The organism is Pseudomonas sp. PDM18 (assembly GCF_014852585.1).
Taxonomy (GTDB): domain Bacteria; phylum Pseudomonadota; class Gammaproteobacteria; order Pseudomonadales; family Pseudomonadaceae; genus Pseudomonas.
The window spans coordinates 667,778-780,484 of sequence record NZ_JACVBX010000001.1; the positions used below are offsets into that span (position 1 = coordinate 667,778).

General features: G+C 65.2%; 109 protein-coding genes, 1 pseudogene and 1 riboswitch (2 of these 111 only partly in view). Of the genes and pseudogenes, 48 read left to right on the forward strand and 62 right to left on the reverse strand.

The genetic code is table 11. From position 1 onward, the window contains the following. From IB274_RS30055 to IB274_RS03300, 3 genes and pseudogenes are all read right to left on the reverse strand, one after another. A pseudogene (locus tag IB274_RS30055) lies at positions 1–267 on the reverse strand (cache domain-containing protein) (its annotated part extends 606 nt beyond the left edge of the window); the annotation flags it as partial. Positions 268–306: 39 nt separating this feature from the next. Continuing rightward, a complete protein-coding gene (gene fadD1 / locus IB274_RS03295) occupies positions 307–1,992 on the reverse strand; it encodes a long-chain-fatty-acid--CoA ligase FadD1 (protein ID WP_081515857.1) in 1,686 nt (561 codons plus the stop codon). Further along, complete coding sequence (locus IB274_RS03300) at positions 1,989–2,438, reverse strand: hypothetical protein (RefSeq protein ID WP_192430643.1); 450 nt, start codon at positions 2,436–2,438, stop codon at positions 1,989–1,991. The genes fadD1 and IB274_RS03300 overlap by 4 nt, the downstream gene beginning before the upstream one ends. On the opposite strand from IB274_RS03300, the gene IB274_RS03305 reads away from it, so the two are divergent. From IB274_RS03305 to IB274_RS03315, 3 genes are all read left to right on the forward strand, one after another. After that, the gene (locus IB274_RS03305) at positions 2,437–2,673 is read left to right on the forward strand and encodes a YdcH family protein (RefSeq protein ID WP_192224029.1); all 237 of its coding nucleotides are present in this window, start codon (positions 2,437–2,439) and stop codon (positions 2,671–2,673) included. The genes IB274_RS03300 and IB274_RS03305 overlap by 2 nt on opposite strands. Positions 2,674–3,030: 357 nt before the next feature. Next, complete coding sequence (locus IB274_RS03310) at positions 3,031–5,100, forward strand: lipase family protein (protein ID WP_192430644.1); 2,070 nt, start codon at positions 3,031–3,033, stop codon at positions 5,098–5,100. Next, a complete protein-coding gene (locus tag IB274_RS03315) occupies positions 5,093–5,896 on the forward strand; it encodes a hypothetical protein (protein ID WP_225614627.1) in 804 nt (267 codons plus the stop codon). Before IB274_RS03310 ends, IB274_RS03315 begins: the two co-directional genes overlap by 8 nt. A gap of 49 nt (positions 5,897–5,945) precedes the next feature. Here the strand turns inward: IB274_RS03315 and fadD2 are convergent, their stop codons facing one another. Next, a complete protein-coding gene (gene fadD2, locus IB274_RS03320) occupies positions 5,946–7,634 on the reverse strand; it encodes a long-chain-fatty-acid--CoA ligase FadD2 (protein WP_192430645.1) in 1,689 nt (562 codons plus the stop codon). Between the two features lie 306 nt (positions 7,635–7,940). Between fadD2 and IB274_RS03325 the strand changes: the two genes are divergently transcribed. The 3 genes from IB274_RS03325 to IB274_RS03335 all read left to right on the forward strand — a co-directional run bounded on the left by IB274_RS03325 (position 7,941) and on the right by IB274_RS03335 (position 10,678). Further along, positions 7,941–8,894 (forward strand): alpha/beta hydrolase, encoded by a 954-nt coding sequence (locus IB274_RS03325; RefSeq protein ID WP_192430646.1) that lies wholly within the window; start codon positions 7,941–7,943, stop codon positions 8,892–8,894. Further along, on the forward strand, positions 8,891–9,361 hold the full coding sequence (locus IB274_RS03330; protein ID WP_138215376.1) for a MaoC family dehydratase: 471 nt from the start codon (positions 8,891–8,893) through the stop codon (positions 9,359–9,361). Before IB274_RS03325 ends, IB274_RS03330 begins: the two co-directional genes overlap by 4 nt. Before the next feature lie 141 nt (positions 9,362–9,502). Next, entirely contained in the window at positions 9,503–10,678 is a 1,176-nt protein-coding gene (locus tag IB274_RS03335; protein WP_192430647.1) for an MFS transporter, read from the forward strand. Here the strand turns inward: IB274_RS03335 and IB274_RS03340 are convergent. The 7 genes from IB274_RS03340 to IB274_RS03365 form a co-directional block, all read right to left on the reverse strand. After that, a complete protein-coding gene (locus tag IB274_RS03340; RefSeq protein ID WP_192430648.1) occupies positions 10,662–11,516 on the reverse strand; it encodes an HlyD family secretion protein in 855 nt (284 codons plus the stop codon). The genes IB274_RS03335 and IB274_RS03340 overlap by 17 nt on opposite strands. Before the next feature lie 13 nt (positions 11,517–11,529). Beyond that, positions 11,530–11,739 carry a DUF1656 domain-containing protein gene (locus IB274_RS03345; RefSeq protein WP_037010214.1) on the reverse strand — a complete coding sequence of 70 codons (210 nt, stop codon included), beginning with the start codon at positions 11,737–11,739 and terminating at the stop codon, positions 11,530–11,532. Beyond that, positions 11,726–13,714: an FUSC family protein gene (locus tag IB274_RS03350; protein ID WP_192430649.1), complete on the reverse strand. Its 1,989-nt coding sequence runs from the start codon at positions 13,712–13,714 to the stop codon at positions 11,726–11,728. The genes IB274_RS03345 and IB274_RS03350 overlap by 14 nt, the downstream gene beginning before the upstream one ends. 182 nt (positions 13,715–13,896) lie before the next feature. Continuing rightward, complete coding sequence (gene ccoM, locus IB274_RS29915) at positions 13,897–14,007, reverse strand: cytochrome c oxidase subunit CcoM (RefSeq protein ID WP_277873429.1); 111 nt, start codon at positions 14,005–14,007, stop codon at positions 13,897–13,899. Positions 14,008–14,210: 203 nt separating this feature from the next. Then, a complete protein-coding gene (locus IB274_RS03355; protein WP_192430650.1) occupies positions 14,211–14,372 on the reverse strand; it encodes a hypothetical protein in 162 nt (53 codons plus the stop codon). Continuing rightward, positions 14,369–14,968, reverse strand: a complete 600-nt coding sequence (locus IB274_RS03360) for an alpha-ketoglutarate-dependent dioxygenase AlkB family protein (RefSeq protein ID WP_192430651.1) — start codon at positions 14,966–14,968, stop codon at positions 14,369–14,371. Before IB274_RS03360 ends, IB274_RS03355 begins: the two co-directional genes overlap by 4 nt. Before the next feature lie 48 nt (positions 14,969–15,016). After that, on the reverse strand, positions 15,017–15,322 hold the full coding sequence (locus tag IB274_RS03365) for an aspartate-semialdehyde dehydrogenase (RefSeq protein ID WP_081515872.1): 306 nt from the start codon (positions 15,320–15,322) through the stop codon (positions 15,017–15,019). A 227-nt stretch (positions 15,323–15,549) separates the two neighbouring features. Here IB274_RS03365 and rapA point away from each other — a divergent pair, with 227 nt between their 5' ends. After that, positions 15,550–18,402 (forward strand): RNA polymerase-associated protein RapA, encoded by a 2,853-nt coding sequence (rapA, locus tag IB274_RS03370; RefSeq protein WP_192430652.1) that lies wholly within the window; start codon positions 15,550–15,552, stop codon positions 18,400–18,402. Between the two features lie 216 nt (positions 18,403–18,618). Continuing rightward, positions 18,619–19,071: a universal stress protein gene (locus IB274_RS03375; RefSeq protein WP_192430653.1), complete on the forward strand. Its 453-nt coding sequence runs from the start codon at positions 18,619–18,621 to the stop codon at positions 19,069–19,071. A 77-nt stretch (positions 19,072–19,148) separates the two neighbouring features. Here the strand turns inward: IB274_RS03375 and IB274_RS03380 are convergent, their stop codons facing one another. Further along, a complete protein-coding gene (locus IB274_RS03380) occupies positions 19,149–20,807 on the reverse strand; it encodes a phosphoethanolamine transferase (RefSeq protein ID WP_192430654.1) in 1,659 nt (552 codons plus the stop codon). Between the two features lie 290 nt (positions 20,808–21,097). On the opposite strand from IB274_RS03380, the gene IB274_RS03385 reads away from it, so the two are divergent. After that, a complete protein-coding gene (locus IB274_RS03385; RefSeq protein ID WP_192430655.1) occupies positions 21,098–23,260 on the forward strand; it encodes a putative bifunctional diguanylate cyclase/phosphodiesterase in 2,163 nt (720 codons plus the stop codon). A 16-nt stretch (positions 23,261–23,276) separates the two neighbouring features. Here IB274_RS03385 and IB274_RS03390 read toward each other — a convergent pair whose 3' ends face one another. Beyond that, positions 23,277–24,068 (reverse strand): hydroxypyruvate isomerase family protein, encoded by a 792-nt coding sequence (locus IB274_RS03390; protein ID WP_192430656.1) that lies wholly within the window; start codon positions 24,066–24,068, stop codon positions 23,277–23,279. Further along, positions 24,065–24,964 carry an NAD(P)-dependent oxidoreductase gene (locus IB274_RS03395; protein WP_192430657.1) on the reverse strand — a complete coding sequence of 300 codons (900 nt, stop codon included), beginning with the start codon at positions 24,962–24,964 and terminating at the stop codon, positions 24,065–24,067. The genes IB274_RS03390 and IB274_RS03395 overlap by 4 nt, the downstream gene beginning before the upstream one ends. Positions 24,965–25,132: 168 nt before the next feature. On the opposite strand from IB274_RS03395, the gene IB274_RS03400 reads away from it, so the two are divergent. The 4 genes from IB274_RS03400 to phnE are packed head-to-tail and all read left to right on the forward strand — an operon-like array spanning position 25,133 to position 28,396. Next, on the forward strand, positions 25,133–25,990 hold the full coding sequence (locus IB274_RS03400) for a putative selenate ABC transporter substrate-binding protein (protein WP_192209803.1): 858 nt from the start codon (positions 25,133–25,135) through the stop codon (positions 25,988–25,990). Then, a complete protein-coding gene (locus IB274_RS03405; RefSeq protein ID WP_192430658.1) occupies positions 25,987–26,793 on the forward strand; it encodes a phosphonate ABC transporter ATP-binding protein in 807 nt (268 codons plus the stop codon). The genes IB274_RS03400 and IB274_RS03405 overlap by 4 nt, the downstream gene beginning before the upstream one ends. Beyond that, complete coding sequence (locus tag IB274_RS03410) at positions 26,787–27,629, forward strand: PhnE/PtxC family ABC transporter permease (RefSeq protein ID WP_192430659.1); 843 nt, start codon at positions 26,787–26,789, stop codon at positions 27,627–27,629. Before IB274_RS03405 ends, IB274_RS03410 begins: the two co-directional genes overlap by 7 nt. Then, positions 27,626–28,396, forward strand: coding sequence for a phosphonate ABC transporter, permease protein PhnE (gene phnE, locus IB274_RS03415; protein ID WP_192430660.1), 771 nt, complete (start codon positions 27,626–27,628; stop codon positions 28,394–28,396). The genes IB274_RS03410 and phnE overlap by 4 nt, the downstream gene beginning before the upstream one ends. A gap of 67 nt (positions 28,397–28,463) precedes the next feature. Here phnE and IB274_RS03420 read toward each other — a convergent pair whose 3' ends face one another. Together IB274_RS03420 and IB274_RS03425 are read right to left on the reverse strand one after the other, a co-directional pair. Continuing rightward, positions 28,464–28,829, reverse strand: a complete 366-nt coding sequence (locus IB274_RS03420) for a DUF5064 family protein (RefSeq protein ID WP_192430661.1) — start codon at positions 28,827–28,829, stop codon at positions 28,464–28,466. A gap of 66 nt (positions 28,830–28,895) precedes the next feature. Continuing rightward, on the reverse strand, positions 28,896–29,213 hold the full coding sequence (locus IB274_RS03425) for a DUF2288 domain-containing protein (protein ID WP_192430662.1): 318 nt from the start codon (positions 29,211–29,213) through the stop codon (positions 28,896–28,898). 307 nt (positions 29,214–29,520) lie between these two features. Here IB274_RS03425 and IB274_RS03430 point away from each other — a divergent pair, with 307 nt between their 5' ends. The 5 genes from IB274_RS03430 (at position 29,521) to IB274_RS03450 (ending at position 34,405) form a co-directional block, all read left to right on the forward strand. Next, positions 29,521–30,642: a branched-chain amino acid ABC transporter substrate-binding protein gene (locus tag IB274_RS03430; protein ID WP_192430663.1), complete on the forward strand. Its 1,122-nt coding sequence runs from the start codon at positions 29,521–29,523 to the stop codon at positions 30,640–30,642. A gap of 117 nt (positions 30,643–30,759) precedes the next feature. Further along, positions 30,760–31,683 carry a high-affinity branched-chain amino acid ABC transporter permease LivH gene (gene livH / locus IB274_RS03435; protein WP_192430664.1) on the forward strand — a complete coding sequence of 308 codons (924 nt, stop codon included), beginning with the start codon at positions 30,760–30,762 and terminating at the stop codon, positions 31,681–31,683. Then, entirely contained in the window at positions 31,680–32,936 is a 1,257-nt protein-coding gene (locus IB274_RS03440) for a high-affinity branched-chain amino acid ABC transporter permease LivM (protein ID WP_192430665.1), read from the forward strand. The genes livH and IB274_RS03440 overlap by 4 nt, the downstream gene beginning before the upstream one ends. Then, on the forward strand, positions 32,933–33,700 hold the full coding sequence (gene livG / locus IB274_RS03445) for a high-affinity branched-chain amino acid ABC transporter ATP-binding protein LivG (protein WP_045210453.1): 768 nt from the start codon (positions 32,933–32,935) through the stop codon (positions 33,698–33,700). Before IB274_RS03440 ends, livG begins: the two co-directional genes overlap by 4 nt. 3 nt (positions 33,701–33,703) lie before the next feature. Next, positions 33,704–34,405 carry an ABC transporter ATP-binding protein gene (locus IB274_RS03450; RefSeq protein WP_045210454.1) on the forward strand — a complete coding sequence of 234 codons (702 nt, stop codon included), beginning with the start codon at positions 33,704–33,706 and terminating at the stop codon, positions 34,403–34,405. 411 nt (positions 34,406–34,816) lie between these two features. Here IB274_RS03450 and IB274_RS03455 read toward each other — a convergent pair whose 3' ends face one another. The 5 genes from IB274_RS03455 to xerD all read right to left on the reverse strand — a co-directional run bounded on the left by IB274_RS03455 (position 34,817) and on the right by xerD (position 40,071). Further along, on the reverse strand, positions 34,817–35,098 hold the full coding sequence (locus tag IB274_RS03455; protein ID WP_192430666.1) for a DUF3509 domain-containing protein: 282 nt from the start codon (positions 35,096–35,098) through the stop codon (positions 34,817–34,819). Between the two features lie 170 nt (positions 35,099–35,268). Beyond that, positions 35,269–36,678 (reverse strand): threonine synthase, encoded by a 1,410-nt coding sequence (gene thrC / locus IB274_RS03460; RefSeq protein ID WP_192430667.1) that lies wholly within the window; start codon positions 36,676–36,678, stop codon positions 35,269–35,271. Positions 36,679–36,729: 51 nt separating this feature from the next. Continuing rightward, positions 36,730–38,034, reverse strand: a complete 1,305-nt coding sequence (locus IB274_RS03465) for a homoserine dehydrogenase (RefSeq protein ID WP_184598526.1) — start codon at positions 38,032–38,034, stop codon at positions 36,730–36,732. 174 nt (positions 38,035–38,208) lie between these two features. After that, on the reverse strand, positions 38,209–38,937 hold the full coding sequence (locus tag IB274_RS03470) for a thioredoxin fold domain-containing protein (RefSeq protein WP_192430668.1): 729 nt from the start codon (positions 38,935–38,937) through the stop codon (positions 38,209–38,211). Positions 38,938–39,174: 237 nt separating this feature from the next. Further along, positions 39,175–40,071, reverse strand: a complete 897-nt coding sequence (xerD, locus tag IB274_RS03475; RefSeq protein WP_192430669.1) for a site-specific tyrosine recombinase XerD — start codon at positions 40,069–40,071, stop codon at positions 39,175–39,177. Between the two features lie 89 nt (positions 40,072–40,160). Between xerD and IB274_RS03480 the strand changes: the two genes are divergently transcribed. Continuing rightward, positions 40,161–42,005 (forward strand): cation:proton antiporter, encoded by a 1,845-nt coding sequence (locus tag IB274_RS03480; RefSeq protein WP_192430670.1) that lies wholly within the window; start codon positions 40,161–40,163, stop codon positions 42,003–42,005. Positions 42,006–42,102: 97 nt separating this feature from the next. Continuing rightward, positions 42,103–42,780, forward strand: a complete 678-nt coding sequence (locus tag IB274_RS03485) for a hypothetical protein (RefSeq protein ID WP_192430671.1) — start codon at positions 42,103–42,105, stop codon at positions 42,778–42,780. Between the two features lie 136 nt (positions 42,781–42,916). On the opposite strand, the gene IB274_RS03490 is transcribed toward IB274_RS03485, so the two are convergent. From IB274_RS03490 to ffh, 6 genes are all read right to left on the reverse strand, one after another. Continuing rightward, a complete protein-coding gene (locus tag IB274_RS03490) occupies positions 42,917–43,330 on the reverse strand; it encodes an acyl-CoA thioesterase (RefSeq protein ID WP_192430672.1) in 414 nt (137 codons plus the stop codon). A gap of 142 nt (positions 43,331–43,472) precedes the next feature. Next, on the reverse strand, positions 43,473–43,823 hold the full coding sequence (rplS, locus tag IB274_RS03495; RefSeq protein ID WP_017522234.1) for a 50S ribosomal protein L19: 351 nt from the start codon (positions 43,821–43,823) through the stop codon (positions 43,473–43,475). 43 nt (positions 43,824–43,866) lie between these two features. Next, entirely contained in the window at positions 43,867–44,610 is a 744-nt protein-coding gene (gene trmD, locus IB274_RS03500; protein WP_024766884.1) for a tRNA (guanosine(37)-N1)-methyltransferase TrmD, read from the reverse strand. 26 nt (positions 44,611–44,636) lie between these two features. Further along, the gene (gene rimM / locus IB274_RS03505; RefSeq protein WP_081515912.1) at positions 44,637–45,173 is read right to left on the reverse strand and encodes a ribosome maturation factor RimM; all 537 of its coding nucleotides are present in this window, start codon (positions 45,171–45,173) and stop codon (positions 44,637–44,639) included. Positions 45,174–45,178: 5 nt separating this feature from the next. Beyond that, positions 45,179–45,427: a 30S ribosomal protein S16 gene (gene rpsP, locus IB274_RS03510; RefSeq protein WP_017522237.1), complete on the reverse strand. Its 249-nt coding sequence runs from the start codon at positions 45,425–45,427 to the stop codon at positions 45,179–45,181. 144 nt (positions 45,428–45,571) lie between these two features. Next, the gene (ffh, locus tag IB274_RS03515) at positions 45,572–46,945 is read right to left on the reverse strand and encodes a signal recognition particle protein (protein ID WP_192430673.1); all 1,374 of its coding nucleotides are present in this window, start codon (positions 46,943–46,945) and stop codon (positions 45,572–45,574) included. 221 nt (positions 46,946–47,166) lie between these two features. Between ffh and IB274_RS03520 the strand changes: the two genes are divergently transcribed. The 3 genes from IB274_RS03520 (at position 47,167) to IB274_RS03530 (ending at position 50,903) form a co-directional block, all read left to right on the forward strand. After that, positions 47,167–47,967, forward strand: coding sequence for an inner membrane protein YpjD (locus IB274_RS03520; protein ID WP_192430674.1), 801 nt, complete (start codon positions 47,167–47,169; stop codon positions 47,965–47,967). A gap of 42 nt (positions 47,968–48,009) precedes the next feature. After that, complete coding sequence (locus IB274_RS03525; RefSeq protein WP_192430675.1) at positions 48,010–49,302, forward strand: HlyC/CorC family transporter; 1,293 nt, start codon at positions 48,010–48,012, stop codon at positions 49,300–49,302. A 287-nt stretch (positions 49,303–49,589) separates the two neighbouring features. Beyond that, the gene (locus IB274_RS03530; RefSeq protein WP_192430676.1) at positions 49,590–50,903 is read left to right on the forward strand and encodes an MFS transporter; all 1,314 of its coding nucleotides are present in this window, start codon (positions 49,590–49,592) and stop codon (positions 50,901–50,903) included. Positions 50,904–50,960: 57 nt separating this feature from the next. Here IB274_RS03530 and IB274_RS03535 read toward each other — a convergent pair whose 3' ends face one another. Further along, positions 50,961–51,971: an alpha/beta fold hydrolase gene (locus tag IB274_RS03535; protein WP_192430677.1), complete on the reverse strand. Its 1,011-nt coding sequence runs from the start codon at positions 51,969–51,971 to the stop codon at positions 50,961–50,963. Here IB274_RS03535 and IB274_RS03540 point away from each other — a divergent pair. The 3 genes from IB274_RS03540 to metR all read left to right on the forward strand — a co-directional run bounded on the left by IB274_RS03540 (position 51,970) and on the right by metR (position 53,657). Then, entirely contained in the window at positions 51,970–52,125 is a 156-nt protein-coding gene (locus IB274_RS03540) for a hypothetical protein (RefSeq protein ID WP_192430678.1), read from the forward strand. The genes IB274_RS03535 and IB274_RS03540 overlap by 2 nt on opposite strands. A 40-nt stretch (positions 52,126–52,165) precedes the next feature. Continuing rightward, positions 52,166–52,609, forward strand: a complete 444-nt coding sequence (locus IB274_RS03545; protein WP_192430679.1) for a CopD family copper resistance protein — start codon at positions 52,166–52,168, stop codon at positions 52,607–52,609. 127 nt (positions 52,610–52,736) lie between these two features. Continuing rightward, positions 52,737–53,657: a transcriptional regulator MetR gene (gene metR / locus IB274_RS03550; protein WP_024765378.1), complete on the forward strand. Its 921-nt coding sequence runs from the start codon at positions 52,737–52,739 to the stop codon at positions 53,655–53,657. A 352-nt stretch (positions 53,658–54,009) separates the two neighbouring features. Here metR and IB274_RS03555 read toward each other — a convergent pair whose 3' ends face one another. The 3 genes from IB274_RS03555 to IB274_RS03565 all read right to left on the reverse strand — a co-directional run bounded on the left by IB274_RS03555 (position 54,010) and on the right by IB274_RS03565 (position 57,019). Then, the gene (locus tag IB274_RS03555) at positions 54,010–54,654 is read right to left on the reverse strand and encodes a glutathione S-transferase family protein (RefSeq protein WP_192430680.1); all 645 of its coding nucleotides are present in this window, start codon (positions 54,652–54,654) and stop codon (positions 54,010–54,012) included. A 56-nt stretch (positions 54,655–54,710) separates the two neighbouring features. Beyond that, positions 54,711–56,033: an APC family permease gene (locus IB274_RS03560; protein ID WP_192430681.1), complete on the reverse strand. Its 1,323-nt coding sequence runs from the start codon at positions 56,031–56,033 to the stop codon at positions 54,711–54,713. Between the two features lie 164 nt (positions 56,034–56,197). Then, entirely contained in the window at positions 56,198–57,019 is an 822-nt protein-coding gene (locus IB274_RS03565) for a carbon-nitrogen hydrolase family protein (protein ID WP_192430682.1), read from the reverse strand. A 150-nt stretch (positions 57,020–57,169) separates the two neighbouring features. On the opposite strand from IB274_RS03565, the gene IB274_RS03570 reads away from it, so the two are divergent. The 6 genes from IB274_RS03570 to IB274_RS03595 all read left to right on the forward strand — a co-directional run bounded on the left by IB274_RS03570 (position 57,170) and on the right by IB274_RS03595 (position 64,898). Then, entirely contained in the window at positions 57,170–57,949 is a 780-nt protein-coding gene (locus IB274_RS03570) for a helix-turn-helix transcriptional regulator (protein ID WP_192430683.1), read from the forward strand. A gap of 111 nt (positions 57,950–58,060) precedes the next feature. Next, positions 58,061–59,440, forward strand: a complete 1,380-nt coding sequence (locus IB274_RS03575) for an L-serine ammonia-lyase (protein WP_192430684.1) — start codon at positions 58,061–58,063, stop codon at positions 59,438–59,440. A 626-nt stretch (positions 59,441–60,066) separates the two neighbouring features. Then, complete coding sequence (locus IB274_RS03580) at positions 60,067–61,677, forward strand: FMN-binding glutamate synthase family protein (protein WP_192430685.1); 1,611 nt, start codon at positions 60,067–60,069, stop codon at positions 61,675–61,677. Positions 61,678–61,786: 109 nt separating this feature from the next. Then, positions 61,787–62,623, forward strand: coding sequence for an AraC family transcriptional regulator (locus tag IB274_RS03585; RefSeq protein WP_151186162.1), 837 nt, complete (start codon positions 61,787–61,789; stop codon positions 62,621–62,623). A gap of 52 nt (positions 62,624–62,675) precedes the next feature. Next, complete coding sequence (locus IB274_RS03590) at positions 62,676–63,284, forward strand: LysE family translocator (protein WP_192430686.1); 609 nt, start codon at positions 62,676–62,678, stop codon at positions 63,282–63,284. A gap of 66 nt (positions 63,285–63,350) precedes the next feature. Further along, on the forward strand, positions 63,351–64,898 hold the full coding sequence (locus IB274_RS03595; protein WP_192430687.1) for a GGDEF domain-containing protein: 1,548 nt from the start codon (positions 63,351–63,353) through the stop codon (positions 64,896–64,898). A 17-nt stretch (positions 64,899–64,915) separates the two neighbouring features. Here IB274_RS03595 and IB274_RS03600 read toward each other — a convergent pair whose 3' ends face one another. Then, positions 64,916–65,824: a LysR family transcriptional regulator gene (locus IB274_RS03600; protein WP_192430919.1), complete on the reverse strand. Its 909-nt coding sequence runs from the start codon at positions 65,822–65,824 to the stop codon at positions 64,916–64,918. 118 nt (positions 65,825–65,942) lie between these two features. Between IB274_RS03600 and IB274_RS03605 the strand changes: the two genes are divergently transcribed. Together IB274_RS03605 and IB274_RS03610 are read left to right on the forward strand one after the other, a co-directional pair. Continuing rightward, positions 65,943–67,700, forward strand: coding sequence for an amidohydrolase (locus IB274_RS03605; RefSeq protein ID WP_192430688.1), 1,758 nt, complete (start codon positions 65,943–65,945; stop codon positions 67,698–67,700). A gap of 148 nt (positions 67,701–67,848) precedes the next feature. Further along, positions 67,849–68,592 (forward strand): TorF family putative porin, encoded by a 744-nt coding sequence (locus IB274_RS03610; RefSeq protein ID WP_192430689.1) that lies wholly within the window; start codon positions 67,849–67,851, stop codon positions 68,590–68,592. Here IB274_RS03610 and IB274_RS03615 read toward each other — a convergent pair. The 11 genes from IB274_RS03615 to IB274_RS03665 form a co-directional block, all read right to left on the reverse strand. Next, complete coding sequence (locus IB274_RS03615; protein WP_192430690.1) at positions 68,589–68,981, reverse strand: DoxX-like family protein; 393 nt, start codon at positions 68,979–68,981, stop codon at positions 68,589–68,591. The genes IB274_RS03610 and IB274_RS03615 overlap by 4 nt on opposite strands. Further along, positions 68,974–69,402, reverse strand: coding sequence for a thiol-disulfide oxidoreductase DCC family protein (locus IB274_RS03620; protein WP_192430691.1), 429 nt, complete (start codon positions 69,400–69,402; stop codon positions 68,974–68,976). The genes IB274_RS03615 and IB274_RS03620 overlap by 8 nt, the downstream gene beginning before the upstream one ends. A 61-nt stretch (positions 69,403–69,463) precedes the next feature. Further along, positions 69,464–69,919 carry a DUF3237 domain-containing protein gene (locus tag IB274_RS03625; protein ID WP_151186157.1) on the reverse strand — a complete coding sequence of 152 codons (456 nt, stop codon included), beginning with the start codon at positions 69,917–69,919 and terminating at the stop codon, positions 69,464–69,466. Between the two features lie 69 nt (positions 69,920–69,988). Further along, the gene (locus tag IB274_RS03630; protein ID WP_192430692.1) at positions 69,989–70,810 is read right to left on the reverse strand and encodes a class I SAM-dependent methyltransferase; all 822 of its coding nucleotides are present in this window, start codon (positions 70,808–70,810) and stop codon (positions 69,989–69,991) included. Position 70,811: 1 nt separating this feature from the next. Then, on the reverse strand, positions 70,812–71,183 hold the full coding sequence (locus IB274_RS03635; RefSeq protein WP_192430693.1) for a nuclear transport factor 2 family protein: 372 nt from the start codon (positions 71,181–71,183) through the stop codon (positions 70,812–70,814). A 90-nt stretch (positions 71,184–71,273) separates the two neighbouring features. Further along, positions 71,274–72,098: an aldo/keto reductase gene (locus IB274_RS03640; protein WP_192430694.1), complete on the reverse strand. Its 825-nt coding sequence runs from the start codon at positions 72,096–72,098 to the stop codon at positions 71,274–71,276. 102 nt (positions 72,099–72,200) lie between these two features. Then, positions 72,201–73,295, reverse strand: a complete 1,095-nt coding sequence (gene ddlA, locus IB274_RS03645; RefSeq protein WP_192430695.1) for a D-alanine--D-alanine ligase — start codon at positions 73,293–73,295, stop codon at positions 72,201–72,203. Between the two features lie 92 nt (positions 73,296–73,387). After that, the gene (locus tag IB274_RS03650; RefSeq protein ID WP_192430696.1) at positions 73,388–74,266 is read right to left on the reverse strand and encodes an ABC transporter substrate-binding protein; all 879 of its coding nucleotides are present in this window, start codon (positions 74,264–74,266) and stop codon (positions 73,388–73,390) included. A 136-nt stretch (positions 74,267–74,402) separates the two neighbouring features. Continuing rightward, positions 74,403–75,107, reverse strand: coding sequence for a (2Fe-2S) ferredoxin domain-containing protein (locus tag IB274_RS03655; RefSeq protein WP_192430697.1), 705 nt, complete (start codon positions 75,105–75,107; stop codon positions 74,403–74,405). Then, complete coding sequence (locus tag IB274_RS03660; protein ID WP_225614675.1) at positions 75,107–76,963, reverse strand: TonB-dependent receptor plug domain-containing protein; 1,857 nt, start codon at positions 76,961–76,963, stop codon at positions 75,107–75,109. The genes IB274_RS03655 and IB274_RS03660 overlap by 1 nt, the downstream gene beginning before the upstream one ends. 192 nt (positions 76,964–77,155) lie before the next feature. Then, positions 77,156–77,363: riboswitch (cobalamin riboswitch) on the reverse strand. Between the two features lie 73 nt (positions 77,364–77,436). Further along, entirely contained in the window at positions 77,437–77,865 is a 429-nt protein-coding gene (locus tag IB274_RS03665) for a VOC family protein (protein WP_192430699.1), read from the reverse strand. A 177-nt stretch (positions 77,866–78,042) separates the two neighbouring features. Between IB274_RS03665 and IB274_RS03670 the strand changes: the two genes are divergently transcribed. Next, positions 78,043–78,411 carry a cupin domain-containing protein gene (locus IB274_RS03670; protein WP_192430700.1) on the forward strand — a complete coding sequence of 123 codons (369 nt, stop codon included), beginning with the start codon at positions 78,043–78,045 and terminating at the stop codon, positions 78,409–78,411. Between the two features lie 193 nt (positions 78,412–78,604). Then, a complete protein-coding gene (locus tag IB274_RS03675) occupies positions 78,605–78,904 on the forward strand; it encodes a DUF3303 domain-containing protein (protein WP_192430701.1) in 300 nt (99 codons plus the stop codon). On the opposite strand, the gene IB274_RS03680 is transcribed toward IB274_RS03675, so the two are convergent. Then, positions 78,894–79,892, reverse strand: a complete 999-nt coding sequence (locus IB274_RS03680; protein ID WP_192430702.1) for a GlxA family transcriptional regulator — start codon at positions 79,890–79,892, stop codon at positions 78,894–78,896. The two genes, IB274_RS03675 and IB274_RS03680, sit on opposite strands and share 11 nt — an antisense overlap. 102 nt (positions 79,893–79,994) lie before the next feature. Between IB274_RS03680 and IB274_RS03685 the strand changes: the two genes are divergently transcribed. The 4 genes from IB274_RS03685 (at position 79,995) to IB274_RS03700 (ending at position 84,176) form a co-directional block, all read left to right on the forward strand. Beyond that, on the forward strand, positions 79,995–80,543 hold the full coding sequence (locus tag IB274_RS03685) for a cysteine hydrolase family protein (protein WP_192430703.1): 549 nt from the start codon (positions 79,995–79,997) through the stop codon (positions 80,541–80,543). A 164-nt stretch (positions 80,544–80,707) separates the two neighbouring features. Further along, a complete protein-coding gene (locus IB274_RS03690) occupies positions 80,708–81,304 on the forward strand; it encodes a LemA family protein (protein ID WP_192430704.1) in 597 nt (198 codons plus the stop codon). Positions 81,305–81,325: 21 nt separating this feature from the next. Next, entirely contained in the window at positions 81,326–83,236 is a 1,911-nt protein-coding gene (locus IB274_RS03695; RefSeq protein ID WP_192430705.1) for a M48 family metallopeptidase, read from the forward strand. Between the two features lie 565 nt (positions 83,237–83,801). Then, on the forward strand, positions 83,802–84,176 hold the full coding sequence (locus IB274_RS03700) for a 5-carboxymethyl-2-hydroxymuconate Delta-isomerase (RefSeq protein ID WP_192430706.1): 375 nt from the start codon (positions 83,802–83,804) through the stop codon (positions 84,174–84,176). Positions 84,177–84,234: 58 nt separating this feature from the next. On the opposite strand, the gene IB274_RS03705 is transcribed toward IB274_RS03700, so the two are convergent. The 3 genes from IB274_RS03705 to IB274_RS03715 form a co-directional block, all read right to left on the reverse strand. Next, on the reverse strand, positions 84,235–85,629 hold the full coding sequence (locus IB274_RS03705; RefSeq protein ID WP_139791530.1) for an amino acid permease: 1,395 nt from the start codon (positions 85,627–85,629) through the stop codon (positions 84,235–84,237). 325 nt (positions 85,630–85,954) lie between these two features. Then, a complete protein-coding gene (locus IB274_RS03710) occupies positions 85,955–86,632 on the reverse strand; it encodes a class I SAM-dependent methyltransferase (RefSeq protein WP_192430707.1) in 678 nt (225 codons plus the stop codon). Between the two features lie 44 nt (positions 86,633–86,676). Continuing rightward, positions 86,677–86,946 (reverse strand): hypothetical protein, encoded by a 270-nt coding sequence (locus IB274_RS03715; RefSeq protein WP_151186144.1) that lies wholly within the window; start codon positions 86,944–86,946, stop codon positions 86,677–86,679. 230 nt (positions 86,947–87,176) lie between these two features. Here IB274_RS03715 and IB274_RS03720 point away from each other — a divergent pair, with 230 nt between their 5' ends. After that, complete coding sequence (locus tag IB274_RS03720) at positions 87,177–90,293, forward strand: transglycosylase domain-containing protein (RefSeq protein ID WP_192430708.1); 3,117 nt, start codon at positions 87,177–87,179, stop codon at positions 90,291–90,293. A 90-nt stretch (positions 90,294–90,383) separates the two neighbouring features. On the opposite strand, the gene IB274_RS03725 is transcribed toward IB274_RS03720, so the two are convergent. From IB274_RS03725 to IB274_RS03735, 3 genes are read right to left on the reverse strand one after another with little or no spacing between them, the layout of a single operon-like run. Continuing rightward, positions 90,384–90,605, reverse strand: a complete 222-nt coding sequence (locus IB274_RS03725; protein WP_192381716.1) for a VF530 family DNA-binding protein — start codon at positions 90,603–90,605, stop codon at positions 90,384–90,386. Positions 90,606–90,664: 59 nt separating this feature from the next. After that, entirely contained in the window at positions 90,665–90,973 is a 309-nt protein-coding gene (locus tag IB274_RS03730) for a DMT family transporter (protein ID WP_192430709.1), read from the reverse strand. Next, complete coding sequence (locus IB274_RS03735; protein ID WP_151186142.1) at positions 90,973–91,611, reverse strand: FMN-dependent NADH-azoreductase; 639 nt, start codon at positions 91,609–91,611, stop codon at positions 90,973–90,975. The genes IB274_RS03730 and IB274_RS03735 overlap by 1 nt, the downstream gene beginning before the upstream one ends. Positions 91,612–91,750: 139 nt before the next feature. Here IB274_RS03735 and IB274_RS03740 point away from each other — a divergent pair, with 139 nt between their 5' ends. Both IB274_RS03740 and IB274_RS03745 read left to right on the forward strand, forming a co-directional pair. After that, entirely contained in the window at positions 91,751–92,665 is a 915-nt protein-coding gene (locus IB274_RS03740) for a LysR substrate-binding domain-containing protein (protein ID WP_192430710.1), read from the forward strand. A gap of 159 nt (positions 92,666–92,824) precedes the next feature. After that, on the forward strand, positions 92,825–94,021 hold the full coding sequence (locus tag IB274_RS03745; protein WP_192430711.1) for a sugar transporter: 1,197 nt from the start codon (positions 92,825–92,827) through the stop codon (positions 94,019–94,021). A 149-nt stretch (positions 94,022–94,170) separates the two neighbouring features. Here IB274_RS03745 and putP read toward each other — a convergent pair whose 3' ends face one another. Further along, positions 94,171–95,688: a sodium/proline symporter PutP gene (gene putP / locus IB274_RS03750; RefSeq protein ID WP_192430712.1), complete on the reverse strand. Its 1,518-nt coding sequence runs from the start codon at positions 95,686–95,688 to the stop codon at positions 94,171–94,173. A 791-nt stretch (positions 95,689–96,479) separates the two neighbouring features. Continuing rightward, positions 96,480–97,229, reverse strand: coding sequence for an AraC family transcriptional regulator (locus IB274_RS03755; RefSeq protein WP_192430713.1), 750 nt, complete (start codon positions 97,227–97,229; stop codon positions 96,480–96,482). Between the two features lie 251 nt (positions 97,230–97,480). Here IB274_RS03755 and IB274_RS03760 point away from each other — a divergent pair, with 251 nt between their 5' ends. Continuing rightward, positions 97,481–99,529: a TonB-dependent receptor gene (locus IB274_RS03760; protein ID WP_192430714.1), complete on the forward strand. Its 2,049-nt coding sequence runs from the start codon at positions 97,481–97,483 to the stop codon at positions 99,527–99,529. A 4-nt stretch (positions 99,530–99,533) separates the two neighbouring features. On the opposite strand, the gene IB274_RS03765 is transcribed toward IB274_RS03760, so the two are convergent. Further along, on the reverse strand, positions 99,534–100,397 hold the full coding sequence (locus IB274_RS03765) for an ATP-binding protein (RefSeq protein WP_192430715.1): 864 nt from the start codon (positions 100,395–100,397) through the stop codon (positions 99,534–99,536). An 84-nt stretch (positions 100,398–100,481) separates the two neighbouring features. Here IB274_RS03765 and IB274_RS03770 point away from each other — a divergent pair, with 84 nt between their 5' ends. The 3 genes from IB274_RS03770 to IB274_RS03780 all read left to right on the forward strand — a co-directional run bounded on the left by IB274_RS03770 (position 100,482) and on the right by IB274_RS03780 (position 104,605). Beyond that, a complete protein-coding gene (locus tag IB274_RS03770) occupies positions 100,482–101,288 on the forward strand; it encodes an AraC family transcriptional regulator (protein WP_192430716.1) in 807 nt (268 codons plus the stop codon). A 118-nt stretch (positions 101,289–101,406) separates the two neighbouring features. Next, positions 101,407–103,806 carry an endopeptidase La gene (lon, locus tag IB274_RS03775; RefSeq protein WP_192430717.1) on the forward strand — a complete coding sequence of 800 codons (2,400 nt, stop codon included), beginning with the start codon at positions 101,407–101,409 and terminating at the stop codon, positions 103,804–103,806. A gap of 430 nt (positions 103,807–104,236) precedes the next feature. Continuing rightward, positions 104,237–104,605, forward strand: coding sequence for a putative zinc-binding protein (locus IB274_RS03780; protein WP_192430718.1), 369 nt, complete (start codon positions 104,237–104,239; stop codon positions 104,603–104,605). Between the two features lie 112 nt (positions 104,606–104,717). Here IB274_RS03780 and ubiT read toward each other — a convergent pair whose 3' ends face one another. From ubiT to IB274_RS03825, 9 genes are all read right to left on the reverse strand, one after another. Then, a complete protein-coding gene (ubiT, locus tag IB274_RS03785; RefSeq protein ID WP_192430719.1) occupies positions 104,718–105,191 on the reverse strand; it encodes a ubiquinone anaerobic biosynthesis accessory factor UbiT in 474 nt (157 codons plus the stop codon). After that, positions 105,185–106,075, reverse strand: coding sequence for a U32 family peptidase (locus tag IB274_RS03790; RefSeq protein WP_192430720.1), 891 nt, complete (start codon positions 106,073–106,075; stop codon positions 105,185–105,187). The genes ubiT and IB274_RS03790 overlap by 7 nt, the downstream gene beginning before the upstream one ends. Before the next feature lie 10 nt (positions 106,076–106,085). Next, the gene (gene ubiU / locus IB274_RS03795) at positions 106,086–107,081 is read right to left on the reverse strand and encodes a ubiquinone anaerobic biosynthesis protein UbiU (protein WP_192430721.1); all 996 of its coding nucleotides are present in this window, start codon (positions 107,079–107,081) and stop codon (positions 106,086–106,088) included. 55 nt (positions 107,082–107,136) lie between these two features. Then, positions 107,137–108,372, reverse strand: coding sequence for a gephyrin-like molybdotransferase Glp (gene glp, locus IB274_RS03800; RefSeq protein ID WP_192430722.1), 1,236 nt, complete (start codon positions 108,370–108,372; stop codon positions 107,137–107,139). Then, complete coding sequence (gene moaB / locus IB274_RS03805) at positions 108,369–108,923, reverse strand: molybdenum cofactor biosynthesis protein B (protein ID WP_192430723.1); 555 nt, start codon at positions 108,921–108,923, stop codon at positions 108,369–108,371. The genes glp and moaB overlap by 4 nt, the downstream gene beginning before the upstream one ends. Positions 108,924–109,111: 188 nt before the next feature. Continuing rightward, on the reverse strand, positions 109,112–109,564 hold the full coding sequence (moaE, locus tag IB274_RS03810) for a molybdopterin synthase catalytic subunit MoaE (RefSeq protein WP_192430724.1): 453 nt from the start codon (positions 109,562–109,564) through the stop codon (positions 109,112–109,114). Positions 109,565–109,568: 4 nt separating this feature from the next. Beyond that, positions 109,569–109,817, reverse strand: coding sequence for a MoaD/ThiS family protein (locus IB274_RS03815; RefSeq protein ID WP_138216131.1), 249 nt, complete (start codon positions 109,815–109,817; stop codon positions 109,569–109,571). After that, the gene (moaC, locus tag IB274_RS03820) at positions 109,814–110,305 is read right to left on the reverse strand and encodes a cyclic pyranopterin monophosphate synthase MoaC (RefSeq protein ID WP_081516160.1); all 492 of its coding nucleotides are present in this window, start codon (positions 110,303–110,305) and stop codon (positions 109,814–109,816) included. The genes IB274_RS03815 and moaC overlap by 4 nt, the downstream gene beginning before the upstream one ends. A 154-nt stretch (positions 110,306–110,459) precedes the next feature. After that, on the reverse strand, positions 110,460–111,851 hold the full coding sequence (locus tag IB274_RS03825) for a PhoH family protein (protein ID WP_017519020.1): 1,392 nt from the start codon (positions 111,849–111,851) through the stop codon (positions 110,460–110,462). A gap of 506 nt (positions 111,852–112,357) precedes the next feature. On the opposite strand from IB274_RS03825, the gene yaaA reads away from it, so the two are divergent. Continuing rightward, positions 112,358–112,707 carry the beginning of a peroxide stress protein YaaA gene (yaaA, locus tag IB274_RS03830; RefSeq protein WP_192430725.1) on the forward strand. Its footprint extends 430 nt past the window's final position, so 350 of the gene's 780 nt are visible here — the first part of the coding sequence; the start codon lies at positions 112,358–112,360; the stop codon falls past the right edge of the window.

Here is a 112,707-nt window from a genome sequence, read left to right on the forward strand (position 1 = left end):
AGCCTGGTAGACCGGGCCGACGGCGGCCAGCGCCACGTCGACGAAGTTCTTCAACTGGGCTTCGCGGTCCTGGGTGAGGTTCTCGCGGATCTGCGCTTCCTGCTGGGCCGCCAGCTGCTTCAGGGCAACGGTGGAAATGGCACATAACAGCAGGGTCAGGAGGAGGATTGGCACGATGGCCAGGAGCAGGACCTTGGCGCGCAAACGGAGGGCAGTGTTCAAGGCGTTCACCTCAGGCAGATAAGGGACATGGCTTCCTTGCCCCATCAAAAAACCCGCCTTGCGGCGGGTTTCTTGTATATCGGCTTAAGCCCTGATCTTCTTGAGCTCTTCGTCGCGCAATTCGCGGCGAAGGATCTTGCCGACGTTGGTGGTCGGCAGGCTGTCGCGGAACTCCACGGACTTGGGACGCTTGTAGCCGGTGAGGTTGTCGTGCATGTGCTGCATGACTTGCTCCTTGGTCAGGGTGACGCCCGGCTTGGACACCACGAAGACCTTGATCGCCTCGCCGGACTTCTCGTCCGGGATGCCGATGGCGGCGCACTGCAGCACGCCCGGCAGGGTGGCGAGCACGTCTTCCAGCTCGTTGGGGTACACGTTGAAGCCCGACACCAGGATCATGTCCTTCTTGCGGTCGACGATACGCATGTAGCCGTCTTCCTGGATGATCGCGATATCGCCGGTACGCAGCCAGCCGTCCTTGTCGAGGATCTCGTCGGTGGCTTCCTGGCGCTGCCAGTAGCCCTTCATCACCTGCGGGCCCTTGACGCACAGCTCGCCGCGCTCGCCCAGCGGCAGGTCCTGGCCGTCATCGCTGATGACCTTGCACTGGGTCGACGGAACCGGGATGCCGATGGTGCCGATCTGGATGTTCTGGAACGGGTTCACCGAGACCACCGGGCTGGTTTCGGTCATGCCGTAACCTTCGCAGATGGCGCAGCCGGTGACGTCCTTCCAGCGCTCGGCAGCGGCCTGTTGCAGGGCCATGCCGCCGGAGAGGGTCAGCTTCAGTGCGGAGAAGTCCAGCTTGCGGAAGCCTTCGTTGTTGCACAGGCCGACGAACAGGGTGTTCAGGCCGACGAAGCCGGTGAACTTCCACTGCGAGAGTTCCTTGACCATGCTGGCCAGGTCGCGCGGGTTGGTCACCAGGATGTTGTGGTTGCCGGTGAGCATCATCGCCATGCAATGGAAGGTGAAGGCGTAGATGTGGTACAGCGGCAGCGGGGTGATGAGGATCTCGCAACCTTCGTTGAGGTTGGCGCCCATCAGTGCCTTGCACTGCAGCATGTTGGCGACCAGGTTGCGGTGGGTCAGCATCGCGCCCTTGGCCACGCCGGTGGTGCCACCGGTGTACTGCAGCACGGCGACGTCGTCGTTGTGCGGCGAGACTTCCTTCACCGCCTTGCCACGGCCCTTGGCCAGGACATCGGTGAGTTTCTGCGCATTGGGGATGTTGTAGGCCGGAACCATCTTCTTGATGTTCCTGACCACGAAATTGACGATGAAGCGCTTGAGCGGCGGCAGCATGTCACCCACTTCGGTGACGATGACGTTGCGGATGCCGGTCTTGGGCAGCACTTCCTCGGCCAGGTGCGCCATGTTCGCCAGGCACACCAGCGCCTTGGCGCCGGAGTCGTTGAACTGGTGTTCCATTTCCCGCGCGGTGTACAGTGGGTTGGTGTTGACCACGACCAGGCCGGCGCGCATGGCGCCGAAGACCACGACCGGGTACTGGAGCACGTTGGGCAGCTGCACGGCGATACGGTCGCCGGGCTTGAGATCGGTGTTCTGTTGCAGGTAGGCGGCGAAGTCCCCGGAGAGCTTGTACATCTCACCGTAGGTCAGGGTCTTGCCCAGGTTGCTGAAGGCAGGCTTGTCTGCAAAACGTTGGCAGGATTCTTTGAGTACCGCGAGGATGTTCGGGTACTGGTCAGCGTTGATCTCGGCAGCGATCCCCACTGGGTATTTGTCCTTCCAGAAATTGTCGGTCATGGAAGCCCACTCCTAAGCAACAGCTCATCTTTACCGCGTTCGCGGTTCTTTGTTGTGTTTATGTCGCTTTCCCCTGCTCGGGGAGCGAAAAGCGGGCCGAGATTATCAGCTTTGAGAAACAGCGACCAGCACCAAACACAGGCTTGTCCGTAAGAAAAATGACCAGAGACAGGCTTTCCGGTCACCAACACTCCACTCGTCGGAAAAGCCCGTGCCAGAAGGCTCGCAGCCTTGTTGGATTGTCCGACAAGGTGGATTTCAGGGAAATGAAATCGGAAAAAAGAACGGGAAATGCTCGTCAGGCCGGTCGCCACGACAGGGTATATCGACAGAGTTCGATCCGGCGATTTCGTCCCGTTCCACGCGACGCCTTCAATGATCTGCCTCAACACTTTCAGGATCGGGATCTCGCAAAGTGATTCTGCACTCTCCAGGAGAACCCTCATGTTTCCCGAATACCGCGAAAAGATTACCCGGCTGAAAGCCGAAGACCCGCATTTCGCCAAGCTCTTCCATAGCCACAACGATCTCGACCAGGAGATCAAGAACATGGAAGCCGGCATCACCCCGGCCTCCCATGACACCATCGAGGCGCTGAAGAAGCAGAAGCTGCAGCTCAAGGACGATCTCTACGAAATCCTCCGCAAGAAGAACAGCTGCTGCGGCGGCTGTGGTGGTTGACCTGTACTGGCCAACATCCAGCAATAAAAAAGGGGGCTGATCCTGGATCAGCCCCCCTTTTTCGTTCACGCTCGCCTCACGCGGTTTCGCGCAGCTCCCGGCGCAGGATCTTGCCCACCGGGGTCATCGGCAGGGCTGCGCCACGGTGAATTTGGCAATCATCCCTAAGCATGTGCGTTGCACCTAACGGCAAAGCAGCAATACGGCACATTCCAAGTTAGCTCTGACGCTAAATCAGGCCATATTTCCCGACAAGTCTTACAGACACTCCATGCGCAAGCTGCTCCCATCACCGCTTCCATTGGCGCGCTCAACGCCGCCGCCTTCGCTGTATATCCATGGAATAAGGAAGTGATGATGGACAACAACGACCGACCGCATCGTACGGGCACCTTGAACCCCGGCATGCACCTGCAAGGCAGCGCACAAATTCAGCACTGGGCCGAATTCCAACTGGTCGATGAGCAGGGCAAAGCACTCCCCTTTCTTCCGTACCGCGCACAAAATGACGCCACTCGGGCAGGAGTGGTACCGGAGTATCGAGGGCAGGCTGACGCCGAGGGAGTGATCCGCATCGAAGGGTTGAACCCGATCCCCCTCACGCTGCTGATCGACGCGGACCCACTGGCTGAAGTGCTGCAAACCCGCCACCTTCGCGCCAACCGCGCCGAGCCCAAGCGTCCCACTATCGGCGACCACACTCCGCTGCATAGTCCGCAGCGTCCAGGACACTCGCCAATCGAAGAGCAGGCTCTCGCGGCTGGGCATGACTATCACTATCTGCGTATCGGCCAACTCTGCGACAAGCTTCCCCGACTCGACCCACCACTAGCAGAAGATGAGCCACTACCGCCTTACCACTTCCCCGACAAAGCGTTCACTGGATACACCCTCGGCAGTGAGGTGGCCTATCGTCAGCCCTACAAGCGGTTGGACCGCCGCCATGTGCTGGAAGTCTGCCCCTTGCGCGCCTGGTCGCTGGTGCTCAATCACCAGCCAAAGTATTGCCTGGTCACCGCCTACAACCTTGGGTTGATGAGCGTGCTGGCCTACAGCACCGACAAGCCCAAAGAGTATGGCTCGGTCGATGAGTTCTTTTTCCAGCAGTGCCTGGACCTGTCGCGTACACCCAAGGTGCGAGACGGCGCGACCAACCCGCCCTGCGTGGTGACGGACGTGCCGTTCAATGAGCGCTATACCCAGGCCGAAATGCTGGACACAACGCAAGCCACACCACCCGAAGGCAATACGCAGTTGTTCTATGCCATCAATAAAACGCAGGTTATGGTGGGTTGGCGCGGCACGGAAATGCAGTTTCCTTTCCCTGACCTGGCTACAGACGTCACCTTCCGCCCCGTCAAACCAGAGGTCCAGGCCAACTGCGAGCCCAAAATACCCTGCGCTGATCTAACGCCCAAGGGAAGTGTGCATTTAGGGTTTCGTAGCGCATATGAGTTGGCTAGAAGAAAGTTTGTTGCCGAGCTAGGCGATACAGTTGGTAGCGCTGCTAGCAACAAAGACCTGTTCATATGCGGCCATAGTCTCGGCGGCGCATTAGGACTCATCCATGCAGCCTCCCTGAAAGACTCGAAGCCTCTACTGTATACGTACGGGATGCCACGCACTTTCACCTTGCAAGCAGTCTCATGCCTCGACGGCGTCCGGCACTTCCGCCATGTCAACGATACCGATCTGATTCCTGAGGTCCCGCCGGAAGCCGATCTGGAAAACTCGCTGTACAAGCTTTACGGCCCCCTGGGGACGACTCTGGGCACCGTCTGGTCGGTAGGCCAATTAATGGCCGATATGGTTATCAAAGGCCAGGACCCGTTCTACCACCATGGCGATATTGCGGCCTTCTATGGCACCAGCCAGCACATGCGCGTACGTGGCTCGGACAACCCTTTCCACAAGATGCGCGAGGGATTGGGCGCGCCCTATCACACCACACTCAGCCGGCCACTTCCCGCCAAGGTCAAGCTGTTCCTGGTTCCGAGCCTGAGTGAAACGGATGATGAAAAGGCCCGTACCGCACAGGAGCGCTACAACGCGTCCCTGACACCCGACAGCCGGGATCGCTACTTTCCCAAAGGTCGCAATGCCAAACGCGGCAACCTTTGGGGCCTGCGAAACCATTTCATGGGCGAATACCAGCCTTACCTCTACGGTCAGCTGCTCGAGTCGATCAACTCAACCCGCATGCAGGAGCGTCAGGAGAACCGTCGCAAGCTTGAAGCTCAAATGGTCAAGTACGGCGAACTGATGCCGGAAGACGAACTGGTACGCGACCGCACCTTCTTGAACTTACAGCGTCTGGTCGGCACTACCCTGGAAACCACCAGAGAGGTTGAAGGTGGCAAAGAGGCTTTGGAACGCTTTGAAGCAGTGGCGGAAGACAACCTTTATGTGGAAAAGACGTATGGCTAAGAAAAAGCAGTTCCGCATGCCGCAGCGTTTATCCATCAGTCTGCTCGCCATGCTCACCAGCTTGAGCGGCTGCGCTAAGGACCAAAGCCTGGCGCCACCACCAGACAGTGAGCAGGTCACCGTTCGAATCAAGGTGCCAGCGGAATTGAAAGCGGAAACCATGGAAGTTATGTACCGCTCAACGCTCTGCACTTTCACCGACCACAGCGCCTATGGTGAGCCTTACCAGCGTGACGGCTATCAGCAAATGGATATTCAACCGTCACGCCAAGGTCAGAGCGATATTTATGAAGCCAAGTTACCTAAAGATGGTGGCAGCGAATGCCAATGGCGATTGAGCAATGTGACTTTTGGGGTCTCTTATCTAACCCCTGAGCATTTCGGACAAGGGCTTACTTCAGGGAGTGGGGGGGGGGTTGTTGTGATATTCGACGATAACGCGTCCCCTCGAGGAGGAGCTAGAATAGAAGTTGATGGCAACCTAAAAATCAAAAAACCCTATTACCCGTGGATTGATGAAGCCTTCCTAGGCGGGCATAAAAAAAAGCTCCACCTATCTAATGAAGGGCTCAGTTATTTAAAATATAACGCACCTAACGCACAGGAAATTTATTTTGAGCCAATCCTATACTCAAGTTTCGTAGTTTACTCTGAAGGCCCTAAAATCAAGGAAAAAGGAAGCTACACAAAATTCACTTACCCGGATGGGAGCATACTGGAGAACGGGGACTTCGAACCCAGGCTTCAAAAATTAGAGGCCATCCGCTTAGCGGCTGAAAAATCGAAACAGCCATAAATAAGAAGGGCTGATCCAGGATCAGCCCCCTTTTTCGTTTACGCCCGGCTTACGCGGTTTCGCGCAGCTCTCGACGCAGGATCTTGCCCACCGGCGTCATCGGCAGGGCGTCCTTGAGCACGATGTGCTTGGGCACCTTGTAGCCGGTGAAGTTTTCCTTGCAGTAGGCCTTGAGCTCCTCGACGGTCACGCCGCCTTCGCGGGGCACCACGAACAGCTTCACCGCCTCGCCGGACTTCTCGTCCGGTACGCCGACGGCCGCGCAGTTGGCGACTTTCGGGTGGGCCATGACCACGTCCTCGATCTCGTTGGGGTAGACGTTGAAGCCGGAAACGATGATCAGGTCCTTCTTGCGGTCGACGATACGCACGAAGCCATCCGGATCGATCACTGCGACATCGCCGGTGCGCAACCAACCTTCAGCGTCGAGCACCTCGGCGGTGGCTTCCGGACGCTGCCAGTAGCCTTTCATGACCTGCGGACCTTTCACGCACAGCTCGCCGCGCTCGCCGATGCCAAGGTCTTTGCCGTCGTCATCGATCACTTTCAACGCGGTGCCTGACACCGGAATACCGACCGTGCCCAGGCGTGCCTTGTCGCCATAGGGGTTGGTACTGACCACCGGCGAAGTCTCGGTGAGGCCGTAGCCTTCGACCACGGTGCAGCCGGTCATGGCCTTCCAACGCTCAGCAGTGGCGGTGACCAGCGCGGTGCCGCCAGAGTTGGTAACCTTCAGGTGGGAGAAATCGATTTCCTTGAATTCCGGACGATCCATCAGGGCGACGAACAGGGTGTTAAGGCCCAGCAGCGCGGAGAAGCGCCACTTTTTCAGTTCTTTGATAAAGCCGGGAATATCGCGCGGGTTGGTGATCAGCACATTGTGGTTGCCGTTGACCATCATGCACATGCAGTTCGCGGTAAAGGCATAGATGTGGTACAGCGGCAGCGGCGCGATCATCACCTCGTTGCCGACCTGCATCAACGGCTTGCCGTCTGGCCCATGCTGCTGCAAGCAGGCGTGCACCTGCTGCATGTTCGCTACCAGATTGCCGTGGGTGAGCATGGCACCCTTGGCTACGCCGGTGGTGCCGCCGGTGTACTGCAGCACCGCGATATCTTCCAGGCCGACCTTGACCGGCTGCAGACCGTGGCCGCGGCCCTGGCGCAAGGCTGACTTGAAGGAGACGGCCTGGGGCAGGTTGTACTCCGGCACCATCTTCTTCACGTGCTTGACCACGGTGTTGACCAGCAGGCCCTTGAGCGCGGGCTGCAGGTCGCCCATCTGCGCCTCGATCAGGTATTCGATGCCGGTATCGGGCAGCACTTCCTGCACCAGCTTGCCAAACAGGTTCACGTAGACCAGCGCGCGGGCGCCGGAATCCTTGAACTGATGGCGCATTTCGCGGGCGGTGTAGAGCGGGTTGGTGTTGACCACGATGAGGCCGGCGCGCAGGGCGCCGAACACGGCGATGGGGTATTGCAGGACGTTCGGCATCTGCACGGCGATGCGGTCGCCGGGCTTCAAGTCAGTGTGCTTCTGCAGGTAGGCGCCGAAGGCGGCGGACAGGCGGTCCAGCTCGGCGTAGGTCAAGGTCACGCCCATGTTGCTGAAGGCCGGACGGTCGGCGAATTTCTTGCAGGAGCGCTCGAAGACTTCCACCACCGATTTGTAGGCGGTCAGGTCAATGTCGCTGGGCACGCCGGCCGGGCGTTTGTCGTTCCAGAAATCAGGTTGCATTTATTCTTGTCCTCATACCTGAGCGAAACCGAACCGTCATTGCGGTCATTCGACGGAAGCTAGCAGTTCCTTTGGTCATCGCAAAGACTCCAGGCGGCGTCATAGACTGCGTGAATCTTGCGCCACCATCCCGGCATGGCGCGGGATAGAGCCGACGGCCGCCTAGGACGGGACTTACACGCCAATGGCCGGGTGCTGTCGGCAATCCATACAGAAAATGTCCCGGCGTGGCAGAATCGCCCCGTCTGGCCCGCTCCATGGCCCCATTCCAATAAGAATCGACGAACAAGAAGCAGGATGGACCCCATGCCCTACGCCGCCTACTGGCTTGCCGCCAGCGACGAGACACCGCTCTACACCCGCCACTGGGCGCCGGAAGGCCCGTCCCGCGGCGCCCTGATGCTGTCCCACGGCATGGCTGAGCACGCCGGCCGCTACGAACGCCTGGGGCTTGCGCTGAGCGCTGCCGGCTACCACCTCTACGCCATCGACCAGCGCGGCCACGGCCGCACCGCCGAGAACGGCGAACCGGGCCACTACGCCGACCGCGGCGGCTGGGGCAAGGTGATCGGCGACCTGCATACGCTGAACCAGCATGTGCGCGAGGAACACCCGGACCTGCCGATCATCCTGCTCGGCCACAGCATGGGCAGCTACATCGGCAGCGCCTACCTGATGCAACACAGCGCCAGCGTGACGGCGGCAGTGCTGTCCGGCTCCAACTACCAGCCGGTGGCGCTGTACAACAGCGCCCGCGTCATCGCCCGCTTCGAGCGCTGGCGCCAGGGCCCGCTGGGGCGCAGCGCGCTGATCGACTTCCTGTCCTTCGGCTCGTTCAACAAGGCCTTCAAACCCAACCGCACGGCCTTTGACTGGCTCAGCCGCGACCCCGTTGAAGTCGACAAATACGTCGCCGATCCGCTCTGCGGCTTCCGCTGCAGCAACCAGCTATGGGTGGACCTGCTCGGCGGTCTGGCGGATATAACGCCCGTCGAGCACCTGTCGCGCATCCGCAGCGACCTGCCGGTGATGGTGATCGGCGGCGAGTGCGACCCCGTGAGCCAGGGCAAGCGCCTGAACGATCTCGCCCAGGCGATGACCCGGGCCGGGGTTCGTGACGTCCAACTGAAGATTTATCCCGACGCTCGCCACGAGTTGTTCAACGAGAGCAACCGCGACGAGGTCACCCGCAACCTGATCGACTGGCTGGCGGCGCACTGCCCCGTCCCGCAGGTCGAGAGAACCGAGGAGCCCCTATGACTTCCGTACAGAACGTCCCTTACGAAGAACTCGAAGTCGGCCAGAAGGCCAACTTCCAGCGCAGCGTCACCGAGCGTGACATCCAGCTGTTCGCCGAGGTCTCCGGCGACCGCAACCCGGTACACCTGGACGCCGAGTACGCCGCCACCACCCAGTTCAAGGAGCGCATCGCCCACGGCATGCTCACCGGGGCACTGATCAGCGCGGCGATCGCCACCACCCTGCCCGGCCCGGGCACCATCTACCTCGGCCAGAACCTGAGCTTCACCCGCCCGGTAAAGCTCGGCGACGAACTGACAGTAGAACTGGAAGTGCTGGAAAAGCTGCCGAAGAACCGCGTGCGCATCAGCACTACCGTGCTCAACCAGGACGGCAAGGCGGTGGTCAAAGGCGAGGCCGAAGTCATGGCGCCGACCGAGAAGCTCAACATCGAACTGCCCGCCCTGCCGCCGATCACCATCGGCTGAGGCGCGTTCCGGGGCCGGCCATCCGGCCCCGGAAACTTGTATACAGTTTCCTGCTCGACTACCCTGCCCCGTCACACCACATCCACTTGGGATAACCGAAGGCTTCGTGCCCGAAACCCCTCACCGGGAATCGGAGCCGCCATGGACCTTCGACTGCTGTTGCTGTCCCTCTGCACCTTCGCCGCGGGCCTCGCCGAGGCCATCCTCACCGGCATCCTGCCCTCGCTCGCCGCCGACCTGCACGTCTCCCTCAGCCTCGCCGGGCAGCTCACCAGCCTGTTCTCCCTGAGCTTCGCCATCGCCGCGCCGTTGCTCGGCTGGCTCACCCGTGGCGCCGACTGCCGCCGGCTGCTGGTCATCACCCTGCTGGTATTCGCCGCGTTCAACGCGGGCGCTGCGCTGAGTCCCGGCTATGTTTCGCTGCTGCTGATGCGCATCGGTATGGCCGCCTGCTGCGGGCTGCTGATTATGCAGGCCAGCCTGCTGGCGGTGGAGCTGGCGCCGCCGGCCCAGCGCGGGCGCGCCATCGGCCTGATCTTCATGGGCATCAGCGGTTCCCTGGTGTTCGGCGTGCCGGCCGGCGTGCTGGTCAATGACTGGTTCGGCTGGCGCTGGATCTTCGCCGCCATCGCCTTCTATTCGCTGCCACTGGCCGCGCTGCTGCGGATCGCCCTGCCCCGCCGCACACTGGATAGCCCGGCCAATGGCGCGGCCTACCGGCGCCAGTTGCGCAATCCGGCGCTGAACCTCGCACAACTGGTATCGATCCTGCTGCTGGGCGGGCACTTCACCCTGTTCGCCTACATCACCCCGTGGTTCCAGCAGGTTGCCGGGATCACCGACAGCCAGAGCATCGCGCTCACCCTGCTGCTGATCGGACTGGCGGCCATCGGTGGCGGCTATCTGGGCGGTTGGCTGAGCGATCGCCTCGGCCATCGCCGCGCGCTGCTGCTGGTACCGGTGCTGTTCGGCCTGGCGATGCTGGCGATCCCGCTGAGCCTCGGCCGCCCGTGGCTGCTGCTTAGCGCACTGATGGTCTGGAGCACCATCAGCTGGATGATCTCGCCGGCGGTGCAGAGCTACCTGCTGGCCAGCGATCCGGCCAGCGGCAGCGCCGGGGTGGCGCTGAACACTTCGGCGATGCACCTGGGCGTGGCCCTCGGCGCGGCGCTGGGCGGTGCGGTGATCAGCCTGGCCGGCATCGCCTGGACGCCCTGGGTGGGCGTCTCGCTGGTCACCGCGTCGATCTTCTGCGCGGCCTTGTCCTGCTGGCTTCAGCGCGAGCGGGCAGACGCCCCGTTCACGGTTTTACGGTGACACTGGCGGTCATCCCGGCGCTCAGGTGTACGCCCTCGGGCACCTTGTCGAGGTGGATGCGCACCGGAATGCGCTGGGCCAGGCGTACCCAGTTGAAGGTCGGTTCGACGTTGGCCAGCAACTGGCTGTCGGGAATCGCGTTACGGTCGGTGATGCCGCTGCTGATGCTTTCCACCGTGCCGTCGATGGCGATGTCGCCGCTCATCAGCACCACCCGCGCCGGCTGGCCGATGCGAATGCCGGGCAGCTTGGTTTCCTCGAAGTAGGCGGTGACATAGAAGGACTTCTGGTCCACCAGCGCCATCATCGCCTGGCCGGCCTGCACATAGTTGCCCTGGGCCAGCCGCAGGTTGGTGATCTGCCCGTCGCGCGGGGCGCGCATCTCGCTGCGGGTCAGGTTCAGTTGCGCCAGGCGCACCTGGGCCTGCGCCTCGTCGTACTCGCTCTTGGCGATGGAAGCATTGATCTGCGCGGTTTCCTTGTCCTCCGCGCTGATCGCCGCGATGCCCAGTTTGCTGCGCCGCGAAGCCTCGCTCACGCGCAGCAGGTACTGTTGGTGTCGGGTCTCGGCCAGGGCCTTGGCCTGCTCCAGGTTCGCCGCGTAGCGCTCGTGGTCGATGCGCATGATCAAGTCACCGGCCTTGACCTGCTGGTTGTCCTGCACGGCGAGGTCGGTGACCCAGCCGGAGACATCCGGTGCAATCACCACGACGTCGGCACGCACCCGCGCATCGCGGGTCCACGGCGACAGCATGTAGTAACGCCACAGCCAGGTGCCGGCCAGGACGGCGACAATGACCAGGACAATGGTGACGGTTACGCGAAGGTATCCGCGCATACAGCTTCTCCTCTCAAGGCGCTGCGCTGAGCGCCCAGGTGATGGCGCAGAGAATCAGCACGAACAACGCGCAGTCGAACAGCGCCTCGTGCCAGATCCAGCGCCCGAAGGGGGTGGCCTGCAGCAGCAGGCGCAATACGACCGTCAGGCCCAGAGCAAGCACCGCATAGATGAACAGCGGGCTCAGGAACACTCCACCCCAGCCGAACTCATGCAGTCCCATTGGCGTCCTCCAGACGGCACCACTGGCGCCAGGTGCGGCGCAATTGCGCCAGCGCGGCACGGGCCAAGCGGTTGGGTTCGTTGTCGCCCTGCAGATCGTGCGCGAGGGCCTCTTCCAAAGGCGAGCAGAGGCTTTCCAGGCGCTGCTCGCGCCCGCCTCCGGGCCCTTTTTCCAGCACGCTGCCCAGCGCGCCGAGGAACTGGTCGCGGCGTTTGCGCAACTGTCCCTGGGCGCCGCTGAGGCAGGAGCGCAGGTGGATCAGCTCGTTGCCCAGGTCCAGCGCCAGCAGACCGTCCTGCCAGCGCCGCTGCTCCTCCTTCGGCAACAGGGTGTAGTGCCGCGCCAGGCGGATCAGGCGGTCGGCCATGCGCCCGCCGAACCAGCTCTCGGCTTCGGCCAGCGGCCGCCGGGTCAGCCGCCCGAGGTCTTCGCAGGTGGCCTGGATCAACCGCCGGTTGAGCCAGTCCGCCGGCAGGGTGAGCAGGCGGAACACCAGCACCGCAAAACCCACGCCGATGACGATGCCCTGCGCCGAATTGAGCAGATTGGCGAGGTCGTACCTCATCACGTTGCTCGGCGCCACCAGGGTGATGAAATGGATCGAGAAGGATGTCGCCGTACCCGCCAGCGCCGGCGTCGCCATGCCCAGCAGCGCAAAGAACAGCGGCACGCCCAGGGCCAGGCAAAGCAGCGGGAAGCCGTTCCACTGCGGCAGCAGCCACTGGGTCACCACCGCAGCGGCGGGCACGGCGAGGAGAATGCCGCGCAGGAAGCCCAGACCGATGGCGACTGCGTTGTCACGGTTGGCGAACAGGCTGCAGATCACCGCGGCCAGCAACATGCCACCCGTAGCCGCCGGCCAGGCCGTGGCCATCCAGAAGGCCGACATGCCTAGCAGCGCCAGCGCACTGCGCAGTCCATAGAACAACGCCATCAACCAGTCGCGGTGCCAGGACAGGGTGCCGGTGGCGACATCGTCCACCCGCCCGTCCGCCACCGCTCGCATGGTCTTCTCCGAGTTCAGCGCCTTGAGCAGCAGCAGGGCGCAGCGGGTCAGGCAATAACGCAGGTCGTTGGAGTAGCCCTCTTCCAGACCAGCCTCCTGCAAGCGCTGCTGCAATGAACGTATGGCATCGACCTGCGGATCGTCCAGTACAGCGCGCAGTTCGTCGAACCAGGGTTGCAGACGCGCGCGGTCCTCGGCATCCAGCACGCTGCGCTGGCGGGCCACGCCGCGCGCGGTGCGCAGCAGGCTGAGCAGGTCGCGGGAAAGAATCCGCAGCGCACGCGAACGCATCCGCCCGCGGTAGCCCTCGAACCAGGCGTGGTCACGCTGCACATCGACTTCGACGATCTTGCCCAGCGCCTGCAGCAGGCCCTTTATCTGCCGCGCGTCGGCGTCGATCTCGCTGCGCGCGGCCTGCATGCCGGTGAGCCAGGTGGCGTGGGCCTGCTTGTCCAGGTTGGCCTCGACGCGGCGCGGCCAGAGGATGGCGCTGACCGCCGAGGCGCAGATAATCCCCAGGCAGATTTCCGTACTGCGCGCCACAGCCTGATCGAAGACGTCCAGCGGATGGCTGATCGCCGGCAGGCCGATGATCGCCACGGTGTAGCCCGACAGCACGAACGCGTAAGAGACGTGGTTGCGCAGGGAAGTGGAAGCGGCGGTACAGAGCCCTAGCCAGAGCGAGATGGCCAGCAGGAATAGCCAGGGCGTCTGGGCGAACAGCGCGAGCATCACCACCGACATGACCGTGCCGATCAGGGTCCCGATCAGGCGGAAGATGCCCTTGGCGACCACCATGCCCGACAGCGGCTGGGAGACGATGAACACCGTCATCAGCGCCCACTGCGGCTGTTCGAGGTCGAAACGGAAGGCACACCAGAGCGCCAGGCCGCCTGCCAGGAGGGTCTTGATCGCGAATTTCAGCGCCAGCGTATCCGGCGCGAGGAATGCCTGTAGCGTAGGTCGCACGCGGTCTCTCGAAAGGGTCCGGATCTATCGCATAAAGATAGTCGGCAACGGGGATGACGGAATCGTTGTCGATAATATTATTAGCAGGCTAACAATATGTCATCCCGACTTTCGTCGAGGCAAAAAAAACGGGCGACCTAAGTCGCCCGAAGTGCCTTGCGTGCTCTGTGTATCCGTAAGGATCAGCCCTTCTTGTGGCTGTCCTTCCAGATGAAAATTCCGACCCCACCGAAGAACAGAACCATGAGGCCAACGGTGAGGACGCCTGCTAGAACCACTTCGTCGATGAACATGATGCTGGCCTCCTGTTGCCTACATCGTCTGGGGATGTGTGCAGATTACCGGCGGCCGGGTGGGACCAATTGACCTGGATCAATGGTCGACAAGGCGCTTTCCGGGGAGGGCCGGAGCACTGACGCAGATCAAGTTCCGGAGGGTATCGGGTGCGGCGGGAAGCCGCGCAGAGCGGGGCCTTGCGGTCCCGGGAGGGGGTAAATCAGCGCTTCTTCGGCTTGTTCTTGCCCTTCTTGCGTGGCTTGCCCAGTGGCAGCGCCTGCTCGAAGGCCTTGCGCACGTCCTGCAGACGCTTTTCGTGCACGTCGTGGATGCGCTTGTCGCGCTCGGCGGTGAAGTCGATCAGCTTGTCGTCGTTGCTCATGGCAGGGCGTGCACCAGGCGGAAAGTCAGATTCAGGCGCGGAGCAACCGGACGGCGCGTCTTGGCAACCTGATGTTGCCAATAATGCTGTGTCGCGCCAGACATGACCAGCAGCGATCCGCCGGCCAGCTCGATGGAGTGTTCGATTGTATTTCGTCCCTTGCGCCGCAGATCGAAGCGCCGCGTGCCGCCAAGGTTCAGCGAGGCCACCACCGGGTTGCGTCCGAGCTCCGGCTCGTCGTCGCTGTGCCAGCCCATCGAGTCCTGGCCGTCGCGGTAATAGTTGAGCAGCACGCCGTTGAAGCGCTGGCCGGCGGTCTGCTCCACCGCCGAGCGGATTTCCGCCAGCAGCGGCGTCCAGGGCAGCGGCGCGTGGGTCTGGCCGGAGTAGGTATAGAAAGCCTCGGGATCGCCGTACCAGTTGACCAGGCGCGGCACCGGGTAATCGCGCCCGTGCAGGTGCACGACGGTCTGCTCCCAGGGCGTCTGTTCGAGCAATTGCTCAAACCACTGGGCCGCGCGTACCTGCGTGCACCAGTCGGGAATCAGGCGCAGCTCGGCATCGGATAGAAGGATCGGGGCGTCGTCGAACAGCATGGAAAGCTCGGTTACTCAGCGATGGGGCCAGTCTACTCCCCCGCCTGGTCAGACCTCGACATCGATCCACAGCCCCTTGCGCTGGGCGGCCTGTACGTCTTCGCCCAGTTCCTCGACTTCCTCCAGTTCTTCCAGCGCCTCGCCCTCGGGGGTGCCGTCGGCGAGCTGGCGACGTTTGCGCCGGCGCTGGTATTCCTCGCGCAGCGCCTGTTCGTCAGGGCGACGCTCCAGCTCCACGCCGGCATTGCCCGCGCTGGGCGCAGGCGGAGTCACCGGGGCGACATCCGGTCGCGGCTTGGGCACGTCCTGCTGGGCAGTGACGGGTGCCAGACTATGGGGAATGGGCGGCAGCATCGAGTGTTCCTGGGGGCGAGCCCCTGTGGGGAAGTGCGCTGACAAGTCCTCTGGTCAGGCTATCGGCCAGAGTGCTACAGACTTGAGTGTGCCTCGCTACACTTTCCACGATTCGCGATGAGTGCGCGCCTCCAACTGGCCCTGCCAATGATTCGGACGACCGGAGGCGCCGACGGCCATCGCTGAACGCTGCGCGTTCCGGTACCATAGCCGGCTTTTTTTGGGAGGTGTCCATGGCGCAGTATCAACCCGGTCAACGCTGGATCAGCGACAGTGAAGCGGAACTCGGCCTGGGGACCATCCTGGCACTGGACGGCCGCATGCTCACGGTGCTCTATCCCGCCACCGGTGATACCCGCCAGTACGCCGAGCGCAATGCACCGCTGACCCGTGTGCGCTTCGCCCCAGGCGATCAAATCACCCATTTCGAAGGCTGGAAGATGACCGTCCGCGAAGTGGACGAGATCGACGGCCTGCTGATCTACCACGGCCTCACCGCGCAGAACGAGCAGCACACCGTCCCGGAAACCCAGCTGTCGAACTTCATCCAGTTCCGCCTGGCCAGCGACCGCCTGTTCGCCGGGCAGATCGACCCGATGTCCTGGTTCGGCCTGCGCTACCACACCCTGGAACACCGCACCCGCCTGCTGCAGTCCTCGCTCTGGGGCCTGGGCGGCGCCCGCGCGCAACCCATCGCGCACCAGTTGCACATCGCCCGCGAAGTCGCCGACCGCATGGCGCCGCGCGTCCTGCTGGCCGACGAAGTGGGCCTGGGCAAGACCATCGAAGCCGGCCTGGTGATCCACCGCCAGCTGCTCTCCGGCCGCGCCAGCCGCGTGCTGATCCTGGTGCCGGAGAACCTGCAGCACCAGTGGCTGGTGGAAATGCGCCGGCGCTTCAACCTGGAAGTCGCCCTGTTCGACCGCGAGCGTTTCGTCGAGAGCGATGCCAGCAACCCCTTCGAAGACACCCAGTTGGCCCTGGTGGCGCTGGAGTGGCTGCGCGAGGACGAGAAGGCCCAGGACGCGCTGTTCGCCGCCGAGTGGGACATGCTGGTGGTCGACGAAGCCCACCACCTCGTATGGCATCCGGAACAGGCCAGCCCCGAATACCAGCTGGTCGAGCAACTCGCCCAGGTCATCCCCGGCGTGCTGCTGCTCACCGCGACCCCGGAACAGCTCGGCCTGGACAGCCACTTCGCCCGCCTGCGCCTGCTCGACCCGGACCGCTTCCACGACCTGGAAGCCTTCCGCACCGAAAGCACCCAGTACCGCCCGGTAGCCGAAGCGGTGCAAGAGCTGGTGGACCAGGGCAGCCTCTCCCCCGCCGCCCGCCAGGCTATCCACGGCTTCCTCGGCAGCGAGGGCGACGACCTGCTGGCCAGCGTCGAGGCCGGCAATGAAGACGCCCGCGCCCGCCTGATACGCGAGCTGCTCGACCGCCATGGCACCGGCCGTGTGCTGTTCCGTAACACCCGTGCCGCCGTGCAGGGCTTCCCGGAGCGCCAGCTGCATCCCTATGTGCTGGCCAACCCGATCGAGTACATGGAGCTGCCGCTGGGCGAGCACCCGGACCTCTACCCGGAGGTCAGCTTCCAGGCGCAGTCCGACGATAGCGACGAGAACAACCGTTGGTGGCGCTTCGACCCGCGCGTCGAGTGGCTGATCGACACCCTGAAGATGCTCAAGCAGTACAAGGTGCTGGTGATCTGCGCCCACGCCGAGACCGCCATGGACCTGGGCGACGCCCTGCGCCTGAAGTCCGGCGTCCCGGCCACCGTGTTCCACGAGGGCATGAGCATCCTTGAGCGCGACCGCGCCGCCGCCTACTTCGCCGATGAAGAATTCGGCGCCCAGGTGCTGATCTGCTCGGAAATCGGCAGCGAAGGCCGCAACTTCCAGTTCGCCCACCACCTGGTGCTGTTCGACCTGCCGGCCCACCCGGACCAGTTGGAACAGCGCATCGGCCGTCTCGACCGGATCGGCCAGAAGCACACCATCCAGATCCACGTGCCGCACCTGGAAAACAGCCCGCAGGAACGCCTGTTCCAGTGGTACCACCAGGCGCTGAACGCCTTCCTCAACACCTGCCCCACCGGCAACGCCCTGCAGCACCGCTTCGGCCCGCGCCTGGTGGAGCTGCTCGATGGCGGTGACGACGACGCCTTCGAGGCCCTGCTGGCCGAAGGTACCGCTGCCCGCGAAGCGCTGGAAGCGGAGATGCACAACGGCCGCGACCGCCTGCTGGAGCTGAACTCCGGCGGTGCCGGTGAAGGCGAGGCGCTGGTGGAAGAGATCGAGGAACAGGACGACCAGTTCGCTCTGCCGATCTACATGGAGCGTCTGTTCGACACCTACGGTATCGACAGCGAGGACCATTCCGAGAACGCGCTGATCCTGCGCCCGAGCGAGAAGATGCTCGACGCCAGCTTCCCGCTGGGCGACGACGAAGGCGTGACCGTCACTTACGACCGCGCCCAGGCCCTGGCCCGTGAAGACATGCAGTTCCTCACCTGGGAGCACCCCATGGTGCAGGGCGGCATGGACCTGGTGCTGTCCGGCTCTCTGGGCAACACCTCGGTGGCGCTGATCAAGAACAAGGCGCTCAAGCCCGGCACCGTGCTGCTGGAGCTGCTGTTCGTCAGCGAAGCCGTCGCGCCGCGCAAGCTGCAGCTGGGCCGCTTCCTGCCGCCGGTGGCGCTGCGCTGCCTGATGGACGCCAACGGCAACGACCTGTCCTCGCGTGTGTCCTTCGAGACCCTGAACGACCAGCTGGAAAGCGTACCGCGCGCCAGCGCCAACAAGTTCGTGCAGGCGCAGCGTGATGTACTGGCCAAGCAGTTCGCCCAGGCCGAGATCAAGATCACCCCGCGTCATGCCGAGCGCGTCGAAGCCGCCCGCCAGCAGCTGACCGCGACCCTGGACGAGGAACTGGCGCGCCTGACCGCGCTCAAGGCCGTCAACCCCAGCGTGCGCGACAGCGAGCTGGACGCCCTGCGCAAGCAGCGCGACGACAGCCTGGCGCTGCTGGACAAGGCCTCCCTGCGCCTGGAAGCGATCCGCGTACTGGTCGCTGGCTGATCCCCGCCGTCGCGTCATGAAGAAGCCGCCACCGGGCAACCGGTGGCGGCTTTTTTCATGCCTGGCCGGCGCGCCGGCCGACTTCGAAACACCCCGTTACGCCGCTCTATTCCCGGCACGATCGGACACACCGACTACCATTGACGCTGCGCAAGGGAATCTCCGCCCTGGAGGGATAGAGTTTTCCTACCAAGCCACTCATTGAGGGAACACATCATGTACGAGCGCATTCTGGTAGCGGTGGACGGCAGCCCGGTTTCCGACCGAGCCCTGGTTGAAGCGGCCAAGCTGGCCCAGCTGAGCGGCGGCGAGCTGCGGGTCATCACCATCATCGACAGCCCGCTGCGCCATCTGCCCGACTACGCCGTGTACTACAACCCGGAGCCGCTGCGCGAAGCAGCGCTGAAGGCCGCCGACGACATCCTCGCCAAGGCGAAGGACAAGATCGCCGAATTCCCGGTGAAAACCAGTTTCGAGCGGGTCTGCCAGGAACGCGCCAGCGAAGAGATCGCCGAGCGCATCGAGATCGAGGCCGAAGGCTCCAAGGCCGACATCATCGTCATGGGCACCCACGGCCGCCGCGGTGTGCGCCGCCTGATGCTGGGCAGCGTGGCCGAAGGCCTGCTGCGCGTCAGCAACCGCCCGGTGCTGCTGGTTCGCGAGAAGTAACAGCCCCCGGAAAGACAAAAGGCCCTGCGGCTTTCGTCGCAGGGCCTTTTTCATGGCCGTCGTTCAGGCAGGCTCAGTCATTGCGCGGCGGTCATATCGCGTTTGCAGGAGTGGAAGATGTCCAGGTCCGGCTGGTACAGGCTGGTGTGCACACCGTAAAGACCAAGCACCGAGTGGAACAGGTTGTCGTGGCTCAGCTCGGCGCCGTCGGCCTTCTTCTCCAGGCAACCGCGATCCACACCCATGCCGCCCAGCGCGCCGCTGCCGAACCACATCACCATGGGCACATGGGTCTGCGCTTTCGGGGCGATGGCATAGGGCGCAGCGTGCAGGTAGACGCCATTCTCGCCCAGAGATTCGCCGTGGTCGGAGACATAGACCATCGAGGTGTCGAAGCGCTCCTGGTTCTGCTTGAGCAGCTCGACCACCTTGGACAGGAAGAAGTCGGTGTAGAGGATGGTGTTGTCGTAGACGTTCACCAGCTCCTCGCTGCTGCAACTGCCCAGCTGGTTGGTGCGGCACACCGGGGTGAAGCGCTCCAGCGACTTGGGATAGCGGTCGTAGTATTCCGGGCCGTGGCTGCCGTCGGCGTGCAGGACGATGATGGCGTTGTCCTTCAGTCCGTCGATGTACGCCTGCAGATTCTGCAGCAGAGCTTCGTCCAGGCAGTTCTTGCCGTCGCAGAACGGGCCGGGCTGATCCTTGGGAATATCGCGATTGGGCACGCGCAGGCAGGTGCCCTTGCAGTCGCTGTTGTTATCCAGCCACAGCACCGACACACCGACGCGCTGGAGGATGTCCAGCAGGCCCTGGTTGGTCTTGCCCTTCTTGTCGCTGTAGTCCTCGCGGGGGAACTTGGAGAACATGCAGGGCACCGACACCGCGGTGGAAGTGCCGCAGGAGCTGACGTTGGTGAAGTTGAGGATGTCGAGCTTCTTCAATTCCGGGTTGGTGTCGCGGGCGTAACCATTGAGGGAGAAGTGGTCCGCGCGAGCGGTTTCACCGACCACGAAGATCATCAGCGACTTGCGGCCATCGGCGCTCACCTTGCGCGGCATCACCGCGTCCTCGCCGATGGGCTGCACCACCAGGTGTTCCTTGATGCCCAGGCGCTGCTTGGTGAACTTGCTCACCGCGTAGATGTAGTTGGTCGGGTTGATGAAGTGGGTCAGTTTCTCCTCCTGGCGGAACACCGGGGCGTAGGTGGAATAGAACGCCCCCACGCAGACGGCGACCACCACCAGGCAGCCGAAGATCACCAGCACCTTGTTCAGCAGGCCGCGGAAGAACGAGCTGTAGCGCACCGGCGTCAGCCAGATGATCGTCACCGGCAGCACGCCGAGCACCAGCAGGTAGCCGACCATGCGCGCGCTGAACAGCGCGGTGGCCTCGCCAGGATTGGTCTCGATGACGTTCTGCACCATCACGGTATCGATCACGACACCGTAGGAGTTCATGAAGTACGCCGCGGACGCGGACACCAGCGCCACCAGGCTCAACGCGGGCTTGAGCAGCGGACGGAACGACACCAGGGTCAGCAGCAGGGTAAAGGCCGCCCACAGGAAGAGGCCGAAGGAGGCGAAGAACGCGACGCCCCAGAGGCCTTCCATGGGCACCAGGCTGTTCAGCGCCCGCCAGGTAGCGAAGTTGTAGAACAGCACCAGTGCCAGCGAGAACAGCAGGACCAGCCGCGCAGAGCTGACCTGGGGGAAGAGGCGGCGCTTGCCCTCGGACATCGAGCGCACTCCTTACATCGATAGTCGGATAGGAAATGGATGGCCGACCCTGCCGGCCGGCGGCGCAACTCTAGCGGGCAGTTAGTCAAAAAAGTGTCAAGTTGGCTACAAGCTTTCGTCCGGTGGTCGGATCTGTGATCGGCTGGAACCTGGTACTACCGTACGTCGCGCGCATTCCGGCATTACGCCGAAAACTCAACGAGTTCCTTGCAGCGTCATCCTGACTTCCTAGACTTGACGCAAAGTGATATCAATCTGCCTCCTCCCCCGACATCCGGAGCATCCCGCCCATGGACTGGCACCAGGACGCCGTACCCGATGCTGTGCTGCTGGAGTGTTCTCACAACCCCGGACTGGTCCTCCTGGCCATCCTCATCGGCTGCGTCGCCAGCTTCGTCGCGCTGAACATCGCCGCGCGCATGGTCCGCGCGCCGCAACACGCACACCGCTGGCAATGGGTCGGTGGCATCTGCCTGGGAAGCGGCATCTGGTCGATGCACTTCGTTTCCATGCTGGCCTTCCACGCCTCGGTGCCGCTGCACTTCGCCGGAGGGCTGACGCTGCTTTCGCTGCTCATCGCCATCGCCATCTGCGTGATCGCCATGCGCCTGCTCGCCCACGCCGGGTTGAGCCCGTTGCAGTACCTGCTGGCCGCCTGTTGCATCGGCGCCAGCATCGCCGGCATGCACTACACCGGCATGGCCGCCATCGAGTCACCGCCGATGCAGCACTACGACCCGCTGCTGGTCACGCTCTCGGTACTGATGGCCGTCCTGGTGGCTTTCGTCGCGCTGGTACTGGCGCCGGTACTCAACCGCCAGCCGGCGGGCCGCCAGTGGATCTACCAGATTCTCGCCAGCCTGCTGCTGGGCGGCGCCATTTCCAGCATGCACTTCACCGGCATGGCCGCGCTGACCCTGACCCTGCCCAGCTGGGTAGCTCCAGTGGCGGACATGGGGCGCAACAATGCCATCCAACTCGGCCTGATGGTCGGCCTGCTGGCGCTGGCCGTGGTGATGGCCGGGCTCTGGGCGGCCTGGATCGAGGACAGCCTGGAAAGCAAGGTGAGCGAGCTGAGCCGGGTCAACGCCCTGCTCAACCAGTTGGACAGCGCCAACGCCTCGCTGCAGAAACTGGCGCGCTTCGACGGCCTCACCGGCTTGCATAACCGTAACGCGCTGAACGACGAGTTCGAGGCTCGCTTGCAACGCAACCGGCAGAAGGCCCAGGGGATGGCGGTCATCCTACTGGACCTGGACCACTTCAAGCGGGTCAACGACTCCCTCGGCCACGCCGCTGGCGACGAACTGCTGTGCATCGTCTCCGAGCGCATCCGCAGCGCACTGCGCAGCACCGACCTGCTGGCGCGCTTTGGCGGCGACGAGTTCTGCATCCTCGCCGACCTGGGCGAGGACCACGAGGCGCGCATCCTCGCCCAGCGCCTGATGCAACGCATGAAGGAGCCGATCAGCATCGCCGGGCGCAGCTTGGTGATGACCATGAGCGTCGGCATCAGCCTGTTCCCCAACGACAGCGAACAGCCCGAGGAATTGCTCAAGCATGCGGACCTCGCGCTCTACCAGTCCAAGGGCAACGGTCGCAACGCCACGCACTTCTTCAGCCCGCACCTGAAGACCAAGGCGACCCAGGAACTGCAATTGGAAGAGGAACTGCGCAAGGCGCTGTGGGACGACGAACTGGTGCTCTACTACCAACCCATCCTGCGCATTGAGCACGGCGAGGTGGAGCAACTCGAAGCCCTGGTGCGCTGGAAACACCCGACCCACGGGCTGCTGGCGCCGGACCGATTCATCGGCCTGGCGACCGCCAACGGCCTGATCGGCGCGCTGGATGCCTGGGTAATGCGCCGCGCCTGCGAAGACCTGCGCCGCCTGCACGACTTGGGCTACAAGGACCTGCGGGTGGCGGTGAACTGCTGCGCCAGCAACCTGGGCCGCGAGGGGCTGGTCGATGAAGTCCAGCAGACTCTCGCCGACACCGGCCTCGCCGCACGCTACCTGGAGATGGAAGTCACCGAGAACGCCGTGATGGCCAACATCAACCAGGCCATCCCGCTGCTCAATCGCCTGCGCGACCTGGGCGTGAGCCTGTCCATCGACGACTTCGGCACCGGCTATTCGTCGCTCTCCTACCTGCGCCAGCTGCCGCTGGATGCGCTGAAGGTGGACCGTTCCTTCATCCGCGACGTGCCGCAATCAAGGCGTGACAGCGAGATCGCCCAGGCCATCATCGCCATGGCGCAGAAGCTGCACCTCAAGGTGATCGCCGAAGGCGTGGAGCACGCGCAGCAACTGGCGTTCCTGCGCGACAACCATTGCGAGCTGGCCCAGGGTTACCTGTTCAGCCGGCCGCTGCCCCTCTCCGCGCTGGTGGAGTTCCTCGAGGCCTACCGCGAGGACAGCGACTCGGCGCTGCTGCGCAGCCAGGCCTGAGGCCCGTGATCCAGGCTCAGAAATCAAACTTGCCGGCACGCCAGCGCGGCAGCCAGCGCAGGGAGTCGGCCGTGGTGCCGGTGGGGCGGTACTCGGCGCCCAGCCAACCGTCGTAGCCGACGTCGTCGAGCACCTGCAGCGGCACTTCGAACTCCATCTCGCCCGAGCCCGGTTCGCCGCGCTCAGGATAGTCGGCGAACTGCACGTGGCCGATCTGGCCCATCAGCGCGTAGATGCAATCCACCAGCTCCAGGCCCATGCGCGCCATATGGTAGAGGTCCAGCTGCGCGCGCAGGTTCTTCCGCGCCACGCGCTCGAGCATGTCCTGCAAGTGCTCGGGGGTGTTGAGCAGGAAGTCCTTCATGTCGTGGCAGTTGATGGCTTCCATCAGCACGTCGGTGCCGCTGCCGGCGAACGCATCGCAGGTGGCGCGCAGGCGCTCGGCCAGGGTCTGCAGCGCGACTTCGCGCTCCTGCCCCTCGACCAGCCGGCCAGCCAGCACGTTGATGTGCTGCGGCTGCACGATGCGCGCATAGTCCAGCGCCTTGGCCAGCGCCGCTTCGAACTCCGCCGCACGTTCCGGCACGGCGGCGATGCCGGGACCGCCCTGCATCAAGTCACCAGCCGGCAGGTTGATCAACACCAGCGGCAGGCCGGCTTCGTCCAGTGCGGCTTTCAGGTCCTGTGCGGGGACGTCGTAGGGAAACTGGATCTCCACGCCCTCGAAACCGGCCTTGGCGGCGGCGTCGATGCGCTGCAGCAGCGGGACCTCGGTGAACAGCAGGGACAGGTTGGCGCAGAGTTTCATGCGGGGAATTCCTTCGACTGACGGTATTGCTCGACCAGGGTAGCCGGGTCGCGTTCGAGATTGCCCGGGCTGCCATGCAGGCGCATCAGCTGCGCGGCGAGGCCGCTCATGGGCGTGGCCGAGCCTTCCTCGCGGGAAAGCTTGACGGCGGTGTCCAGGTCCTTGAGCAGCGTGCGCACATGCCATTTCACCGGTTCGAAACGGCTCTCGGCCATCTGCGGGGCAAGGATCTGCAGGGGTTTCGAATCGGCGAAACCGCCCGCCAGCGCCGGGGCGATCAGACTGGCATCGACGCCTGATTTTTCCGCCAGCGCCACCACCTCGGCGATCACCAGGGCATTGCAGGCGACGATCATCTGATTGCACACCTTGGTCACCTGCCCTGCGCCCACATCCCCCATGCGCGTCAGGCGCTGACCGAGATGGGCGAGGATCGGCCGCACCCGCTCGATATCCTCGACACGGCCGCCGGCCATGATCGCCAGGGTGCCGGCTTCGGCGCCCGGCGTGCCACCGGAAACCGGCGCATCGACCCAGCGCATGCCGGTGCGCGCTTCCAGCTCGGCGGCCATCTCGCGGGTGGCGGCCGGCTCAAGGCTGGAGAAGTCCACCAGCACCTGACCGGCGCGGGCGCTCTCGACGATACCGCCAGCGCCGAACACCACTTCGCGCACGGCGTCGGTATCGGCCAGGCAGAGCATCACCACCTCGGCGTCGGCACAGAGCTGCGCGGGCGTTTCCACGGCCCGGGCGCCTTCGGCGGCCAGCAGCTCACGCTTGCCAGCGGAGCGGTTCCACACGGCCAGCGGGTAACCGGCGGCGAGCAGGCGGCGCGTCATGGGTACCCCCATCAGGCCGAGACCGGCAAAAGCGAGGGATGGCAAAGGGGACGACATGGGGTGATCTCCAGTTCGACAGCAGGACGGGCACGGGGAGGCGGCATTCTAGCAGGCGCGAAGGTGCCCCGGCCGGCAACGCTTTAGATAGCGGGACGGCTGCCAAACAGGCGCGCCGCCACTATACTCCCGGAGTTTTTTCCGCCATTGAACCGGAGAACTCTCCCCATGCTGAAACGCTCCCTGGCGCTCGCCGCCGGTTTTGCCCTGTCCCTGTCCGCCGTTTTCGCCCACGCCGACACCCCGAAAGAACTGAAAGTCTCGGCCATTCCCGATGAAGCCCCCACCGAACTGCTGCGCAAGTTCAAGCCGCTGGGTGCCTATCTGGAAGAGCAACTGGGCATGCCGGTGAAGTTCATCCCGGTGTCCGACTATGCCGGCGTGGTCGAAGCCCTGGCTTCGGATCGCCTCGACATGGCCTGGCTGGGCGGCTTCACCTTCGTCCAGGCGCGCCTGAAGACCGGCAACGCTATCCCGCTGGTACAGCGCGAGCAGGACCAGCAGTTCACCAGCAAATTCATCACTGCCGACCCGAACGTGAAATCGATCCAGGACCTCAAGGGCAAGACCTTCGCCTTCGGTTCCGTGTCGTCCACCTCCGGCAGCCTGATGCCGCGCTACTTCATGCAGAAGGACGGCGTGGTGCCTGAGCAGTTCTTCTCCCGCGTCGCCTACTCCGGCGCTCACGACGCCACCGTGGCCTGGGTCCAGGCCGGCAAGGTCGACGCCGGCGTGCTCAACGCCTCGGTCTGGCAGAAGCTGGTGGACAGCGGCAAGGTCGACACCAGCAAGGTGAAGGTCTTCGCCACTACCCCGACCTACTACGACTACAACTGGACCGTGCGCGGCAACCTCGACCCCGCGCTGGCGGAGAAGATCAAGAAGGCTTTCCTCGCCCTCGACCCGAGCAAACCGCGCGACAAGGAAATCCTCGACCTGCAGGCGGCCAGCCGTTTCATCGACACCAAGCCGGAAAACTACAAGGGCATCGAGGAATCGGCGCGCGCCGCCGGCCTGCTGAAGTGACCCTGAAACTGACCGGCGTGGAGCACATCCACGCCAACGGCCAGCGCTCGCTCGCCGGTATCGACCTCAGCGTCGCTGCCGGTGAACGGGTGGCGATCATCGGCCCGTCGGGTGCCGGCAAGACCACCCTGCTGCGCATCCTCGCCACCGCACTGAAACCCGCTTCCGGCAGTTTCGACCTGCTCGGCACTCAGCCGTGGGCGCTGAGCGGCTCGGCACGTCAGCGCCTGCGCTCGCGCATTGCCCTGGTACACCAGGCGCCCCCGCTGCCACCGCGCCAGCGGGTGGTCACCGCCGTGCTCGCCGGCCGCCTCGGCCAGTGGCCGCTGTGGAAAAGCCTGGCCAGCCTGTTCTACCCCGTCGACAGCGCCGGCGCCCGCAGCGAACTGCAGCGCCTGGACCTGGGCGACAAACTCTTCGAACGCTGCGACCAGCTCTCGGGCGGACAGTTGCAACGGGTCGGCATCGCCCGTGCGCTGTACCAGCAGGCCGAAGTGCTGCTGGCCGATGAACCCGTCTCGGCCATGGACCCGGTGCTCGCCGGCCATACCCTCGGCGTACTCACCCGTGAAGCGCAGAACCGTGGCGTGACGCTGCTGGCCAGCCTGCATGCGGTGGACCTGGCGCTGGAGCACTTCCCGCGTATCGTCGGCGTACGCGACGGACGCATCGCCTTCGACAAGGCGGCGGAGAACGTCACTCCCGAGGACCTGCGCGCCCTCTACGCCAACGAGCAACTCGGCCAGCAGGAAACTTCCTCGCCGGTGGGCAAACCGCTGGTGGTGCAGATTCCGCGATGCTGAACCCCGCGCTTTCCAAGAGCCCTCCGCGCGACCCGGCGGCGCTGCCGCGCCTGCTACTCACCCTGCTCGCCCTGGCTTTACTTTGGCCGGGCCTGCGTCTGTCCGAGCTGGATATCGCCGGCCTGTTCAGCGGCGACAACGCGCGGACCATGGCCAACTTCCTCGGCGGTTTCTGGCCGCCGGCCCATGACGAAGAATTCCTCGCCCTGCTTGGACGCGCCACCCTGGAAACCCTCGCGATTGCCACCGCCGGCATGGCACTGGCATGGCTGATCGCCTTCCCCGCCGCCCTGCTGGCAACCCGCGCGCTGTCGATCTCCGCCCTGCCCCGCGGCGGCCTGCCGGCCTGGTGGGCGCGTGCGCTGCGCTGGCCGGTGCGCGGGCTGCTGATCGTGCTGCGCAGCGTGCCGGAAATCGTCTGGGCGCTGCTTTTCGTCCGCGCCGTGGGCCTGGGCCCCACCGCTGGCGTGCTGGCCATCGCCATCACCTACGGCGGCATGCTCGGCAAGGTCTACGCGGAAATCTTCGAATCGGTGGACCCGCGCCCGACCCGCGCCCTGCTGCTGGGCGGTGGTTCGCGGCTGCAGGCCTTCGCCTACGGCGTACTGCCCTCGGCCGCGCCGGAACTGATCTCCTACACCGTCTACCGCTGGGAATGTGCGATCCGCGCCTCGGTAGTGATGGGCTTCGTCGGCGCCGGTGGCCTCGGCCAGCAGATCGACCTGTCGCTGCGCATGTTCGCCGGGGGCGAGGTGGCGAGCATCCTGCTGACCTTCCTGGTACTGGTGCTGGGCGCCGACCTGCTCAGCCGCTTCCTGCGCGGGAGGCTCGAATGACCGGCCTGCTGCGCAGCCTGGGCTGGCTGCTGCTGATCCTGCTCGCCATCGGTGCGTCCTTCGCCTACCTGGAGATGGACACCGGCGGGCTGTTCGACGCGCGCGGCCTCGGCCAGATGCTCGACTACGGTCGCGATTTTCTCTCGCCGGACCTGGGCGCCACACACCTCACGGCAGTCGGTCGCGGTGCCCTGGAAACCCTGGCGATGTCAGCCATCGGCACCCTGCTCGCGGCGCTGCTGGGGATGCTGCTCGCGCTGCCGGCGGCCGGGCGTTTCGGACGGATCGCACAAAGCCTGTCGCGCTTGTTGCTCAACGCTCTGCGCGCGGTGCCGGAACTGGTCTGGGGTGCACTGATGGTGCTGGCCGCCGGGCTCGGCCCGAACGCAGGCACGCTCGCGCTGGCGCTACACACGGGTGGCGTGCTCGGACGACTGTTCGCCGAGGCGCTGGAGAATACCCCGACCGCGCCGGCAGAGGCCGTACGCCTGGCAGGCGGCGGTCGCGTCGCCGCCTTCGCCTACGGCACCCTTCCCGCTGTATGGCCGCAGTTGGTGGCCTACATGCTTTATCGCTGGGAAAACAACATCCGCATGGCCAGCGTGCTCGGCTTCGTCGGCGCAGGCGGCCTGGGGCAGATGCTGTATTTCAGCCTCAGCCTGTTCCAGCAGGCCCAGGCGGCCACGGTGATAATCGCCATGCTGCTACTGGTGCTGTGCGTCGACAGCCTGAGTGCCTGGGCGCGGCAGCGCTGGGTCAGCCACTAAGTTCCGCGGCAGACAACGCACAATAAAAAGCCCGGCACTTGGCCGGGCTTTTTATTGAATGCGTAGCTTACGAGTCGCCGTGGATCACCTTGTCCAGGTCGATCGGATCGCCAGGATGGGTGCCGAGTTTCTGGCGGATGTCCTCGAACATCGCGTCGTACTCCTTGTGGTTGCGCACCATCGAGCCAAACCGCGGGTGGAGGCCGTGCTTCTGCGCAATGCGGGTAGCATCGCTGGCAAAGTTGAAGGCCTGCTCCTTGGGCATGTCCCACTCTTCGGTAAAGGCATTACCGTCGATCTCGCCCTTCATGGTGAAGTGGACAATGGTGCCTTTTTCCACATCCTTGCGGACTTCATAGTTGATGTGAGCGTCAATCTCCTGCTGCCCCAGCCCCGGCAGGGACTGAAGATGCAGATGGCCCGGTTCGAACATGGCGAATCTCCTTCTATGGAATCCCGACAGTCTAGCCGGCCTTTTCGAATTGGAAATCGCCCCGCATCAGTGCACGGACTCTTTTCGAACTCTTTCTTGAACCAGCACCCAGGGCGCAATCACCACGGCCCAGAGTTCCGGGTCACGGTCGTGGAAATCCTGCGCCAGCTTTTCGTCCACCTTGCCCAGGTCACCACTGGCCAACCAGGCGGCGACCTTCGCTCGATCATCCTCGGCCACGCCCATCGCGACCTCTACCAGATCGGCGCAAGCCCCGACCTTGAGCAGGTTGCCGCGGGCGAAGAAGGGCGCGAGCTCCTGCCAGGAAATCTTCGCGGTTTCGCCAAGCAACTTGGCATAGAGGGTGCTAGCTTGTTCAGTCATGAATCTCACCTGGTAAACGAACGGCGCCATGATAGCGCCGGGACCGCGCCAGGCAAGGTTCGGACGGCGTTTTCGCTGGTGACGGAACCCACAGGGAAAAGTCATACAGCGCCGTTTTTCTGTACGTTTGTTTCAATCTTGCGACATGCCCACAATCGGCTGCCCGCCACCCGCTTTTCAAGCGGTCCGGCGGCGCTCTACACTGTACCGGTACAGTTGCCGGTGGGTCTGTCCGGGGCAATCCCGGTCCGGTGAGCCGCTGGCAACCAGGACTACAAAAACGAAAACACAAGAAGAGTGGAGCATTATGAAAAAGGGTACTCAGCGTCTTTCCCAGCTGTTCACCGCCATGGCCCTGGCCGGCGTTGCCAGCTTCTCCATGGCCGCCGACACCATCAAGATTGCTCTGGCCGGCCCGGTGACCGGCGCAGTCGCCCAGTACGGGGAGATGCAGTTCATTGGCGCGAAAATGGCCATTGAGCAGATCAACAAGGCCGGCGGCGTCGACGGCAAGCAACTCGAAGGCGTGGTCTACGACGACGCTTGCGATCCGAAACAAGCCGTGGCCGTTGCCAACAAGATCGTCAACGATGGCGTCAAGTTCGTCGTTGGCCACCTGTGCTCCAGCTCCACTCAACCGGCTTCGGATATCTACGAAGACGAAGGCGTGCTGATGATCACCGCCGCCTCCACCAGCCCGGACATCACCTCCCGCGGCTACAAGCTGATCTTCCGCACCATCGGCCTGGACAGCCTGCAGGGCCCGACCGCCGGCAAGTTCATCGCCGAGCACATCAAGCCCAAGACCGTGGCCGTGATCCACGACAAGCAGCAGTACGGCGAAGGCATCGCCACTGCGGTGAAGAAGACCCTCGAAGGCGCCGGTATCAAGGTTGCCCTGTTCGAAGGCATCAACGCCGGCGACAAGGACTTCTCCGCGATGATCGCCAAGCTCAAGCAGGCCAAGGTCGACTTCGTCTACTACGGTGGCTACCACCCGGAGCTGGGCCTGATCCTGCGCCAGGCTTCCGAGAAAGGCCTGAAAGTCGGCTTCATGGGCCCGGAAGGCGTGGGTAACAAAGAGATCTCCGCCATCGCCGGCCCGGCTTCCGAAGGCCTTTACGTGACCCTGCCGAAGTCCTTCGACCAGGATCCGAAGAACCAGGCTCTGGTTGACGCCTTCAAGGCCAAGAACGAAGACCCGAGCGGTCCGTTCGTGTTCCCGGCCTACGCCGCCGTCCAGGTCATCGCCGAAGGCATCAAGAAAGCCGGTAGCGAAGAGACCGACAAGGTAGCCGCCGCCCTGCGCTCCAACACCTTCGCTACTCCGACCGGTGACCTGGCCTTCGACGAGAAGGGCGACCTGAAGAACTTCAACTTCGTGGTCTACCAGTGGCACAAGGACGGCACCAAGACCGAAGCCAAGTAAGCCACCCGCCGCCACACAAAGCCCACTGCCCACGGCAGTGGGCTTTGTTTATCCGAGTATTCCGGGGGTCCGTCGCGCCACAAGCGCCGCTTCACGCGACGCCCGAGGAGTTAGGTAATGCCTGAGCTCTATCACTACCTGCAACAGCTGATCAACGGCCTCACCGTCGGCAGCACCTATGCCCTGATCGCCATCGGCTACACCATGGTCTACGGCATCATCGGCATGATCAACTTCGCCCATGGCGAGGTGTACATGATTGGCTCGTACGTAGCCTTCATCGTGATCACGGGGCTGGCTATGATGGGGATCGTTAGTCTCCCTGTCGTTATCATCTGCACCTTCGCCGCGGCGATCATCGTCACCAGCGCCTACGGCTACAGCATCGAACGCATCGCCTACCGGCCCCTGCGTGGAAGCAACCGGCTGATTCCGCTGATCTCCGCGATCGGCATGTCGATCTTCCTGCAGAACGAGGTCCTGCTCGCCCAGGACTCCAAGGACAAGGCCATCCCAAACCTGCTGCCGGGCAACTTCATCATCGGCGCTGACGAGATGACCGGCGTAACCATCTCGTACATGCAGGTGCTGATCTTCATCGTCACCTTGCTGACCATGTACGGCCTGTCCATGTTCATCTCCCGTTCCCGCCTGGGCCGCGCCTGCCGCGCCTGCGCCGAGGACCTGAAGATGGCCAACCTGCTGGGCATCAACACCAACAACATCATCGCCCTGACCTTCGTCATCGGCGCCACCCTGGCCGCCGTGGCCGCGGTGCTGCTGGGCCTGCAGTATGGCGTGATCAACCCGCACATCGGCTTCCTCGCCGGCATCAAGGCGTTCACCGCCGCGGTGCTGGGCGGCATCGGCAGCATTCCGGGCGCCATGCTCGGCGGCCTGGTGCTGGGCGTTGCCGAAGCCTTCGGCGCCGACGTGTTCGGTGACCAGTACAAGGACGTGGTGGCCTTCACCCTGCTGGTGCTCGTCCTGCTCTTCCGCCCCACTGGCCTGCTCGGTCGCCCGGAGGTGGAAAAGGTATGAGCCAGAAAATCAAGACCGCCTTCTTCAGCGCCCTGCTGGTGATGGCCGTCGCCTATCCGGTGCTGGGCATCAAGCTCAGTGTGATCGGCATCGGCCTGCAACTGGAGAACGTCAGCCCCACTCGCCTGTGGACCATCGCCGCCTGCGCCGTGCTGATGTTCGTCTGGCAACTGGTGCGTGATCGCTTCGCCTTCGGCGGCAGCGTGAAACAGGCGCTGTCGCACCCGCATACCAAGCTGGCCGAACGCCTGACCCACGCTTCCGTGCAACGCAAGATCATCATGGTGCTGATCCTCATCGCCCTCGCCTGGCCGTTCTTCGGCTCGCGCGGCGCGGTGGACATCGCCACCCTGATCCTGATCTACGTGCTGCTGGGCCTGGGCCTGAACATCGTGGTGGGCCTGGCCGGCCTGCTCGACCTCGGCTACGTCGGCTTCTACGCCGTGGGCGCCTACAGCTACGCGCTGCTGTCGCACTACTACGGCCTGGGCTTCTGGGTGTGCCTGCCGATCGCCGGCCTGATGGCCGCGTTCTTCGGCTTCATCCTCGGCTTCCCGGTGTTGAGATTACGCGGTGACTACCTCGCGATCGTGACCCTGGGCTTCGGCGAGATCATCCGCATCCTGCTGCGCAACATGACCTGGCTCACCGGCGGCCCCAACGGCATCAGCAACATCGAGAAGCCGACCCTGTTCGGCCTCACCTTCGAGCGCCGCGCCCCAGAGGGCATGCAGACCTTCCACGAGTTCTTCGGCATCGCCTACAACTCGAACTACAAGGTCGTGTTCCTCTATCTGGTCGCGCTGCTGCTGGTGCTGCTGGTGCTGTTCGTGATCAACCGTCTGCTGCGCATGCCCCTGGGCCGTGCCTGGGAAGCCCTGCGCGAAGACGAGATCGCCTGCCGCGCGCTCGGTCTGAACCCGACGCTGATCAAGCTCTCCGCCTTCACCCTCGGCGCCTGCTTCGCCGGTTTCGCCGGCAGCTTCTTCGCCGCGCGCCAGGGCCTGGTCACCCCGGAGTCGTTCACCTTCATCGAATCGGCCATCATCCTCGCCATCGTGGTGCTGGGTGGCATGGGTTCCCAGCTCGGCGTCATCCTGGCCGCCGTGGTGATGATCCTGCTGCCCGAACTGATGCGTGAGTTCAGCGAGTACCGCATGCTGATGTTCGGCGCCCTCATGGTGCTGATGATGATCTGGCGTCCGCAGGGGCTTCTGCCCATGCAGCGCCCGCACCTGGAGTTGCGAAAATGAGCCGACCGATTCTTGAAGTAGCCGGCCTCACCATGCGATTCGGCGGGCTGCTGGCCGTCAACAACGTGGCCCTGAAGGTCCAGGAAAAACAGGTGATCTCGATGATCGGCCCCAACGGCGCCGGCAAGACCACTGTGTTCAACTGCCTGACCGGCTTCTATGCGCCTACCGGTGGCGAGATCCTGCTGCGCGGCGAGCCCATCCAGGGCCTGCCGGGCCACAAGATCGCTCACAAGGGCGTAGTGCGGACCTTCCAGAACGTGCGTCTGTTCAAGGAGATGACCGCGGTGGAGAACCTGCTGGTGGCGCAACACCGGCACATCAACACCAACTTCCTCGCCGGCCTGCTCAAGACCCCGTCCTTCCGCCGCGCGGAAGCCGAGGCCCTGGACTACGCCTCGCACTGGCTGGAAATCGTCAACCTCAAGGACATCGCCAACCGCCCGGCGGGCACCCTCGCCTACGGCCAGCAGCGCCGCCTGGAGATCGCCCGCTGCATGATGACCCGTCCGCAGTTGCTGATGCTGGACGAACCAGCGGCCGGCCTGAACCCGCGGGAAACCGAGGACCTCAAGGCGCTCATTGCCATGTTGCGCTCCGAGCACGGCGTCACCGTCCTGCTCATCGAGCACGACATGAAGCTGGTGATGAGCATTTCCGACCATATCTACGTGATCAACCAGGGCACCCCCCTTGCGGACGGCACCCCGGAGGAAATCCGCGGCAACCCGGATGTGATCAAAGCCTATCTGGGGGAGTCCTGAGTCATGCTGAAGTTCGACAAGGTTTCCACCTTCTACGGCAAGATCCAGGCGCTGCACGACGTCAGCATGGAAGTCCAGCAGGGCGAGATCGTCACCCTGATCGGCGCCAACGGCGCCGGCAAGTCGACCCTGCTGATGACCCTGTGCGGATCGCCACGCGCCTCCTCCGGCAGCATTACCTACATGGGCGAAGAGCTGGTCGGCAAGGAATCCTCCGTGATCATGCGCAAGAGCATCGCCGTCGTGCCCGAAGGCCGTCGCGTGTTCGCCCGCCTGACCGTGGAGGAGAACCTCGCCATGGGCGGCTTCTTCACCAGCAAGGGTGATTACCAGGAACAGATGGACAAGGTCCTGGGGCTCTTCCCGCGCCTGAAGGAACGCTTCAACCAGCGCGGCGGCACCATGTCCGGCGGCGAACAGCAGATGCTCGCCATCGGCCGTGCGCTGATGAGCAAGCCCAAGCTGCTGCTGCTCGACGAGCCGTCGCTGGGCCTGGCGCCGATTATCATCCAGCAGATCTTCGACATCGTCGAACAGCTGCGCCAGGAAGGCGTGACCGTCTTCCTCGTCGAGCAGAACGCCAACCAGGCGCTCAAGCTCGCCGACCGCGGCTATGTGCTGGAGAACGGTCGCATCGTCATGCAGGACACCGGCGCCAACCTGCTGGTGAACCCCAAGGTGCGCGACGCGTACCTGGGCGGCTGATCCTCCCGCCGCGATCAGAAACGGCCCTTCGGGGCCGTTTTTTTTGCTTTGCGAAGCCTTGCTTTTCGTAGGAGCGAGCTTGCTCGCGAACCGTCCCAACGATGGTGCTGCAGGGAAATCCGTTCGCGAGCAAGTTCTCCCCGCTGTATCCCACCAACAGCGACCCGAGCCCTCTTCCATGCCATTCCTGCGCTGGCAGCTCCCAGGCCGCCAGCGGGCCGGCGAACCCTGGCGAGGGAGACGGATTACTTCGACGGGTCGAGGCCGGCGAAAGGGTGACTTGCCATCACTGCGAATACGACCGCACCGCGGTCGACATCCGCTCGCGTCTGAAGTACCTGGGCAAACTCTAGACAGTGCCGCGGAAACGAAAACGCCGCCCCAGGGGCGGCGTTTTCGTTGCCAGGCGGATCAGGTCCCGTAACTCAGCACCTGCGCACGCTGGCGCAACTGGGACACCACATCGTCCTCCATGCGGCCCTCGGAGATCAGCAGGTCGCGGCGGATAGTCTGCACCGCCTCCTCGCTCTGCTCATGGTCGGCCAGGTGCTGGCCTTCGATGACACGCCGCAGAACCACGTCTCCATCATCGTTGGTGAGGGTCAGGATACGGCCGCCGTCGGGGCGTGCCGGGCCCAGCGAGGAAACGTAGGGAGCGAAGGTCTCGGTCAGCAGGGCGCTCAGCCGGTCCATGTCGTATCTCCTTGTTGCGAAATGAAAAACACGCAGCAAAAGACCGCACGTTCGGCGATAAAGTTCGCCGGTTTCAGTACCGTTGGTCATGACGGCATGTGTCACGGCATCACGCACAGGCATGAAAAAGCCCGCCAGGTGGCGGGCTTTTCCGAACGGCGATCCGCGGTTTAGAGCGGCTTGCCGCGGTTGCCGTGGGCGCTGACGAAGGCCTGGACCTTGGCCAGATCGTTCGCCAGCACGGTGCAACGCTCGTCACGCTCGAACAGGTCGGCCAGGTGCGCCGGCAGTGCCGGAACCGCCTCGATGCCGGCCTTCTCCACCGCTTCCGGGAACTTCACCGGGTGCGCGGTACCCAGGGTCACCATGGGCACAGACAGGCTGCGACGGCACTCGCGAGCGGCGCGGACGCCGATAGCGGTGTGCGGGTCCAGCAGCTCGCCGGACTCGGCGAACACCTGGGAGATGGTCTCGCAGGTTTCCTCGTCACTCACCGCCAGGGAATCGAACAGGCGGCGGGCTTCGGTCCAGCGGTCATCCTCGACGGCCAGCTTGCCGGTTGCCTTGAAGTTGTCCATCAGCTCGGCGACGGCCTTGCCGTTGCGGCCATGCAGGTCGAACAGCAGGCGCTCGAAGTTGGACGAGACCATGATGTCCATGGACGGCGACAGCGACGCGTGCAGGGTGTCCTTGTCGTAGCGGTTGCCGGACATGAAGCGGTGCAGGATGTCGTTACGGTTGGTCGCGACGATCAGTTGGCTGATCGGCAGACCCATGTTGCGCGCCAGGTAGCCGGCGAAGATGTCGCCGAAGTTGCCGGTGGGCACCGAGAAGGCCACGGAACGGGCCGGTGCACCGAGCTGCAGGGCGGCGTGGAAGTAGTAGACGATCTGGGCCATGATCCGCGCCCAGTTGATCGAGTTCACCGCCACCAGACGGGTGCCTTTCAGGAAGCCCTGGTCGGCGAAGCTGGCCTTGACCATCTCCTGGCAGTCGTCGAAGTTGCCTTCGATGGCAATGTTGTGAATGTTTTCGCCGAGGATGGTAGTCATCTGACGGCGCTGCACCTCGGACACACGGTTGTGCGGGTGCATGATGAAGATGTCGACATTCTCGCAGGCCTTGCAGCCTTCGATAGCGGCCGAGCCGGTGTCGCCGGAGGTGGCGCCCATGATTACCACGCGCTCGCCACGCTTGGTCAGCACGTGGTCGAGCAGGCGGCCGAGCAGTTGCAGGGCGAAGTCCTTGAAGGCCAGGGTCGGGCCGTGGAACAGCTCCAGCACCCACTCATTGCCATTGAGTTGGCGCAACGGCGCCACGGCGTTGTGGGCGAAGACGCCGTAGGTTTCTTCGAGAATCTTCTTGAAATCGGCGTCGGCGATGCTGCCGGCAACGAACGGGCGCATCACGCGGAAGGCCAGCTCGTGGTATGGCAGGCCGGCCCAGGAGGCGATTTCTTCGACGGTGAAGCGCGGCAGGTTTTCCGGCACGTAGAGACCGCCGTCGCTGGCAAGACCTGCCAGCAGCACGTCTTCGAAGTTCAGCGCGGGCGCCTGGCCGCGGGTACTGATGTAACGCATGGTGTGAAACCTTCGGGTTGGCAGCGGCGCGCAGGCGCCGCCGCGGTCGATTCAGTTCAGTTGTTCGACGCGGATGCGTACGACATTGCCGACGACGTCATCCAGCGCTTCCAGCGCGGCGATGGCTTCGATGATGCGGGACTCGAGCACGCGGTGGGTAACCAGGATCATCGGCACCAGACCGTCATGCTCTTCGACTTCCATCTGCATGATCGATTCGATGTTGATGCCGCGCTCGGAGAGGATGGTCGCCACCTGGGCCAGTACGCCCGGATGGTCCTTGGCCTGGATGCGCAGGTAGTAGGCGCTTTCGCAGGCGTCGATCGGCAGGATCGGGTGGTCGGAGAGCGAGTCCGGCTGGAAGGCCAGATGCGGTACGCGGTTCTCCGGGTCGGAGGTCGTGGCGCGAACCACGTCCACCAGGTCGGCGACCACCGAGGAAGCGGTGGGCTCCATGCCGGCGCCAGCGCCATAGAACAGCGTAGAGCCAGCGGCATCGCCGTTGACCATGACAGCGTTCATCACGCCATTCACGTTGGCGATCAGGCGGTCGGCCGGGATCAGGGTCGGGTGTACGCGCAGCTCGATACCTTTATCGGTACGGCGGGCCACGCCCAGATGCTTGATGCGGTAGCCCAGCGCCTCGGCGTAGTTCACATCGGCGGTGGTCAGCTGGGTGATGCCTTCGGTATAGGCCTTGTCGAATTGCAGCGGGATACCGAAGGCGATGGATGCGAGGATGGTCAGCTTGTGCGCGGCGTCGATGCCCTCGACGTCGAAGGTCGGATCGGCTTCGGCGTAGCCCAGCGCCTGGGCTTCCTTGAGCACGTCGGCGAAGGCGCGGCCCTTCTCACGCATCTCGGTGAGGATGAAGTTGCCGGTGCCGTTGATGATGCCGGCCAGCCAGTTGATACGGTTGGCGGCCAGGCCCTCGCGGATCGCCTTGATCACCGGGATGCCACCGGCCACGGCGGCTTCGAAGGCGACGATGACGCCCTTCTCGCGGGCCTTGGCGAAGATCTCGTTGCCGTGCACGGCGATCAGTGCCTTGTTGGCGGTGACCACGTGCTTGCCGTTCTCGATGGCCTTGAGCACCAGCTCATGGGCCAGGGTGTAGCCGCCGATCAGCTCGATGACCACGTCGATTTCCGGGTTGTTCGCCACGTCGAAGATGTCGGCAGTAATGGGGGTACTGCCGGTTTCACACTTCGGATTGGGGCGACGGGCGGCAATCTGCGCAACCTCGATACCACGCCCGGCACGGCGGGCAATCTCCTCGGCGTTGCGTTTGAGTACATTGAAGGTACCGCCACCGACGGTCCCCAACCCACAGATTCCCACTTTCACCGGTTTCACGCTGAAACTCCCCATGATTACAGCATCGGGGCACCTGAGACGCCGATGCCCGCAACGAGGCGGGCATGGAAGCAGGCACCATGTCAGAACAGGCGGACTGCCTGTTCCCTAGTCAAAAGGAACCGAACATTACGAAGCGGTTCCGCATTAGTCAATCAGTGCGCAAGCCGCGGCTTACTTGGCTTCCAGAGCCAGCTTGGCGATCTGGCCGGCCGGCTGGTAGCCCGGCAGCATGGTGCCGTCGGCGAGAATGATCGCCGGGGTGCCCTGCACGCCGACCATCTGACCCAGGGCAAACTGCGCGTCCACCGGGTTTTCGCACTTGGCGGCCTTCACTTCCTTCTCGTGGAACATATCGCTCATGGCCGTCTGGCGGTCCTTGGAGCACCACACGGCCTGCAGCTGCGCATCACCCGGCGAGTTCGGGCCCTGGCGCGGGAAGGCCAGGTAGCGCACTTCGATGCCGCGCTTCTGCAGTTCCGGCACTTCGGCGTGCAGCTTCTGGCAGTACGGGCAGGTGGTGTCGGTGAAGACGGTGATGTGCGCCTTGGTCTCGCCCTTGGCCGGGAACACGACCATGTCCTTCGCCGCGATGGCGTTGATGGTCTTGGCCACGCCGGCGCTCTCGGCCTTCTCGGTCAGGTTGGTCGGCTTGCCGTCCTTCACCTGATAGATGTTGCCCTGCACGACGAACTGGCCGTCGGCGCTGGCGTAGAGGATACGACCGCCCTTGAGCTGCACCTGATAGATGCCTTCCAGGGGACCCTTGGAGATGTTCTCGATGGGCAGGTCAGGCTGCAGGGACTGCAGGGTGGTGCGGATCGCCTGATCCGGTTCGGCGGCCAGTGCGAGGGTGCTGACGAGGCCAAGGGCCGCGGCAGTCAGAAGTCGGGACAAACGCATGGAAAGCTCCTGATGTCAGTCGGCGAAGACTACCACACCGGACCGGCAAGACCGAGCCAAAGGCTGTAGCCGGAAGCTTCGGCGGGAGTAGTGGTTAAAGCTCTCGGCGCAAAGATCGAACAAGGTGTAGACATCCCTGTCGAGACAACCTGCTCAAGTTCAACCCTGGCCCGGCCATCCATGGCCGGGCGTTCGCGGGGCAACGCATGCGTTGCTAGAGCCCCCGCTCACCCCCACTCACCCCCGGGGGTGGTGCTGAGCATGCAGGTCCTGCAGGCGTGCACGGGCGATGTGCGTGTAGATCTGAGTGGTGGAGAGGTCGCTGTGGCCCAGCAGCATCTGCACCACGCGCAGGTCGGCGCCGTGGTTGAGCAGATGGGTGGCGAAGGCGTGGCGCACGGTGTGCGGCGACAGGCTCTTGCCGATGCCGGCGACCTTCGCGTGGAGCTTGATGCGGTGCCAGAAAGTCTGGCGGGTCATCTGCTCACCACGCAAGCTGGGGAACAGCACATCGCTCGGCCGGCCGGCAAGCAGGTCGCCACGGGCCTCGCGCACGTAGCGCTCGATCCAGCGGATCGCCTCCTCGCCCAGCGGCACCAGGCGTTCTTTGCTGCCCTTGCCGAGCACCCGCACCACGCCCTGACGCAGATTCACCTGCTCCAGGGTCAGGCCGACCAGCTCGCTCACGCGTAGGCCGCAGGCGTAAAGCACCTCAAGCATGGTGCGGTCGCGCAGGCCGAGCGGGTCATCGGTCTCCGGCGCCGCCAGCAGGGCTTCGACATCCGACTCTGACAGCGACTTGGGCAGCGGCTTGCCCAGTTGCGGCAACTCCACCAGCAGGGTCGGGTCCTCGGTGATCAGGTTCTCGCGCAGGCAGTAACGGTAGAAGCCACGCAGACCGGACAGGAAACGGGCCGTGGAACGGGCCTTGTAGCCCTCGCCCAGGCGCCAGGCCAAGTGATCGAGGATCACATCGCGACCGGCCGACTCCAGCGCAACGCTGCGCTCGTCGAGCCAGCCATTGAACAGCGCAAGGTCACTGCCATAGGCACTGCGGGTGTTGTCGGACAGGCCCTTTTCCAGCCAGAGGGCATCGAGGAAGCGGTCGATCAGAATATGGGGAACCGGGGTCATTTCAGGCCAGAGCTAAGGAAATTACGGCGCGAGTAGTCTTTCATAGACTCCATCACCCTCACCACTCTTGCGCAGGATGTCGCCGCTCCATGGATGAACACAGCACCTACTACGCTCTCGCCGGTATTGGCGCCGCCTCCCTTGTCAGCCAATGGCTGGCGTGGCGCCTGCGCTTGCCGGCGATCCTGTTCCTGCTGCTGAGCGGCATCCTCGTCGGCCCGGTGCTGCACCTGCTGACGCCGGAAGCGCTGTTCGGCCCACTGCTGTTCCCGCTGGTGTCGCTGGCGGTCGCCCTCGTGCTGTTCGAGGGCAGCCTGACCCTGCGCTTGGATGAGTGGAAGGAAATCGGTACGGTGGTGCGGCGCATGGTCACCGTCGGTGCCCTGCTCACCTGGGGCGTGATCGCCCTGGCGACCCACTATCTGCTGGACTTCACCTGGGAGATGGCGCTGCTGTTCGGCACCCTCACCCTGGTCACCGGTCCGACGGTGATCGTGCCCATGCTGCGCGTGGTGCGCCCCAACGCCACCATCGCCAATATCCTGCGCTGGGAAGGCATCGTCATCGACCCCATCGGCGCGCTGCTCGCAGTGGTGGTCTACACCTTCATCGCCGCCAGTGACAGCGGCTCGGGCTGGACCGACAGCCTGCTGACCTTCTTCAGCGTAATCGGCACCGGCATCATCGCTGGCCTGCTGGGTGGCCAGGCACTGGGTGTAGCGCTGCGCCGCCACTGGCTGCCGGATTACCTACACAACCTGGCGTCGCTGTCGGTGGTACTGGGCCTGTTCGTGCTCTCCAACTCGCTGATGTCCGAATCGGGATTGCTGGCGGTGACTGTAATGGGCCTGCGCCTGGCCAATATGAAAGGCGTCGACGTCCGGCAGATCCTGCACTTCAAGGAGAACCTCAGCGTTCTGCTGATTTCCGGCCTCTTCGTGCTGCTCGCCGCGCGGCTGGACCTCTCGGCGCTGTTGGGCCTCGGCCCGATTGCTCTGCTGGTGCTGGCGCTGATCCAGTTCGTCGCCCGGCCGCTGAACGTACTGGTGTCCACTGCCGGCTCCTCGCTCAATTGGCGCGAGCGCGCGCTGCTGAGCTGGATAGCCCCTCGCGGCATCGTCGCGGCGGCCGTCTCGGCGATCTTCGCGATTCGCCTGCAGGAGGCCGGCCACGCCCAGGCCGGCGTTCTGGTACCGCTGACCTTCCTGGTGATCATCGGCACGGTGATCCTGCAAAGCGCCACCGCCCGCCCTCTGGCGCGCCTATTGAAGGTGGCCGAGCCAGTGCCCACCGGCTTCCTCATCATCGGCGCCAACCCGGTGGCGCGCGCCGTCGGCACCGGTCTGCAGAATGCCGGAGTAAAGGTGCTGCTCACCGACTCCAGCTGGGAGAACACCCGCGCGGCACGCATGGAGCACCTGCCGACCTACTTCGGCAACCCCGCCTCGCAGCACGCGGAAGCCCATCTCGACCTGATCGGTCTGGGCCATTTGTTGGCTCTATCGCCCAACGCCGAACTGAACGCCCTGATGTGCATGAGCTTCCGCCACGAGTTCAGTCCACGCCACCGCTTCATCCTGCCCTCCAGCCAGGACAGTCGTCGCAGCGAGAAGCACCGGGTCAGCGACCGCCACCGCGGTCATCCGCTGGGGCAGAGTCTCGTCACCTACCCGCAGATGGCCGGACTGATCGCTCGCGGCGCGGAAGTCCGCTCGACGCTGCTCAGCGACAGCTTCGGCTGGGACGAATACCAGGCGCAGCATGGACAGCGCGCCCTCCTGCTATTCGCCCGCGACCCGAGCGGCCGGCTGCACATTGCCTGCCCTGAGCAGCCGCTCTCCCCTGCCAGCGGCTGGACGGTGATTGCATTGATCGAGGAAGAGGCAGAAACCGTCGTGAGTAAGAACGACACCGTGCAGGCCCTGACAACCTGACGGCCGGCCATGTCAGCCTATCTTTAGGCTGGTGACAGAATGTGGCCAAAAGACAATGATTGCACCACGCCATCATAGCGCCCACGAAGCCCAAGCCATGCCTAGTCAACAGAACTCCCGCCTCGGCCAAATCCTTGTCACCAAGGGTCTGATCACCACCCATCAGTTGGATAAGGCCATCCAGCTCCAGCTCACCAACGGCCTGCGCCTGGGCGAAACCCTGATCCAGCAGGGCTGGATCAGCGAGCGCCAGCTCAGCCGCGCGCTGAAGAAGCAGAATAACCTGCGCCTGGCGGCGACGCTGGTCGCGGCCCTGCTCAGCCCGTTCCAACTGGCCAGCGCCGATGTGCAACGCCAGGCACCAACGAGCATCACCCGCCACGAAGCGCCCAAGGGCCTCAAGCCCCTGAGCGACCGCGAGATGAGCGACGTCAGCGCCCAGGGTTTTGACGACACCCTGCAGAGCCTGCTGGTCAGCGCGGAGAGCGGTGACGGCGTAGGTGCTATCAAGCAGCTGTCACGCCTGGTGATGCCGGTGGTCGACAGTCTCGACGCCGAGACCTCGCTGCACGACGTGCAGTACGACACCGCGCACGCCTCCTCGTCCCTGAACCCGGACGGCTCGATCAACGTGCGCCTGCCCAGCTCTATCGGCGAGGTACGCTTCGACAACATTCGCGTCGCCGGCGCGCCCAAGACCCAAAGCATGGGCAGCCTGAGCCTGCAGAACATCGACCTGTCCCAGGCTTCGCTGAAGATCAGTCTGCGTCACTGAAACGGTTGGCGGACTTTCAGTAGGAGCGAGCTTGCTCGCGAACCCAGTTTGCCGGCCACATCAATACCAGGCGGTTCGCGAGCAAGCTCCTACAAGTACGGATCCGCGAAGGCGCCCTCGGGCGCCTTCTTTCGTTTCAGACCTCGAAGCCGGGCAGGACCGGCACCGGGCGCTTCTCGTCGTCGATGGCGACGAAGCTGAACAGCCCGTGGATGGCTTTCTCGCGGCCATCGGCGGACATGCTCTCGACGAACACCTCCACCTCGACCTTGAGGCTGGTGTTGCCGACCTTCACTACCCGGCCGATCAGCTCGACGATGGAGCCGGCGGGGATCGGGTGCTTGAAGTCGATACGGTCGGTGGAAACGGTCACTAGCGGCAATCGGCAGAAACGCGTCGCGGCGATGAACGAGACTTCGTCCATCCAGGCCAGCGCGGTGCCGCCGAACAAGGTGTTGTGGTGGTTGGTGGTGGGCGGGAAGATCGCCTTGGTCACGCGGGTTTCGGAAAGCTCCGTACGACGGAGGATTTCCTGTTCTCTGGGGCTCATGCCACTGCTACCTGATGCAATGAGGGTGGCTGCCGGTGCTGCGGATGTTGTGCTTCTAATGCGCTGCCGGGGGGCAAATGAAAAAATCTCAGGCAAGAAAAAAGCAGCCCGTGGGCTGCTTTCTTCGGGAACAACCGGCGACTTAGGCCAGTTTTTCCTTGATACGAGCTGCCTTGCCGGACAGTTCGCGGAGGTAGTACAGCTTGGCCTTGCGCACGTCGCCGCGACGCTTGACGGAGATGCTGTCTACCAGCGGGCTGTAGGTCTGGAAGGTACGCTCAACGCCTACGCCGTTGGAGATCTTGCGAACGGTGAAAGCACTGTTCAGGCCGCGGTTACGCTTGCCGATGACAACGCCTTCGAAGGCCTGCAGACGCTGACGGTCGCCTTCCTTCACTTTAACCTGGACGATTACGGTGTCGCCGGGGGCGAACGCCGGAATCTCTTTGCTCATCTGTTCAGCTTCGATCTGCTGAATGATCTTGTTGGTCATTTCGTGCTCCTAAGACCTGCGCTCGGCGCGGGCCATCGATACGTTAACTATCGTTCCGCTGGCGGATGTATTCCTCCAGCAGCTTTTTCTCTTCTCCAGAAAGCGAGCGGCAATCCAGAAGATCGGCACGTCGTTCCCAGGTCCTGCCTAAGGACTGCTGCAAACGCCAGCGCCGGATGTGTTCGTGGTTGCCGCTGAGCAGCACCTCAGGAACACGTTTGTCTGCGTACACCTCAGGTCGGGTGTAGTGCGGACAGTCGAGCAGGCCATCCGTGAAGGAGTCCTCCTCGGCGGAGTCCACGTGGCCCAATGCACCGGGCAACAACCGCGTGACCGCGTCAATCAACACCATGGCCGGAAGCTCACCCCCGGACAGGACATAATCGCCAACTGACCATTCCTCATCGACATGCTCTTCAATGAAGCGCTCGTCGATGCCTTCGTAACGCCCGGCGATCAGGATCAATCGTTCCTCGTTCGCCAGTTCCTTCACGGCCGCTTGCGTCAGCTTGCGACCCTGCGGCGAGAGGTAGATCACCTTCACCGGTCCGCCTGCGGCTTGCCGGGCATCGCCCAGTGCGCCTTCGAGCGGCTTGATTTTCATCACCATGCCGGGACCACCGCCGAAAGGCCTGTCGTCCACCGTCTGGTGACGGTCCTCGGTGTTGCTTCGCGGATTGAAGCACTGAAGCTGAATCAGCTCCTGCTTGACCGCGCGACTCGTGATGCCATAGTCGCTGATGGCGCGAAACATCTCCGGAAAGATGCTGATCACTCCTATCCACATCGGCTGAGGGCTCTCATCCACATGGGTTAGAAGTCCGCGTCCCAGTCCACCCGCATCTCGCCGGCTTCCAGGTCCACCGATTGCACGCACTGATCCGTATACGGGAGCAGGCGTTCACGGTCGTCCAGGCTGCCTGCGCAGGGCTTGACTACCATCACATCGTTGGCGCCGGTCTCCAGCATGTGGTCGAGAATCCCGAACAGTTGCCCGTTCTGGTCGATCACCTTGAGACCTTCCAACTGGCTCCAGTAGAACTCGCCATCGTCCAGCACCGGCAGCTCGCTGCGCGGAACCAGGATTTCGAATTCAGCGAAGGTGCGGGCGATCTCGCGATCATCCAGTCCCTTCAGCTTCGCGACCAGGACATTGCCCTGCACGCGACCTTGAACCAGCTCAGCCTGTCGAACCTCGTTGCCACGCTTGAGCGTCCAGCGGCGATAGTCCAGCAGGTTGTCCAACGGATCGGTAAAGGAATACACCTTCACCTCGCCACGAATACCGTGCACCGATACGATCTTGCCGAGAACAACCATCTCCTCGGCGGGAGCAGTATTCGTGTTCATCGATCTCAGGCAGCCTTGGCGGCGTCCTTGATCAGCTGAGCAACACGCTCAGACGGTTGAGCGCCTTGGCTCAGCCAGTAGTTCAGACGCTCCTGGTTGACCGAGAACTTGACTTCGGCGCCAGTGGCGACAGGGTTGAAGAAGCCGACGCGCTCGACGAAACGGCCGTCACGAGCGTTGCGGCTGTTGGTCACGGTCAGGTGATAGAACGGGCGCTTCTTGGAGCCGCCACGAGCCAGACGAATGGTTACCATGCGTACGTTGTTCCTATGGTTTGCTTGCAAAAAAGAAATGCAGCCCTCGGGCACATAGCCCGAAAGGCCGCATATTCTATGAGCTAAAGCCCCGCGCCGCAAGCCGCAGCGCGCTCGGCCCGCCGGGCGGCGAGCCGTCTGGCCTCACATCTTGGGCATGCCGCCGGGGAACATGCTCCCCATGCCGCGCATCATCTTGGCCATGCCGCCCTTGGCGGTGACCTTCTTCATCATCTTCTGCATCTGCTTGTGCTGCTTGATGAGGCGACCAACGTCCTGCACCTGAGTACCCGAACCCATGGCGATGCGGCGCTTGCGCGAGCCGCTGATCACTTCCGGATCACGGCGCTCGGCGGGGGTCATGGAGTTGATGATCGCCTCCATCTGCTTGAACTGCTTCTCCGCCGCGTTCTGCGCGTTGCCCATCTGCGACAGGTTGACGCCGCCGAGCATCGGCAGCTTGTCCATGAGGCTGCCCAGGCCGCCCATGTTCTTCATCTGTTGCAGCTGATCGCGGAAGTCTTCCAGGTCGAAGCCCTTGCCCTTCTTGATCTTCTTCGCGAGCTTCTCGGCCTTCTCGCGATCCATGCTCTGCTCGGCCTGCTCGATCAGGCTGAGCACGTCACCCATGCCGAGGATGCGCGAGGCCACGCGATCGGGGTGGAACGGATCGAGCGCTTCGCTCTTCTCGCCCATGCCGAGGAACTTGATCGGCTTGCCGGTGATGGCGCGCACGGACAGCGCGGCACCGCCACGGGCGTCGCCGTCGACCTTGGTCAGCACGACGCCGGTCAGCGGCAGCGCGTCATTGAAGGCCTTGGCGGTGTTGGCGGCGTCCTGGCCGGTCATGGCGTCGACCACGAACAGGGTCTCCACCGGCTTGATCGCCGCATGGACCTGCTTGATCTCATCCATCATGTCGGCGTCGATGTGCAGACGGCCGGCGGTGTCGACGATCACCACATCGATGAACTTCAGCTTGGCTTCGCGGATCGCGGCTTCGGCGATGGCCACCGGCTTCTGACTGGTGTCGGACGGGAAGAAGGTCACGCTGATATCGCTGGCCAGGGTTTCCAGCTGCTTGATCGCCGCCGGGCGGTAGACGTCGGCGGACACCACCAGCACGGACTTCTTCTTGCGCTCCTTAAGGAAGCGCGCCAGCTTGCCGGCGGTGGTGGTCTTGCCCGCGCCCTGCAGGCCGGCCATCAGGATGACCGCCGGCGGAGCGGCGTTGAGGTCCAGGTCCTCGTTGGCCGCGCCCATCAGCTCGACCAGTTCGGCCTGGACGATCTTCACGAAGGCCTGACCCGGGGTCAGGCTCTTGGATACCTCGGTGCCGACCGCGCGATCCTTGATCTTGGCGACGAAGTCCTTGACCACCGGCAGGGCCACGTCGGCCTCCAGCAGGGCCATCCGCACTTCGCGGAGCGTGTCCTTGATGTTGTCCTCGGTCAGCTTGGCCTTGCCGGTGACGTGGCGCAGCGTTTGCGAGAGGCGATCTGTAAGGTTTTCGAACATGCGCGATCCTAATCGGGCCCGGTCGGGCCAAGGTTTGGCTTGTCAGCAAGCCGGCGATTATAGCGAAGTGCGGCCAACGCCAACACCGCCGATGATCCCGATGTGACAGACCGCTTCGCAGGCCAGAAGCGAACTGTTCTCAGGCGCTTTCTAGGCGCGGGCGATCTGTGCCACACTCACGTCCTTTCGGGTCCCCTGTCGAAGGACTGTTCCAAGGACTTATGCAACCTCTGCTGCCCAGCCTGATCGCCGCCGTCCTTTATATCGGCACCACCGTCTACCAGGGCGCAAGCCTGGCCCGCCGCACCCCGCCGCAGAAACCGCTGCTCCTCCTGCTGGGCCTGCTCGCCCTGCTCTGCCAGGCCTATGCCCTGAGCCAGGAGCTGCTGACGCCGGCGGGCCTGGCGCTGGACTTCTTCAACGCCGCCAGCCTGATCTCCGCTGCCGTCACGGGCCTGACGCTGCTGGCCTGTCTGCGCATCCCGGTGCAGAACCTGCTGCTCTTCCTTTATCCGCTCGGCGCGCTGACCACCCTGCTGGCGCTGCTGATGCCCCATGGCACCATCGAACCGATCAACGAGCAGCCCGGCATCCTTGCCCACATCCTGCTGTCGATCCTCGCCTACGGGCTGCTGACCATTGCCGTGGTCCAGGCATTGCTGCTGCTGGTCCAGGACCATCAGCTCAAGCACAAGCACCCGTCCGGCCTGATCCGCAACTTCCCTCCGCTGCAGACCATGGAAAGCCTGCTGTTCGGCTTCCTCTGGGGCGGCTGGTCGCTGCTTTCGCTGTCGCTGATCTCCGGCTGGCTGTTCGTCGACAACCTGTTCGCCCAGCACCTGGCGCACAAGACCATCCTTTCCTGCTTCGCCTGGGTGGTCTTCGGCGTGCTGCTGTGGGGCCGCCACCAGCTCGGCTGGCGCGGCCACAAGGCGATCCGCTGGACCCTCGCGGGTTTCTGCCTGCTGATGCTGGCCTACTTCGGCAGCAAGCTGGTCAAGGAATTCATCCTGCACATCTGAAGCAAGCGGCGGCGCCCGAGCGCCGCTGAAGGATAGGCGCGCATGGAAGAGATCCACCCCGGCTACCTGATCGGCCTGCTCGTCTTCCTGATCCTCTGCTCGGCGTTCTTCTCCAGCGTCGAGACCGGCATGCTCAGCCTCGACCGCTACCGCCTGCGCCACCTGTCCAAGCAGGGCAACCGGGGCGCGCGACGCACCAGCTGGCTGCTGCTGCGCACCGATCGCCTGCTGGGCACCATCCTGATCGGCAACAACTTCGTCAACATCGTCGCCTCGTCCCTGGCGACCCTGCTGGCCCTGCGCCTGTGGGGCGAGGCTGGCGTGGCCATCACCACCGTGGCGCTGACGCTGATCCTGCTTATATTCGGCGAGATTACCCCCAAGACCTACGCCGCCCTGCGTCCCGAGCGCGTGGCCTTCCCCGCCAGCCTGCCGCTGCTGTGGATGCAGAAGCTGTTCAGCCCGCTGCTCTGGCTGATGACCGGCATCAGCAACTTCCTGCTGCGCCTGGGCGGTCTGAACCCCACGCAGCGCGGCAGCAAGCCGCTGAGCAACGACGAGCTGCGCAGCGTGGTCACCGACTCCAGCGAGAAGCTCACCCACAACCGCCAGGACATGCTGCTGAGCATCCTCGACCTGGAAAAGATCACGGTGAACGACCTGATGGTGCCGCGCAACGAAGTCCAGGGCATCGACCTGGACGACGACCTGGAAACCATCATCGGCCAGCTGCGCAATACCACCCATACCCGCCTGCCGGTGTTCCGCAACGACATCAACCAGGTCGAGGGCGTGGTGCACATGCGCCAGATCGCCCGCCTGCTGACCCACAACCAGCTGACCAAGGAAAGCCTCAAGGCCGCCTGCCTGGAGCCCTATTTCGTGCCCGAGAGCACGCCGCTGTCGACCCAGCTGATCAATTTCCAGAAGCAGAAGCGGCGCATCGGCATCGTCGTCGACGAGTATGGCGAGGTGATCGGCATCATCACCCTGGAAGACATCCTCGAAGAGATCGTCGGTGAGTTCAGCAACCAGAACACCCTGCGCAACCCGGACATCCATCCCCAGTCCGACGGCACCTACGTGATCGACGGCTCGGCCAACCTGCGCGACGTGAACCGCGCCCTGGGCTGGCAATTGCCCAGCGACGGCCCCAAGACCCTCAACGGCCTGGTGACCGAAGCCCTGGAGCAGATTCCCGACTGCGCGGTCTGCCTGAAGATCGGCCGCTACCGCCTGGAGATCCTGCAATCCGGTGAGAACCGGGTGAAGAGCGTGCGCGCCTGGCTGCCGGGCGCACCACCGAAAGAGCCATACTCCGACGAGCTTGCCTGAGCCGCCCCGCCCGCCCCTATAATCCGGTCGGCTTACCCAGCCTCCCGCCGGCGCCCGTCGCTACCCGCGACGGTCCTCCGGCCAGTCAATCGCACGCCACGCCGAGCCTCGACCCTGTGTCGATGCCTTGCCAAGCAGCCGGCCTCGCCCTGACCCGCCGCGAGCCGCGCCCACCCAGCCCTGACACCGGGCCGTGCTGGCTTCTCGCGCCATGGCGATGCCTTCGAAGAATGCCGGACACGACCGCCAGAGCCGTCGCCGCGCCTGACTGCCAGGGATTTCCCCGTATGACCAGTGCCACCCTCGAAGCCGCACAACCGGCCGAACAGACCAACTCCATCACCCGCGTCGCGGTGGCCAGCTTCATCGGCACCGCCATCGAGTTCTACGACTTCTACGTTTACGCCACCGCCGCTGCGCTGGTGATCGGCCCGGTGTTCTTCCCGCAGACCTCCGGCACCGCCCAGGCCCTCAGCGCCTTCATCACCTTCGGCATCGCCTTCCTCGCCCGCCCACTGGGCTCGGCGCTGTTCGGCCACTTTGGCGATCGCATCGGGCGCAAATCGACCCTGGTGGCCTCGCTGCTGCTGATGGGCATCTCCACCACCCTGATCGGCCTGCTGCCGGGCTACGACAGCATTGGCGCCTGGGCACCGATCCTGCTCTGCGTACTGCGCTTCGGCCAGGGCCTGGGGCTGGGAGGCGAATGGGGAGGCGCCGCGCTGCTGGCCACGGAGAACGCGCCCAAGGGCCGCCGCGCCTGGTTCGGCATGTTCCCGCAGATGGGCCCGTCGATCGGTTTCCTCGCCGCCAACGGCCTGTTCCTCTGCCTGGCCATGCTCCTCAGCGAAGAGCAGTTCCGCGCCTGGGGCTGGCGCATCCCGTTCGTGCTCAGTGCGGTGCTGGTGATCGTCGGCCTGTACGTGCGCCTGAAGCTGGTGGAAACCTCGGTGTTCGCCAAGGCCATGGAACGCCACGAGCGCGCCAGCCTGCCGATTGCCGAATTGCTGAGCAAACACTGGCAGCCGACCCTGCTGGGCGCGCTGGCAATGGTGGTCTGCTACGCCCTCTTCTATATCTCCACGGTGTTCTCGCTGAGCTATGGGGTCAGCACACTGGGCTACAGCCGCGAGGACTTCCTCGGTCTGCTGTGCATCGCCGTGCTGTTCATGGCGGCTGCAACGCCAGTCTCCGCGTGGCTGAGCGACCGTTTCGGGCGCAAGCCGGTGCTGATCGTCGGCTGCGTCGCCGCCATTGCCTCGGGCTTCGCCATGGAGCCGCTGCTGAGCCAGGGCTCGTCGGTTGAAGTGGCAGTATTCCTGTCGCTGGAACTGTTCCTCATGGGCGTGACCTTCGCACCCATGGGCGCATTGCTGCCGGAACTCTTCCCCACCCACGTGCGCTACACCGGCGCTTCGGCGGCCTACAACCTGGGCGGCATCCTCGGCGCCTCGGTGGCCCCGTACATCGCGCAGAAACTGGTGGGCATGGGTGGCCTGAGCTGGGTGGGCGGCTATGTCTCAGTGGCAGCGGCGCTCAGCCTGCTGGCTGTGTTGTGCCTGCGCGAAACCCGTGAGTCTGACCTGAACGATATCCGCTGAAGCCCAAGACTGCGGGGCGAGCTAGCTCGTCTCCCAAGGTTTACTGCTCGCGATGCGTCAAAGCTGGGCGACGTGGCCGCCGCCCTGGTGTTCACGCAGGTAAGGCAGCACCGCGCCCAGCAGCGGTTCCTTGAAGTCTTCCTGGAAGCGGTGTGCCATGCCGGGAATCAGCTTGAGCACGGAGCCGCGGATGTGTGCCGCCACGTGCACGCCGTGCATAACCGGCAGCAGCGGATCGGCGGTACCGTGGACCACCAGGGTCGGCACGTTCAAGCGATTGAGCAGCTCTACCCGGCTCGGTTCGGCGAGGATCGCCAGTAGCTGCCGTTGCACGCCTTCAGGATTGAAGGCCCGGTCGTAGGAACGCGCCGCCTGCTGCAGCAACTGCTGGCGATCGTCGCGCACTTCCGGGCTGCCGAGGGCCGCCAGCAGGTCGGCCTGCTGCTCGATGGCCTGTTCGCGGCTGGCCGCTTCACGCCGGGCAAGTAGTCTCAGCAGCGACTCGCTGGGCGCCGGCAGGCCTTCAGCGCCGGAGCTGGTCATCACCAATGTCAGGCTGATCACCCGGTCGGGCGCCATGTCGGCCACGTGCTGGGCGATCATCCCGCCCATGCTCGCGCCCAGTACGTGGGCGCGCTCGACATGCAGGGCATCGAGCAGGTGCAACGCGTCGCCGGCCATGTCAGTCAGGGTGTAGGGCGAGGTCACGGGCAGGCCGAGGCGATAGCGAATGACCTCGTAGGTCAAGTTACCGCTGGGCGTAGGAACGCGCCAAGAAGACAGCCCGACATCGCGGTTGTCATAGCGGATGACTCGGAAGCCTTGCTGGCAGAGCGCCTCGACCACTTCGTCCGGCCAGTGGATGAGTTGGCCGCCCAGGCCCATGACCAGCAGCAGGGTCGGGTCCTGGGGGCGGCCGATGCTCTGGTACGCCAGGCGCACGTCACCCAGGTCGACCAATTCGGTCGGCACTCGCGCATCGCAACGATCAGCGGCAACCGCCCGATCGGCAAATGGAAGAGAGGACAGGCCGCAGCAAAGTGCGACTGCCAGCAGGAAAGCACGCATGAATGAAAATCCGGAACGCAAAACCCCAGTTGAGCGCGATTCTGATGAATTTCCGTCGCTCGCTCTGCCACAGCTCCGTGACAGTTTGATGAAAGGCGCCGAGCGGTCATCGACGACCCTTCCCATGATCCGGATCAAGGGCGGTCGTCCCTAGCACTGGCGAAGATAGGAACCCCCCGCTCGGAAGTTTCCTCATGGCCTACCCCATCCTGCTGGTGCTGCACCTGTTCGCGGCGATCATGTTCGTCGGCACGGTGTTCTTCGAGGTGCTGATCCTGGAAAGCGTCCACCGCCATGTGCCGGCACGGGCGATAAAACTGGTCGAGGGCGCGCTGGGCCGTCGCCTGCGCCGGGTGATGCCCTGGGTGATCCTGGCCCTGTTTGGCAGCGGCCTGGGCATGCTGCACCTGCGTTACGCACCACTGCTGGCCGATCCACTGGCATCGCCTTTCGCCATGCTGCTCAGCCTCAAGCTGCTGCTGGCCGCCAGCGTCCTGGGACATTTCATCTTTGCCATGAACTCTTTCCGCAGCGGGCGTATGACTGGTCAGCGATCCCGGCGCATCCACTACAGCGTGTTCGCCCATGTGGTGCTGATCGTGCTGCTGGCCAAGGGCATGTTCTACCTGAGCTGGTGACTCCGGTCCGTAGCGCGGGACAGTCGAAACCGTGTTGGTGAAGTGCCAGCCGCCGCCTTATCATGAGAGAAGCTCAATTGTTCCATCGTTTAATCAAGATTTCCTCATAGTGAGGCGAGGCCGCGCCATGCTTGAACTCCGTCATCTGAAAACCCTGCATGCCCTGCGCGAAGCCGACAGTCTGGTGGAGGCCGCCGAGCGCCTGCACCTGACGCAGTCCGCTCTGTCCCACCAGTTCAAGGAGCTGGAGGAACGCCTCGGTCTGTCCCTGTTCATCCGCAAGACCAAGCCGGTGCGTTTCACCAGCGCTGGCCTGCGCCTGCTGCAACTGGCCGACGCCGTGCTGCCGCAGCTGCGCGGTGCCGAGCGCGACCTGGCGCGCCTCGCCGGCGGTACCGCCGGCCGCCTGCACATGGCCATCGAGTGCCACAGCTGCTTCCAGTGGTTGATGCCGACCATCGACCAGTTCCGCGACGCCTGGCCGGAAGTGGAGCTGGACCTTGCCTCCGGTTTCTCCTTCGCCCCGCTGCCGGCGCTGGCCCGTGGCGACCTGGACCTGGTGGTAACTTCCGACCCGGTGGACATCGCCGGCATCACTTACGTGCCGCTGTTCACCTACGAGGCGCTGCTGGCAGTGGACAACCACCATGCGCTGGCCGGCAAGTCCTTCATCGTCCCGGAAGACCTGGCCAACCTGACGCTGATCACCTATCCCATCGAGCGTGATCGCCTCGACATCTTCACCCGCTTCCTCGAACCCGCCGATGTCGAACCGGCGCAGGTGCGCACCTCGGAGCTGACGGTGATGATGATGCAACTGGTGGCGTCCGGGCGCGGTGTCTGCAGCCTGCCCAACTGGGCGCTGCACGAGTACAGCTCCCGCGGTTACGTGACCGCCAAGCGCCTGGGAGAAAAAGGCCTGTACTGCACCCTTTTCGCCGCCATTCGCGCCGATATGCTGGATGCGCCTTTCATGCGTGATTTCCTACTGACTGCGAAGGACACTTCCTTCGCCACCCTGGAAGGTGTCAGCGCGGCGAAGGGCTGACGGGGATTTCCGAATCTCCCACGGGTCCGGGATGCTCCCGATGTGCAGTCCCAGTGAGCACTTAGAGCTGCGTAACGGAAAATCGATTCGACATAAAAAAGGCCCATCCTTTCGGATGGGCCATGGGATATAACCGATCAACACTTGTGGTTCTAATGGTTCCAGTGACGCCGTGTGATGGGGGTTACGCGGCGTTGGGGGCAATCATTGACCAGCGCTCTGCGATGGAAAACAAGGTCACACGAAAAAAGAACTTTCCCACATGGCCTGAGACCGATTCCGCAAAACGCCCTCGGACGGCCATGGCTAGCCGAACCCCCTCTATGGCTCTGGAGCGGACCTTTGTCGGATATCAGGGCGCCTTCGCTTCCGCCGCGCGGGCATGTTCTTCCGCCCACTGCACATCCCGTTCCCACACGCGCTTGAAGGCAGGGCGCGAGGTCACCAGCTCCACATAGCGCTCGAACACCGGCAGCTTGGGCACTACGCCGAAGCCGATGGTCCAGCGCAGGGCCGCGCCCCACAGGACATCGGCGGCGGTCATGCGGTAGCCCAGCAGGTAGGGGCCGGTTTCCAGCTGTTCGGCGAGGGCGCGCATCACGCTGTCGTAATCGCCATAGGGGCTCATGGCCTGCGGGGCGGCATCGCGTTTCAGGGCACGGTCGACGATGGCCGGTTCGAAGCTGGAGCCATAGAACACCAGCCAGCGCAGGTAGGGGCCGCGCAAGGGGTCGTCGAGGGCGGGAGCGAGATTAGCCCGGGGGAACAGGTCGGCGAGGTAGATGAAGATGGCGCCTTGCTCGGTGACCAGCGACTCGCCGAGGCGGATCGCCGGGACCTTGCCCAACGGGTTGAGCGCCAGGAATTCCGGCTTGCGTTGCTCGCCGGCCTTCATGTTGATCAGTTCGAGGTCGTACTCGGCGCCCAGTTCTTCCAACAGCACCAGGGTGCCGCTGGAGCGTGTCTGGGGCGAATGGTAGAGGGTGAGGCGGGGCATGGCAGGTCTCCTCGGGCATCACGGCTCGGAGTCCCCAGCATAGCCCCGCGCGGGGCTCACGCCTCCTCGAAATGCATCTCCGGCGGTTGCTGGCGGAAGCCGCTGGTGATCACCGCCAGGTAGATCACGCCGAGCACCAGCCAGGTGGCGCCGAGCCAGATGGCCAGGTGGTCGAGGCTGACCATCAGCCACAGGTCGGCGAGCAGGCCGATCAGCGGGAACAGCAGGAACAGCACCAACTCCCGCAAACCGCGGCGCTCGGCGTTCAGGTAGTAGTGGAAGATCACCGAGAGGTTCACCAGGCTGAACGCCAGGAAGGCGCCGAAGTTGATGAACGAGGTGGAGGTGGTGACGTCCATGTGCAGCGCCAGCAGGGCCACCACGCCGCACAGCACGATGCTGTTCACCGGGGTTTCGAAGCGCTTACTGATGCGGCCGAAGAACGGACGCGGCAGCACGCCGTCGCGGCCCATGGCGAACAGCAGGCGCGAGGCACTGGCCTGGGCTGACAGGCCGGAGGTGAACTGACCGACGATCAGGCCGATCAGGAAGAAGCTGACGAACAGGTCGCCGCCGATGTTGCGGGCAATTTCGTAGGCGGCGGAATCGGCGTTCAGGAATTCCACCGACGGATGCGCCAGCTGTACGAAGTAGCTGGCGGCGATGAAGATGCCGCCGCCGATCAAGGTGATCAGCAGGATGGCGCGCGGAATGGTCTTGCGCGGCTCATGGGTTTCTTCCGTCAGCGTGCTGACCGCGTCGAAGCCCAGGAAGGAATAGCAGGCGATGGCCGCGCCACCCATGATCAGCGGCAGCTGGGTGCCTTCCTTGAGGAAGGGTTCCAGGGTCCACAGCGGACGGCTGCCATCACCGGTGATGTAGTGGATGGCCAGGCCGACGAAGGCGATGAGGACGAGGAACTGCACCAGCATCAGCACGCCGTTGATGTTCTTCGCCAGGCGCAGGCCGACCACGTTGATCGCGGTGGTCACGCCGATGAACGCCAGCACCCACAGGGCCTGGGGCACGGCGGGGAACGCGGAATGCAGGTAGGCCGCGCCGATCAGCCAGATGGCCATGGGCAGGAACAGGTAGTCCAGCAGCACCGCCCAGCCGGCGAGGAAGCCCAGCTTGGGGCTGATCGACTTGCGTACGTAGGTATAGGCGGAGCCGGCTACCGGGAAGGCGGCAGCCATGCGCCCGTAGCTGAGCGCGGTGAAGAGCATTGCGACAGATGCGACGAGGTAGGCCGAGGGGACTACGCCGCGGGTGACATCGGCGAGGATGCCGAAGGTGCCGAGGACGATGATCGGGGTCATGTAGGCGATGCCGAACAGCACCACCGAACCCAGCGACAGGGTTCGTTTGAGTCGAGCCATTACTACTTACTCCGCGTTGTGTTTGTTATGGCAGTGCAAAGTTGCTGGCCTGCGCTCACCCGCAGGCCCCGCGGGCGCTCGAGTCGCCCGTCGAATGAGGAATAACGCTGTGTCGGCGCGGCCCTGCGCCCCGGCCCCGTTGCAGTGGGGGCTGGTAGAAGGAATCAGGTGGGAATGATCAGTTCGCGCAGGCCACCTTCGTGCTCGCGCATCTCGCCGGGCAGCACGAAGCGGCGCTCGGCCAGGTAGCTGTAGTCGCGGCGCGACTGCGCCAGGCGCTCGAAGTCCAGCTCGACGATCTGCCGGCACTCTTCGCGGCCGGCCTCGACGATCAGCTGGCCGTAGGGGTCGACCACGGCGCTGCCGCCGGCGAACACCAGGTCGTCATCGCCGGCGCCGACGCGGTTGACCATCACGGCGTAAGCCTGGTTTTCCATGGCGCGGCCCATGATCGCGGTACGGTGGGTCGGGCCGTAGGGGTCCATGTTGCCGTTGGTGACGATGATCAGCTCGGCGCCGAGCTGGCCCAGGGCGCGGGCGGACTCGGGGAATTCGATGTCGAAGCAGATCACGATGCCGACGCGGATGCCGTTCCACAGGCAGGTGGCATAGCGGTCGCCGGGGGTGAAGATGCCGCGGTCCGACGCCCACAGGTGCGTCTTGCGGTACTTCATAGCGATGCCTTCGGGGGTGATCAGCAGCGTGGTGTTGTAGAAGCGGTCATCGTCAGCAGCTTCGGCGAAGCCTACGGCGACGCTGATATTCTTCTCCCGCGCGGCCTGCTGCACGGCCTGCACGCTGGGGCCATCCACCGGCTCGGCGATGGCAGCGATGTTCTGCTCGGTGGGGAAGCCGGTCAGCTGGGTCTCGGGGAACACCACCAGTTGGGTGTCGTCGGCGCAGGCGTGGATGGCCTCCAGGGTGCGGGCCAGGTTCCAGGCCACATCGCCATCACGGCCGGCGAGTTGGACGAGTTCTACTTTCATGGGGCTTCCTCGGATTCTTGTATTCCAGTGACCGTGCAGCGCAAAAGGGTCAAAATGCGCACCGCGCCGGCTCAAGGCATCCACCGAGTATGCCGGGCGCGCCACCACCGGGTAATTACGCCCGCGTGGTAACCCATCGGGGGTAGAGTCATGAGCCTTTCCCTTCAGGATATCGCCTGGCACCGCTCGGTCGGGCAGCTGATCGAGGCGCTGGACAAGCCGAACTTCTGGACCTCGCTGGTGCGCCTGCTGGGCCAGTATGTGCCCTTCGACAGTTGGGTCGTGCTGCTCTTCAGCGACGGCCGCCCCCAGGTGTTCGCCGAATGCCCGGGCGAGGATGGCGGCCCCGATCCGCTGTTCCAGGACTACCTCAAGGGTCTCTACCTGCTCGACCCCTTCTACATCGCCAGCCGCGAAGCGCCCGGCAGCGGGCTGTTCCGCCTGGACGACGTGGCGCCGGAGATGTTCGAGCAGACCGACTACTACCAGCGCTACTTCAGCCTCAACGTGGTCGCCGACGAAGTGCAGTTCAACGTGCAACTCGACGGCGAGCGCACCCTCTGCTGTTCGGTCGGCAGCAAGGGCCGCTTCACCCCGGAGCAGATCGCCCTGCTCGCTCTGGTGCAACCCTGGGTCGCCGGCCTGATGCGCCAGCGCATGACCTTCGAGCGCGAAGTGCAGGAAGCGCCCCCCCCGCCGCGTTGGCAGAACCGCCTGGAGTCCACTGCGCAGCAGATGGAAACCCCGCTCACCGCCCGCGAGCTGGAAGTCGGCCGCCTGATGCTCAGCGGCTGCTCCAGCAAGGAGATCGCCCGCAAGCTGGCGATTTCCGCGGAGACGGTGAAGGTCCACCGCAAACACATGTACGCAAAGCTTGGGATCAAGTCGCAGTCGGAGCTGTTCTCGCTGTTCCTGCAAGCGCAGGGCTGATTCCCCGCTCGCATTTCCCCTGCTGTCTCCTATAAAAAGCGCCCAGCCGTCGAGCGGTCGGTGAGCATTCGAAGCCACGCGGGTCCATGCTTGAGGACAGGAGGAAATCCCATGACCCTCAGCGTCTTCGACATGTTCAAGCCCGGCGTCGGGCCGTCCAGTTCCCACACCGTGGGGCCGATGCGGGCCACCCGCGAGTTCGTCGACCGCCTGCGCGACCACGGCCTGATGCCGCGCACTGCCGCCGTGGAAGTGCACCTCTACGGTTCCCTCAGCGCCACCGGCAAGGGCCACGCCACCGACCGCGCCTGCCTGATCGGCCTGCTCGGCATCGATCCGGCGGAAGCCGACCCCGCCGCCCTCGCCCCGCAGGTGGACGACATCCTGCTGCGCCATCGCCTGCGCCTGGGCGGTGTGCAGGAGATCGACTTCGACCCGGCGCGCCAGCTGGTTTTCCACGACGACAGCCTGCCCGCCCATCCCAACGGCCTGCACCTGCGGGCGCTGGACGCCAACGGTGAACTGCTGGCCGAGCGCGTCTGCTATTCGGTCGGCGGCGGCTTCGTGGTGGATGCGGCGGACTTCAACACTGACCGCGCCTTGCCGGACAATCCCATGCCCTACCCCTTCCACAGCGCCGAGGAACTGCTGCGCCTGTGTCACGAGCACGGCTTCAAACGCATCAGCGACCTGATGTGGGCCAACGAGCGCGCGTTGCGCAGCGACGACGAAATCCACGCGGGCCTTGCGCATATCTGGGATGAAATGCAGGCCTGCGTGAACCGTGGGCTGGAAACCGAAGGTACGCTGCCCGGCGGCCTCAAGGTGCGACGCCGTGCGCCCATGCTATTCCGTCGGCTCAACGAGGCGGACAGCGGCAACCTCATCGCCACCACCCTCGGCGCGCTGGACTGGGTGGACCTCTGGGCGCTGGCGGTGAACGAGGAGAACGCCGCCGGCGGTCGCGTGGTGACCGCGCCCACCAATGGAGCGGCCGGCATAGTTCCGGCGGTGCTGCACTACTACGCGCGCTACGACAGCAACGCCAACGCCGAAGGCATCGAACGCTACCTGCTGACCGCCGCCGCCATCGGCATCCTGTGCAAGCTCAATGCATCCATTTCTGGTGCAGAAGTCGGCTGCCAGGGTGAAGTCGGCTCGGCCTGCGCCATGGCGGCTGGCGGGCTGGCGGAAGTCCTGGGTGGCAGCCTGGAACAAGTGGAGAACGCCGCTGAGATCGGCCTGGAGCACAACCTCGGCCTGACCTGCGACCCGGTGGCGGGGCTGGTGCAGGTGCCCTGCATCGAACGCAACGCCATGGCCTCGCTCAAGGCCATCAATGCAGCCCAACTCGCCCTGCGCGGCGACGGCCAGCACCTGGTCAGCCTCGACAAGGCCATCGACACCCTGCGCGACACCGGCCGCGACATGATGGACAAGTACAAGGAGACGGCGAAGGGCGGGCTGGCGGTGAATGTGATTGCCTGCTGACCATAACACCCCAACTAAAGCTGCTTGTGCTCTGGCCCTTGGTCTTCCAGAAAAACAACCGCACACACCGGACCGCCCCTTTCAGGAGGCCTCGATGAATTGGAGTTTCAGGGGTTGAGCGACATGGATGTCGCGAGAGCCACGATGGGCCAGGGATGGCCCTTCGTGGGGGGACGCCTAGTTCGTGCCCCTGAAACTTCGATTCAACGAGGGAATTTTCGCCTAGGCGAAAAACCGGATGGAGGGACAAGACCTTTGCCTTCTTTGGGGCGTTTGCCAAAGAAGGTCGCCCGAGGGGGCGAAACAAAAGGCATCAGCACATGCAGAAGCGGCGCAGGACACCGAAATCAACCCTATCGCAGCAAGCTATTTTCGTAGCCGCAGAGAATCGCCTGGCTATTTCTTGCACCACCCGAAACAAGTTTTCTCAACTCCAGAGAAAATCGTTAGCTAGCTTTCATTTACTATCCCACCGGGCTACCGTCACAGCCCGCATAACCAGAAAAACACCCGAAATCCCGTCCCATTGACCTTTGCCCAGGCACGTTCGAGCGATGCCTGCCATGCTCTGTGGCGGCCCTTTCGGCCAACCTTTCCGTGATCAAAGCCCGACGACTGGAGATTCCATGAACCTGTCGCTGCTCAGCCGCTATGCCTTTTTCGCCGCGTGCGTCCTGTTCACCGTGCTCAGCCTGCCCTTCCTCGGGCATGACTGGGTGTGGCCCTTCACTCTCACCACCTTCGCCCTGAGCGTGCTCGGGGTCTTCGACCTGCTGCAGGAGCGCCATGCGGTGCGCCGCAACTACCCGGTCCTGGGCAACATCCGCTACCTGGTCGAAGCCATCCGCCCGGAAATCCGCCAGTACCTGCTCGAAGGCGACCAGGAGGCCCTGCCCTTCTCCCGCGCCCAGCGTGCGCTGGTGTATTCGCGGGCGAAGAACGAGACCGCCGACAAGCCTTTCGGCACTCTGATCGACGTCTACCAGTTGGGCTTCGAATTCATCGCCCACTCCATCCGCCCCGCCCCGGTGGCCGACCCCTGCACCTTCCGCGTCACCGTCGGCGGCCCGGAGTGCAAGCAGCCCTATTCCATCTCGGTGTTCAACATCTCCGCGATGAGCTTCGGCTCGCTGAGTGCCAACGCCATCCGCGCACTGAACAAGGGCGCCAAGCTCGGCGGTTTCATCCACGACACCGGCGAAGGCAGCATCAGCCCCTACCACCGCGAGTACGGCGGCGACCTGACCTGGGAGCTTGGCAGCGGCTACTTCGGCTGCCGCAACGACGACGGCACCTTCAGCCCCGAGCGCTTCGCCAAGCAGGCGGTCGACCCGCAGGTGAAGATGATCGAGATCAAGCTCAGCCAGGGCGCCAAACCCGGCCACGGCGGCATCCTGCCCAAGCACAAGGTCACCGAGGAAATCGCCGCCACCCGTGGCGTGCCCATGGGCAAGGATTGCATCTCGCCGTCCTCGCACAGCGCCTTCAGCACGCCCAGGGGGCTGCTCGACTTCATCGTCCAGCTGCGCGAACTCTCCGGCGGCAAGCCGGTGGGCTTCAAGCTGTGCATCGGCCACCCATGGGAATTCATGGGCATCGCCAAGGCCATGCACGAGACCGGCATCCTCCCCGACTTCATCGTCGTCGACGGCAAGGAAGGCGGCACCGGCGCCGCGCCCCTGGAATTCACCGATCACATGGGCCTGCCGATGCGCGAGGGCCTACTGTTCGTGCACAACACGCTGGTTGGCCTGGGGCTGCGCGACAAGATCCGCATCGGCGCCAGCGGCAAGATCGTCAGCGCCTTCGACATTGCCAGCGTGCTGGCCATGGGCGCCGACTGGGCCAACTCCGCGCGCGGCTTCATGTTCGCCATCGGCTGCATCCAGTCGCAGAGCTGCCACACCAACAAATGCCCCACCGGCGTCGCCACCCAGGACCCGCTGCGCCAACGCGCCCTGGTGGTGCCGGACAAGGCCGAGCGCGTCTACCACTTCCACCGCAACACGCTCAAAGGCCTGGCCGAGATGATCGCCGCCGCCGGCATCCAGCACCCGTCGCAGCTGGAAGCCAAGCACCTGGTGCGCCGCGTTTCGGCCACCGAGATCCGCCTGTTCTCGCACCTGCATTACTTCCTCAAGCCCGGCGAACTGCTCTCGGGCAACATCGAGGGCGAGTTCTACGAGCGCATCTGGCGCATGGCGCGCAGCGACAGCTTCGAGGCTGCCGCCGGCTGATCGCCCCCCTGATCGTGCAGCCATCGGATCGATGGCTGCACGAATCTTCCAGACAGCCACTCCACGCGCGGTATGCTGGCCGACCGGGCAAGCGGTGCGGAGGCGGCCCATGCACAAAGACAACTGGATAGACCTGCTGCAGGATGCCGACACCGGCATCCAGAGCCTGCGCGCGCACTTCAAGGGCCACGCCTACGACCCGCACTGGCACGACAGCTACCTGATCGGCTACACCGAGTCGGGTGTCCAGCAGTTCCGCAGCCGCAACCAGCGCTACATCAGTACCACCGGCCAGGTGTTCTTCCTTGAGCCCGGCGACATCCACGATGGCGAGGCGCCCACCGAAGGCGGCTTCACCTACCGCACCCTGTACCTCGACGCGCCCTGGCTGGAACGCGAGATCGGCACGCTGTTCGAAGAGGCGCCGGGCAACTGCCAGCTGAGCGTGCCTGAGCTGCTGATCGACGACCTGCAACTGGCGCGACGCGTCGACAACGCCTTCCAGGCGGTGCACGGCAACGACCTGAAGATCGTCCGCCAGACCGCCATGGACGAGCTGCTCGACGGCATGACCCGCCACCTGCACTGGCGCCAGCGCGGTGAAGCGCAGGTTCATCTGCCCATGGTGGCGCAGCGCGCGCGGGACTTCCTGCACGCCAACCTGACCGCCGATATCGGCCTCGACGACCTGGCCCGCGCCAGCGGCTGCGACCGCTTCCGCCTGACCCGCGCCTTCAAGCAGGCCTTCGGCCTGCCGCCCCATGCCTACCTGATCCAGCTGCGCCTGGCCCGCGCGCGGCAATTGCTTGGTCGCGGCCTGGCGCCCGCGGACATCGCCGCCGACCTCGGTTTCGCCGACCAGAGCCACCTCGGCCGCTGGTTCCGCCGCGCCTATGGCGTAACCCCCGCCTACTACCGCAAGCGCTGCTCAAAGCTTCCAGACTGAGCCCGCCGCACTGGCGAAGATGAGCTCCCACGGATTTACCGGAGTTCCCGCCATGCACTTCTCGCAGCTCGGCCAATGGCTGCCCTTCATCCTCTTCGCCTTCGTCGCCTCGATCACGCCGGGGCCGACCAACCTGCTGGTGTTCAGCAACAGCGCCCGCTTCGGCTGGGGCGCCGCGCTGCCGATCATGTTCGGCGGCTGCGCGGCGGCCGCCGCACTGGTACTCGCCGTGGGCAGCGGCCTGGGTGAAGTGCTGGCCAGCCTGCCGCGCGTACAACAGGCGATGAGCGTGGTCGGCGTGCTCTGGCTGAGCTGGCTGGCGTGGCAGATCTTCCGCAGCCCTCCGGCAGACCTTGCGCGCGACGGCAACGCCGCCCGCCTGGGCGCACTCGGCGCCGCCGCGCTGCAACTGGTCAACCCCAAGACCTGGATGATGGCGCTGGCGGTGATCAGCGTGTATGCCGGCCACGGCGTCGACCGGCTGGACCGCGTGCAACTGCTGTCGCTGCTGTTCTTCGTCGTGTCGATTCCCTGCACGGCGGTCTGGGCCGGCCTGGGTATCGGCAGCCAGCGCCTGCTTTCGCCCACGCAGATGCAGCGACTCAACCAGTTGATGGCGGTCCTGCTGCTGGTGTCGGCCTGGGCCGGTGCGCTGCTCTGAACAACACTGACAAAGGACCGGCAGCGCTGGCAGAATCCGCGGCAACCACACAAGGAGGCTGGGGCCGTGGAATCCCTGTACTTCTCGCCGATGCTGCTCGGCCTCAACCTGATGCTCGCCAGCGCCATCGCCTGTACCGGCCTCTGGTACTTCGCCCGCCCCTATCGCGGCCCCGGCCTGTGGATGGGCGGCGCCTGGACGCTGATCCTCGGCATCCTGCTGTTCATGGGCTTCATGGCCAGCGGCAGCAAACTGCTGAACATCTCCGGCAACGCCATCCAACTGGCAGGCGAAGCGCTGCTGATGCTGGGCGTCTACCGCTTCCTCGGCCTGCCGCCGCCCTGGTGGACGGTGCCGGCCAGCGCCGCGGCCATGAGCCTGGCACTCAGTTGGCACTGGTGGGTTGCACCGATCAATTCCGAATACCTGATCGCCATCTACGCCACCATCGGCGGCCTGCTGCCGATCCAGGCGAGCCTAGTCCTGCTGCGGGCACCCGGTGAAAGCGAGCTGCGCGGGGTGCGCCGCTTCGTGGCCGTGGCGCTCGGCGCCTACGCACTGGTCACCCTGGCGCGCGCCGCCATCGGCCTGCACGACGGCCTGCAGGGCATTGAGCACGCAGACGTCACCCGCTCCTTCAGCTACCTGCTGCCCTACAACTTCGGCGTCCCCTTGTGGGTGATCGCACTGGTCGGCATGGCGCTGATGACCATGCGCCGCATCCTCGCCGACAGCCAGCGACATGCCTTGGAGGCCTCGGCCAGCGCCGAACGCTTCGAGCGCCTGATGCAGGTTGCCAATGCCGGCATGCTGGTACTGCGCGATGGCCAGGTGGTGGACGCCAATCCCATGCTCGAACGCATGCTGCTCTGGCCCCGCGAACGATTGCTCGGCCAGGATTTCAGCGAACTCTTCGTCGGCGAGGCACGGGAAGAACTGCATGCTCTGCTGACCAGTGCCGACGGCCAGCCCCATGACATCCTGGCCATGCGCGACGACGGCAGCACCTTCGCCGCCGAGCTGAGCATCGAGCCACTGGCAGGCGGGCAACGAGTGGCGGAAATCCGCGACGTCAGCCACCACAAGGCGCTGGAGAACCAGTTGCGCCAACTCGCCACGCTCGACCCGCTGACCAGTGCGCTCAACCGCCGCGCCTTCCAGGCCCAGGCCGAACATGAACTGGCCCGTAGCGCGCGCTATGGCTCGCCGTTGAGCCTGGCGGTGCTCGATCTCGACCATTTCAAGCGCATCAACGACCGGTACGGCCATGCCGCCGGTGACCGCGTGCTCTGTCAGTTCAGCGAGCTGTGCCGGCGGCAGGCGCGCAGCACCGACCTGTTCGCCCGCTTCGGCGGCGAAGAGTTCGTTTTCCTGCTGCCCAGCACTGACGTCGATGCGGCGCGGCACTTCCTCGACAGGTTGCGGGAAAGCCTGCAGGACGTGCGCCTGGATATTGATGACGGCGAGGGCGGCGAACTGAAGGTCAGCGTCAGCATCGGGCTGGTCTCGGCCGCGCGGGCCTGCGATCTCGCGCAATTGCTCGAACGCGCCGACCAGGCGCTGTACCGGGCCAAGGCCAACGGCCGCAACCGACTGGAAAGCGCCGAGCTCTGACTATCCGGGCCTGAGACTCAGAGAATGCCGTCGCGCCTCAGGTAGTCGCGCAGGTGCTCGATGAACGCGTGGATCTTGCGCGTCGCCCGGCGGTTGCTCGGGTAGACCGCGAGAATCTGCGCACCGAAGGTGTCCGGCTCGAAGAAGTAGTCCTCCAGCACCGTCACCAGCCGCCCGCTGCGCAGGTGCTCCAGCACGCTCCAGCGCGGGCAAGGCAGCAGGCCATGGCCGGCGAGGCAGGCGGTCAACAGCACAGCCTGGTTGTCGCTGTTCAGGCGGCCGTTGCGCGGGGTGGAGTAGCGCTCGCCTTCCACGTCGAACCACCAGCGATCATCCAGCGCCGGATGGCGATAGACCAGGCAATCGTGGTCGAGTATCTCGCTGGGGTGCCGGGGCGTGCCGCGCCGGGCCAGGTAGGCGGGTGTGGCGCAGAGCGCCAGGCGGCTCTCGGCGAGGGGTTGGGCGATCAGCCCCGGCAGGTCGCTATTGCCCATGCGCAGGGCGAGGTCGTAGCGGCCATCGAGCAGATCGACATAGCTGTCGGAAAGGTCCACCTGCAGGCGCACGTCCGGGTGCAGATCGAGGAACTCGGCGCAGGCCTGGTCGAGAAACACCGGGCCGACGATCAGCGGCCCGGTGATGCGCAACACGCCGCGCAGGCTGTGCTGCAACTGGGCGATTTCCTCAGTGGTCTCGCGCATCCGCGCCAGCACCTCGCGGGCGCCATCGAGATAGAGCTGGCCGGCTTCGGTCAGCGACATGCTGCGTGTGGTGCGCTCGAACAGGCGCGCGCCGACTTCGATTTCCAGCTGGCCGACCGCCTTGGTGACCGCCGAGGGCGTCTTGCCCAACTGTTCGGCGGCGCGGCTGAAACTGCCGGTCTCGGCACTGGCGACGAACATTGCCAGGCTGCTGAATCTGTCCATCGTCATTCGTGCCAATCCTTCACAAGTGTTATGCCTGGCGGCGACTTCCGCGCGCTCCGGTCCGCCAGTAGCCTGCGCCGCAGACCAACAATAATCCACCGAAAAGCAGAGGGAAGTCATGCACGGCATGCTCAAGGGCGCGCTGGCGCTCGCCATCGCACTGGGTACTTTTGAAGCTCAGGCACAGAACGCGGACCTGATCCTGTACAACGCCAAGGTCTTCACCGCCGAGCCTGGCCAACCGTTGCAGCAGGCCGTTGCGGTTGCTGGCGGCAAGGTGCTGCAAGTGGGCTCCAACGAGGACATCCGCAAGCTCGCCGGTACCGGCAGCAAGCAGGTCGACCTGGGCGGCAAGGTACTGATGCCCGGCTTCATCGACAGCCACTCTCACTCCATCTTCGGCGGCCTGGAGCTGATCTCCGCCAGCCTGCAGGATGAAGAGATGGACCTCGACGCCTTCGTCGCCCGCCTGAAGCAGGACCGCGACAGCGGCAAGGCCAGGAACGGCGACGTCGTGGTGATGAACGGCATGAACTCCAGCTACTGGTCCAAGGCCGAAGGCCTGGCCGAGCGCCTGAACCATGGCGAATGGGAGAAGGTGCCGGTCATCCTGATCGGCAGCGACCACCACACCGCCTGGGCCAACGCCGCCATGCTCAAGCGCGCCAAGCTGGACGCACAGCGAGTACGCGGTCTCAGCTCGCTGGAACAGGGCAACATCACCCACGACAAGGCCTTCAACCCCACCGGTTTCCTGGTGGATTCGGGCTTCGACCTGGTCGCCGCGACCATGCCCGCCGCGAGCACCGAAACCATGGACCGCGCCGGCCGCGCCGCGGTGAAGTACAACAACAGCCTGGGCATCACCGCCTGGATGGACCCGGCCGCCAACGGCGCCCCGGGCGAGGCGGTATTCAACATCAAGCCCACCGAGAAGACCGTCGGTGTACTGCCGGTGTACCGCGACCTGGCCCGCGACGGTGAGCTCACCGCCCACGTTGCCGCGCTGCAGGTGGTCAACCCCAGGAGCACTCCGGCCGATCTGGACGTCATCGAGAAGGTCCGCCAGCAGTTCCAGGGCATCCCCAACCTGACACTGCCGGGCATCAAGGTCTTCGCCGACGGCGTGATCGAATTCCCGGCGCAGTCCGCCGCGCTGCTGGAGAACTACAAGAACAGCCACAAGCCGGGCGAGCTGCTGATCGATCCCAAGCACTTCGGTGAGCTGGTCAGCGCCGCCGATGCCCGTGGCTGGCTGGTGCACGTGCATGCCATCGGCGACCGCGCGGTGCGCGAATCGCTCAACGGCGTCGCGCAGGCGCGCAAGGACCGGCAGAGCGGCGTGACCCACTCGATCACCCACCTGCAGCTGGTCAACCCCAAGGACTTTCCGCGCTTCAAGCAGCTGGGCGTGATCGCCTCGATGCAGCTGGACTGGGCCACCGCCGAGCCCTACACCGTGGAGCTGGTGAAGCCCTACATCGCCGACGAGGCCTACCGCTACATGTACCCGGCCAAGTCGCTGCTGGACAACGGCGCCACCATCGCCGGCGCCAGTGACTGGCCAGTGTCCACGCCCGACCCGCTGAAGGCCATCTACCAGGCCGTCACCCGCCAGGGTGAGGAAGGCGTGCTCAACGCCGCCGAGCGCGTGGATCGCCAGACCATGTTCTACGCCTACACCCGCAACGCCGCGCAGACCATCGGCCTGGGCGACAAGATCGGTAGCCTGGCCCCCGGCAAACAGGCCGACATGGTGGTGCTCGACCGCGACGTCTTCACCGTGCCCGACCAGCAACTGGAAGAGGCGCGCGTGCTCCACACCCTGTTCGAAGGCCGCGAAATCTACCGCGCCGAAGACCAACCGGCTCTCTGAGCCGGGCTCCTGCGCCGGGGCCTGAACACCCCCGGCGCCTTGCCCGCCAGCCCAACTCTTGCCGCAGCTTTCCGAGTTGACCGGGAGGGTCGGCGCTGCGCGGGATTTTTCATCTGCCCACAGACAATCACAACAAAGGGACCCCCGTATGAATCGCCCGCAATGGCTTGTCGGCGCGCTGCTCGCCTGCGCTCCGCTCACCTCCGTCCTGGCCGTGGAGCTCGGCGAGGGCTTCGCCCTGCAGATCGACACCGCCCTGGTCAGCGACTATCGCACCCGCGGTATCTCGCAGACCCAGGGCGATCCTGCCGTCCAGGTAGGCGCCACCCTGCAGCACGCCTCCGGCGCCTACCTGGGCGTGTGGAGCTCGAACGTCGACTTCGGCGGCGGCCTGAAAACCCGCCAGGAGCTGGACTACTACGGCGGCTGGTACTGGCAGGCCAACGACGATATCGCCCTGGACCTGGGCTACATCAAGTACGCCTATCCCAAGGAAAGCCAGTTCAACCAGAGCGACACCTACGCCATCCTCCATGCCTACGGCTTCGAAGTGGGGACCTACTACGGCAACGACTATCCCACCTACTTCGGCGAAGACCAGGCCAACCTTTACACCTACCTGGCCTACAACGCCGAGCTGCCAGCCGAGTTCAAGCTGCGCGTGCGCTACGGCCGCAACGACGCCAAGGACCCGCTCTACCTCTCCGGGAACGGCAGCACGCGCGATACCTACCATGAGTGGGAAGCCAAGCTCAGCCACGAGCTGCTGGGCTTCGACTGGGCGGTGAGCTATATCGATACCGACCTGTCGCAGAACGAATGCCGCACCCAGTTCGGCTTCGGCGACGTGTGCACGGCAACCGTGGTCGCGAGTGTGAGCAGAAGCTTCTAACGCGGATGGACGGGGCGCGAATGGTGCGCGCCCCGCTCGCCCAGCAGGGCGATGGCGCACAGCGCCAAAGCGGCGATGTTGGTGGACACCGGGTTGAATGCACCCAGCAGCAACTGGGGAGCGAACAGCGCTACATCCACCAGCAGCGCCAGCAAAGCGAAAGCCGCCAGCCACAAGGGCCAGCGACTGCGACGAAGCAACAGGATGCACAGCGCCAGGACTATCTCCACCGCACCGGCGACCTGGGCAACGCGCAGGGTCGACAGAGGCCAGTCGTGGGCCTCGATCATGCGGATTTCATCGGGGCTGAGGAACAGCAGCTTGGGCACCAGCCCGTGGTAGAAGAACACCACGCCCAGCGCCAGGCGCGCGATGGCCGCGCTAGTCATTGCCAAGGAAGCGCCCGCGGTGCTGTGGCGACGGCAGCAGGCAAGTATCCTCGCGGCCGAACAAGCGATAGCGGTTGAGCGCGACACGGTCATAGAACCAGTCGCGCAGCGGCCGAGGCACCAGCCAGAGCACACGCAGCCAGTTCCACGGCGCCGGCAACTGGCCGATTACGCGCAGGAAGGCATCGCTGCGCTCGAAGCCTGCGCGACCATCAACAAAGAGCATGGTGTCAAAGTATTCGGTGGGCAGGCCGAACCAGTCGAGAATCGCCTGCCCCTCGGCGGACTGCACGCTGCACAGCTTCACGCGGCGCTCGCGGTCGTGCCGCAGAAGGAAGCGGCTCCAGCCATTGCACAGCCGGCAGGTGCCATCGAACAGCACGACCTTGTCGTCGGGCAGCATGTTGGGGGGCAGAGCCATGGCGTCGCCTCCAGAAGCCTGGTGAAGCAACTTTGCCCGCCGCTTGTGACAAGCCATCGACTCACCCATTGGCCAATGAAAACAACCGGTACTCCACCCATCCCGGCCCCAGGCGCCCCTCGCCCACCGCCAACTGATGGTTGAGCCAGCGGTAGCGGTCGTCGCCGACCTCGAAGCGCGGCTGGATCATGAAGTAGGTATCGCCGAACTCGGTGCTGTCGCCCCGCGAGACCGCATGAATGATCTTCGGATTGGCCACCAGCAGCCCGTTGTGCTGCATCAGGATACGCGCGCCATCGTCAGTACGCAGCACCAGGCGCACCTCCAGGTGCCAGCCGCCATCGCTGTCCACCAGGATCCAGTCGCCGCCGCCGGGTAATACCTCGCCACTCAGGCGCTGTCCCTTGAAGGTACCGCCGCCGGCCGCCGAGATCAGTCGTTGGCCCTGCGGCACGCGGCCGATCTCCAGCGGCACACTGGCCTTCACGTTCATTTCCATCAACGGCTCGAGCTTCATCGCCAGCTCCTGAACAAGGTCGTCGTAGACGCATCAGTAAAGCAGCCGGGGCGCGGTGCGGCCATCTGCTCAGGACGATGGACCGAAGCGATAGCGCAAGAGTCGCCCCATGCGGCGCATCGCCGGAATAGCCAGGGTAATCTCGTAGAGCAGCCGCATCCCCAGGGACAGCCGGCCGATCTGCGCACGGTCGTAGGCGGCGATGGCATCGACGAAACGCAGGGCCGGCACCTGTTGCTCCAGCTCCTGCGGCTCGTCGATGCCCCAGTGCAGTAAAGCGCCGGTACGCCGGATGATCGGGTTCCACTGCAACAGGCGGATGCCCAGGCGACTGTAGCCGTCGAATACCAGTTCGCCCTGGCCGAAGCGCGCGGTCAGCGCAGTCAACAGGCGGAACACCTCGTCAGTTTCCACATAGGGCAGCACGCCCTCGGCGACTATCAGCAGCGGTCGCCCGATCGGCACCACGCGCCACCAGCCCGGCGCGGTCAGGGAGCTGGCCAGCAAGTGGCAGTTTTCCCGCGCGGGATACAGGCGCTCGCGCAGCGCGATCACTTCCGGGAGGTCCACCTCGAACCACTGCACGCTGGACGGCGGATCGATGCGAAAGACCCGGCTGTCCAGCCCGCAGCCCAGTTGCAGGACCACACAGACCGGATGCCGCGCGAGGAAGTCGCGCACCCAGTCATCGAACAGCCAGGCCCGCAGGGCGATACCCACCTGCTCGGCACGGCCGATGTGCAGGCGGGCGAAGTCGTAGTCGATCTGCTCCACCGCCTTCCGCGAGAAACGATCGCGCAGCAGGCTGTCGGGCAGCTCGCTCTCCTTCGCCTTGGCGTACAGGGTGATCAGCAGGGTTTCCGGCGTGCCGCGCAGGGTGATGCGTTCCACGTCATTCGTGCAGGTAATAGAGCTTGTTGACGATCTGCCAGCCGTTGCCGATGCGCAGCAGGGCCAGGTAGTCGGTGAAGTGCATGCCGAGGAACTCGTCGGTGACCTTGGCGACCGCGCTGTCGCCGGTGATGTCCAGCGACTTCAGCTCCCAGGGCGGTGGTGCGCCTTCGGAAGGCGGCGACTCGGCCTTGATCGCGCCGATGAACTCGTCCAGCGACGCCCACTCCAGCGCGCCATGGTAGTTGCCGATGATCTTGCAGGACGGATGGAAGGCCAGGCGCAAGCGCGCCTCGTCACCGAAGGTCATGCCCTCGACATAGTCCGTCAGCACGCGGTTGATGGCGGCGCTGTCCGCCGTGTAGTTGCTCATCGCTGCAGCCCTCCCGGCCGGTGACCAATGGGGCAAGGCTAGCACCGCACCCCGGCCTCGCCCTTGCGGGCGACGACCGGAGCCCGGACATCAGACAACCGCCAGGTGCCGCTTGCGGGTCGGCGGCGGGAAGGCGGCGTCGAGAGCTTCGAGGTCCTCGGGCGTCAGGCGCAGTTGCAGCGCGGCGGCGTTATCGCGTATGTGCAACGGCTCCACCGCCTTGGGAATGGCGATCACGCCCGGCTGGTGGATCAGCCAGGCCAGCGCCACACGGGCTGGAGTGGCGTCGTGGCGGCCGGCGATTTCTCCCAGCACCCGGTGGCGCAGCAGCTTGCCGCCCTGCCCCACCGGGCAGTAGGCCATCAGCGGCATGCGCTGTTCCTGGCACCAGGGCAGCAGGTCCCACTCGATGCCGCGCTCCTCCAGGCTGTATTGCACCTGGTTGGTGGCGCAGGCCGGTTCGTTCAGTTCCTGCAGGTCGTCGAGGTCGAAGTTGGACACGCCCCAGCGCTTGATCTTGCCGGCCTCGCGCAGCCGCTCGAAGGCTTCGACGGTTTCCTCCAGCGGATACTGGCCGCGCCAGTGCAGCAGGTAGAGGTCCAGGCTATCAGTGCCCAGGCGCCGCAGGCTGCGTTCGCAGGCCTCGGGGATACCGCGCCGGCTGGCGTTGTGCGGGTAGACCTTGCTGACCAGGAAGACCTGGTCGCGCAGGCCGCTCAGCGCCTCGCCGACCACCTCTTCCGAGCCGCCCTCGGCGTACATCTCGGCGGTGTCGATCAGGGTCAGGCCGCGCTCGATGCCTTCGCGCAGCGCGGCGATCTCGCGCTTGCGCTGGAAGCTGTCCTCGCCCATGCGCCAGGTGCCCTGGCCGATGGCGGGAACGGCGGTGCCGTCGGCGAATACTACGGTGTTCATCTCGTGCTCCTTGTTGCGCTGGTATTGGGGACACGGGGCCGGCCGCCCGAAACCGGGCGACGGGCACACAGGGTAGCGCAGAAGAAGGAGCCGGGCTGTGGATCAGCGGTTGGTCTGCAGATTGCGGCGGGCGGCGTGGCGCTCGATGGCCAGTTCGATCAGCCGGCTGACCAGCTCGCTGTAGGTCATCCCGGCGGCCTGCCAGAGCTTGGGGTACATGCTGATGCGGGTGAAGCCGGGCAACGAGTTCAGCTCGTTGACCAGCACCTCGCCGGTCTGCGTGAGGAACACGTCGACCCGCGCCAACCCTGAGCATTCCAGCGCCAGGAAGGCTTCCACGGCAAGCTGGCGGATCCGCTCGCTGGTCTCGGCGGGAATATCGGCGGGCACCACGACCTTCGCCGCGTCCTCGTCGATGTACTTGCTGTCGTAGGAGTAGAAGCCGCTGCCGACGACGATCTCGCCGCAACCGCTGGCGATCGGCTGTTCGTTGCCCAGTACCGCGCACTCGATCTCGCGACCCTTCACGGCGGACTCCACCAGCACCTTGTCGTCGAAGGCCAGCGCCAGGCGCACGGCTTCGTCGTAGGCCGCTTCGTCCTCGACTTTGCTCACGCCCACCGAGGAGCCCATGTTCGCCGGTTTGATGAACAGCGGCAGGCCGAGCTTGCGCTGCGCCTCGGCGAAAGGCGTACGCGCGGCGCTGGCGCGGGTCAGGGTGACGAAGGGCGTGATGGCGATGCCGGCGTCACGCAGCAGGCGCTTGCTCACGTCCTTGTCCATGCAGATGGCCGAGCCCAGCACGTCGGAGCCGACAAAGGGAATGTCGGCCATGCGCAGCAGGCCCTGCAGGCAACCGTCTTCGCCCTGGGTACCGTGGACGATGGGGAAGATCACGTCGACGTGATCGAGCAACTGGCGGCTGCCGGTTTCCACCAGTTGCTGCTCGGCCTTGCCCGGCACCACGGCCAGCTCGCGGTTGGAACGGTTGAGGGCGATGAGCGCCGGGTTCTCCTGGTTGAGCAGATAGTCGGAGGCATCGTTGAGGTGCCAGCGGCCTTCCTTGTCGATGCCGATCAGCACTGGCTCGAAGCGCTCGCGGTCCAATGCGTCGACGATGTTCTTCGCCGACTGCAGGGACACCTCGTGCTCCGCCGAACGCCCACCGAAAATCACCCCAACGCGCAACTTGCCCATGACAGCCTCCGAATCATCGATGGGCGCTTTCTAACACGGGCTCCGGCGCTTGGGTAGGAACAGTGGCCAGTGAACAGACGGGACGCCCCTCATCAAAATCGGCTCAATGCCTGCGCCAGCTCCCGGGCGGCCTGACCGCTTTGCACGCCGGGGAACAGATGGGTGAAAGGCAAGGCCACGAAACGCCCTTCACGTACGGCGCGCAGGCGCGAGAGCACCGGGTCGGCACGTAGGGTTCGAATCTTCTGCTCGGCCGTGGACCACAGTGCATCAGCCAGCAGGATCACGTCCGGATCGCGCGCCAGCAGTTGCTCGCTGTTGGCGGTGAAGCCACCCAGATCGACGTCCTCGAACAGGTTGCGCCCCCCGGCAACGTGCAGCAACCGGGTGACCACGCCGCGCCGACCCTGGCTTTCCAGGCCGTTGCTGGCGCTGTCGAGGTAGAAGACATCCAGCAGTTGGCGGCCGGTCGCAAGCCGGCTCGCTTCGGCCAGCTCGGCGCGTTGCCGGTGGATCAGTTCCTGCGCCTTCTCCTGCTCACCGAGCAGGTCGCCCAGCGTCGTCAGGTCCGTCTCGACACCGCTGAACAGGTCGTCCTGCCACGCGCCACAACCGGCATCCAGCAGGTAGCTGGCGACGCCATGGCCGGCCAGTTCCTCGCGGGACAGGTTGCCCAGCCGGAAGGCCGAGGCGAAGCCCGCCACCACCAGGTCCGGTCGCTGCGCGTAGACCGCTTCCGCCGACGGATACTGGCGCGACAGCAGCGGCACGCCGCGATAGCTTCCCTTCGTCAGATCGAGATCATCATCGATGTACGCCACGCCGATCAGCCGCTCCCCGGCCCCGAGCGCCAGCAGCAGGTCGGCGGCGTGCTGGTTGAGGGCGAGGATGCGCTGCGGCGGGTGGTCGAGTCGCCAGGTTTGGGCGCAGTTGCGGTAGTCCTGGGCGGAGGCCGTCATTGCGCTGAGCATCACAGCCACCCCGAGCGCCTTAGCCAGCCTGTAGGAACGTGGGGGACGCCTAGTCATTGCTCGCGAACCTGCCCGGATACCCATGGCATCAAGCGGTTCGCGAGCAAGCTCACTCCTACGAAGAGCAACCTGTGCTTCATGGCTCACCGTCCACACGCAGTTCGTCCACCGACACGCCATCACGCAAATGCTCCGCCACCATCCGGCACACCTGCTCGTCACTGCGCAGGCCATACCAGACGCGTTCGGGATAGACCGTCAGCAGCGGCCCGCGATTGCACGGGAATTGGCAGCCGGTGCGGGTCAGCAGGGCGCCCTCGGCGTTCTCGTACAGATCGAGGCGGATCAGCTCGCGACGCAGGGTTTTCCACAACGGCAGCGCACCGCGCCGCACACAACGCGGCCCGGTGCAGAGGAGCAGGTGATGCCGGTGCGGCGGTGGCGCGGACCAGTCCGGCTGCGACGGCACTTCGCCGACGCCCTGGCAATCCAGCTGTTGCGCCGGATCATCAATCGCCGCCAGCACCGCCGCCGCATCCAGCCCGCGCCGGCCGAGCGCAGAAGCGGTGACCTTCGGCGGCGGCGCCTGCGGGTGCTCCGCGAACAAGGCAGCCAGTTCAGCCCGCAACCAGTCGAGATAGGCGCCGTCGCCGGTCGGTTCAAGGTCCACCAGCAGCAGTTCTCGCTCCTCGGCCAAGAGCTCGCGCACCCGCGCCCACAGCGAATTGAAACCCTCACCGGTATCGATGCACTCGACACCGGCAAGACGCGCCGACACCTCGCGGTGCAAGCGCTCGCCCTGGGCGCCAGCCAGCGGGCCGACCAGCAGAATGGCCTTCATCAGAAGCTGAAGGTGTAGCGCAGTTCGGCGGTGCGCGGGCGGCCTAGGTTGTCCACCTGGCGGATGCCGTTGCTGGTGCGACCAGTGGCGTAGTCGCGGTCCAGCAGGTTCTCCAGCAGCAGGCTCAGACGGTGCGCGTGGGCAGCGTCGAGGTAGCGGTAGGCGTCGCCGTCGAGCACCGTGTAGTGGCCATAGTCGTCGTCCTGGGCGCTGACGATGGAGCCGATATAGCGCGTGGCAAGGCCCGCCCCCCAGAGGCTGTCGTCATAGCCCAGGCGCACACGGGCGAAGAAGTGCGGGATGTTGTTCACCGTCACCCCCTCACGGCTGTCCACCAGGTTGCGCGTGGCGTCGGCCGAGACCTGCCAGTGCCGGCCAACCTGCAACTGACCGTTGGCTTCGATGCCCCGTACGGTGATCTCGCCGTTGCCGTTCACCCACTGATCGCCCGCGAGGGTGATGAGATCGGTGATCTCGCGGCGGAACAGCGTGACGCTGCCGCTCCACGGCTGCTCGAACAGCTCGCCGTTGTAGTCCAGGCCCAGCTCGGCGTTGCGGCTGCGCTCGGGCTTGAGGTCGCGGTTGCCGACTTCATCGCCCGGCTCGTTGACGAACAACTGCTCGGCGGTGGGCAGCTTGAAGGCGGTGCCGAACTGGCCGCGCAGCTTGAGCTGCTGCGTGAGGTCGTAAAGCGAGGTCAGCATCCACACGGTGGCGCCTTCACCGCCGGAGATTTCCTCGCGGCGCACGCCCAGGCTCGGGTGCCAGTCGGGCAGCGCCTCGATGTTCGGCCGCAGCTGGGCGTAGAGCGCGTGGGACTCGGCCTTGTCGTTGTCGATGATCAGCACATCGTCCTGGCCCTTGTACCACTGGTTGTCGTTGCCCAGGACCAGCTCGTGACCGCCCGCCAGCTTCGCCTTGCCTTCGAGCTGCGCGCCCCAGTCGGTGAAGCCCCAGTAGTCGTTGTGATTGAGCACCTGGGTGCCGCCGCCCTGCAGGTTGTAGACGCGGTCGTAGCGGGTATCCCAGTCATTGATGTGGGTCTTGGCGAACCAGCTGAAGTCCTCGCTGACGCTCTGCTGGAAAGTCGCCGTGGCAATCTGCTGCACGCGGTTGTTGCTGGTGTGGTGGTTGGAAGTTGGCCGGGCGAAGTCCAGCTCGGCGTCGGCGTACTGGTAGAACAGCCCCAGCCGCGAGGCATCGCCGATGGCCTGGATGGCCTTGGCGCCGAATACGTTGACGTCGTAGGAGCGACGCTTGTCGCTCACCGTGTCGGTCATGTCGCGGTCGCGGTAGGGCTGGTAGCCGTCGGAGCGGTTGTGGCTGACGTAGGCCATCAGGCCGAGGTCGCCCAGGCCGTTCTGCGCGATCTTCTCGGCGCGGGCATCACCACTGCGGCCCTTGAAGGTGTCCAGGCCGAGATTCACTTCGCCGGCCGCCTCGCGGCTCCGCGCGCTGCGGGTGACGATGTTGATCACCCCGGACACCGCCTGGGTGCCGAACAGCAGGCCCTGGCCGCCCTTGAGCACTTCGATGCGCTCCACCGCGGTGGTCGGCAGGGTGTCGATGTAGATGCCGCCGTAGAGGCGGTTGTTCAGCCGCACGCCGTCCAGCAGGATCAGCGTGTCGTCATTACGCCCGCCGAGCAGTGAGTAGGTGCCGTAGTCGAACGGTCCGTTCTTCGGCGCAACGAACAGGCCGGGCACGACCATCTGCAGCACGCGGGTGATGTCGGCGCTGGGGCCGGCGCGTTCGATCTGCTGGCGGTCGATGACCTCCAGCTTGCTGCCGTAGCGGGCCATGTCGGCCACGGTGGTGGATTCCACGGAAGGGCCGCTGACGATTTCATCGGCCAGGTCGAGCGGCGCCGCAGCGAGCTGCGAGCCAAGGACACAGAGAGGAAGGACAGAACTCCAGCGCAGGACACGCCGGTTCAGGAACGAAGAATGTTGCAAGGTGATCGCCTCGAAATCGGGATTTCGCAGGCGGCGCAGCGACACCCGGAACGAGCGCGCCCCGGGAACCGGCTCACGCCCGCCCACCGCGGGTTTGCCAAACAGGTTCCAGGCCGGTCTCCGGGCTTGCGAGGGTCATGAAACGTCCGCCTTCCCATGCCTGAGCACAGTGGCCTAGTGGATGCTTCGCTCGCTTACCGTTGCGGGGGCAGCGCCGGACTGGTCGCACGAGGGCGACGCACCGGCTTCCCGTTTCACCCCACGCACGGCGGCGGGGGGCACCTGAAACGGGGCGAATCTGAACACTTGGCGGACGAAAGCGTCAAGCGCAGGGGTTGGGCAGGATGTTGCGGGCTTGGCGCGAAAGCGCGGGATCAGTGCCAGGGATCGTAGGTGCCGAAACTCCAGATGTGCCCTTCCGGATCACAGCAGGTGAAACCCTGGCCGCCGTAGTCCTCGTCCTTGATGTCGATGACGATCTGCGCGCCGCCGTCCACTGCCGCGCGATACAGCACCTCGGCATCCTTCACCACCACGTAGATGCTCTGCGTGCAGCCGCCCATCTCGTCGGGCTGGCGCATCAGCCGGCCGTATTCGTTGTCGTGCAATGACCCGAGCATCACCAGCCCGCTGCCGTCGGCCAGCGCCAGCTGCGCGTGGGCGATGCCGCCATGATCATCGGCGACCACCAGTTGCCGCTGGAAGCCGAAGGTGGCGCACAGCCAGTCGATGGCCTGGGGCGCATCGCGGTAGCGCAGGCAAGGGATGACGCTGGGGCGGGCAATGGGAGCGGGCGTGGACATGGCGGTCTCCAGCAAGAACGGGCGCGATGATCTGAGCATAGTCACCCGTTTTCGCCCCTCAGCGCCATGCGGCGACCAGCAGCAAATCGGTAAGCCGCATCGAAGCGCAATTTCCTGCAAGACCGCTCGACGGGTCGGTCGTAGTGTCGACGCAACGATCCCAAGGAGAACACCACCGTGACCCAACGCCAACCGATCAACCTGCAGGCCAAGCTCGACCGCATCAGTGAAACCTGGCAACCACGGGTGATCGCCGAGATGAACGACTACCAGTTCAAGGTGGTGAAGCTGCAGGGCGACTTCGTCTGGCACAGCCACGCCGACACCGACGAGACCTTCATCGTGCTGGATGGCGAGCTGCGCATCGACTTCCGCGACGGCCCGCTGACCCTGCGCGCCGGCGAACTGTACGTGGTGCCCCGCGGCGTGGAGCACAAGCCCTACGCCGAGCACGAGGTGCAGGTGATGCTGATCGAACCGCGCGGGGTGCTGAACACCGGCGACCAGGGCGGCGAACGCACGGCGGAGAATGATCGCTGGGTGTGACCGTCGATCGACGGCATCGTGCGCCGCCGATCAGCGGCATCTCGCCTTCGGGCGACGGCTGCTATGCCTGACGGGAGGAAACCGCTCCCAGCCGGCGGCTGTAACGCCTGGGAAACAACAGGCGTGACTCTGGCGGCGGTACCGATTCGGGTCCGCGACACTTGACTGCCCGGACCCGGGCCAGAGGTGCGACATGCTCTATCTGGTGAGTTGGACCATTCCCATGGAAAACCGTGATGCCGCCATCGAGCGCTTCCTCAAGAACGGCGCACTGCCGCATGCTGCGGTAAAGCTGCTAGGCCGCTGGCATGCCGTCGGGCACATGCTCGGCTTCGGGTTGGCCGAAGCCGAGAGCCCTATCGAAATACAACGCTGGATGATGCAGTGGAACGATCTGCTGGACATGCAGGTTCATCCTGCCCTCACCGACCAGGATCTGGCACCGCTGATGATGGAGCTGATGCAGCAGAAACAGGCTGCGCTCAATCGCTGAGTGCGCTCGCGCCAACCTTCGCCCCGAAGCGCTTGCGATAATCGCTCGGCGCCATCCCGGTGATCTTGCGGAAGGTGCTGCGGAACGAGCCCGGATCGAGGTAGCCGACCGTATAGGCGATGTGGTCCACCGTGCCGTTGGTGAATTCCAGCAGCTCGCGCGCCTTGCCTACCCGCAGGTGCTGGCAGTACTCGGTGGGCTTGAGCCCGGTGGCGGCGCGGAAGCGGCGCAGGAAGGTGCGCTCTTCCAGTCCAGCCTGGGCGGCCATGGCAGCGAGGCTGACGTCCACCGCGCCGTTGCCCTGCAGCCAATGCTGCACCTTGAGGATGGCGGCGTCGCCATGCCCCAGCAGCGGGGCGAAATTGCTGCCGCATTGCTGGGCGCTGTCGCTGTGTTCGACCACCAGGAAACGTGCGGTGCGGTTGGCGATGCTCGGGCCGAGCAGGCGGTCGACGATGCGCAGGCCCAGTTCGGACCAGGCCATCAGCCCCGCGGAGGTGATCAGGTCGCCGTCGTCCACCATCGGCTTGTGCGCTTCCAGGCGCACGCGCGGGAAGCGTTCGGCGAAGGCCTCGGCACCACTCCAGTGGGCTGTGGCGCTGCGGCCGTCAAGCAGCCCCGCCTCCGCCACCAGCAGGCCGCCGATGCACACCGAGCCTACGATGGCGCCCTCGCCGTGGCGCGCGGCGAGCCAGTCGGTGAGATTGCGCAGCGGCGCGGCGTCGGGCAGCCCGAACAACGAGGGCGGCACCAGCACGGCGACCAAGCGACTGTCGGCGCCTGGATGCGTGTCGAACACACGCCGCGGCTCACCGCCGTCCTCACCGGACCAATGGCTGACGCGCAGTGCCGGCAGCTGCTGCGCGGCTTCTTCGCCGGCGATGCGCTCGGCCACCGCGAACAGGTCGGTCAGCCCATGCAGCGCCGCCGTCTGTACACCGGGATAGAGCAGCAACCCGATCTCGACGACGCTCCGTTCCACAGCCATTGTCAGTTTTCCCCCGGTTATTGTCGTTCCGGCTGATCACCGCGCGGCGCGCGGCGAACCATACTGGTCGCACTTCCTCACCACTCAATAAGGAATTCGGAAATGGCCAAGCAAGCGCTCATCCTAGTGGATATCCAGAACGACTACTTCCCTTCCGGCAAGTGGCCGCTGGTCGGCATCGAAGCCGCCGCCGACCATGCAGCCAAGGTACTGGCCGCCTTCCGCGAGCGCGGTGACCTGGTGGTCCACGTGCGCCACGAATTCGAAAGCGCCGACGCCCCGTTCTTCGCTCCCGGCAGCGACGGCGCGAAGATCCACGGCAAGGTCGCCAATCTGCCCGGCGAGCCGGTGGTGCTCAAGCACTTCGTCAACTCGTTCCGCGACACCGACCTGAAGGCCATCCTCGACCAGCACGGCGTGGAATCGCTGGTGGTGGTCGGCCACATGAGCCACATGTGCGTGGATGGCGCAGTGCGCGCCGCCGCCGACTTCGGCTACCCGGTGACCGTGCTGCACGACGCCTGCGCCACCCTGGACCTGGAGTTCAATGGCGTGAAGGTTCCGGCAGCCCAGGTACATGCGGCGTATATGGCCTCCCTGGCATTTGCCTACGCCGAAGTGGTCTCCACCGCCGAATACCTGAATCGCTAATCAACCCGTTCGGCAAAAGCGGCCTCCCCGAAGGCCGCTTTTCGTTCAGAAGCGCTCCGTAACACTGCCGACGAACCGGTGCAGCAGGACGTGAGAAGCTGCGAAACACTCCGCCGGCTTTCCGCTATCATCGGGCCACATTCGCCTGCCGATAAGGACATCCCATGAGCGTTTCTTCGATCATCACCCTCGCCATCATCGCTGGCGTCATCTTCCTGCTGATCAGCGTGTTCAACCGCCTGGTGGCGCTGCGCAACCGCTACCAGAACGCCTTCGCGCAGATCGAGGTGCAACTCAAGCGCCGCTATGACCTGATCCCCAACCTGGTGGAAACCGCCAAGGCCTACCTCAAGCACGAGCGCGAGACGCTGGAAGCGGTGATCGCCGCGCGCAACGCTGCGGTGGCAGGTTTGAAGGCCGCTTCCGAGCAACCCGGCGACGCCGGCCGCATGGCGCAACTGGCCGCCGCCGAGAACGCTCTGGGCGGCGCCATGGGCCGCCTGAACGTGACCCTGGAAGCCTACCCGGACCTCAAGGCCTCGCAGAACTTGCAGCAGGTCAGCGAGGAGTTGTCGAGCACCGAGAACAAGGTCGCCTTCGCCCGCCAGGCCTACAACGACTCGGTGATGGAGTACAACACCTACCGCCAGTCGTTCCCCGCCAACTTCCTGGCCACCACCTACGGCCACAGCAAGGACGCCAGCCTGCTGGAGTTCGAGGACAGCAAGGTCATCCAGGCCGCGCCGAAAGTCGCCTTCTAAAATCCTGGCGCAGGAAGCGCGATGAACTTCTTCGAACACCAGGACCGCGCCCGCAAGCAGACCGGGCGCCTGGTCCTGCTGCTGACTGTCGCAGTGGTCTGCCTGGTCACCATCACCAGCGTCGCTCTGGGTTGGCTCTGGCGACATCTGGGCGAACCGGCGCTGCACCTCACCTCCCGCGCCTCCCTGCCCGACCCGGAGCTGTACCTGTCGGTGGCCGCCGTAATCATCGGCGTGGTCGTCCTCGGCGCGTTGTACAAGCAGGTGCAGTTGAGCGCAGGCGGCAAGGTGGTGGCCGAGAGTCTCGGCGGTCGCCTGCTCAACCTCAGCGCCGGCAACGCCGATGAACGCCGTCTGCTCAACGTCGTCGAGGAAATGGCCCTGGCCTCCGGCTCGCCAGTGCCGCCGGTGTACGTGCTGGAAGATGGCTCGATCAACGCCTTCGCCGCCGGGCTGACGCCACGCGACGCGGTGATCGGCATCACCCGTGGCGCCATCGAGCAGCTCGACCGCAACGAGCTGCAGGGCGTGATCGCCCACGAATTCAGCCATATCCACCACGGCGACATGCTGCTCAACACGCGGCTGACCGCCCTGCTCCACGGCATGCTCCTGCTCGGCCTGATCGGCGGGATGCTGTTGCGCGGCTGGAGCGAAACCAGTACCGGCATCCGGGTCAGCAGCCGGAGCAGCAGCAACGACAAGAACGGCGGCGGCAGCGTGGTACTGCTGGTGATCGGCGCCGGCGTGGTGCTCTACGTGCTGGGTTATGTCGGAACCTTCTTCGGCCACCTGATCAAGGCTTCGGTGAGCCGCCAGCGCGAGTACCTGGCCGACGCCTCGGCGGTGCAGTTCACCCGCGATCCCTCGACCATCGCCGGCGCGCTCAAGAAGATCGGTGGCAACCCGCTGGGCGCCCTGCTCAGTGCACCACGCGCGGCCGAGTTCAGCCATATGTACTTCGGCGATGGCGTGGGCAGCAGCTGGTTCGACACCCACCCACCGCTGAAGGAGCGCATCCGCCGCGTCGAGCCGGGCTGGGACGGTCGCTTCCCGAAGTTCGAGCCGCGCCTGGACGTGGCACTGATGAACAAGGAAGCCTGGACCGCCGCCGTCACCGGCCAGCCTTACCAGCCCAGCGCCGTGGAAGTGGCCGTGGCAGCAGTCGGCGCGCCGACTGCTGCCCACCTGCTGGAAGCGCGCAGCACCCTGCAACGCCTGGATGAGCGCCTGCAACGCGCCGCCCACGACAGCGAAGGTGCCGAGGCTCTGATCTACGGCCTGCTGCTGGACAGCGAGCCCGGCCTGCGTGCGCGCCAGCTGGAAGAGATCAAGAAGCGCCTGAACCTGAGCCTGGCGCTGCAACTGGACCTGCTGGAAGAGTCGCTACTGCGACTCGATCCCGGTCAGCGCCTGCCGCTGCTGGACCTGGCGATGCCGGCGCTCAAGCAACTGGACGCCAAGGCCTTCCTCGCCCTGCGCGAGAACATGGCGCTGCTGATCAAGCTGGACGGCAAGGTGAAGCTGCTGGAGTGGACCCTGCTGCGCATCGTCGAACGCAACCTGCGGCCGGGCGGCGGAAAGATCGGCAACGTGGCGCTGGCGGAGCTTGCCGAAGAGTCCGCGACACTGCTGGCCTTCCTCGCCCGCGTCGGTGAAACCAGCGATGCGGAAACCGCAGAGGCGTTCGCCGATGCCTGGAGCGGCCTGCCCTTCCCGCCTCACCCCTTACCGGCGGATGGCAGCCTGCGTGACCTGGAAGGCGCTCTGAAAAAGCTGGAGCAACTCAGGCCGCTGCAGAAGCCGCAACTGCTCAAGGCGCTTGCGCGCTGCATCGAGCACGACGGGCGCATCAGCACCGGCGAGGCCGAACTGATGCGCGCGGTGGCGGATATCCTCGATTGCCCGATGCCGCCGTTGTTGGCCGGCTGACGCTCCAGCACGTAGGGCGGATAACGCTGCCGCGTTATGCGCCCTACGAACATCACAGGCGCGAGACAAGGGCGCTTCCTGTAGAAGCGGATTCATCCGCGATGGATTTCGCGGACAAGGTCCGCTGCGTTGCGGTTCGCGAGCAAGCTCGCTCCTACAAAGAGCCGAATATCCCAACCTCCCGATCCCCGGCTCTGGCTCTGGCTCTGGCTCTGAAGACTTCCAGAGAAATATCCGCGCACGCCGAATGCCCCGTTCAACGAGGGAATTTTTCGCCTAAGCGAAAAACCGGATGTCCGGGGCAAGACCTTTGCCTACTTTGCGTGGGGCGGCCATCCGTCGCTTGGCAAAGTAGGTCGCCCGAGGGGGCGAAACCACAGAGTCCACGCGCACGCCAAAGCGGCGCTGAAACACCCAAGCCAACGCAGCGAACCTGCAATACCACAGCAAAAAAAACGCCGACCCAGCCGATGGGTCGGCGCAATCGAATACGTAGTCACCCGCATATCGCCAGCGAGCCCATCGTCCTAGGATGGCCGTCACCACTGACGCCGGACTGCGCTCCATGCCCCACATCGCCATCGACTACACCGCCAACCTCGCCGACGATCTCGCACCGCTGGGCCTTGCGCAAAAACTCCACGAGGCCGCGCAGAGTCTCGGGGTGTTCCCCATCAACGGCCTGCGCACCTTCGCCCGCGCCATCGGGGAATACCAGGTGGGCGCGAACACTAAGAACGAAGCCTTCATCAATATCCAGGTCCGCATCGCCCCCGGCCGCCCGGAGGAGTTGCGCCAGCGCATCGTCGACACGCTGTTCGCCACCGCCGAGCAGACCCTCGCCGCGCTCATCGAAAAACGCCCCGTCGGCCTGCAACTGGAGATCACCGAGTTCGACCGCAGCCTGACCCGCATGGCCGGCAGCCTGCCCAGCGCCTGATTCGGCACGAAAAAAAGGGCCTCCGCAGAGGCCCTTCTTTCATTCGCTCAACCGCGCATCAGGCACGGCTGGCGACGCTGCCCTGCTCTTTCGGAGCCAGATTTTTAGGAGCAAGGTTCAGCGCGTAGTACAGCACCGTCAGCAGCACCAGGAACGCCGGGCCGATGTACAGCGCGATGCGGGTGTCCTCGAAGAAGGCCATGAGCACCACCACCAGCACCAGGAAGGCCATGGCGAGGTAGGAGCTGAGCGGGTACAGCCACATCCTGAACTGCAGTTTGCCGGCTTCGGCGGCGGAGAGGCCGCGGCGGAATTTCAGCTGCGCCAGCAGGATCATCGCCCAGGTCCAGATCGCACCGAAGGTGGCGATGGATGTCACCCAGGTGAACACCTTCTCGGGTACCAGATAGTTCAGCAGCACGCCCAGCAGCAGCGCGAAGATCGACAGCAGCAGCGCATTGCGCGGCACGCCGCCCTTCGAGGTCTTGGCGAACACGGCCGGCGCCTGGCCATGCTGGGCGAGGCTGTAGAGCATGCGGCCGGTGCTGAAGATGCCACCGTTGCAGGACGACAGCGCGGCGGTGATCACCACGAAGTTGATGATGCCGGCGGCGGTCTTGATGCCCATGCGCTCGAAGGTCATCACGAAGGGGCTGCCCTGGGTGCCGATCTCGTTCCACGGGTAGATCGACATGATCACGAACAGCGCGCCCACGTAGAACAGCAGGATGCGCCAGAACACCGAGTTGATCGCACCGGGGATGGTCTTCTGCGGGTTCTTCGCTTCACCGGCGGTGAGGCCGATCATCTCCACGCCCAGGTAGGCGAACATCACCATCTGCAGCGACATCAGCACGCCGGTGATGCCGTGGGGCATGAAGCCGCCGTTGCTCCACAGGTTGGAGATGCCGGTGGCGATGCCACCGTTGCCCAGGCCGAAGAAGATCATGCCGGCGCCGGCCAGGATCATGGCGACGATGGTGACGATCTTGATCAGCGCGAACCAGAACTCGAATTCACCGAAGGCGCGCACGGCGATGAGGTTGATGGTGCCCATGCTCGCCAGCGCGGCCAGTGCCCAGATCCAGCGCGGCACGTCAGGGAACCAGATGCCCATGTAGATGGCCACCGCGGTGATTTCCGCGACGCAGGTCACCAGCCAGAGGAACCAGTAGTTCCAGCCGGTCAGGTAGCCGGCCAGCGGGCCGAGGTAGTCCTGCGCGTAGCGGGCGAAGGAGCCGGCCACCGGATTGTGCACGGCCATCTCGCCGAGGGCGCGCATGATCACGAGGATGGCGAGACCGCCGATGATGTAGGAGAGCATGATGGCCGGGCCGGCCATCTGGATGGCCTTGGCGGAGCCAAGGAACAGGCCGACGCCGATGCAGGCGCCCAGGGCCATGAGACGGATGTGCCGCTCGTTGAGATCCCTTTGGAGATCGTGGGACGACATGGTGATGCAACCTCATTTTGTTCTTGGGAGTAATCAGCTGCGGACTCTGAGTGCAGTCAGGGTGCGGAACCACCGGAAAGGCTTCGCCACCGCGCCGGGAGGCACGGAGAGAGAAGTGTCTGGCAGTTCCAGGACGGCACACCGGAAGAGGCTGCCCGCTCTTGTGAAGCGGACGTGGGCATTGCGGGAGGACCACGGCTGAGGTCGCGGGCGAGTGTTACACAAGTGTGTAGGAAACGTCTGCACCACCAAGGTGCAATGTGACCAAAGGAATAGCGGCGTATCGCCACATCCACGCGCCCGGCCAGGGCCGTTTTAGAGCGGTTCAGCCCGCCAGCGGCTGCAGTTCCAGCAACAGCGAGCAGGCCTGGCCGGTGCCCGGATGGCGCGGTTCGCGCAGCTGCCGCAAACGCCAGCCGCTGGCGGCCAGCAGCGCCAGCCAGGACTCCAGGGTGCGGAAGAACCAGGGCATCGGTGAGTGGAACTCGCCACCGAATGCGGCGAAGGTTTCCAGGCGCCAGCCATCGGCATAGGGCTCGTCGCCGCAGGCGGTCCAGGGGTGAACGGTCTGGATCAGCAGCCGCCCGCCGGGGTTGAGCCGCTCACGCAATGCGCCGAGCAACGGCGCGATGGACTCATCGAGTAGCGCGAAGTTGCAGACCAGCACGTCGAACTGGCCCAGGCTGCTGCCGGACTCGATCAGCGCCACGTAATCCATCACCTCGAAGCGCCCCTCGCCTGCAGCCTGCGCCGAATCGATCAGTGGCGCCGAGGCATCCACGCCGACGCACTCGCTGCCCCGCTCCGCCAGCGCGCGACACAACCAGCCTTCGCCGCAGCCGATATCGAGCACGCGCCGCGCTGGGCCATCGGCGATAGCGCCGAGGATCGCTGCGTCAGTGACCAGCCGCCGGCTTTCGATACGCTGCTCGCGCACCGCACGGGTCCAGGCATCGGCGTTGGTCTGCCAGCTCTGGCGGATTCGGGCGTCGTGATCGGTCATGGTCTGCTCCGTGCGATCGCGCGCATGGCGCGCATGGCGCGCTCCTACAAAGGCTTCAACACCTTGGGCACCGCCAACCCCTTGGGTGGCGGCGTCTGCGGCAGCGCTTCACGGCAGCCGGCGTCACGGAACGGCCCGCCGATCTTCTGCCAGCCACTGCCCGGCGACGTCTGCTGGCAGGTGTAGGCGCCATCGAGCTTGCTCTGCCAGCGGTAGAACGGCATGGGCGCCGCCTGGGCGCTCAAGGACGCCAGCAGCAGCGCTGCCAGAGGCAGAACACGGGGCAGGCTGCAAGGCAGAAAAGGCGAACGCATGGGCAAGGGTTCCTGTCGAAGTCAGTACATTGCACCTGCTGGCCGTCGGCAAATCAATCCGCACGGCCATGAACGGTGCCAGCCGGTGCGCAGTTTTTTTGCCGCCGACTACGCTGGAAGTTAGGAAAGCCGCGGGGGAAGCGGGTTTCGCGGCGCCAGGATGGCGCCGGCCATCACGTGGGCGGAGTCCGCTACCTGGGCTGTCGTACAAGCAAGGGCGGGGCGTGAAGATGGGCAACTCGAAGCATTCCGGTACGCAAGTGGCAGGTCAACCGGGAAGTCTGGGGCCCGGCCTTTCCCCGCAGAAAGTGCATCACCACCGTTTCCTCATCCTCTTCCTCTTTCTCCTGCCGTTGCTGGCCGCCATGGGCGCGGCGCTGCTCTATGAAGCGCGCACCTCCAAGCTGCAGGCGCGCGAGCTGGCACGCTACGCCACCGGGCTGACCTGGAGCCTGGAACAGGGCGGCACCGGCGACGTGGTCTATCCCCAGGGCGGCCCCTTCGACCGGCGCCTGGGTTACCAGCAGCTGCCGAGCTTCCTCGGCCGCTTGCACGAGCGCAATTTCGTCACTCTGAGCCAGGCGCGCTTCTCCGATCCGCTGATGCAGTACACCAGCCACGGCATGTTCCCGCCCTACCCGGAGAAGGCCCAGGCCGGCGTCGACATCGCCGACTGCCGCGGCCTGCCGATCTACAACTTCCGCTACCCGCAGCGGCTCTACGCCAACTTCGAGAGCATCTCGCCGGCCATCGTCAACAGCCTGCTGTACATCGAGAACCGCGATCTGCTCGACCCCGACCGTCCCTACCTGAACCCGGCCATCGACTGGAGCCGCTTCACCCAGGCTTCGGTGGCGCAGGTGGGCAAGCTGGTCGGCCTGGGCAATCACGCGCCCGGCGGCAGCACCCTCGCCACGCAGATCGAGAAGTACCGCCACTCCGAGGACGGCCGCACCAACTCCATCACCGACAAGCTGCGGCAGATGGCTTCGGCCAGCGTGCGCACCTACCAGAACGGCGCGGAGAATATGGCCGCGCGGCGCAACGTCGCCCTCACCTACCTGAACTCCGTGCCGCTTTCGGCGCAGCCCGGTTACGGCGAAGTCAGTGGCCTGCCGGACGGGCTGTGGATCTGGTACGGCGCCGACTACCAGCAGGTCAACAAGCTGCTCAACGCCCCGCCCGGCTCCGGCGCCGAACTGGCCGCCCAGGGCAAGGCGCTGCGCCAGGTGGTGTCGCTGATGATCGCCCACCGCCGGCCGTCCTGGTACCTGGCGCGCGGCCGAGAACAGCTCGCCGTGCTGACCGACAGCTACCTGCGCCTGCTGGCGCAGAACAACGTGATCGCCCCCGAACTGCGCGACGCCGCACTCAAGCAGAAGCTTACGTTCCGCGATCCGCGCAGCGAGCCGAGCTTCACCCCGCTGGAGAACAACAAGGGCATCGGTCTGGCCCGCACCCGCCTGGCCGGCATGCTCGATGTGCCGCTGTATGACCTCGACCGCTTCGACATGAGCTTCACCACCACCCTGCAGCATGAGTTGCAGGAGCAGGTCACCGGTTACCTGCGGCATCTGTCCGACCCGGAATTCGCCGAGCAGATCGGCCTGTTCGGCGAGCACCTGCTGTCCAAGGACAAGACCAGAGACGTGCGCTACAGCTTCACCCTCTTCGAGCGCACTCCCAGCGGCAACCGCGTGCGCGTGCAGACCGACAGCACCGAGCAACCCTTTGACATCAACGAAGGCAGCAAGCTGGAACTGGGCTCCACCGCCAAGCTGCGCGTGCTTTCCACCTACCTGGAAACCATCGCCGACCTGCACCAGCTGTACGCTCCGATGAGCGTGGCGGAGCTGAAGAAGGTGCCGGTGGAGCCGCTGGATTTCCTTACCCGCTGGTCCATCGACTACCTGATCACCGCCAAGGACCGCGACCTGCCGGACATGCTCGCCGCCGCGCTGCAGCGCAAGTATTCCGCCAGCCCCTACGAGAGCTTCTTCACCGGCGGCGGCATCCACACCTTCAGCAACTTCCGCAAGGAAGACAACGGCCGCATCCCGACCCTGCAGGACGCCCTGCGCGAGTCGATCAACCTGCCCTTCGTGCGCCTGCTGCGCGACCTGGTGCGTCACGACATCTACGCCAACGAGGGCAGCAAGGTCGCCGTGCTCGCCGACGACAAGGACCCGCGCCGGCAGGACTACCTCGACCGCTTCGTCGACAAGGAAAGCCAGGTCTACCTGCTGCGCTTCTGGCAGAAGTACAAGGGCAAGGACAACGACGCGCGCCTGAGCACCTTCCTCGACGGCCTGCGCGCCTGGCCGGTGCGGCTGGCGGCGATCCACCGCTACCTGCAGCCGCAGGCGGATGTCCCGACCTTCGCCGCCTTCCTGCAGGATCGCCTGAAGCAGGGCAAGTACGCCGGCGACAAGCTCACCGACAAGCGCATCGAGGACCTCTACACCCGCTACGGGCCGGGCGCCTTCAACCTCAACGACCAGGGCTACGTGGCCCGCGTGCACCCGCTGGAACTCTGGCTGCTGGGCTACCTGCAACGCCAGCCGGCAGCGACCTTCGCCGACGCCGTGGCCGCCAGCAGCGCCGAGCGCAAGGAAGTCTATGGCTGGCTGTTCAAGTCGCGGCACAAGTACGCCCGCGACAAGCGCATCCGCATCATGCTGGAGGTGGAAGCCTTCCTCGACCTGCATGAACAGTGGAAGCGCCTGGGCTACCCGTTCGACCACCTGGTGCCATCGCTGGCCACCGCGCTGGGCAGCTCGGGCGACCGCCCGGCGGCGCTGGCGGAGCTGATGGGGATCATCCTCAACGATGGCGTGCGCCTGCCGACCCTGCGCATCGACAGCCTGCACTTCGCCGCCGCCACACCCTATGAAGTCACCCTCGGCCCGGAATCCGGCAATGGCCGCCAGGTGATGCGCTCGGAAGTGGCCCAGGCCCTGCGCACGGCGCTATCCCAGGTGGTGGATGCGGGCACTGCGCGGCGTCTGTCCGGCACCTTCAAGCTGGCTGATGGCAATGCACTGGTGATGGGCGGCAAGACCGGCACCGGCGACAACCGCATCGAGAGCGTCACCCGCAGTGGCTGGGTGAAGAGTTCGAAGGCGATGAACCGCACGGCGACCTTCGTCTTCTACATCGGCCCGCGCCACTTCGGCACGCTCACCGCCTACGTGGCGGGCAGCGAGTCGGACGGCTTCAAGTTCACCTCGGCGCTACCGGTGCAAGTGCTCAAGGGCATGGCGCCGCTGCTGACCAGCTACCTGGAACCGGGGATCAGCACCGGCTGCCAGGAGCGGCTGGACAATCTGCGGGTGAGTTGGCGCTGAGCCAGGAGGCGGGACTGTCGTAGATCGCATACACCGGCGCTCCTACAAAATCTCCGTGCTCGCCGGCCGCCCCCTACGCACGCCCCGCCATCAGATACTCTGCACGCTCTTCACGTACAGCGCCTCGACCTGCTCCCGCGCCCACGGCGTGCGGCGCAGGAAGGTCAGGCTGGACTTGATGCTCGGGTCGTTCTTGAAGCAGCGCACGTCGATGCGCTTGGCCAGCCCGTCCCAGCCGTACTGCGCCACCAGCTGGTTGAGGATGGCTTCCAGGGTCACGCCATGCAGCGGGTTCTTCGGTTTGTCGTTCATCTTCGGTGCCGTCGTGGAGAATGCGCGGCACCTTACCATCAAGCATCAGCCACAGGCGATCAGGCCCGCAACCCGGCCACGCCCCCCACGATCAGGGCGACCGACGCCAGCTTGGTCAGGGTCAGCGCCTCGCCCAGCAGGACGAAGCCGAAGAATACCGTCCCCAGCGTGCCGATGGCCGTCCAGACCGGATAGGCGATGCTCACCGGCAACTGGCGCATCGCCAGGGTGAGGAAGAAGATCCCGCCGATCACCGCGACCACCGTCACCACGGTCGGCAGCGGTCGGGTGAAGCCTTCGGCGTACTTCATCGACACCGCGAACATCACCTCGAACACCGCCGCCACCATCAGCATCGCCCAGGCCATCACGCACGCGCCCACTCGCTCTCGGCGAGATCGGCCAGGGCCTGCTCGGCCTGTTGATAGGAAGCGCGGAAGGCTTCGGGATTGCCCTCCTCGCCCTCCGCGGCGATCACCTGCACGTCCTCGATGCCGAGGAAACCCAGCGCCACACGCAGCCAGGTATCGGCGTGGTTCATCCATTCCAGCTCGCCGCCCGGCCCCATGCCGGCGCCGCCGCGGCTGGTGACGATCAGCGCCTTGCGCCCCTTGAGCAGCGGTTCGTATTCCGCCTCCCCGTCCTTCAGGTGCAGGTCGAAGGTGCGGCCGATGCGGACGATCTGGTCGACCCAGGCCTTCAGCCCGCTGGGCACGCTGAAGTTGTACATGGGCGTGGAGATCACCAGCAGGTCGTGGGCGAGCAGTTCATTCACCAGCTCCTCGCTCAGCGCCAGCTCGGCCTGCAACTCGGCCGGGCGATGCTCTCGCTGCGGGTGGAAGGCGGCGGCGATGAAGCCTTCGCTGACGTGGGGCAGATCGGCACGGCCGACCTCGCGGCGGGTGAGTTGCGCCTGCGGCAGCGCGGCGAGAAAGCCCTCGGCCAGGCGACGGGAATGCGAGCGGTCGGCGCGGGGGCTGGCGTGAATGGCGAGAATCCTGTTCATCTGTCGTTCCTTGCTGAAGGTGTACACTGCGGAAGCCCTGATTGGCCTCCTGTTGCCGCCTAAGCTATTTCCAGCCGTATTGCCGGACAACTGAGGGGATTTCCTTCCAGATGAATTCAACTCATCCATGGAGCGCACCATGTTCGCCAACCTGCCGCTTCCCGCCCTGCGCACCTTCGAATCCGCCGCGCGCCAGCTGAGCTTCAAGGCCGCCGCCCAGGAGCTCGCCGTCACGCCCACGGCGGTGTCCCACCAGGTGCGCGCGCTGGAGGAATGGTTGGGCCTGCCGCTGTTCGAGCGCCTGCCACGCCAGGTGCGCCTGACCGAAGCCGGTGAGCGGCTGTTCCGCAGCCTGCATGGCGCGCTACTGGAGGTATCGCAATCGGTGGACAGCCTGCGCCCGCAGCGCAGCGCCAGCAGCCTGACGATCTCCACCACCCCGGCCTTCGCCGCGCTGTGGCTGGTGCCGCGCCTGGGGCGCTTCTACGCGCGCTACCCGCACATCCGCCTGCGCCTGGACAGCCAGTGCGAACTGCTCGACCTGCAGCAGGACGCCAGCGTCGACCTGGCGATCCGCTACGGCTTCGGCGACTACCCGCGCATGCACAGCCAGTTCCTGCTGGCGGAGCGCTTCGCCGTCTATGGCGCGCCGGCACTGGTGGCCACCGCCGACGTGGAAGTACCGGAGATGATCAGCGTGCGCTGGCACAACTCCGAGCTCTACGAGCGCGGCTGGAAGGCCTGGTGCCAGGTGGCCGGCGAGCAATGCCTGCTGGCCCAGGCAGTGCAGCGCGAATACGACGAGGAGTTCTACGCCCTGCAGGCGGCCATCGCCGGGCAGGGGCTGGTGCTGGCCAGTTCGCTGCTGGTGTCCGAGAGCGTGGAGAAAGGCCTGCTGGTGCCCTACCGCCCGGAAATCAACGTGCCCGGCGCCAGCTACACCGCGCTCTGCGTGCCGGGCCGCGAGCGCCACCCGCCGGTGCGCGCGTTCCTCGACTGGCTGGCCGAGGAAGCCGCGCAAGCCGCCGACCCGCTGATCGACAACGCTGCCTGAGCCTGCCGCTGCGCCCGCGCAGGGCGGCATTCGCCGTGCGCGATGGGCAACCCGTGGGTAGAATCAGGCCCGCCGCAACAACAATTCTTCTTTGCCAGGGACACGTCTTTCGCGTGATCCGCAGGCACGGCCTGAGCCCCACTTCACCTCAGGATTCCCATGACCACCGTGCAAGAAACCCGCTCCGGCAGTTGGCTGAACGTCATTGCCCTGGCCATCGCCGCCTTCATCTTCAACACCACCGAGTTCGTCCCGGTGGGCCTGCTCAGCGACATCGGCGCGAGCTTCGACATGCGTCCCGAACAGACCGGGCTGATGCTCACGCTCTACGCCTGGGTCGTGTCGCTGGCCTCGCTGCCGCTGATGCAGCTGACCCGCAACATGGAACGCCGGCGCCTGCTGGTGGTGATCTTCTGCCTGTTCATCGTCAGCCACGTGCTCTCGGGCTTCGCCTGGAACTTCACGGTGCTGATGATCAGCCGCTTCGGCATCGCCTTCGCCCACGCGGTGTTCTGGTCGATTACCGCGTCGCTCGCGGTGCGTGTGGCGCCGCCGGGCCAACAGGCGAAAGCCCTCGGCCTGCTGGCCACCGGGACCATCCTGGCGATGGTGCTGGGCATCCCGCTGGGCCGCGTGCTGGGCGAAGCGATGGGCTGGCGCACCACCTTCCTGGCGATTGCCGGCGTCTCGGTGGTCGTGGTGCTCTGGCTGGCCCGCGCGCTGCCGCTGCTGCCGAGCCAGAACTCCGGCTCGCTGCGCAGCCTGCCGCTGCTGTTGCGCCGCCCGGCGCTGGTGTCGATGTACGTACTCACCGTGCTGGTGATCACTGCGCAGTTCACCGCCTACAGCTACATCGAGCCGTTCGCCCGCGAGGTCGCCGCACTGGACAGCCACAAGACCACCCTGCTCCTGCTGCTGTTCGGCGGCGCCGGGATGTTCGGCTCGATCCTCTTCAGCCGCTACAGCGAGCGTTTCCCCCGCGCCTTCCCGTGCCTGGCCATCGCCGTGCTCGGCGGCTCGCTCCTGCTGCTGATGCCGCTGGCCCATTCGCCCACGGCGCTGCTGGGCCTCAGCCTGTTCTGGGGGGCGGCGATCCTCTGCTTCGGCCTGGCGTTGCAGGCGAAGGTGCTGCAGCTCGCCCATGACGCCACTGACGTGGCCATGGCGATGTTCTCCGGCCTGTACAACGTCGGCATCGGCGGCGGCGCGTTGCTGGGCAGCCGCGTGGCGGTGGGTATGGGGCTAGAATGGATCGGCTACGTCGGTGGCGCGCTGGCGATGGTCGGCCTGCTGCTGTGCCTGTTCGCCTGCTGGCGCTACGCGGTGGCGATGAACGGCGGGCACGCCTCGCACTGAAACATCGGTGTTCCCTGTAGGTGCGGGCCATGCCCGCGACCACGCGCATGGCGCGCTCCTACAGGGAGACCCGTAGCTCACCCCGATAAGAGAGCCACAAAAAAGGCCGCGCCCCTCACGGAGCGCGGCCTTTTTCATTCAGCGAAGTCTCAGCGGCTGGTCACGGCAGTGCCGGTCGACTGAGTGGCTTCGGCGTATTCCGCCTCGGCTTCCTCGAAGCGCTGGATCATCGCCTTGGACGGCGCGGAGCCGAGCAGGCTGAAGACCACGATGGAAACGCTGGAGAGGATGAAGCCCGGAATGATCTCGTACAGGCCAAGCCAGCCGAACTGCTTCCAGACGATCACGGTGACCGCGCCGACGATGATGCCGGCCAGCGCGCCATTGCGGGTCATGCCCTTCCACAGTACGGAGAACAGCACCAGCGGACCGAAAGCGGCGCCGAAGCCGGCCCAGGCGTAGGACACCAGGCCCAGGACGCGGTTGTCCGGGTTGGCGGCCAGGGCGATGGACACCAGCGCCACCAGCAGCACCATGGCACGACCGACCCACACCAGCTCCAGCTGGCTGGCGTTCTTGCGCAGGAAGGCCTTGTAGAAATCTTCGGTCAGCGCCGAGGAGCACACCAGCAGCTGGCAGCTCAGTGTGCTCATCACCGCGGCGAGGATGGCGGACAGCAGGATGCCGGCGATCCACGGGTTGAAGAGGATCTTCGCCAGCTCGATGAACACGCGCTCGTGGTTCTCGCCCACGGCACCGGCCTGCTCCGGGTGCGCCTGGAAGTAGGCGATGCCGAAGAAGCCCACGGCGACCGCGCCGCCCAGGCAGAGGATCATCCAGGTCATGGAGATGCGGCGGGCAGCCGGAATCGACTTCACCGAATCAGCGGCCATGAAGCGCGCCAGGATGTGCGGCTGGCCGAAGTAGCCCAGCCCCCAGGCCATCAGCGACAGCACGCCGACGAAGGAAGCGCCCTTGAACATGTCGAAGTTGGCCGCGTCCTTCAGCTCGATGGCAGCGAAGGTCGGCTCCACGCCGCCGGTGGCGAACAGCACGATCACCGGGGTGAGGATCAGCGCGAAGATCATCAGCGAAGCCTGCACGGTGTCGGTCCAGCTCACCGCCAGGAAGCCACCGACGAAGGTGTAGGCGATGGTCGCGGCGGCACCGGCCCACAGGGCGGTCTCGTAGGACATGCCGAAGGTGCTTTCGAACAGGCGGGCGCCGGCGACGATGCCGGAGGCGCAGTAGATGGTGAAGAACACCAGGATCACCAGCGCGGAGATCACGCGCAGGATGCGGCTGTTGTCCTCGAAGCGGGTGCTGAAGTAGTCCGGCAGGGTCAGTGCGTTGCCGTTGTGCTCGGTGTGCACGCGCAGGCGGCCGGCGACGAACAGCCAGTTCAGGTAGGCGCCGCAGATCAGGCCGATGGCGATCCAGCTTTCCGAGATGCCCGACAGGTAGATGGCGCCCGGCAGCCCCATCAGCAGCCAGCCGCTCATGTCCGAGGCACCGGCCGACAGCGCGGTGACGAAGCTGCCGAGGCTGCGGCCACCGAGGATGTAGTCGGAGAAGTTGTTGGTCGAACGATAGGCAGCCAGGCCGATCAGAACCATGGCCGCAATGTAGATCACGAAGGTGATCAGTGTTGGCGTGTTGACGCTCATGGGGACTCCCCTACAGCTTGTTTTTATCCGGGCTCGCGGGGTATCGCGGGCCTTGTCTGGCAGCCGGCGTGGTTGACGCCGGCCGGTTAGCGCTTGCTCACAAGCAGACCGGGTTGCGCGTGGGGCCAAACCGGCACCGAACCGCTACGCCTCCCGACGCAGGCACGCCCTCGTCCTTGCTGGCGTCTTCCTGCAGCCACCGTCTCACCACGGCGACTTCCGCCCCGCCTTCGCCGGTAAGCGAGGTGCGGGCCGTTTCCCGGGCTGGGCCCGGTGATCCATCAGGCGCCGGAGTCGGCGCCAGCACTCCGGCAATGCGGAGCACGCCGTCCCATGGACAGGCGGCACGGCAGGCCGGAGCGATTCGAAACTGGGTTCACGCGCGCATGGAGGTGCGGCAGGGGGTGGCCGGCGCACGAGGGCGCGGATTGTACAGAAAGCACCGGAGCGAATGGCGCCGCTGGTCCGAGGGCGGACGGCGCAGGACCACGGGCGGGCGCTGCGGGCCGGGCCGTGGCGGGCTGTGCAATGACAGCGATCGCGCAGCCAGGTGCGGGCGCGCTACAAGCAAATGCAGAACCGGTGATGGGCATGCTGCCCCTCCCGCGTATCGAGCTGGCTGTTGTTCTTGGTATGACCGGGTTGCACCTGCAACACGGTGGGCGGACTCTATGGGTTGCACCCAACGGAATTCTTGCTGAAAGCTCTGGAGTTCTTGCAAAAGACTCCGACACCCGAAGGTCGACAATTGACGGTTCGATCAGCAATCCAGGTCGCGCAGGCCGACGGATTCAGCAGCGGCGCAGGCTGCCTGGGGTCAAGCCGAGGTATCGGCGCATCGCGGTGGTCAGCGCGCTCTGGCTGGAAAAGCCGCATTCGCCGGCCACGCCGACCAGCGGCAGATCGGTTTCGCGCAGCAGGCGCGCAGCGCGATCCAGGCGCTGGCGCAAAAGGTACTGGTGCGGCGTGAGGCCGACGCGGTCCTTGAACTGCGCGTGGAAGTGACTGGGGCTCAGGCAGGCCACCTGCGCAAGCTCCGCCACCGTGATACGCCGCGACAGGTGGTCGGCGATATAGCCGTCCAGCCGCTCCAGGTCCAGCGGCCCCTGGCGCGGCGCGCAGTCCTCGCCGAACAGACGCAGGTGCAGCGCGCGCAGCAGCACGCCGCCGAGGGCGCGGGCGAGCAATGGGTCATCGCCGTAGCGGGCGATCTCCGCGCCGGCGTAGCTGAGCAGGTGCTGGAAGTCCGCATCCAGGGTCGGGTAGCGCGGCATCTCGAACAACCGCGCCAGTAGCTCGCGATCCTGCTCGCCGGTGCCGGCCTCGTTCAGATCGAGGATCAGCATGCGGTTGTCGCCGAGCCCGGCGAACTCGTGGGCAACATCACCCGGCACCAGGCAGGCGCGCATCCGGCAGACCTCGCCACCGGCGCCGCCGATCTCGAATTCCGCGCGGCCGCTCAGGGACATCACCAACTGGTGATGGTCATGGGCGTGCTGGTCGGTCTGGTCGGACAGCGTGGCGAGGCGGGTATTGAACATGGCGCTGGGCTGATCAAATTTTGAGCATGGTACGGGATTCGACCAGGCCTGCCCAGCGCACAGGTGCAACCGGGCGCAACTCCAGGGATACGCAAGCACTAAAGCATCTAAGCCGGAAAATCTTGCTAACCGATAGATATGTTATGTTATAACAAATAACACATTCCCATTCCCCCTCCTCCGCCGCCTGGCGCATCCCTGATCACGAGGGAGGGGTTCGCTTTGCCAGAAGAAAAAACCAGGAGTTCGTCATGCCCCCATCCCTTCCTCGTCCGCGCTGGCGTTTAGCACCGCTGGGCCTCGCCTTGTGCGCCGGCGCGCCCTCGCTGGCCGATGCCGCCCCCACCGAACTGGAGCCCCAGGTGGTCACCGCCAACCCCCTGGGTGATGCCTCCCCCGCCGCCCCCAGCAGCGTCCTGCAGGGCGACGAGCTGACCCTGCGGCAGAAAGGCAGCCTGGGTGAAACCCTGAACGGCACGCCGGGCGTGTCCTCCACCTGGTTCGGCCCCGGCGCCAGCCGCCCGGTGATCCGCGGCATGGACGGCGACCGCATCCGCATCCTGCGCAATGGCGTGGGCGCGCTGGACGCCTCGTCGCTGTCCTACGACCACGCCGTGCCGGAAGACCCCAACGTGGTCGAGCGCATCGAAGTCGTGCGCGGCCCGGCAGCCCTGCTCTACGGCGGCAACGCCATCGGCGGCGTGGTCAACAGCTTCGACAACCGCATCCCCAGCGAACCGGTGGACGGCATCCACGGCCAGGGCGAGCTGCGCTACGGCGGCTCGGACACCACTCGCAGCAGCGCGGGCGCACTGGAGGCCGGCGACGGCACCTTCGCCCTGCACCTGGACGCCGGCTCCCGCGAGTTCAACGACCTGCGCATCCCCGGCTACGCCCATTCTGCACGCCAACGCCAGATCGATGGCGATGACGCCAAGCACCGCGTGAACAACAGCGACGGCCGCCAGGACAGCGGCGCCCTCGGCGGCAGCTACCACTGGGATCACGGCTATGCCGGCCTGTCCTACAGCGGCTACGACAGCAACTACGGCTCGCCCGCCGAAGACGACGTGCGCCTGAAGATGCAGCAGGATCGCTACGCCTTCGCCTCGGAAATCCGCGACCTCGACGGCCCCTTCAGCTCGGTGAAGCTGGACGCCGCCTACACCGAGTACCAGCACAAGGAAATCGAGGACGGCGAGACCGGCACCACCTTCAAGAACGACGGCTACGAGGCGCGCATCGAGGCGCGGCACAAGCCCATCGGCCCGCTGGACGGCGTGGTCGGTGCGCAGGTCGCCAACAGCCGCTTCTCCGCGCTGGGGGAAGAAGCCTTCGTGCCGCATACAGAGACCGACAGCGCTGCGCTGTTCTTCCTGGAGAACTGGCAGGCCAGTGAGCGCCTGGCGCTGAACCTGGGCGGCCGCGTCGAGCACACGCGCATCAAGCCCAACGCCAAGGACAACGAGCGCTTCGCCGAGAACGACGGCTCGCGCAGTTTCACCGCCGGCAGCCTGTCCACCGGTGCCGTCTACAAGCTGACGCCGATCTGGTCGCTGGCCGGCACCCTGGCCTATACCGAGCGCGCGCCGACCTTCTACGAGCTGTACGCCAACGGCGCCCACGCCGCCACCGGCACCTTCGAAGTCGGTGACGCCAACGCCAGCAAGGAAAAAGCCGTCTCCACCGACCTCGCCCTGCGCTTCGACAGCGAGCGCCACAAAGGCAGCGTCGGCGTGTTCTACAGCCGCTTCTCCAACTACATCGGCCTGCTGGCCAGCGGACGCTACCGCGACGAGGAAGGCGCGGTGGTGGATGCCGGCGACGACGAGGCACTGCCCGAATACCTCTACAGCGGCGTGAAGGCGGACTTCTACGGCGTCGAGGCGCAGGACCGCATCCACCTGCTGGACAGCCCCTACGGCCGCTTCGACCTGGAACTTTCCGGCGACTACACCCGCGCCAAGAACAAGGACACCGGCGAAGCCCTGCCACGCATCGCCCCGCTGCGCCTGAACAGCGCGCTGCTGTGGGAGCTGCAGCAATGGCAGGCACGGGTCGGCGTGGAATACGCCGCCGACCAGAACCGCGTGCCGGAGAACGAGCTGCGCACCGACGGCTACACCACCCTCGGCGCCAGCGTCGGCTACCGCTTCGACCTGGGCGACAGCCGCTGGCTGGCCTTCGTCAAGGGCGAGAACCTGACCAACCAGACCGTGCGCTACGCCAGCTCCATCCTGCGCGACAGCGTGCCCGCCGGCGGGCGCGGCATTCAGGCGGGGGTCAAGGTCGCGTTCTGATGTTCTAGCGCTGACGCCCGGCGTAATCCCGGGCGAACTGTGCGGCGATCCGCCCGGACCGCGACCCGCGATGGGTCGCCCAGCGGATCGCCGCCTGCTCCCACACCTCCTGCTGCATACCGCCAAGGCCGTGAGACTCCAGCCAGCGGGCAACCGCCTCCAGGTACTGCTCCTGGCTGAAGGCATAGAAAGATATCCACAGGCCGAAACGTTCGGAGAGCGAGATCTTCTCTTCCACCGCCTCGCCAGGGTGCAACTCGCCGCTCTCGCTCCGCTGGAACGACAGGTTGTCTTCGGCGCGCTCGGCCAGCAGGTGGCGGCGGTTGGACGTCGCGTAGATCAGCACGTTGCCGGACTGCCCCGCCACCGAACCGTCGAGCACGGTCTTCAGACCCTTGTAACCGGTCTCGCCGTCCTCGAAGGACAGGTCGTCGCAGAACAGGATGAAGCGCTCCTGGCGGTGGCGCAGCAAGTCGATGATCTGCGGCAGGTCAGCCAAGTGCTCCTTGTCCACTTCGATCAGACGCAGCCCTTCGGCATGGAAGGCATGCAGGCAGGCCTTCACCAGCGAACTCTTGCCGGTGCCGCGGGCGCCGGTCAGCAGCACGTTGTTGGCCGGGCGGCCGGAGACGAACTGGCGGGTGTTCTGCTCGATCAGCGCCTTCTGCCGGTCGACGTTGCGCAGGTCGTTGAAGGCGATCAGTGCCGGTTCGATCACCGGCGTCAGGCGCGGCTGGCCCTGGCGGTATTCCCACAGGTGGGCGATGGCGCCTTCTTCCAGCGCCAGTTCGGGCCGCGCAGGCAGGGATTGTTCGAGCAACCGGGCGATTCGGGCCAGTTGTTCAGCGATAGCAGACATGTCGGTCATGGCGGGATCATCGATGCAGATGGGGGCTGTTCAGCAGCCTAACGATGGATGAAAGTGGTCGTCTAACGACAAACAGGCATCCACATGCGTAAAAAGGACATTGCAGCCCCACTGCTGGAAAACCACGGCGACGAACGGGCAGCCAGCCCGGTGGCGGCCATCGCCCTGGACTTCCCCGATGGGCATCAGGTGCCTGCGCACAGCCATCACCGCGCGCAACTGCTCTACGCCGTGCGCGGGGTGCTGGTGGTGGGTAGCGCCAGTGGCCAATGGGTGGTGCCGGACAACCGCGGCCTGTGGATACCCGGCGGCGTGGAGCACTGGACGCGGATGGTCGGCAACGTGCGGGTGCGAACCCTCTATGTGGAACCGGGCAGCGCCCCGCACCTGCCGCCGGACTGCTGCGTGCTGGCGGTTTCGCCGCTGCTACGGGAATTGATCCTGGCGGCGCTTTCGATCAGCGGCGAGGTCGCCCCGGACTCCCGCGACGGTCGCGTCCTCGGCCTGATGCTCGATGAACTGCGTGAAGACCCGATCCTGCCGCTGCACCTGCCCTTACCCACCCATCCGCGCCTGCGCGCGTTGTGCCAGGCCATTCAGGCCCAGCCCGGCGACAACGCCAGTCTTACCGACTGGGCCGCCCGGCTGAATGTCGACAGCAAGACGGTGCAGCGCTGGTTCTTCGCCGAAACCGGGCTGACCTTCGGCCAATGGCGGCAACAGGCGCGCCTGCTGGCCGCGCTGGAGCGCCTGGCCCTGGGCGAAAGCGTGCTGAGTGTGGCGCTGGAAGTGGGCTACAGCACGCCCAGCGCCTTCAGCGCCATGTTCAGCCGTCAGTTCGGCCGGCCGCCCAGCGATTTCCTACGGCAGCGCCCGCTAATCCGTACGTAAGTTCCGTGCGCGCACAATCGGCTGCAACATCTTCGGATACATCCTTCGAAACGATGGGATTGAAACCCCGTGCTGGTTTCCCCATCTAGACTGTCATGTTCAATCAGTCAGGTGCCTCATGAGCGACCACGACGAGATTCACGATATCCATAGCGCCGAAGAGGTCAGCAACACCGGGCTGGTGTTGCCGGGGCAGAACCTGCCGACCACGGTCTACGTCATTCCGATCCACAACCGCCCATTCTTCCCCGCGCAGGTGCTGCCGGTGATCGTCAACGAGGAACCGTGGGCCGAGACGCTGGAACTGGTCGCCAAGACCGAGCACCACAGCCTGGCGCTGTTCTTCATGGAGAACCCGCCGGAAGACCCGCGCCACTTCGACCCGGACAGCCTGCCCGAGCACGGCACCCTGGTGCGCGTGCACCACGCTAGCCGCGAAGGCGGCAAGCTGCAGTTCGTCGCCCAGGGCCTGTCGCGCGTGCGCATCCGCGGCTGGATCAAGCGCCACCGCCCGCCCTTCCTGGTGGAAGTGGAGTATCCGCACACTCCCAACGACCCGAGTGACGAGGTGAAGGCCTACGGCATGGCCCTGATCAACGCGATCAAGGAACTGCTGCCGCTCAACCCGCTGTACAGCGAAGAGCTGAAGAACTACCTCAACCGCTTCAACCCCAACGATCCGTCGCCGCTGACCGACTTCGCCGCCGCGCTGACCACCGCGCCGGGCTCCGAGTTGCAGGGCGTGCTGGACACCGTGCCGATGCTCAAGCGCATGGAGAAGGTACTGCCGCTGCTGCGCAAGGAAGTGGAAGTCGCGCGCCTGCAGAAGGAGCTGTCCGCCGAGGTCAACCGCAAGATCGGCGAACGCCAGCGCGAGTTCTTCCTGCAGGAACAGCTGAAGATCATCCAGCAGGAACTGGGCATCACCAAGGACGACAAGAGCGCCGACTCCGATGAATTCCGTGCACGCCTGGAAGGCAAGACCCTGCCCGACCAGGCGAAAAAGCGCATCGATGAAGAGCTGAACAAGCTGTCGATCCTGGAGACCGGCTCGCCGGAATACGCCGTCACGCGCAATTACCTCGACTGGGCGACCTCGGTGCCGTGGGGCCTGATGGGCGTCGACAAGCTCGATCTCAAGCACGCGCGCAAGGTCCTCGACCGCCACCATTCCGGGCTGGAAGACGTGAAGGACCGCATCCTCGAATTCCTCGCGGTAGGCACCTTCAAGGGCGAGATCGCCGGCTCCATCGTGCTGCTGGTAGGCCCGCCCGGCGTGGGCAAGACCAGCATCGGCAAGTCCATCGCCGAGAGCCTGGGGCGGCCGTTCTATCGCTTCAGCGTCGGCGGCATGCGTGACGAGGCCGAGATCAAGGGCCACCGCCGCACCTACATCGGCGCCCTGCCCGGCAAGCTGGTGCAGGCGCTGAAGGACGTCGAGGTGATGAACCCGGTGATCATGCTCGACGAGATCGACAAGCTCGGCAGCAGCTACCAGGGCGACCCCGCCTCGGCGCTGCTGGAGACGCTGGATCCGGAGCAGAACGTGGAGTTCCTCGACCACTACCTGGACCTGCGCCTGGACCTGTCCAAGGTGCTGTTTGTCTGCACCGCCAACACCCTGGACTCCATCCCCGGTCCGCTGCTGGACCGCATGGAAGTCATCCGCCTGTCCGGCTACATCGCCGAGGAGAAGCTGGCTATCGCCAAGCGTCACCTGTGGCCCAAGCAGCTGGAAAAGGCCGGCGTGCCGAAGCATCGCCTGTCGATCAACGACGCCGCCTTGCGCGCGGTGATCGAGGGCTATGCCCGCGAGGCCGGCGTGCGCCAGCTGGAGAAAGTGCTCGGCAAGCTGGTGCGCAAGTCAGTGATGAAGCTGCTGGAAGACCCCGAGTCGGTGGTGAAGATCGGTGCCAAGGACCTCGAGGAATACCTCGGTACGCCAGTGTTCCGCACCGAGCAGGTGCTTTCCGGCGTCGGCGTGATCACCGGCCTTGCCTGGACCAGCATGGGCGGCGCTACCCTGCCCATCGAGGCGACGCGCATCCACACGCTGAACCGCGGCTTCAAGCTCACCGGACAACTGGGCGACGTGATGAAGGAGTCGGCAGAGATCGCCTACAGCTACATCAGCTCGAACCTGAAGAAGTACGGCGGCGAGTCGAGCTTCTTCGACCAGGCCTTCGTCCACCTGCATGTACCCGAGGGCGCCACGCCCAAGGACGGCCCCAGCGCAGGCGTGACCATGGCCAGCGCCCTGCTGTCCCTGGCGCGCAACCAGGCGCCGAAGAAAGGCGTAGCCATGACTGGCGAGCTGACACTCACCGGGCAGGTGCTGCCCATTGGCGGGGTGCGCGAGAAGGTCATCGCGGCGCGCCGGCAGAAAATCTTCGAGCTGATCCTGCCCGAGTCCAACCGCGGCGACTTCGAGGAGCTGCCGGAGTACCTGAAGGAAGGCCTGACGGTGCATTTTGCCAAGCGCTATGGGGACGTGGCGAAGGTGCTGTTCCCGGGCTGACGTCCTGAGTCTGAGTGGCTCGCTCTTACCCCTGTAGGAGCGAGCCTGCTCGCGAACCGCTCAACGCCGAACTTCCCTTGTAGTAGCAGGCCATGGCCGCGACCGAGGACAAGGTCCGCGCCCACAATTCCACTCCGGGCCGCCATGGAAGCGGACACATCTGTGGCATTCGCTGCGGCTAATATGCTGCTCCCGGCAACGTCTGTGCCTAGCCCAACGCCGGCACTGCCGGCGAGTTGCGGGCGTGGCCCGCTCCTGCACGAAATCCCCCACAGTGCGAAGGGAGAAGGTGCGTAGGGCGCATAACGCTACCCGCCAACAGCCTGAGCGCGATACCCAACAGGGAGTAGTCCACTCGTCGACTTGATTCAGATCATGTCGCGGCAAGGCGTCGCGGCAGGACACTGCGGGACTCACCCTGGAGGTCCCCATGCCGCCCTCGCCGCACCTGCCCCTCGTCTATTCCTGTTCCGGCTGCTCGAACCTCGCGCAGCTGGCCAACGACCTCGCCCTGCGCATGGACCATGACGGCCTGGCGGAGATGTCCTGCATCGCGGGAGTCGGCGGCGACGTGCCGGCGCTGGTGAAGAAGGCCTGCTCAGACCGAACGATCATCGCCGTGGACGGCTGCCACCTGCACTGCGTGCAGAACTGCCTGGCGCGCCATGGGGTGAAGGCCACGCACGAGATCACCCTGACCGAGTACGGCCTGAAGAAACGCTACGGCCAGGACGCGCCGGTGCAGGATTTCGAGATGCTCTACGAGGAACTGCAGTTCCTCGTACGCGCCCCGGGCTAAGCGTCAATCGACCAGACCAGGCTCGAAGCCAAAACGCGAGATGGCTTCGAGCCAAGCGACACCCATCGATCGGTGCGCCAAAACAGCACGGATATCGAAGACGCTGAACGGCTCAGGCGCTCTCCTGCACCACCCGGCTGGCGCGGCGCATGGCGCTCCACAGCCAGGCAGGGAGGCTGTCCGGATCAAGGCTGTCGATCAGGTTCTTCACCGCCAGCCCCAGCTCGGTATCGCCCTCGATCACCAGTCGGCGACGGAAGAACAGCGTGTCCGGGTCTTCCTGCCGTCCTGCCAGCAACAGGAAATCGCGCCAGCTGCCCCGGATGGTCACGCTCGGCGTACAGGCATCGGCGAATCGCAGACCATTGCGATCGTGCGTGAAGCACCAGGCCAGACCGAGATCGCTCACTTCCAGACGCAGCCAGTGACCGTCGAGGATGTCGAAGGCGCCGTTCGCCAGCGGCTCGGCGAACAGGCGGTTGGCGGCGCGCTGCAACACCGCACGTTGCAATCCGGCAGGGACACGCGCGGCGAGCGGCAGCAGGCGGTCGGCGGCGCGCAGGGCACCTGTTTCGAGTGTCAGCACAGGTTCACCTCATCGCTGCGCAGCATGCCCGGACGGCCATGCCAGTATCCGTTGCAACCCTCCACCGCCAGCGGCGGTGTAGCGCCCTTGCGCACGCGGTCGAAGGCCTGCACGACCTCCACCATGCCTTGCGCACGGGGGCTCAGGCGCAGCAGGTCGGCGCCGCAATCACGCAGCGAGGCGTAGTCCGCCAACAGGTTGCTGGCCTCGCCGGACATCGTCTGGATGCCGTTGAGAGTGAACAACGGGAAACCCTCCTGGCTGAGCATCGACATGCCCTCCGGGTAGTTCAGGCAGCAGAACTGGCAGTCGTCCTTGGGCCGATTCTCCGCCCGCGCGGTGAAGCAGCGCGCGGAATAGGCCAGCGGCAAATGGCCGTAGGCGAACACCTCAGTCTCCACATCGTTGATGCCCAGCTCGCGGACCTGTTCGATCACCGCGTGGATCTGCTCGCCGGAGCATTCCACCGGCGGCACCCAGCGGCGCAAGCCGGCGGCGTACAGCTCAGCCAGCGTGTGGCCGTTGTAGACGTTGAGCGCAGGACCACCGACGAACTCGACGCCCAGACCGGAGAGAATCTGCACTGCTCCCATGTCGCTGGCCTCGACCTGCAGTTCGCCGTTGGCGCAGAGGCGGCGCAGCGACGACAGCTCGGAGGCCGCCTCGATCAGCGCCAGGCCAGAAACGAGGATCTGCGCCCCGCTCTGCTGCTGCAGCTCGCGCCCCAGGCCCAACCAGTTGTCGAGAGACATGGCGCGGCGTTTGGAGCAGACGGTTTCGCCGATATAGATGGCGTCCAGCGGCTGGTCGGCCATCTGCGCATAAAAATCCAGGAGTGTCCGGCGGTCCCAGTAGAACAGCACCGGTCCCAGGCTGAGTTTCATCAAAAGGTCCTCACTGCCAGGAGCGATGGTAGGCACCCAGGGTCGTCTGGTGGCCTTCGGATAGCTTGTCCAGGGCGTCCTGCCATTGCGTCAGCGCGCGGTAGTTCTGCGGGGCGCGCTGCCAGGCATCCAGCGCCTGGCGCCAGACGCGCGTGACCTGTTCGACATAGGCCGGGCTGCGCTGCCGGCCTTCGATCTTCACCGCCGCCACGCCGATTTCCGCCAACTGCGGGATCAGGTCGATGGTGTTCAGGCTGGTGGGCTCTTCCAGGGCGTGGAAGCGTTCGCCGTTGACCACGAAGCGGCCCTTGCACAGGGTGGGGTAGCCCGCCGGCTCATCCGGCGCGTAACGGTCGATCAGCACGCCGTTGAGGCGCGATGTCAGCCCTTCCGGCTCCTCGTTCCAGCGCACCGCCTTGGCCGGCGAACAGACGCCGCAGAGGTTGGGCGACTCGCCGGTGACGTAGGACGACAGGTGACAGCGCCCCTCGGCCATGATGCACAGGCTACCGAAGGCGAAGACCTCGATGGGCACCGGGCTGTTCGCCGCCACCTGGCGCACCTGCGCCAGCGACAGTACGCGCGGCAGCACGGCGCGGCGGATGCCGTAGCGCTCGTGGTAGAACGCGAGCGCCGCGACGTTGGTGGCCGAGCCTTGCACCGAAAGGTGCAGTGCGAGGTTCGGGTGGCGCCTGGCGGCGTAGCCGAGCACCGCGCAATCGGCAGCGATCAGCGCATCCACGCCCAGGTCGGCGGCGTGGTCCACCGCGCGTTGCCAGCGGGCCCAGCCGGCCGCACCGGGATAGGTGTTGACCGCCACGTACATCTGCTTGCCGGCGCAGTGGATAAGCTCCACGCCCTGGAGCAGTTGGCGGTCATCGAGGTTGAGGCCGGCGAAGTGGCGGGCGTTGGTGTCGTCGCGAAAGCCGACGTAGATCGCGTCAGCGCCCTCGCGCAGGGCCGATTTCAGGGCGGGCAGACTCCCCGCCGGACAGACCAGTTGCATGCTTCCCCCGGGCAGTGCGGAGGCCGCCGGCCCCCGCCGGCAGCCGGGAACGGCGTCAGGCGCCGAGTTCGCTGAAAGACAGGAAGGGCAGCGGCTCGCCGGTGTGCAGCGTGCGCCCGGCCTCCACCACCGCCAGGCCATCGGCCCAGCTCGCCGCGCGCAGCATGGCCGAGCCCTGCTGCGGATGCAGGCAGATGCGGGCGACGCCAGCGCTATCCAGCTCCAGGCGCGCGCGCAGATACTGGCGGCGCGAGTTGGCCGTGGGCCAGTCGAAGCCCGCCGGCAGCGTGACCGGCACGGTATCGGCCGTACTGCGCCCCTGGGCACGCCAGAGGAACGGCCGCGCCACCACTAGAGCGGTGACCAGCGCGGCGGCCGGGTTGCCCGGCAGGCCGATCCACGGCTTGCCGGCGATGCTGCCGAACGCCAGCGGCTTGCCCGGCTGCATCTTCAGCTTCCACAGGTGCAGCTCGCCCAGTTCGCGGATCGCCTGCTTGAGGTAATCGCGGTCGCCCACCGACACCCCGCCACTGGTAATCAGCACGTCCCATTCGGAGGCGGCGAGGCTCAGCGCATCGCGGCTGGCTGCCAGGGTGTCGGCGAGAACGCCGTAGTCGTGGACTTCAATGCCCCAGCCGCGCAGCAGTGCGCCGATGCTGAAGCGGTTGGCGTTATAGATCTGCCCCGGAGCCAGCGGCTCACCGGGCTCGCGCAGCTCGTCGCCGCTACTCAGCAGGCAGACGCGCAGCGGGCGGTGGACGCTGACGCGGTCCAGGCCGACACTGGCGAGCAGGCCGAGGTCCTGGGCGCGCAGTTTCTTCCCGGCACTGAGCAAGGCATCGCCTTCGCACAGCTCTTCACCGCGGCGACGCACATGGCTGCCATGCCCGACCACGGGCACCTGCAGCCAGTCGCCATCGACTTCACAGTCTTCCTGGGCGATCACGCTGTCCGCCCCCGGCGGCAACGGCGCGCCGGTGAAGATGCGCATGGCCTGGCCAGGTTGCAGTTCGACCTGGGCGGCATCGCCGGCGGCGATGTAGCCGGCGATCTTCAACCTTGCGCCTGCCGGGCCCATGTCGGCGCTGCGCAGGGCGTAGCCATCCATCGCGCTGTTGTCCCACAGCGGCAGGTCGATGGGTGAGTGAATATCCTCGGCGAGGATGCGGCCCAGGGCGCATTCCAGGTCGACGCGCACGGTCGGCGGCGCCAGCGGAACGAACTCCATCAGCGCGGCGATGGCCTCGTCCACCGGGCGCAGGCCGGTGCCGGAACAGCCGCAGGCGCTCACGAGCGTGTACCGCAGGCCAGCACCGGGCGCTCGGGCAGGCACTTGAGATGGGGGGCGAAATTGCAGGGCTTGGTGCGGCTGTCCAGTTGCTGCACCAGGATCTTTTCCCAGGCAGTCAGGCAGGCGCCGGTGGAGCCGGGCAGGCAGCAGATCAGCGTGCCGTTGGTGATGCCGGCGATGGCGCGGGACTGGATGGTGGAGGTGCCGATTTCCTCACGGGAAATCTGCCGGAACAGTTCGCCAAAGCCATCCACGGTGCGCTCGAGCAAAGGATCGACGGCCTGCGGGGTATTGTCGCGCAGGGTAAAACCGGTGCCGCCAGTGATCAGGCCGACCTGGACCTTGGGGTCGGCGATCCAGGCCGAGACCACGGCGCGGATCTGGTAGATGTCGTCGATCACCAGCTGGCGTTCGGCGAGCGCGTGGCCGGCGCGTTGCAGCGAAGTCACCAGGGCCTGGCCGGAGGTGTCGTTGTGCAGGCTGCGGGTATCGCTGACGGTGAGGACGGCGATCTGGAGCGGCTGGAATTCCGCGGTACTGAGATGGCTCATGAGGGGCTCTCCGAGACGGAGCAAAAAGGGCTGGCGCCAGCCTGCGCCCCTTCCCTCTTACCGCCCATTCCTCCTAGGAGGTACTGCCCCGGCGCGTGCGGGGCATCGGAGTCAACCTGCAGGAGCGCGTAATCTGCGCGATCGCGGGCATGGCCCGCCCCTGCAGGGGAACTCCTCAGTCAGATGCTTCAGCCCTTCCAGCGCTCGGCCGCCGCCTGGTCGCTGCAGCGCCCTTCGACCCAGCGCGGGCCGTCGCTGGTGTCTTCCTTCTTCCAGAACGGCGCACGGGTCTTCAGGTAGTCCATGACGAAGTTGCAGGCATCGAATGCCGGCTGGCGGTGGGCACTGGCGGCGCCGACGAAGACGATGGGCTCGCCCGGCTCCAGGCGGCCGATGCGGTGGAGGATTTCCAGGCGCAGCAGCGGCCAGCGCTCATTGGCCTCGACTTCGATCTTCGCCAGCGCCTTCTCGGTCATGCCGGCGTAGTGCTCGAGGAACATGCCGCCCACTTCGCGGCCGTCGTTGAAGTCACGCACATAGCCGACGAAGCCGACCACCGCGCCAACGCCGACGTTGGCAGCGTGCATCGCGTTGAGTTCGGCGCCCGGATCGAACGCCGCCGGCTGGACGCGGATCGCCATGGGCTCAGCCTCCGGTCACGGTGGGGAAGAACGCCACCTCGTCGCCGTCGGCGAGAGGCTCGTCCAGGGAGCACAGCTCCTGGTTGCGCGCGCACATCAGGTTCTGCTCGCCGAGCACATCCCAGACACCGCCGCGCTCCAGCAGCAGGCGCCGCAGGTCGTCCAGGCTGGCCAGGGACTGGCTCCAGTTCAGCTGCTCGCCATCCAGGCCGAGGGCTTCACGGTAGCGGGCGAAGTACTGCACGCGGATCATGGGGTGTCTCCCGCAACGCTTTCTGTAGCAACGTAATGACCGCTCTTGCCGCCGAGCTTCTCCAGCACGCGCACGCTGTCGATGGTCATGCCACGGTCCACGGCCTTGCACATGTCGTAGATGGTCAGCGCGGCGACGCTGGCGGCGGTCAGCGCTTCCATCTCCACACCGGTCTGCCCGGCCAGTTTGCAACGGGCGACGATGTGCACGGTGTCTTCACCCTCGGCGGCCAGCTCGACCTTCACGCTGGTGAGCAGCAACGGGTGGCACAGGGGGATCAGGTCGTGGGTCTTCTTCGCCGCCTGGATACCGGCGATGCGCGCCACGGCGAACACGTCGCCCTTGGGATGGCCGCCGTCCTGGATCAGCTGCAGGGTGGACGGGAGCATGCGCACCCGGGCTTCGGCCACGGCCTCACGGGACGTCACCGCTTTTTCGGTGACATCGACCATGTTGGCGCGGCCCTGGGAATCGAGATGGGTCAGCACGGGTGGGAACTCTCTGGAGAATCAGGGGGACAGTGTACTCCCGGTGCGCGCAACCGGCGGTCCGGCAGACGGCGCGTTGGGGGGAGGATTGTATACAAGAAGAGGTATGCAGGGCGCAAAGAAAAGGCCCGCCGAATGGCGGGCCCTGATTGCGTTACATGTGGGCTTCGGCGAATTCCGCCAGTACCGAGCGCGGCACCCCTTGCAGGGTCACGTGCACGCCATGTGGGAAGTCCTTGAAGCGTTCGGTCAGGTAGGTCAGGCCGGAGCTGGTGGCCGACAGATAGGGGGTGTCGATCTGCGCCAGGTTGCCCAGGCAGACCACCTTCGAACCGTTGCCCGCACGGGTGATGATGGTCTTCATCTGGTGCGGGGTGAGGTTCTGGCACTCGTCGATCAGGATCAGGCTCTGCTGGAAGCTGCGGCCGCGGATGTAATTCAGCGATTTGAACTGCAGCGGCACCTTGCTGAGGATGTAGTCGACGCTGCCATGGGTGCACTCATCATCCGAATGCAGCGCTTCAAGGTTGTCGGTAATCGCGCCCAGCCAGGGCTCCATCTTCTCCGCCTCGGTGCCGGGCAGGAAGCCTATGTCCTCGTCCAGGCCCTGCACGCTGCGGGTAGCGATGATGCGCTTGTAGCGTTTGGTGACCATGGTCTGCTCGATGGCGGCAGCCAGCGCGAGGATGGTCTTGCCCGAGCCGGCGGCGCCGGACAGGTTGACCAGGTGGATGTCCGGGTCCAGCAGCGCGTACAGCGCCAGCGACTGGTAGACATCGCGCGGACGAAGTCCCCAGGCTTCCTGGTGCAGCAGCGGTTCCTGGTGCAGGTCGAGGATGGTCAGCTCGTCCTGATCGATGCCCTTGATCCAGCCGACGAAACCCTGCTCATCGACGATGAACTCGTTGATGTGCACCGCCGGCAGGTTGTCGGTGAGTTGCACGCGGTGCCAGGTGCGGCCGCGATCCTGGCGGGTCTCCACCTTGCTGACGCGGTCCCAGAACGACCCGCTCAGCGAGTGGTAGCCACGCGACAGCAGGTTGATGTCATCGACCAACTGGTCGGTGTGGTAATCCTCGGCGAATACCCCGCAGGCACGCGCCTTCAGGCGCATGTTGATGTCCTTGGTGACCAGCACCACGCGCTTGCTGCTATGGCGACTCTTCAGCTCAACCAACTGGTTGATGATCTTGTTGTCGTTGAGGTGCTCGGGCAACCAGGTGATCGGCTCGGCACGCTTGCTCATGAGGATCGACAGGCTGCCGCACGGCCCGCTCTTGCCGCGCTGGATGGGCACGCCATCCTCCACCTGCTCGGGCGAGGCCTCGCCCAGCACCGAATCGATGAGGCGGATTGCCTGGCGGCATTCCGCGGCCACGGTGTGTTTTCCGGTCTTGAGCTTGTCCAGTTCCTCCAGCACCGTCATCGGGATCGCGACGTGGTGCTCCTGGAAGTTCAGCAAGGCGTTGGGATCGTGGATCAGGACGTTGGTGTCGAGGACGTACAGGGTGGGCTGGGTGGGGCGGGAGCGTCCGTGGTCATCCATACGCAGGTCACCTCTTGTAGGAGCGTTACGACGGAATGCCTTTACAGCGCTCCGCCGTGCGGTGAGCCACCGGCTCTCGGATTCCTGGGATCGACAGGATTCGAGAGCACTGCATACAAGGGACTGGCCGGGCCGGGGCCGCCACCTGTCTGCAGGGTTCGGCGGTCTACGACTCAACAAATACAGGAAAAAACATGACGATAAAAAGTCTTTTTCCTTCCTAGAAAAGTTTTTTTCGTCGTACGACGAAATACCTTGGCGAGGGCTCCGGACAGCGCTAGTTTTAGGAGTCCTACCCCTCGTAACGCCGTCCGCTTTTTTCGCAGGATCAGTCCCTTAGCCCTGCACGCTGCGTCTACCCCGGCACTCGCCGCCGACTGCCATCGCTTCCTCGCCTGCCTATATAGATGTCGCCTCCGCCACTGGCCCGACGCTAATCGTCCCCATAGGTGGAGCCAACGCCCGGGACTCCTTACAATCGCCGCTCGCTTGTAGGAGACCGCACGATGCTGATGGTGATTTCCCCCGCCAAGACCCTGGACTACGACACCGCGCCGGTGACGCAGCGCTTTACCCTGCCCGAGCACCTGGACGATGCCCAGGAGCTGATCGGCATCCTGCGGGAACTGGCCCCGGCGCAGATCGCCGAGCTGATGCACCTGTCGGACAAGCTGGCCGGCCTGAACGCCGCGCGCTTCGGCAGCTGGCACCCGGACTTCACCCCTGCCAACGCCAAGCAGGCCCTGCTGGCCTTCAAGGGTGACGTCTATACCGGCATGCAGGCCGAGGACTTCAGCGAAGACGACTTCGATTTCGCCCAGCGCCACCTGCGCATGCTTTCCGGCCTCTATGGTGT

Bases quoted from the DNA above. Each gene is read 5' to 3' on its own strand.
- fadD1 (WP_081515857.1), bottom strand. From the start codon at position 1,992: ATGACCGACAATTTCTGGAAGGACAAATACCCAGTGGGGATCGCTGCC.
- IB274_RS03305 (WP_192224029.1), top strand. From the start codon at position 2,437: ATGTTTCCCGAATACCGCGAAAAGATTACCCGGCTGAAAGCCGAAGAC.
- IB274_RS03300 (WP_192430643.1), bottom strand. From the start codon at position 2,438: ATGAGGGTTCTCCTGGAGAGTGCAGAATCACTTTGCGAGATCCCGATC.
- IB274_RS03310 (WP_192430644.1), top strand. From the start codon at position 3,031: ATGGACAACAACGACCGACCGCATCGTACGGGCACCTTGAACCCCGGC.
- IB274_RS03315 (WP_225614627.1), top strand. From the start codon at position 5,093: ATGGCTAAGAAAAAGCAGTTCCGCATGCCGCAGCGTTTATCCATCAGT.
- fadD2 (WP_192430645.1), bottom strand. From the start codon at position 7,634: ATGCAACCTGATTTCTGGAACGACAAACGCCCGGCCGGCGTGCCCAGC.
- IB274_RS03325 (WP_192430646.1), top strand. From the start codon at position 7,941: ATGCCCTACGCCGCCTACTGGCTTGCCGCCAGCGACGAGACACCGCTC.
- IB274_RS03330 (WP_138215376.1), top strand. From the start codon at position 8,891: ATGACTTCCGTACAGAACGTCCCTTACGAAGAACTCGAAGTCGGCCAG.
- IB274_RS03335 (WP_192430647.1), top strand. From the start codon at position 9,503: ATGGACCTTCGACTGCTGTTGCTGTCCCTCTGCACCTTCGCCGCGGGC.
- IB274_RS03340 (WP_192430648.1), bottom strand. From the start codon at position 11,516: ATGCGCGGATACCTTCGCGTAACCGTCACCATTGTCCTGGTCATTGTC.
- IB274_RS03345 (WP_037010214.1), bottom strand. From the start codon at position 11,739: ATGGGACTGCATGAGTTCGGCTGGGGTGGAGTGTTCCTGAGCCCGCTG.
- ccoM (WP_277873429.1), bottom strand. From the start codon at position 14,007: ATGTTCATCGACGAAGTGGTTCTAGCAGGCGTCCTCACCGTTGGCCTC.
- IB274_RS03355 (WP_192430650.1), bottom strand. From the start codon at position 14,372: ATGAGCAACGACGACAAGCTGATCGACTTCACCGCCGAGCGCGACAAG.
- IB274_RS03360 (WP_192430651.1), bottom strand. From the start codon at position 14,968: ATGCTGTTCGACGACGCCCCGATCCTTCTATCCGATGCCGAGCTGCGC.
- IB274_RS03365 (WP_081515872.1), bottom strand. From the start codon at position 15,322: ATGCTGCCGCCCATTCCCCATAGTCTGGCACCCGTCACTGCCCAGCAG.
- IB274_RS03375 (WP_192430653.1), top strand. From the start codon at position 18,619: ATGTACGAGCGCATTCTGGTAGCGGTGGACGGCAGCCCGGTTTCCGAC.
- IB274_RS03380 (WP_192430654.1), bottom strand. From the start codon at position 20,807: ATGTCCGAGGGCAAGCGCCGCCTCTTCCCCCAGGTCAGCTCTGCGCGG.
- IB274_RS03385 (WP_192430655.1), top strand. From the start codon at position 21,098: ATGGACTGGCACCAGGACGCCGTACCCGATGCTGTGCTGCTGGAGTGT.
- IB274_RS03390 (WP_192430656.1), bottom strand. From the start codon at position 24,068: ATGAAACTCTGCGCCAACCTGTCCCTGCTGTTCACCGAGGTCCCGCTG.
- IB274_RS03395 (WP_192430657.1), bottom strand. From the start codon at position 24,964: ATGTCGTCCCCTTTGCCATCCCTCGCTTTTGCCGGTCTCGGCCTGATG.
- IB274_RS03400 (WP_192209803.1), top strand. From the start codon at position 25,133: ATGCTGAAACGCTCCCTGGCGCTCGCCGCCGGTTTTGCCCTGTCCCTG.
- IB274_RS03410 (WP_192430659.1), top strand. From the start codon at position 26,787: ATGCTGAACCCCGCGCTTTCCAAGAGCCCTCCGCGCGACCCGGCGGCG.
- phnE (WP_192430660.1), top strand. From the start codon at position 27,626: ATGACCGGCCTGCTGCGCAGCCTGGGCTGGCTGCTGCTGATCCTGCTC.
- IB274_RS03420 (WP_192430661.1), bottom strand. From the start codon at position 28,829: ATGTTCGAACCGGGCCATCTGCATCTTCAGTCCCTGCCGGGGCTGGGG.
- IB274_RS03425 (WP_192430662.1), bottom strand. From the start codon at position 29,213: ATGACTGAACAAGCTAGCACCCTCTATGCCAAGTTGCTTGGCGAAACC.
- IB274_RS03430 (WP_192430663.1), top strand. From the start codon at position 29,521: ATGAAAAAGGGTACTCAGCGTCTTTCCCAGCTGTTCACCGCCATGGCC.
- livH (WP_192430664.1), top strand. From the start codon at position 30,760: ATGCCTGAGCTCTATCACTACCTGCAACAGCTGATCAACGGCCTCACC.
- IB274_RS03440 (WP_192430665.1), top strand. From the start codon at position 31,680: ATGAGCCAGAAAATCAAGACCGCCTTCTTCAGCGCCCTGCTGGTGATG.
- livG (WP_045210453.1), top strand. From the start codon at position 32,933: ATGAGCCGACCGATTCTTGAAGTAGCCGGCCTCACCATGCGATTCGGC.
- IB274_RS03450 (WP_045210454.1), top strand. From the start codon at position 33,704: ATGCTGAAGTTCGACAAGGTTTCCACCTTCTACGGCAAGATCCAGGCG.
- IB274_RS03455 (WP_192430666.1), bottom strand. From the start codon at position 35,098: ATGGACCGGCTGAGCGCCCTGCTGACCGAGACCTTCGCTCCCTACGTT.
- thrC (WP_192430667.1), bottom strand. From the start codon at position 36,678: ATGCGTTACATCAGTACCCGCGGCCAGGCGCCCGCGCTGAACTTCGAA.
- IB274_RS03470 (WP_192430668.1), bottom strand. From the start codon at position 38,937: ATGCGTTTGTCCCGACTTCTGACTGCCGCGGCCCTTGGCCTCGTCAGC.
- xerD (WP_192430669.1), bottom strand. From the start codon at position 40,071: ATGACCCCGGTTCCCCATATTCTGATCGACCGCTTCCTCGATGCCCTC.
- IB274_RS03480 (WP_192430670.1), top strand. From the start codon at position 40,161: ATGGATGAACACAGCACCTACTACGCTCTCGCCGGTATTGGCGCCGCC.
- IB274_RS03485 (WP_192430671.1), top strand. From the start codon at position 42,103: ATGCCTAGTCAACAGAACTCCCGCCTCGGCCAAATCCTTGTCACCAAG.
- IB274_RS03490 (WP_192430672.1), bottom strand. From the start codon at position 43,330: ATGAGCCCCAGAGAACAGGAAATCCTCCGTCGTACGGAGCTTTCCGAA.
- rplS (WP_017522234.1), bottom strand. From the start codon at position 43,823: ATGACCAACAAGATCATTCAGCAGATCGAAGCTGAACAGATGAGCAAA.
- trmD (WP_024766884.1), bottom strand. From the start codon at position 44,610: ATGTGGATAGGAGTGATCAGCATCTTTCCGGAGATGTTTCGCGCCATC.
- rimM (WP_081515912.1), bottom strand. From the start codon at position 45,173: ATGAACACGAATACTGCTCCCGCCGAGGAGATGGTTGTTCTCGGCAAG.
- rpsP (WP_017522237.1), bottom strand. From the start codon at position 45,427: ATGGTAACCATTCGTCTGGCTCGTGGCGGCTCCAAGAAGCGCCCGTTC.
- ffh (WP_192430673.1), bottom strand. From the start codon at position 46,945: ATGTTCGAAAACCTTACAGATCGCCTCTCGCAAACGCTGCGCCACGTC.
- IB274_RS03520 (WP_192430674.1), top strand. From the start codon at position 47,167: ATGCAACCTCTGCTGCCCAGCCTGATCGCCGCCGTCCTTTATATCGGC.
- IB274_RS03525 (WP_192430675.1), top strand. From the start codon at position 48,010: ATGGAAGAGATCCACCCCGGCTACCTGATCGGCCTGCTCGTCTTCCTG.
- IB274_RS03530 (WP_192430676.1), top strand. From the start codon at position 49,590: ATGACCAGTGCCACCCTCGAAGCCGCACAACCGGCCGAACAGACCAAC.
- IB274_RS03540 (WP_192430678.1), top strand. From the start codon at position 51,970: ATGAATGAAAATCCGGAACGCAAAACCCCAGTTGAGCGCGATTCTGAT.
- IB274_RS03535 (WP_192430677.1), bottom strand. From the start codon at position 51,971: ATGCGTGCTTTCCTGCTGGCAGTCGCACTTTGCTGCGGCCTGTCCTCT.
- IB274_RS03545 (WP_192430679.1), top strand. From the start codon at position 52,166: ATGGCCTACCCCATCCTGCTGGTGCTGCACCTGTTCGCGGCGATCATG.
- metR (WP_024765378.1), top strand. From the start codon at position 52,737: ATGCTTGAACTCCGTCATCTGAAAACCCTGCATGCCCTGCGCGAAGCC.
- IB274_RS03555 (WP_192430680.1), bottom strand. From the start codon at position 54,654: ATGCCCCGCCTCACCCTCTACCATTCGCCCCAGACACGCTCCAGCGGC.
- IB274_RS03560 (WP_192430681.1), bottom strand. From the start codon at position 56,033: ATGGCTCGACTCAAACGAACCCTGTCGCTGGGTTCGGTGGTGCTGTTC.
- IB274_RS03565 (WP_192430682.1), bottom strand. From the start codon at position 57,019: ATGAAAGTAGAACTCGTCCAACTCGCCGGCCGTGATGGCGATGTGGCC.
- IB274_RS03570 (WP_192430683.1), top strand. From the start codon at position 57,170: ATGAGCCTTTCCCTTCAGGATATCGCCTGGCACCGCTCGGTCGGGCAG.
- IB274_RS03575 (WP_192430684.1), top strand. From the start codon at position 58,061: ATGACCCTCAGCGTCTTCGACATGTTCAAGCCCGGCGTCGGGCCGTCC.
- IB274_RS03580 (WP_192430685.1), top strand. From the start codon at position 60,067: ATGAACCTGTCGCTGCTCAGCCGCTATGCCTTTTTCGCCGCGTGCGTC.
- IB274_RS03585 (WP_151186162.1), top strand. From the start codon at position 61,787: ATGCACAAAGACAACTGGATAGACCTGCTGCAGGATGCCGACACCGGC.
- IB274_RS03590 (WP_192430686.1), top strand. From the start codon at position 62,676: ATGCACTTCTCGCAGCTCGGCCAATGGCTGCCCTTCATCCTCTTCGCC.
- IB274_RS03600 (WP_192430919.1), bottom strand. From the start codon at position 65,824: ATGGACAGATTCAGCAGCCTGGCAATGTTCGTCGCCAGTGCCGAGACC.
- IB274_RS03605 (WP_192430688.1), top strand. From the start codon at position 65,943: ATGCACGGCATGCTCAAGGGCGCGCTGGCGCTCGCCATCGCACTGGGT.
- IB274_RS03610 (WP_192430689.1), top strand. From the start codon at position 67,849: ATGAATCGCCCGCAATGGCTTGTCGGCGCGCTGCTCGCCTGCGCTCCG.
- IB274_RS03615 (WP_192430690.1), bottom strand. From the start codon at position 68,981: ATGACTAGCGCGGCCATCGCGCGCCTGGCGCTGGGCGTGGTGTTCTTC.
- IB274_RS03620 (WP_192430691.1), bottom strand. From the start codon at position 69,402: ATGGCTCTGCCCCCCAACATGCTGCCCGACGACAAGGTCGTGCTGTTC.
- IB274_RS03625 (WP_151186157.1), bottom strand. From the start codon at position 69,919: ATGAAGCTCGAGCCGTTGATGGAAATGAACGTGAAGGCCAGTGTGCCG.
- IB274_RS03635 (WP_192430693.1), bottom strand. From the start codon at position 71,183: ATGAGCAACTACACGGCGGACAGCGCCGCCATCAACCGCGTGCTGACG.
- IB274_RS03640 (WP_192430694.1), bottom strand. From the start codon at position 72,098: ATGAACACCGTAGTATTCGCCGACGGCACCGCCGTTCCCGCCATCGGC.
- ddlA (WP_192430695.1), bottom strand. From the start codon at position 73,295: ATGGGCAAGTTGCGCGTTGGGGTGATTTTCGGTGGGCGTTCGGCGGAG.
- IB274_RS03650 (WP_192430696.1), bottom strand. From the start codon at position 74,266: ATGCTCAGCGCAATGACGGCCTCCGCCCAGGACTACCGCAACTGCGCC.
- IB274_RS03655 (WP_192430697.1), bottom strand. From the start codon at position 75,107: ATGAAGGCCATTCTGCTGGTCGGCCCGCTGGCTGGCGCCCAGGGCGAG.
- IB274_RS03665 (WP_192430699.1), bottom strand. From the start codon at position 77,865: ATGTCCACGCCCGCTCCCATTGCCCGCCCCAGCGTCATCCCTTGCCTG.
- IB274_RS03675 (WP_192430701.1), top strand. From the start codon at position 78,605: ATGCTCTATCTGGTGAGTTGGACCATTCCCATGGAAAACCGTGATGCC.
- IB274_RS03680 (WP_192430702.1), bottom strand. From the start codon at position 79,892: ATGGCTGTGGAACGGAGCGTCGTCGAGATCGGGTTGCTGCTCTATCCC.
- IB274_RS03685 (WP_192430703.1), top strand. From the start codon at position 79,995: ATGGCCAAGCAAGCGCTCATCCTAGTGGATATCCAGAACGACTACTTC.
- IB274_RS03690 (WP_192430704.1), top strand. From the start codon at position 80,708: ATGAGCGTTTCTTCGATCATCACCCTCGCCATCATCGCTGGCGTCATC.
- IB274_RS03695 (WP_192430705.1), top strand. From the start codon at position 81,326: ATGAACTTCTTCGAACACCAGGACCGCGCCCGCAAGCAGACCGGGCGC.
- IB274_RS03700 (WP_192430706.1), top strand. From the start codon at position 83,802: ATGCCCCACATCGCCATCGACTACACCGCCAACCTCGCCGACGATCTC.
- IB274_RS03705 (WP_139791530.1), bottom strand. From the start codon at position 85,629: ATGTCGTCCCACGATCTCCAAAGGGATCTCAACGAGCGGCACATCCGT.
- IB274_RS03710 (WP_192430707.1), bottom strand. From the start codon at position 86,632: ATGACCGATCACGACGCCCGAATCCGCCAGAGCTGGCAGACCAACGCC.
- IB274_RS03715 (WP_151186144.1), bottom strand. From the start codon at position 86,946: ATGCGTTCGCCTTTTCTGCCTTGCAGCCTGCCCCGTGTTCTGCCTCTG.
- IB274_RS03720 (WP_192430708.1), top strand. From the start codon at position 87,177: ATGGGCAACTCGAAGCATTCCGGTACGCAAGTGGCAGGTCAACCGGGA.
- IB274_RS03725 (WP_192381716.1), bottom strand. From the start codon at position 90,605: ATGAACGACAAACCGAAGAACCCGCTGCATGGCGTGACCCTGGAAGCC.
- IB274_RS03730 (WP_192430709.1), bottom strand. From the start codon at position 90,973: ATGGCCTGGGCGATGCTGATGGTGGCGGCGGTGTTCGAGGTGATGTTC.
- IB274_RS03735 (WP_151186142.1), bottom strand. From the start codon at position 91,611: ATGAACAGGATTCTCGCCATTCACGCCAGCCCCCGCGCCGACCGCTCG.
- IB274_RS03740 (WP_192430710.1), top strand. From the start codon at position 91,751: ATGTTCGCCAACCTGCCGCTTCCCGCCCTGCGCACCTTCGAATCCGCC.
- IB274_RS03745 (WP_192430711.1), top strand. From the start codon at position 92,825: ATGACCACCGTGCAAGAAACCCGCTCCGGCAGTTGGCTGAACGTCATT.
- putP (WP_192430712.1), bottom strand. From the start codon at position 95,688: ATGAGCGTCAACACGCCAACACTGATCACCTTCGTGATCTACATTGCG.
- IB274_RS03755 (WP_192430713.1), bottom strand. From the start codon at position 97,229: ATGTTCAATACCCGCCTCGCCACGCTGTCCGACCAGACCGACCAGCAC.
- IB274_RS03760 (WP_192430714.1), top strand. From the start codon at position 97,481: ATGCCCCCATCCCTTCCTCGTCCGCGCTGGCGTTTAGCACCGCTGGGC.
- IB274_RS03765 (WP_192430715.1), bottom strand. From the start codon at position 100,397: ATGACCGACATGTCTGCTATCGCTGAACAACTGGCCCGAATCGCCCGG.
- IB274_RS03770 (WP_192430716.1), top strand. From the start codon at position 100,482: ATGCGTAAAAAGGACATTGCAGCCCCACTGCTGGAAAACCACGGCGAC.
- lon (WP_192430717.1), top strand. From the start codon at position 101,407: ATGAGCGACCACGACGAGATTCACGATATCCATAGCGCCGAAGAGGTC.
- IB274_RS03780 (WP_192430718.1), top strand. From the start codon at position 104,237: ATGCCGCCCTCGCCGCACCTGCCCCTCGTCTATTCCTGTTCCGGCTGC.
- IB274_RS03790 (WP_192430720.1), bottom strand. From the start codon at position 106,075: ATGAAACTCAGCCTGGGACCGGTGCTGTTCTACTGGGACCGCCGGACA.
- ubiU (WP_192430721.1), bottom strand. From the start codon at position 107,081: ATGCAACTGGTCTGTCCGGCGGGGAGTCTGCCCGCCCTGAAATCGGCC.
- moaB (WP_192430723.1), bottom strand. From the start codon at position 108,923: ATGAGCCATCTCAGTACCGCGGAATTCCAGCCGCTCCAGATCGCCGTC.
- moaE (WP_192430724.1), bottom strand. From the start codon at position 109,564: ATGGCGATCCGCGTCCAGCCGGCGGCGTTCGATCCGGGCGCCGAACTC.
- IB274_RS03815 (WP_138216131.1), bottom strand. From the start codon at position 109,817: ATGATCCGCGTGCAGTACTTCGCCCGCTACCGTGAAGCCCTCGGCCTG.
- IB274_RS03825 (WP_017519020.1), bottom strand. From the start codon at position 111,851: ATGGATGACCACGGACGCTCCCGCCCCACCCAGCCCACCCTGTACGTC.